Origin of the sequence: Caecibacter sp. AF58-12pH5A (assembly GCF_027681725.1) — a bacterium.
Lineage (GTDB): Bacteria > Bacillota > Negativicutes > Veillonellales > Megasphaeraceae > Megasphaera > Megasphaera hominis.
In genome coordinates, this window is sequence record NZ_JAQDBC010000005.1 from 1,694 (window position 1) to 117,036 (window position 115,343).

The 115,343-nt window shown below is 50.4% G+C and carries 106 protein-coding genes, 5 tRNA genes and 1 other RNA gene (1 of these 112 cut by a window edge); 108 read left to right on the forward strand and 4 right to left on the reverse strand.

All coding sequences use genetic code 11. The features are described 5' to 3' along the window. Positions 1-231: 231 nt before the first annotated feature. From PGX44_RS03735 to PGX44_RS03850, 24 genes are all read left to right on the forward strand, one after another. A complete protein-coding gene (locus PGX44_RS03735; protein ID WP_498854310.1) occupies positions 232-1,182 on the forward strand; it encodes an alpha/beta hydrolase in 951 nt (316 codons plus the stop codon). A 122-nt stretch (positions 1,183-1,304) separates the two neighbouring features. Further along, positions 1,305-3,584, forward strand: coding sequence for an adenosylcobalamin-dependent ribonucleoside-diphosphate reductase (locus PGX44_RS03740; protein ID WP_498854311.1), 2,280 nt, complete (start codon positions 1,305-1,307; stop codon positions 3,582-3,584). 385 nt (positions 3,585-3,969) lie between these two features. Next, positions 3,970-5,043, forward strand: a complete 1,074-nt coding sequence (serC, locus tag PGX44_RS03745) for a 3-phosphoserine/phosphohydroxythreonine transaminase (protein WP_498854312.1) — start codon at positions 3,970-3,972, stop codon at positions 5,041-5,043. A gap of 36 nt (positions 5,044-5,079) precedes the next feature. Next, complete coding sequence (gene serA, locus PGX44_RS03750) at positions 5,080-6,672, forward strand: phosphoglycerate dehydrogenase (protein ID WP_498854313.1); 1,593 nt, start codon at positions 5,080-5,082, stop codon at positions 6,670-6,672. A gap of 11 nt (positions 6,673-6,683) precedes the next feature. Beyond that, entirely contained in the window at positions 6,684-7,328 is a 645-nt protein-coding gene (locus PGX44_RS03755; RefSeq protein WP_498854314.1) for a histidine phosphatase family protein, read from the forward strand. Positions 7,329-7,373: 45 nt separating this feature from the next. Beyond that, entirely contained in the window at positions 7,374-8,657 is a 1,284-nt protein-coding gene (gene serS, locus PGX44_RS03760; protein WP_498854315.1) for a serine--tRNA ligase, read from the forward strand. Positions 8,658-8,912: 255 nt separating this feature from the next. Beyond that, entirely contained in the window at positions 8,913-10,175 is a 1,263-nt protein-coding gene (gene murA / locus PGX44_RS03765) for a UDP-N-acetylglucosamine 1-carboxyvinyltransferase (RefSeq protein WP_498854316.1), read from the forward strand. Next, positions 10,168-11,241 carry a rod shape-determining protein gene (locus tag PGX44_RS03770; RefSeq protein WP_498854317.1) on the forward strand — a complete coding sequence of 358 codons (1,074 nt, stop codon included), beginning with the start codon at positions 10,168-10,170 and terminating at the stop codon, positions 11,239-11,241. The genes murA and PGX44_RS03770 overlap by 8 nt, the downstream gene beginning before the upstream one ends. A gap of 30 nt (positions 11,242-11,271) precedes the next feature. Next, positions 11,272-11,559, forward strand: coding sequence for a biotin/lipoyl-containing protein (locus PGX44_RS03775; RefSeq protein WP_498854407.1), 288 nt, complete (start codon positions 11,272-11,274; stop codon positions 11,557-11,559). Between the two features lie 10 nt (positions 11,560-11,569). Then, a complete protein-coding gene (locus PGX44_RS03780; RefSeq protein WP_498854318.1) occupies positions 11,570-13,537 on the forward strand; it encodes a SpoIVB peptidase S55 domain-containing protein in 1,968 nt (655 codons plus the stop codon). 270 nt (positions 13,538-13,807) lie between these two features. Then, complete coding sequence (locus PGX44_RS03785) at positions 13,808-14,563, forward strand: MlaE family ABC transporter permease (RefSeq protein WP_498854408.1); 756 nt, start codon at positions 13,808-13,810, stop codon at positions 14,561-14,563. Positions 14,564-14,573: 10 nt separating this feature from the next. Continuing rightward, positions 14,574-15,326, forward strand: a complete 753-nt coding sequence (locus tag PGX44_RS03790) for an ABC transporter ATP-binding protein (protein WP_289001104.1) — start codon at positions 14,574-14,576, stop codon at positions 15,324-15,326. Continuing rightward, a complete protein-coding gene (locus tag PGX44_RS03795) occupies positions 15,323-16,567 on the forward strand; it encodes an MlaD family protein (RefSeq protein WP_498854319.1) in 1,245 nt (414 codons plus the stop codon). Before PGX44_RS03790 ends, PGX44_RS03795 begins: the two co-directional genes overlap by 4 nt. A 47-nt stretch (positions 16,568-16,614) precedes the next feature. After that, positions 16,615-18,240 (forward strand): TolC family protein, encoded by a 1,626-nt coding sequence (locus tag PGX44_RS03800; RefSeq protein WP_498854320.1) that lies wholly within the window; start codon positions 16,615-16,617, stop codon positions 18,238-18,240. Between the two features lie 146 nt (positions 18,241-18,386). Next, entirely contained in the window at positions 18,387-22,682 is a 4,296-nt protein-coding gene (locus PGX44_RS03805; RefSeq protein WP_498854321.1) for a translocation/assembly module TamB domain-containing protein, read from the forward strand. 12 nt (positions 22,683-22,694) lie between these two features. Then, positions 22,695-23,327, forward strand: coding sequence for a sigma-70 family RNA polymerase sigma factor (locus tag PGX44_RS03810; RefSeq protein ID WP_498854322.1), 633 nt, complete (start codon positions 22,695-22,697; stop codon positions 23,325-23,327). A 145-nt stretch (positions 23,328-23,472) separates the two neighbouring features. Further along, positions 23,473-24,060: a hypothetical protein gene (locus PGX44_RS03815; protein ID WP_498854323.1), complete on the forward strand. Its 588-nt coding sequence runs from the start codon at positions 23,473-23,475 to the stop codon at positions 24,058-24,060. Between the two features lie 14 nt (positions 24,061-24,074). Next, entirely contained in the window at positions 24,075-26,381 is a 2,307-nt protein-coding gene (locus PGX44_RS03820; protein WP_498854324.1) for a BamA/OMP85 family outer membrane protein, read from the forward strand. Positions 26,382-26,408: 27 nt separating this feature from the next. Then, positions 26,409-27,695 (forward strand): hypothetical protein, encoded by a 1,287-nt coding sequence (locus PGX44_RS03825; protein WP_498854325.1) that lies wholly within the window; start codon positions 26,409-26,411, stop codon positions 27,693-27,695. Between the two features lie 25 nt (positions 27,696-27,720). Next, entirely contained in the window at positions 27,721-28,260 is a 540-nt protein-coding gene (locus PGX44_RS03830) for an OmpH/Skp family outer membrane protein (protein WP_186501938.1), read from the forward strand. 12 nt (positions 28,261-28,272) lie between these two features. Next, positions 28,273-29,211, forward strand: coding sequence for an OmpH/Skp family outer membrane protein (locus PGX44_RS03835; protein WP_498854326.1), 939 nt, complete (start codon positions 28,273-28,275; stop codon positions 29,209-29,211). Between the two features lie 18 nt (positions 29,212-29,229). After that, positions 29,230-29,649: an OmpH/Skp family outer membrane protein gene (locus PGX44_RS03840; protein WP_186501936.1), complete on the forward strand. Its 420-nt coding sequence runs from the start codon at positions 29,230-29,232 to the stop codon at positions 29,647-29,649. A 14-nt stretch (positions 29,650-29,663) separates the two neighbouring features. After that, complete coding sequence (lpxD, locus tag PGX44_RS03845; RefSeq protein ID WP_498854327.1) at positions 29,664-30,692, forward strand: UDP-3-O-(3-hydroxymyristoyl)glucosamine N-acyltransferase; 1,029 nt, start codon at positions 29,664-29,666, stop codon at positions 30,690-30,692. Between the two features lie 14 nt (positions 30,693-30,706). Further along, positions 30,707-31,624, forward strand: coding sequence for a lysophospholipid acyltransferase family protein (locus PGX44_RS03850; RefSeq protein ID WP_289001110.1), 918 nt, complete (start codon positions 30,707-30,709; stop codon positions 31,622-31,624). A 91-nt stretch (positions 31,625-31,715) separates the two neighbouring features. Here PGX44_RS03850 and PGX44_RS03855 read toward each other — a convergent pair whose 3' ends face one another. Further along, the gene (locus tag PGX44_RS03855) at positions 31,716-32,480 is read right to left on the reverse strand and encodes an HAD hydrolase family protein (RefSeq protein WP_498854328.1); all 765 of its coding nucleotides are present in this window, start codon (positions 32,478-32,480) and stop codon (positions 31,716-31,718) included. 140 nt (positions 32,481-32,620) lie between these two features. On the opposite strand from PGX44_RS03855, the gene ssrS reads away from it, so the two are divergent. The 47 genes from ssrS (at position 32,621) to PGX44_RS04090 (ending at position 78,530) form a co-directional block, all read left to right on the forward strand. Continuing rightward, positions 32,621-32,798, forward strand: a non-coding RNA gene (gene ssrS / locus PGX44_RS03860) — 6S RNA. Positions 32,799-32,886: 88 nt separating this feature from the next. Then, positions 32,887-34,209, forward strand: coding sequence for a replication-associated recombination protein A (locus tag PGX44_RS03865; protein ID WP_498854329.1), 1,323 nt, complete (start codon positions 32,887-32,889; stop codon positions 34,207-34,209). 37 nt (positions 34,210-34,246) lie between these two features. Beyond that, complete coding sequence (locus PGX44_RS03870) at positions 34,247-36,796, forward strand: FtsK/SpoIIIE family DNA translocase (protein WP_498854330.1); 2,550 nt, start codon at positions 34,247-34,249, stop codon at positions 36,794-36,796. A gap of 66 nt (positions 36,797-36,862) precedes the next feature. Further along, entirely contained in the window at positions 36,863-37,249 is a 387-nt protein-coding gene (locus tag PGX44_RS03875; RefSeq protein WP_498854331.1) for a helix-turn-helix domain-containing protein, read from the forward strand. A 9-nt stretch (positions 37,250-37,258) separates the two neighbouring features. Continuing rightward, entirely contained in the window at positions 37,259-39,211 is a 1,953-nt protein-coding gene (locus PGX44_RS03880; protein ID WP_498854332.1) for a YgiQ family radical SAM protein, read from the forward strand. Between the two features lie 4 nt (positions 39,212-39,215). Further along, positions 39,216-40,262 carry an ABC transporter substrate-binding protein gene (locus tag PGX44_RS03885; protein ID WP_498854333.1) on the forward strand — a complete coding sequence of 349 codons (1,047 nt, stop codon included), beginning with the start codon at positions 39,216-39,218 and terminating at the stop codon, positions 40,260-40,262. Between the two features lie 5 nt (positions 40,263-40,267). After that, positions 40,268-41,602: a 30S ribosomal protein S12 methylthiotransferase RimO gene (gene rimO, locus PGX44_RS03890; protein ID WP_498854334.1), complete on the forward strand. Its 1,335-nt coding sequence runs from the start codon at positions 40,268-40,270 to the stop codon at positions 41,600-41,602. Between the two features lie 17 nt (positions 41,603-41,619). Beyond that, on the forward strand, positions 41,620-42,873 hold the full coding sequence (locus PGX44_RS03895) for a competence/damage-inducible protein A (RefSeq protein WP_498854335.1): 1,254 nt from the start codon (positions 41,620-41,622) through the stop codon (positions 42,871-42,873). A 9-nt stretch (positions 42,874-42,882) separates the two neighbouring features. Next, positions 42,883-43,953, forward strand: coding sequence for a recombinase RecA (recA, locus tag PGX44_RS03900; RefSeq protein ID WP_498854336.1), 1,071 nt, complete (start codon positions 42,883-42,885; stop codon positions 43,951-43,953). Position 43,954: 1 nt separating this feature from the next. Continuing rightward, positions 43,955-44,383 carry a regulatory protein RecX gene (locus PGX44_RS03905; protein ID WP_498854337.1) on the forward strand — a complete coding sequence of 143 codons (429 nt, stop codon included), beginning with the start codon at positions 43,955-43,957 and terminating at the stop codon, positions 44,381-44,383. A gap of 213 nt (positions 44,384-44,596) precedes the next feature. Beyond that, the gene (gene rny / locus PGX44_RS03910; RefSeq protein ID WP_186501924.1) at positions 44,597-46,135 is read left to right on the forward strand and encodes a ribonuclease Y; all 1,539 of its coding nucleotides are present in this window, start codon (positions 44,597-44,599) and stop codon (positions 46,133-46,135) included. 133 nt (positions 46,136-46,268) lie between these two features. Then, positions 46,269-47,282: an HlyD family secretion protein gene (locus PGX44_RS03915; protein WP_498854338.1), complete on the forward strand. Its 1,014-nt coding sequence runs from the start codon at positions 46,269-46,271 to the stop codon at positions 47,280-47,282. Beyond that, positions 47,279-49,030: an ATP-binding cassette domain-containing protein gene (locus PGX44_RS03920; protein ID WP_498854339.1), complete on the forward strand. Its 1,752-nt coding sequence runs from the start codon at positions 47,279-47,281 to the stop codon at positions 49,028-49,030. Before PGX44_RS03915 ends, PGX44_RS03920 begins: the two co-directional genes overlap by 4 nt. A 1-nt stretch (position 49,031) precedes the next feature. Next, the gene (locus PGX44_RS03925; RefSeq protein ID WP_498854340.1) at positions 49,032-50,153 is read left to right on the forward strand and encodes an ABC transporter permease; all 1,122 of its coding nucleotides are present in this window, start codon (positions 49,032-49,034) and stop codon (positions 50,151-50,153) included. Further along, positions 50,153-51,277: an ABC transporter permease gene (locus PGX44_RS03930; protein WP_498854341.1), complete on the forward strand. Its 1,125-nt coding sequence runs from the start codon at positions 50,153-50,155 to the stop codon at positions 51,275-51,277. Before PGX44_RS03925 ends, PGX44_RS03930 begins: the two co-directional genes overlap by 1 nt. A gap of 138 nt (positions 51,278-51,415) precedes the next feature. Further along, positions 51,416-51,492, forward strand: a tRNA-Asp gene (locus PGX44_RS03935). 7 nt (positions 51,493-51,499) lie between these two features. Continuing rightward, positions 51,500-51,575: transfer RNA gene (locus PGX44_RS03940), tRNA-Phe, on the forward strand. A 7-nt stretch (positions 51,576-51,582) separates the two neighbouring features. Further along, a tRNA-Gly gene (locus PGX44_RS03945) sits at positions 51,583-51,657 on the forward strand. A gap of 3 nt (positions 51,658-51,660) precedes the next feature. Continuing rightward, a tRNA-Cys gene (locus PGX44_RS03950) sits at positions 51,661-51,734 on the forward strand. A gap of 22 nt (positions 51,735-51,756) precedes the next feature. Further along, a tRNA-Leu gene (locus tag PGX44_RS03955) sits at positions 51,757-51,845 on the forward strand. A gap of 139 nt (positions 51,846-51,984) precedes the next feature. Beyond that, positions 51,985-52,710 (forward strand): segregation and condensation protein A, encoded by a 726-nt coding sequence (locus PGX44_RS03960; protein ID WP_498854342.1) that lies wholly within the window; start codon positions 51,985-51,987, stop codon positions 52,708-52,710. Next, positions 52,688-53,296 carry an SMC-Scp complex subunit ScpB gene (gene scpB / locus PGX44_RS03965; protein ID WP_186501918.1) on the forward strand — a complete coding sequence of 203 codons (609 nt, stop codon included), beginning with the start codon at positions 52,688-52,690 and terminating at the stop codon, positions 53,294-53,296. Before PGX44_RS03960 ends, scpB begins: the two co-directional genes overlap by 23 nt. Continuing rightward, complete coding sequence (locus tag PGX44_RS03970; RefSeq protein WP_498854343.1) at positions 53,265-53,984, forward strand: pseudouridine synthase; 720 nt, start codon at positions 53,265-53,267, stop codon at positions 53,982-53,984. The genes scpB and PGX44_RS03970 overlap by 32 nt, the downstream gene beginning before the upstream one ends. 14 nt (positions 53,985-53,998) lie before the next feature. Continuing rightward, entirely contained in the window at positions 53,999-55,243 is a 1,245-nt protein-coding gene (locus PGX44_RS03975) for a BaiN/RdsA family NAD(P)/FAD-dependent oxidoreductase (protein ID WP_498854344.1), read from the forward strand. Then, positions 55,240-55,908, forward strand: a complete 669-nt coding sequence (gene cmk, locus PGX44_RS03980; protein ID WP_498854345.1) for a (d)CMP kinase — start codon at positions 55,240-55,242, stop codon at positions 55,906-55,908. The genes PGX44_RS03975 and cmk overlap by 4 nt, the downstream gene beginning before the upstream one ends. A gap of 13 nt (positions 55,909-55,921) precedes the next feature. Beyond that, positions 55,922-56,551, forward strand: coding sequence for a lysophospholipid acyltransferase family protein (locus tag PGX44_RS03985; RefSeq protein ID WP_498854346.1), 630 nt, complete (start codon positions 55,922-55,924; stop codon positions 56,549-56,551). Further along, a complete protein-coding gene (locus tag PGX44_RS03990; RefSeq protein ID WP_498854347.1) occupies positions 56,548-58,533 on the forward strand; it encodes a bifunctional 4-hydroxy-3-methylbut-2-enyl diphosphate reductase/30S ribosomal protein S1 in 1,986 nt (661 codons plus the stop codon). The genes PGX44_RS03985 and PGX44_RS03990 overlap by 4 nt, the downstream gene beginning before the upstream one ends. A gap of 80 nt (positions 58,534-58,613) precedes the next feature. Further along, the gene (locus PGX44_RS03995; protein ID WP_498854348.1) at positions 58,614-59,930 is read left to right on the forward strand and encodes a DUF512 domain-containing protein; all 1,317 of its coding nucleotides are present in this window, start codon (positions 58,614-58,616) and stop codon (positions 59,928-59,930) included. An 11-nt stretch (positions 59,931-59,941) separates the two neighbouring features. Then, positions 59,942-61,273, forward strand: a complete 1,332-nt coding sequence (gene der, locus PGX44_RS04000) for a ribosome biogenesis GTPase Der (protein ID WP_498854349.1) — start codon at positions 59,942-59,944, stop codon at positions 61,271-61,273. Then, on the forward strand, positions 61,270-61,887 hold the full coding sequence (plsY, locus tag PGX44_RS04005; protein WP_498854350.1) for a glycerol-3-phosphate 1-O-acyltransferase PlsY: 618 nt from the start codon (positions 61,270-61,272) through the stop codon (positions 61,885-61,887). Before der ends, plsY begins: the two co-directional genes overlap by 4 nt. 76 nt (positions 61,888-61,963) lie before the next feature. Further along, on the forward strand, positions 61,964-62,521 hold the full coding sequence (gene rsmD, locus PGX44_RS04010) for a 16S rRNA (guanine(966)-N(2))-methyltransferase RsmD (protein ID WP_498854351.1): 558 nt from the start codon (positions 61,964-61,966) through the stop codon (positions 62,519-62,521). 2 nt (positions 62,522-62,523) lie between these two features. After that, entirely contained in the window at positions 62,524-63,015 is a 492-nt protein-coding gene (gene coaD / locus PGX44_RS04015) for a pantetheine-phosphate adenylyltransferase (RefSeq protein ID WP_186501908.1), read from the forward strand. Between the two features lie 11 nt (positions 63,016-63,026). Continuing rightward, on the forward strand, positions 63,027-63,491 hold the full coding sequence (locus PGX44_RS04020; protein WP_186501907.1) for an ATPase: 465 nt from the start codon (positions 63,027-63,029) through the stop codon (positions 63,489-63,491). A gap of 74 nt (positions 63,492-63,565) precedes the next feature. Next, positions 63,566-64,375: a TrmH family RNA methyltransferase gene (locus tag PGX44_RS04025; RefSeq protein WP_498854352.1), complete on the forward strand. Its 810-nt coding sequence runs from the start codon at positions 63,566-63,568 to the stop codon at positions 64,373-64,375. 4 nt (positions 64,376-64,379) lie between these two features. Beyond that, the gene (larB, locus tag PGX44_RS04030) at positions 64,380-65,147 is read left to right on the forward strand and encodes a nickel pincer cofactor biosynthesis protein LarB (protein WP_186501905.1); all 768 of its coding nucleotides are present in this window, start codon (positions 64,380-64,382) and stop codon (positions 65,145-65,147) included. A 4-nt stretch (positions 65,148-65,151) separates the two neighbouring features. Next, positions 65,152-65,604: a nickel pincer cofactor biosynthesis protein LarC2 gene (gene larC2, locus PGX44_RS04035; protein ID WP_186501904.1), complete on the forward strand. Its 453-nt coding sequence runs from the start codon at positions 65,152-65,154 to the stop codon at positions 65,602-65,604. Then, entirely contained in the window at positions 65,588-66,532 is a 945-nt protein-coding gene (locus tag PGX44_RS04040; RefSeq protein ID WP_498854353.1) for a ribonuclease HIII, read from the forward strand. The genes larC2 and PGX44_RS04040 overlap by 17 nt, the downstream gene beginning before the upstream one ends. 7 nt (positions 66,533-66,539) lie before the next feature. After that, on the forward strand, positions 66,540-67,388 hold the full coding sequence (locus PGX44_RS04045; RefSeq protein ID WP_186501902.1) for a ChbG/HpnK family deacetylase: 849 nt from the start codon (positions 66,540-66,542) through the stop codon (positions 67,386-67,388). A 27-nt stretch (positions 67,389-67,415) separates the two neighbouring features. After that, a complete protein-coding gene (locus PGX44_RS04050) occupies positions 67,416-68,345 on the forward strand; it encodes an NAD-dependent epimerase/dehydratase family protein (RefSeq protein WP_186501901.1) in 930 nt (309 codons plus the stop codon). Further along, positions 68,342-68,797 carry an ACT domain-containing protein gene (locus PGX44_RS04055; RefSeq protein WP_498854354.1) on the forward strand — a complete coding sequence of 152 codons (456 nt, stop codon included), beginning with the start codon at positions 68,342-68,344 and terminating at the stop codon, positions 68,795-68,797. Before PGX44_RS04050 ends, PGX44_RS04055 begins: the two co-directional genes overlap by 4 nt. A gap of 11 nt (positions 68,798-68,808) precedes the next feature. Next, entirely contained in the window at positions 68,809-70,095 is a 1,287-nt protein-coding gene (locus PGX44_RS04060) for a homoserine dehydrogenase (protein WP_186501899.1), read from the forward strand. Positions 70,096-70,106: 11 nt separating this feature from the next. Then, positions 70,107-71,021, forward strand: coding sequence for a homoserine kinase (thrB, locus tag PGX44_RS04065; protein WP_498854355.1), 915 nt, complete (start codon positions 70,107-70,109; stop codon positions 71,019-71,021). A gap of 77 nt (positions 71,022-71,098) precedes the next feature. Continuing rightward, positions 71,099-71,923: an NAD(+) diphosphatase gene (gene nudC / locus PGX44_RS04070; RefSeq protein WP_498854356.1), complete on the forward strand. Its 825-nt coding sequence runs from the start codon at positions 71,099-71,101 to the stop codon at positions 71,921-71,923. A gap of 367 nt (positions 71,924-72,290) precedes the next feature. Then, positions 72,291-74,954 (forward strand): valine--tRNA ligase, encoded by a 2,664-nt coding sequence (locus tag PGX44_RS04075; RefSeq protein ID WP_498854357.1) that lies wholly within the window; start codon positions 72,291-72,293, stop codon positions 74,952-74,954. A 9-nt stretch (positions 74,955-74,963) separates the two neighbouring features. Beyond that, complete coding sequence (locus tag PGX44_RS04080) at positions 74,964-76,271, forward strand: bifunctional folylpolyglutamate synthase/dihydrofolate synthase (RefSeq protein ID WP_498854358.1); 1,308 nt, start codon at positions 74,964-74,966, stop codon at positions 76,269-76,271. A gap of 342 nt (positions 76,272-76,613) precedes the next feature. After that, positions 76,614-77,804, forward strand: coding sequence for an O-antigen ligase family protein (locus tag PGX44_RS04085; RefSeq protein WP_498854359.1), 1,191 nt, complete (start codon positions 76,614-76,616; stop codon positions 77,802-77,804). Between the two features lie 87 nt (positions 77,805-77,891). Then, positions 77,892-78,530, forward strand: coding sequence for a redox-sensing transcriptional repressor Rex (locus PGX44_RS04090; protein ID WP_186501893.1), 639 nt, complete (start codon positions 77,892-77,894; stop codon positions 78,528-78,530). 71 nt (positions 78,531-78,601) lie between these two features. Here PGX44_RS04090 and PGX44_RS04095 read toward each other — a convergent pair whose 3' ends face one another. Next, positions 78,602-79,375, reverse strand: a complete 774-nt coding sequence (locus PGX44_RS04095; protein WP_498854360.1) for a transglycosylase domain-containing protein — start codon at positions 79,373-79,375, stop codon at positions 78,602-78,604. Positions 79,376-79,593: 218 nt separating this feature from the next. Between PGX44_RS04095 and PGX44_RS04100 the strand changes: the two genes are divergently transcribed. From PGX44_RS04100 to PGX44_RS04275, 36 genes are all read left to right on the forward strand, one after another. Then, on the forward strand, positions 79,594-80,826 hold the full coding sequence (locus PGX44_RS04100) for an argininosuccinate synthase (protein WP_186501891.1): 1,233 nt from the start codon (positions 79,594-79,596) through the stop codon (positions 80,824-80,826). Positions 80,827-80,839: 13 nt separating this feature from the next. After that, entirely contained in the window at positions 80,840-82,273 is a 1,434-nt protein-coding gene (gene argH / locus PGX44_RS04105) for an argininosuccinate lyase (RefSeq protein ID WP_498854361.1), read from the forward strand. Positions 82,274-82,439: 166 nt separating this feature from the next. Beyond that, positions 82,440-83,273: a UDP-3-O-acyl-N-acetylglucosamine deacetylase gene (gene lpxC, locus PGX44_RS04110; RefSeq protein ID WP_498854362.1), complete on the forward strand. Its 834-nt coding sequence runs from the start codon at positions 82,440-82,442 to the stop codon at positions 83,271-83,273. A 15-nt stretch (positions 83,274-83,288) separates the two neighbouring features. Then, entirely contained in the window at positions 83,289-83,747 is a 459-nt protein-coding gene (gene fabZ, locus PGX44_RS04115) for a 3-hydroxyacyl-ACP dehydratase FabZ (RefSeq protein ID WP_289001260.1), read from the forward strand. 173 nt (positions 83,748-83,920) lie between these two features. After that, a complete protein-coding gene (lpxA, locus tag PGX44_RS04120; RefSeq protein WP_186501887.1) occupies positions 83,921-84,733 on the forward strand; it encodes an acyl-ACP--UDP-N-acetylglucosamine O-acyltransferase in 813 nt (270 codons plus the stop codon). Positions 84,734-84,888: 155 nt separating this feature from the next. Further along, a complete protein-coding gene (locus PGX44_RS04125) occupies positions 84,889-85,704 on the forward strand; it encodes an LpxI family protein (protein WP_498854363.1) in 816 nt (271 codons plus the stop codon). 9 nt (positions 85,705-85,713) lie between these two features. Beyond that, a complete protein-coding gene (gene lpxB / locus PGX44_RS04130; RefSeq protein ID WP_498854364.1) occupies positions 85,714-86,856 on the forward strand; it encodes a lipid-A-disaccharide synthase in 1,143 nt (380 codons plus the stop codon). Beyond that, positions 86,853-88,604, forward strand: coding sequence for an ABC transporter ATP-binding protein (locus PGX44_RS04135; protein WP_498854365.1), 1,752 nt, complete (start codon positions 86,853-86,855; stop codon positions 88,602-88,604). The genes lpxB and PGX44_RS04135 overlap by 4 nt, the downstream gene beginning before the upstream one ends. A gap of 32 nt (positions 88,605-88,636) precedes the next feature. Then, positions 88,637-89,950, forward strand: coding sequence for a 3-deoxy-D-manno-octulosonic acid transferase (locus PGX44_RS04140; protein ID WP_186501964.1), 1,314 nt, complete (start codon positions 88,637-88,639; stop codon positions 89,948-89,950). Positions 89,951-89,954: 4 nt separating this feature from the next. Further along, entirely contained in the window at positions 89,955-91,091 is a 1,137-nt protein-coding gene (gene lpxK / locus PGX44_RS04145; protein ID WP_498854366.1) for a tetraacyldisaccharide 4'-kinase, read from the forward strand. Positions 91,092-91,097: 6 nt separating this feature from the next. Further along, positions 91,098-91,838: a 3-deoxy-manno-octulosonate cytidylyltransferase gene (kdsB, locus tag PGX44_RS04150; protein WP_498854367.1), complete on the forward strand. Its 741-nt coding sequence runs from the start codon at positions 91,098-91,100 to the stop codon at positions 91,836-91,838. Beyond that, entirely contained in the window at positions 91,835-92,674 is an 840-nt protein-coding gene (gene kdsA / locus PGX44_RS04155; RefSeq protein ID WP_498854368.1) for a 3-deoxy-8-phosphooctulonate synthase, read from the forward strand. The genes kdsB and kdsA overlap by 4 nt, the downstream gene beginning before the upstream one ends. Before the next feature lie 18 nt (positions 92,675-92,692). Further along, on the forward strand, positions 92,693-93,664 hold the full coding sequence (locus PGX44_RS04160) for a KpsF/GutQ family sugar-phosphate isomerase (protein WP_498854369.1): 972 nt from the start codon (positions 92,693-92,695) through the stop codon (positions 93,662-93,664). Then, the gene (locus PGX44_RS04165; protein WP_186501879.1) at positions 93,664-94,197 is read left to right on the forward strand and encodes a KdsC family phosphatase; all 534 of its coding nucleotides are present in this window, start codon (positions 93,664-93,666) and stop codon (positions 94,195-94,197) included. The genes PGX44_RS04160 and PGX44_RS04165 overlap by 1 nt, the downstream gene beginning before the upstream one ends. 20 nt (positions 94,198-94,217) lie before the next feature. Next, a complete protein-coding gene (locus tag PGX44_RS04170; protein ID WP_498854370.1) occupies positions 94,218-95,153 on the forward strand; it encodes a lysophospholipid acyltransferase family protein in 936 nt (311 codons plus the stop codon). Next, a complete protein-coding gene (gene lptC / locus PGX44_RS04175; RefSeq protein WP_498854371.1) occupies positions 95,146-95,688 on the forward strand; it encodes an LPS export ABC transporter periplasmic protein LptC in 543 nt (180 codons plus the stop codon). Before PGX44_RS04170 ends, lptC begins: the two co-directional genes overlap by 8 nt. Positions 95,689-95,691: 3 nt before the next feature. Continuing rightward, complete coding sequence (locus PGX44_RS04180) at positions 95,692-96,453, forward strand: LptA/OstA family protein (protein ID WP_498854372.1); 762 nt, start codon at positions 95,692-95,694, stop codon at positions 96,451-96,453. Then, a complete protein-coding gene (gene lptB / locus PGX44_RS04185) occupies positions 96,453-97,172 on the forward strand; it encodes an LPS export ABC transporter ATP-binding protein (RefSeq protein WP_498854373.1) in 720 nt (239 codons plus the stop codon). The genes PGX44_RS04180 and lptB overlap by 1 nt, the downstream gene beginning before the upstream one ends. 13 nt (positions 97,173-97,185) lie before the next feature. Continuing rightward, on the forward strand, positions 97,186-98,274 hold the full coding sequence (locus PGX44_RS04190) for an LptF/LptG family permease (RefSeq protein ID WP_186501874.1): 1,089 nt from the start codon (positions 97,186-97,188) through the stop codon (positions 98,272-98,274). Between the two features lie 141 nt (positions 98,275-98,415). Next, entirely contained in the window at positions 98,416-99,660 is a 1,245-nt protein-coding gene (locus tag PGX44_RS04195; RefSeq protein WP_498854374.1) for a DUF3084 family protein, read from the forward strand. A gap of 9 nt (positions 99,661-99,669) precedes the next feature. Next, complete coding sequence (locus PGX44_RS04200; protein ID WP_498854375.1) at positions 99,670-100,086, forward strand: RuvC family protein; 417 nt, start codon at positions 99,670-99,672, stop codon at positions 100,084-100,086. Continuing rightward, entirely contained in the window at positions 100,083-100,913 is an 831-nt protein-coding gene (locus tag PGX44_RS04205) for a YitT family protein (protein WP_186501871.1), read from the forward strand. The genes PGX44_RS04200 and PGX44_RS04205 overlap by 4 nt, the downstream gene beginning before the upstream one ends. A 147-nt stretch (positions 100,914-101,060) precedes the next feature. Further along, complete coding sequence (locus tag PGX44_RS04210; RefSeq protein WP_186501870.1) at positions 101,061-101,291, forward strand: YdbC family protein; 231 nt, start codon at positions 101,061-101,063, stop codon at positions 101,289-101,291. A gap of 148 nt (positions 101,292-101,439) precedes the next feature. Then, positions 101,440-101,985: a transcription factor FapR gene (gene fapR, locus PGX44_RS04215; RefSeq protein WP_186501869.1), complete on the forward strand. Its 546-nt coding sequence runs from the start codon at positions 101,440-101,442 to the stop codon at positions 101,983-101,985. 14 nt (positions 101,986-101,999) lie between these two features. Next, entirely contained in the window at positions 102,000-103,025 is a 1,026-nt protein-coding gene (gene plsX / locus PGX44_RS04220; protein ID WP_186501868.1) for a phosphate acyltransferase PlsX, read from the forward strand. Further along, positions 103,009-104,001, forward strand: coding sequence for a beta-ketoacyl-ACP synthase III (locus tag PGX44_RS04225; protein ID WP_498854376.1), 993 nt, complete (start codon positions 103,009-103,011; stop codon positions 103,999-104,001). Before plsX ends, PGX44_RS04225 begins: the two co-directional genes overlap by 17 nt. Positions 104,002-104,020: 19 nt before the next feature. Further along, entirely contained in the window at positions 104,021-104,962 is a 942-nt protein-coding gene (gene fabD / locus PGX44_RS04230; RefSeq protein ID WP_498854409.1) for an ACP S-malonyltransferase, read from the forward strand. Between the two features lies 1 nt (position 104,963). Beyond that, the gene (fabG, locus tag PGX44_RS04235; RefSeq protein WP_498854377.1) at positions 104,964-105,707 is read left to right on the forward strand and encodes a 3-oxoacyl-[acyl-carrier-protein] reductase; all 744 of its coding nucleotides are present in this window, start codon (positions 104,964-104,966) and stop codon (positions 105,705-105,707) included. Between the two features lie 39 nt (positions 105,708-105,746). Continuing rightward, a complete protein-coding gene (locus PGX44_RS04240; protein WP_186501865.1) occupies positions 105,747-105,992 on the forward strand; it encodes an acyl carrier protein in 246 nt (81 codons plus the stop codon). Between the two features lie 76 nt (positions 105,993-106,068). Next, positions 106,069-107,025 (forward strand): NAD(P)H-dependent flavin oxidoreductase, encoded by a 957-nt coding sequence (locus PGX44_RS04245; RefSeq protein ID WP_186501962.1) that lies wholly within the window; start codon positions 106,069-106,071, stop codon positions 107,023-107,025. Between the two features lie 32 nt (positions 107,026-107,057). Next, positions 107,058-108,311, forward strand: coding sequence for a beta-ketoacyl-ACP synthase II (gene fabF / locus PGX44_RS04250; protein ID WP_186501864.1), 1,254 nt, complete (start codon positions 107,058-107,060; stop codon positions 108,309-108,311). 13 nt (positions 108,312-108,324) lie between these two features. After that, positions 108,325-109,038 (forward strand): ribonuclease III, encoded by a 714-nt coding sequence (gene rnc / locus PGX44_RS04255; protein ID WP_498854378.1) that lies wholly within the window; start codon positions 108,325-108,327, stop codon positions 109,036-109,038. Between the two features lie 41 nt (positions 109,039-109,079). After that, complete coding sequence (locus PGX44_RS04260) at positions 109,080-110,144, forward strand: elongator complex protein 3 (protein ID WP_498854379.1); 1,065 nt, start codon at positions 109,080-109,082, stop codon at positions 110,142-110,144. A 284-nt stretch (positions 110,145-110,428) separates the two neighbouring features. Then, on the forward strand, positions 110,429-111,763 hold the full coding sequence (locus PGX44_RS04265; protein WP_498854380.1) for an MFS transporter: 1,335 nt from the start codon (positions 110,429-110,431) through the stop codon (positions 111,761-111,763). Positions 111,764-111,848: 85 nt separating this feature from the next. After that, positions 111,849-113,255, forward strand: a complete 1,407-nt coding sequence (locus PGX44_RS04270) for an FAD-binding oxidoreductase (RefSeq protein WP_498854381.1) — start codon at positions 111,849-111,851, stop codon at positions 113,253-113,255. A 126-nt stretch (positions 113,256-113,381) separates the two neighbouring features. Beyond that, positions 113,382-114,155, forward strand: a complete 774-nt coding sequence (locus PGX44_RS04275) for an IclR family transcriptional regulator (protein WP_498854382.1) — start codon at positions 113,382-113,384, stop codon at positions 114,153-114,155. 58 nt (positions 114,156-114,213) lie between these two features. Here the strand turns inward: PGX44_RS04275 and PGX44_RS04280 are convergent, their stop codons facing one another. Together PGX44_RS04280 and PGX44_RS04285 are read right to left on the reverse strand one after the other, a co-directional pair. After that, the gene (locus tag PGX44_RS04280) at positions 114,214-114,492 is read right to left on the reverse strand and encodes a hypothetical protein (RefSeq protein ID WP_498854383.1); all 279 of its coding nucleotides are present in this window, start codon (positions 114,490-114,492) and stop codon (positions 114,214-114,216) included. An 8-nt stretch (positions 114,493-114,500) separates the two neighbouring features. Further along, positions 114,501-114,791, reverse strand: coding sequence for a NifU family protein (locus PGX44_RS04285; RefSeq protein ID WP_186503084.1), 291 nt, complete (start codon positions 114,789-114,791; stop codon positions 114,501-114,503). Positions 114,792-115,011: 220 nt separating this feature from the next. Between PGX44_RS04285 and PGX44_RS04290 the strand changes: the two genes are divergently transcribed. Continuing rightward, a protein-coding gene (locus PGX44_RS04290; RefSeq protein WP_498854384.1) for a glycerol dehydrogenase crosses the window boundary here: on the forward strand, positions 115,012-115,343 show its 5' portion. Its footprint extends 766 nt past the window's final position; 332 of the gene's 1,098 nt are visible here — the first part of the coding sequence; its start codon is at positions 115,012-115,014; its stop codon lies beyond the right edge, outside the window.

Genomic DNA, 115,343 nt, shown 5'->3' on the forward strand with positions numbered 1-115,343 from the left:
AACTCTAGAAAAGCAGTTTTTATGGGGAAAGGGGTTTTATGCCTATTTTGCAGTAATTTCCTGCTTATTACCTCAAGATGCAAATAAAAAGAGGATGTGGACAAAATGATTTCTCATTTTGTCACATCCCCTTTCTTTTTTTTGACTTAGACTCGGCTCTAAGGTATATGATAAAGGTAATGCTCCCTCAAAAGAGGGCAGAACTATACAGGTGAGAAGGGGAAAGACCATATGCTGCATTATTTTTTTAAAGGACTCCTACGCGTCGTCGTGCTGCTCCTGCTGTTATGTACAGCCGTCGGCGCCTATATTGGTAACACGGCCTATCATGAGTTTCGTGAAGCGCCGTGGGATGAAATCTTAGGCATTAAAAATAATACGAAACAGCAGCTGACGTATATACGGACGCTGGAAAAGGAACGCGACTGGGAGCCGGTCCGTGTTAACGGACAAGACGGCACGATTTTGCGGGGCACGTACATTCCGAGTCCCAGTCATTCCCACAAGACGGTGATCTTGTTGCATGGCTTATATCAAAACCGCTCGATGTGCCTTCCGTACGTACCTATGTACAGGAATCTGGGCTATAACGTGCTTCTCGTCGATTTACGCGGCCACGGCGACAGTGAAGGCGCCCATACGGATTGGGGCCTTTCGGAAGTAACGGACCTGCAAAAATGGGTACAATGGCTGGAAAGGAAAGACGGCCAGTCGATTATTGGCCTGCATGGTGTCTCCTTGGGGGCTGCAATGGCCCTTTTGTATGCCGGTTCTGATAGGGACGGCCATCTTTCCTTCGTCGTTGCCGATAGCTCCTATGGCAATATCATTGCCTTGGGCCGGGAGAAACTATTGCATTGGACAGGAGATCAGCGCCTCGTTCTGGGGTATAATCTACTCGATCCGTTTTTTCAGGCCGCCATGTTCGTACATACGCACGAGCTGGTAGCAAATATAGAACCGGCTCAGGCCGTTCGCTTTATTCATGTGCCGGTACTCTTTTTGCATGGCAGTGAAGATCAGTTGGTGCCGGAAAAGACGGCCCACAGTTTATACGATAACTGTGGCAGCCAGAAAAAATACATCCACATTTTCCAGTCCTCGCCTCATGCAGCCGGCATTGAAACGGACCGTGCTGACTATGTCCGGACCGTATCTCATTTCCTTGAAGAGAACGTATGATGCTTGACGTACGGGGTCCTGGCTGGTATCATAGAATCTGCCAGTACTACTATATATAGTATGTGCACTCATAATAAATAACAATATATTTGAATTCATGGAATGCATACGAAGGAGGACCTATGGACGAAAAGGAATGGCTCGGCGAGGGCAACCAGCTGGGTATGGACATTTGGAAAAATAAATATCGCGATAACGAGGAAACCTTTGAAGACTGGATCGGCCGGGTCAGCGGCCATGACGAAGAAGTAGCTGACTTATTACGGCAGCAGAAGTTTTTGTTTGGCGGCCGCATTCTGGCCAACCGGGGTCTTGAATACGAAGGGAAAAAGATTACCCTGTCGAATTGCTATGTCATGACACCACCGGAAGACAATATCGAAAGTATCTTTGACCGGGCCGGTAAGCTAGCCCGTACTTATAGCTATGGTGGTGGCTGTGGCATCGATATTTCCCGCCTCAGTCCTAAAGGCGCGCGCATTAATAATGCAGCCAAGGAAACGAGTGGCTCCATTTCCTTTATGACACTCTATTCCCTAGTTACGGAATTGATCGGACAAAATGGCCGGCGCGGTGCCCTCATGATTTCTATTGACTGTAGTCATCCTGATGTATTGGATTTCATTAAGTTAAAAACGGACCTCAATAAGGTGACAAAGGCTAACATTTCCGTCCGCCTGAGCAATGAATTTATGCAGGCCGTCAAGGAGCATAAGGAATTTCGTCTTCATTATACGCGGCAGGAAACAGGCCAGACCATTGAAACGCTGGTCAAGGCTGCCGATGTGTTTCATCTGTTGGCAGAAACCAACTGGGATTATGCCGAACCGGGTGCCCTCTTTTGGGATCGCATCTGTTCGTGGAACCTCCTGGCTAATACGAAGGAATTTACCTTTGCCGGCGTGAACCCTTGTGCAGAAGAACCGTTGCCGGCCGGTGGTTCGTGCCTTTTAGGTAGTATGAACCTGACACAATTTGTCACGCACCCCTTTACGCCGGAAGCGGCCTTTGATTTTGATGAATTCAAGCGCTGCGTAACGATTGGTGTACGGGCCTTAAATGACGTCCTCGATGAAGGCCTGCCGCTTCATCCGCTGCAGGAACAACGGGACAGCGTTAAAAAATGGCGCCAGATCGGCTTGGGCATTATGGGCCTGGGCGATATGCTCCTCAAACTGGGACTGACCTATGGCAGTGAAGAAGCAATTGCCTTCTGTCATGAACTGGGCTTTACCATGGCCGATACAGCTATTGCAGCTTCGGCTATGCTGGCAAAGGAACGGGGCGCATACGAAATGTGCCATGTAGATGAAATCATGCAGACGCCGTATTTTGAAGCGAATACGACAGAAAAGACGGCAGAACTGGTCCGCCAGTATGGCCTGCGCAACTCCCAGCTTCTGACCATTGCACCGACAGGTACGCTTTCGACGATGCTCGGTATTTCCGGCGGTATCGAACCGATTTATGCCAACTTCTATGAACGCAAAACGGAATCACTCCACGCTGCCGATGTCTATTATAAAGTCTATACACCTATCGTAGCGGAATATATGAAGAAACATGAGCTGACTGATGACTCGCAGCTGCCGCCGTATTTCGTGACGGCCCTGACGTTGCCGTATCAGAAGCGCCTGGCCATGCAGGGCGCATGGCAGCAGCACATTGATGCGTCCATCAGTTCGACGGTCAATGTACCGAATAGTTTTACTGTAGAAGACACGGAAGCTCTCTATATGCTGGCCTATGAAAACGGCTGTAAAGGCGTTACGCTTTTCCGCGATGGCTGTAAGCGTGCAGGCATCCTTTCCACTCATACGCAGGAAGAAGCAGCCGTACCGATTGCCGGCGAAGGCCTGGCCCGCGGTGAAATCGTGGCTATCGATGACGACGTTATCGGGAAAAAGCGTAAGCTCGTAACAGGCTGTGGCAGCCTGCATTGCATGGCTTTCTTTGACACAGAAACAGGGGCTCTCCTGGAAACCTATCTGAGCAAAGGCTCGACCGGTGGCTGCAACAACTTCATGATCGGTCTGTCGCGCATGATTTCTATCAGTGCCCGCGCCGGTATCGACATTTATACGATTATCGACCAGCTGAATTCGACGGGGAATTGCCCGAGCTATTCTGTCCGCCGGGCTACGCGTGGCGATACGAGCCGTGGTTCCTGTTGTCCTATGGCAGTAGGCAACGTACTCCTCGATATGTACAATGAAGTACAAGAAGAACTGCACCATAAAACGAGTGGTACGAAGAAAGCTGTACGCGTGAAACCGGCGAAGCCCCGGGCAACGGATAAGGTGAAGGCAGAAAATATCTTTTGCCCCCAGTGCGGTGAACCGCTTGTCTTTGAAGGCGGCTGCAATACGTGCAAAAATTGTGGCTGGAGCAAATGCTATTGATGTAAAGAAACCGTTAAAGCCTCTTGACAAGGCCAGAGTGCATGCTATAATATACTCAATTTCATAGATGTGATGATGGAGAAGCAAGTTACAAGGCTTATCAGAGAGCTATCGGCTGGTGTGAGATAGTAAGCGTGTAAGGCGTTCCGCTCCGGAGCGGCAAATGATGAATTTGACGGGTCCCGCCCGATACAGCGGCAAGAGTTGGCTGTATGGCAAGTTGGGTGGCAACGCGGGAATATATACTCTCGTCCCTTTTTTGGGGGACGGGAGTATTTTTGTTTTCCGGCCGGGCAGCAAATTGGGTGGTACCGCGAGAAGGAGAAGCTCGTCCCAAGAGAGAAGCTTCTCCTTTTTTATATCTATCACTAATGGGGGGATTTTCATGGCAAGAGTATTCAATTTTAATGCCGGTCCGTCGGCTATGCCGCTGCCGGTATTGCAACAGGTACAGGCTGAGTTTTTGGATTTTGATCACACAGGTATGAGTATTGTGGAAATCAGTCACCGTAGTGCAGCCTATCAGAAGATGCAGGACGACACCGTAGCCGTATTACGCCGGCTCATGCAGATTCCCGATGACTATCACGTCATCTTTATGCAGGGCGGCGGCAGTATGCAGTTCCTCATGCATGGCGCCAATTTCCTCAAACACCGCGGTGGCTATCTGAATACGGGAATTTGGTCTGATAAGGCTATGAAGGCGGCTTCCTATTATGGAGAAGTGTACGAAGTGGCTTCGAGTAAAGCCGATCATTTTTCGTATATCCCCAAGGAAGATACATTTATGGTCAAGCCGGATACGGATTATATTTACATGACGAGCAATAATACGGTTCATGGGACGCAGTGGCAGACCTTTCCGCATGTAGATGTGCCTCTCTTTTGCGATATGTCCAGCGATTTCCTGTCCCGCCCGGTCGCTGTGGCGAACTTTGATTTCATCTATGCAGGCGTGCAGAAAAATGTGGGCCCGGCCGGTGTCGTCGTTGGCATCATTAAGGATTCTCTCTTAAAGCAGGTGCGGGAAGGACTGCCGGATATGCTATCGTATCGTACCTTTGCCGATCACGATTCGACCTATAATACACCGCCGGTCTTTTGCATTTATTTTGTCAATCGTGTAGCCCATTGGCTGGAAGAGCAAGGCGGTCTGACGGCAATAGAAGCACGCAATGCGAAAAAGGCCGCGCTTTTGTATGACTGCATTGACGGCAGTGACGGATTTTATCGTGGTCATGCAGCTAAGGATTCGCGCAGTGTCATGAATGTGACCTTCAACCTGCCGACGCCGGAGCTGGAAGCAAAATTCGTAGCCGAAGCGACGGCGCGCGATCTCATCGGTATTAAGGGCCATCGTTCTTTAGGCGGCTGCAGGGCCTCAATTTACAACGCCGTAACAGAAGAAGCCTGCCAGGCCCTGGCAGATTTTATGAATGAATTTAAGAAAAAACAATAAGCAATCAGGGGTATTTCCAAGAGGAGGACATGCAGCATGAAAATTTTAGTTAGCGATGATGTGTCGGAAAAAGGTGTAGAAGTACTGCGTGCGCAGGGGTACGACGTAGATGTAAAAATCAATCTCAATGAAGACGATTTGATTGCCTGCATCGGTGAATATGACGGCTTGGTAACGCGGTCCATGACGCATGTAACGGAAGCAGTTATCAATGCAGGAAAAAAATTAAAGGTAATCGGCCGTGCCGGTGTAGGTGTAGACAGCATTGATATTAAAACGGCTACAGCCAAGGGGATTATCGTCGTCAATGCGCCTACGGCAAATACGGTAGCAGCGACTGAACATACCTGTGCCATGATCATGGCCATTACGCGCCACATTCCGCAGGCCCATAATTCGCTTATGGCCGGAGAATGGGACCGCGAACGGTTTACAGGTATTCAGCTGCAGAATAAGACCATTGGCATTATCGGTGTCGGCCGTATCGGCTCACGCATTGCCAAACGCATGCAGGCTATGGAAATGCGCACCATCGGTTATGATCCGTATATTCCGGAAGAACGGGGCAAACAGCTGGGCGTAGAATTGGTTGATCTCGATACGTTGTTGCGGGAATCCGATTATATTACGATGCATACGCCACTGACCAAAGAAACACGCGGCATGATCGGCGCAGCCGAAATTGCCAAGATGAAAGACAGCGTACGGGTCATCAACGTGTCCCGCGGTGCGGTTCTTGATATCAACGCGTTAGCCGATGCATTAAAGAGCGGCCACGTAGCCGGTGCAGCTATTGACGTATTCCCGACGGAACCGCTGACCAAAGACATCAATCCCTTCCTCGATATGGACAATGTCGTCATTACACCGCACTTGGGTGCTTCCACGAAGGAAGCCCAGATTGGCGTATCTGTCGACGTTGCCGAAGGCGTCATTGCTGCCTTGAATGGAGAACCGGTGCCGACGGCTGTCAATATGGCACCGCTGCCGGCCAATGTCTACCGCACGATTCAGCCGTACTTCGATCTCATGGAACGCATGGGGATCATCGGCGTTTACCTCTCGGAAGGCCCTATGAAAGAAATTTGTGTAGAATATACAGGTGCCTTAGCACAGACAGAAACGGGCCTCTTGACGACGGCAGTTCTGAAAGGCGCGTTAAACCCTATCCTGCAGGAATCGGTTAACTTCGTCAATGCACCGGAAGTGGCCCGCTCCCGTCATATTTCTGTCAAAGAAGTACACAGCCAGGACCAGGGCTATTTGTCGGATGCCGTTACCGTGACGATCCGGACGAGTAAAGGGGAACACTCCCTCGTGGGCACTCTCTTCAACCGGACAGAAGCGAAGATCGTACAGATCGACGAATACCGCCTGGACTTTACGCCGGAAGGCTATTTGCTCCTGGCGCCGCATATCGATCAGCCTAACATGATCGGCCAGATTTCAACTATTCTGGGACAGGCCCATATTAATATTACAGGCATGCAGCTGGCGAAGATGACGCAGGCCGGTACGAATATTATGGCTATTGCCGTACAGGATGATATTCCGAACGACATCATGCTGAAACTGCGCGGCATTGAAGGCATTATTGACATGAAACTGATTCACTGCGAAACACATTGAGGAGGCAGGCTATGGTACGGATTATATTAGTGCGTCATGGTGAAACAGAATGGAATATTGAAGGACGCTATCAGGGGCAGGAAGATACGCATCTCAGTCCGCGCGGCCTCGAACAGGGACGGCTTCTGGCCCAGGGCCTGAAGGACATTCCCTTCGATGTCTGTGTATCGAGCCCGCTGGAACGGTCTTTTCAAACCTGCTCCTTCTGTGCCGGCCTGCACCATTTGCCTGTCGAAACGGATGACCGCCTGCTTGAAATCAATCACGGCGTCTGGGAAGGCTGCCTGGCAGATGAAATTCAGCAGCAGTATCCTGTCGAATTTGCTCTCTGGCATAGTGAGCCACAGCGGGTCACCATGCCCGGCGCGGGCGGGGAAAGTCTGGAAGATGTACGCCGCCGCGTGCGCGCTGCCTTTGATGATTACGCTGTCCGCTTTGCCGGCAAGACAGTCCTCGTAGCGGCTCATGATGCGGTTAACAAGGCGATTATCTGCGATCTTCTCGGTCTCGATATGAGCCACTTCTGGCAAATCAAACAGGACAATACGTGTATCAATGTGCTGGAAGAACAGGACGGCAAATGGCGTCTCGTATTACTGAACTCGACAAATCACATGGGTTATTTGTACAGCGGTATTGAACAAAAGGGTCTATAGTGTATATAATGTAACAGGTATTATGTACAGGAAGGATGAGAAAACATGTTAGATACAAAATTTATCCGCGAACATGCAGATGAAGTAAAAGAAAACATCAAGAACCGCCATGCAAAAGCAGACGTAGATCGGTTTATTGCTCTCGACGAAAAGCGCCGGGAATTGTTGCAGCGCGTAGAAGCGATGAAGAATGAACGCAACACGGTAACGAAGGAAATCAGCCGGTTAAAGAGAAATAAAGAAAATGCTGATGACAAGATTGCTGCCATGAAAAAGCTGGGCGATGACATCGACAGCCTGGACAAGGAAGTCAAAGAAATTGAAAAGGATATGCTCGCTATTCAGCTCATGATTCCAAACATGTGCCATCCGTCTGTTCCGCTGGGGGAAGATGACAGCCAGAATCCGGAAGTACGCAACTGGGGCGAACGCAAAAACTATGACTTCCAGCCGCTTAACCATTGGGAAATCGGTGAAAATCTTGGTATTCTCGATTCGGAACGGGCTGCCAAAGTTACGGGTGCACGCTTCTACTATTACATCGGTGCCGGTGCCAGATTGGAACGGGCCGTATATAATTTCATGCTCGACCGTCATACGGAACACGATGGCTATACAGAAGTCATTCCCCCGTATATCGTCAACCGTGATTCGATGACCGGTACGGGCCAGCTGCCGAAATTCTATGAAGATATGTATCGTCTTAACGTAGAAGGCGAAGAAATGTACATGATTCCGACGGCAGAAGTTCCGTTGACGAACTACTATCGCGGTGAAATCATCGATGGCAGCAAGCTGCCTGTATACTTTACGGCGCTGACGCCGTGTTTCCGTGCCGAAGCAGGTTCTGCCGGCCGTGATACGCGCGGCCTCATCCGCCAGCACCAGTTCCATAAAGTCGAAATGGTAAAATACACGACACCGGAAACGAGCTATGATGAACTGGAAAAACTGACCCATGATGCCGAAGGAATCTTACAGGAACTGGGCCTGCCTTATCACGTCGTCACGCTTTGCACCGGAGACATTGGTTTTTCGGCTGCCAAAACCTACGATATCGAAGTGTGGTTCCCGGCACAGGGGAAATACCGTGAAATCTCTTCGTGCTCTAATACGGAAGATTTCCAGGCACGTCGTGCTAATATCCGCTTCCGCCGTACGCCGAAGGAAAAACCGGAATACGTGCATACCCTGAATGGCTCCGGCCTTGCTGTAGGCCGTACCGTCGCTGCCATCCTGGAAAATTACCAGCAGGCTGACGGTTCTGTCCTCGTACCGGAAGCATTGCGTCCGTATATGCATTGCGACGTCATTACCAAACAAAAATAAGGCTAGTGTATGCTTGATTCGTCGCCCGGCAGCGAACGCGGAAGTTCCTGCCGGGCGAATTATGTCCAGGCGTGCCCGCTGCCGGTGCGAGGAAGGGCAGATTGTTACTTTTTTAAACAAAAAGGTGAGACTCTTTCAGATTTGCGCCTTTTATGGTACAATGACTTGATAGCAAAGATACAAAAGATTGATAAACTTGGCTTTGCTTTGTTTATCAGAACTATACATTCGCAATCTATTTAGGAGGCACCAGAATTGGAGAAGCTTGTTATTCGTGGTGGAAAGCCCTTGGAAGGTACTGTTCGTGTCAGCGGAGCAAAGAATGCTGTGCTGCCCATTATTGTAGCATCTATGCTGGGAACAACGGAAAGTGTCTTGACGGAAATTCCCAAGTTGGATGATGTTCATACTGTATGTGAGGTCATTTCGTCCTTAGGCGTACATATTTCCCAGCCTGAAGAAGGCACACTGGTTATTGATGCCAGCCAGTTAACATCGACAGCGGCACCGTATGACCTGGTTCGCCGCATGCGCGCATCCTTTTTGGTCATGGGGCCTCTTTTAGCCCGTAAAGGCAGAGCTAAGATTTCCCTGCCTGGTGGCTGCTCTATTGGCGCTCGGCCTATTGATTTACACCTCAAGGCGTTTGAAGCCATGGGGGCTGTCATTCATCTGGAAAATGGCGACATTGAAGCTTCCGTCGAAGGCGGTCTCAAGGGCGCACAGATTTATTTGGATTTTCCCAGCGTCGGCGCGACAGAAAACGTCCTCATGGCAGCTTCGCTGGCAGAAGGAAAAACCGTCCTGGAAAATGCCGCAGAAGAACCGGAAATCGTGGACCTGGCTACGTATTTAAATAGCATGGGTGCCAATATTCGTGGTGCCGGCACTAATGTTATCCGGATTGAAGGTGTAAAAGAACTGTATGGTGCAACCCATGCTGTTATTCCCGATCGTATCGAAGCCGGGACCTTTATGGTCGGTGCCGCTATGACCGGCGGTAACGTCTATGTAGAAAATGCCCTGTCGGAACACTTAAAACCGCTCGTCGCCAAGTTAAAGGAAGTAGGAGCTACCGTTGAAGAAGACATTGATGGTATCCGCGTCATTGGCCACAAGCCGCTGCGTCCGGCCGATATTAAGACCTTGCCCTATCCCGGTTTTCCAACGGATATGCAGGCGCAGTTCATGGCTTTGACGACAATCTGCGAAGGTACCAGCGTCATTACGGAAACGGTATTTGAAAACCGCTTCATGCACGTTGATGAATTCAAGCGGATGGGTGCCAAGATCCGCATTGAAGGACGCAGTGCTATCGTGGAAGGCGTGGCCAAGCTGAAAGGGGCAGACGTCAATGCTACGGATTTACGGGCTGGTGCCGCTCTGGTGCTGGCTGGCCTCGTAGCAGAGGGAAAGACAAAGGTTGGCTATCTATATCATATAGACCGTGGTTACGATAACCTGGTCCAAAAGCTACAAAGGTTAGGTGCAGACATTGTTCGGGTCAATATTGACTAAAAAAAAGAAAAATCAGAATGTGCCGCCGGCCCAGAATGCACATGGTTCATTTCTGCCCCATTGGTTTGGCAGTGATATTGCCATTGATCTGGGCACGACCAACATCATTGTATATGTAAAAAAACGTGGTATTGTGGTTAATGAACCGGCTGTTATCGCGTTAGATACGAACAGCCATCAGGTCATCGCCGTCGGCAGGGAAGCGCAGGCCATGCTGGGGCGGACGCCGCAGCATATCCACGCCTATCATCCCTTGAGCCGTGGTGTCATTGCTGATTATGATGCCACCGAGTATATGCTGCGCTATTTTATCCGCAAGGCTATTGGCAAAGCGCTGCTTTTTAAGCCGCGGGTTATTATTTGTGTACCCTCCGGGGCGACGAATGTAGAAAAGCGGGCTGTGATTGAAGCGGCGATGCAGGCCGGTGCCCGCAAAACCGTCGTCATGGAGGAACCGCTGGCAGCTGCTATTGGCGCCGGCCTGGATATTGCCAGCTCCAACGGGTCTATGGTCGTCGATATGGGCGGAGGAACGACAGATGTAGCCGTACTCAGCCTGAGTGGTATCGTCATCAGTGAGTCCCTGCGTATTGGCAGTAATACGTTCGACGAAGCGATTATCCGCTATCTGGAAAAGATAAAACACGTTACCATTGGCCAGCGGACGGCAGAAGAGCTGAAAATCCTCATCGGCACGGCGTTGCCCGATGGCCGCCAGCTGACGGCAGATGTACGGGGCCGCAGTACCGAAACGGGGTTGCCGGCTATGGTCGATATTGACTCACAGGAAATCCGCAGGGCCTTGTCGGAACCGATTGAAGCTATTTTGCGCACCATCCTTACGATTTTGGAAAAAACACCGCCTGAACTGGCTGCAGATATTGCCGATCACGGCATTATCCTGACCGGCGGCGGCCTCTTGCTCGACGGTATGGATCGTCTGATTTCCCAGACGACAGGCATGGCCGCGTATCTTTGCGATGATCCCTTGCTGTGCGTTGCCAATGGGGCCGGCAAGTCACTCAATGAAATCAGCCGGTTAAAAGATAGTTTTGATGATTTGTAATCTGTAAAGGAGTGATACATCATGATGTCCATGAAAAAGAAAGTCCTTACGCTGGCAGCGATGGTTGCTGCCCTGGCAGCTTCTTCGGTTATGGCCGCAGATGTGTCGTATACATCTGTCCTGAGCGGTAAGGTAGACAGTGTCGTTCCCGTAGGAACCGCCGTTGCCGAAGGCGACGTACTGCTTACCGTAGAATCCCTGGCCGGTCCTATGCCGGCAGCCCGGGCGAATAGCAGTGGTACTGTCAAATCAGTCACGATTCAGCCTGGGTCGGCAGTCACACAGGGCACTGTCGTAGTTGTTGTGGAAACGAAATAAGAAGGAGCTTATGAGACGATTACGTACGTGGCGGCACGCAGTAAAGGCTTTATGTGCAGCAGTCCTTTGCTGCGCCGTCTCTTTTACCGCATATGCGGAACAATTTATGTCAGTCCGCGATGTCCAGCCGGGTATGACGGGCTATGCTAAGACGGTAACCCAGGGAACGACGATGGAAACCTTTCCTGTAGAAATTCTGGGCGTCATGAAGAATAGCGGCCCTTCCGGTGATCTCGTTCTGGCCCGGTTCTCCGGACCTTTGATCGAACGCACAGGCGGGATTGCCCAGGGGATGAGCGGCAGCCCGGTCTACATAAATGGGAAACTCTTGGGCGCCGTAGCGTACGGCTGGTCTTTTACGAATTCTAAGGTAGGTATGATAACGCCTATTGAAGATATGGTCAAACTCTGGAATGTACCCGTAAAGGAAGAAATCCGGCCCTTTAATGCCCGTGAATCGTCACTTATTCCGGTTGATACACCGCTCATGGCCAGCGGCTTTGACACGCTTTCCATGAACTGGATGAAGGAAAAGCTGCCACAATATAAGTTTCTGCCTGTAGATACGGCGACGGCTGCCTCCGATAGTCAGGCTCAGCCGTTAGAAGCGGGCAGTTCCGTAGCTGCGGCCTTTGTCAATGGGGATTTGAAGCTGGGTGCTATTGGCACGGTTACCTATGTGGATCACGATCATATCGTAGCCTTTGGCCATCCCTTCCTCAAGAAGGGGAGTATTAATTACTTCATGCACAATGCGTATATCTTCACGATCGTCAATAATATGGAAAGCTCTTTCAAACTTGGCTCTATCGGGGCTGAAATTGGCCGTATCGATCAGGACCGGGGCGCTGGGATTGCCGGCAATTATTCCCTGGCACCGGGCATCCCTGTCGTCATGGATGTACGCGATCAGGATACGGGAGCCCATAATATTAAACGCGTTAAAATCATTGAAGATAACGAAATGACGCCAGTTCTGGCGGCAACGTCTGTCTATAATACAGTTAATAAGACGATTGACCGTTTAGGCGGCGGTACGGCGACAATCGAGTATACGATTCGTTCGGCCAACGGCCGCGATAAGGATATTACGCGGCATAACATGTATTATTCGGAAAATAATGTCAATGAAAAGAGCATCGATGAACTGTATAATGTGCTTGATATCCTGAAGCATAATGAATTCATTGATTACCCTGTTCTCGACATTACATCTACTACGTCTATTTCCCAGGCACAAAAAACGGCACGTATTACGGAGGCTATGGCAGCTCCGGTCGTAGCCAGCCCGGGCGATACGATTTATTTCAAAGTCACGCTTCATCCCTATCGTGGAGCCGATGAAGTAAAGGCGATGACCTTTACGGTTCCCAAAGACCAGCCTTTAGGCGACATGGTACTGGAAGTACGTGGTGGCGGAGTCATTCCCTTGCCGTATCTGATCGAACGGCAGCGCTACAACCTGACAGACGAAATCATTGAACGCCTGCGTCATTATAAAGATTTTGATGAGCTGAAGAAAGCGATCGAAAAAGAAGACGCCAACAACGACCTGGTCATTGAAGTCCTCGATCAGAACATCAGCATGATTGACGATGGGAAAACAAAGACGTCTAAGGTAAAACTCCAGGCTAAAGAAGCGCAGGAATCGCCGAAGGATGTACTGAAACCGAAAAAGAATGGTCTCCATGACGATACGGATAAGGACGATCAAAAATCATCCATTCCGACGCCGTACATCGTTAAGGGCGACGGCCAGCTGACTATCAAGATTGTCACACCGGAAAAGCGTGATCGTTTCCTGGCAGCACACCATACGCTGCAGTCGGCAAAAGCGGTTATCAGCGCCGAAGACGATGATACAGCAGATACGGCTGACCAGACAGACAAGAAGGATACGGACAACCAATCTGATGCCGGCAAGAATCAGAAAGAAAAGCCCTCGCAAGATAAAAAGAACATATTTGGCCTATACTAGGCTACCAGACAGCAGCTGTGTTATGTGACCATACGCAGCTGCTGTTTTACCGTACGCCGTGGTTCTGTGAGTCTGACCGGCTGCGTCAGGGGTTCAATCTTGATATTTAAGGGATAACATGGTATTATCTTATTTGTAGAAAACTGAAAAGGAGTTCTGAGCTTTCTTACAGTTTTATAACAATTTATTGCCAGTGTTTTGCATACCTGTTGTATTAATGGTATAGTAACAGTACATACGCAGGGAAAAGGGGGTGTGTCTGTGCTGGGAATGTTGGAACACGTAGGTGCGTTTACGTTACATATCTTCGAAAAGGTTGGCGTATTGGCCCTCCTGTTTCTACAGACGGTGCGCCAGTTGCCCAAAATTCAACGACGCCTGACCATTGCCCAGATGGCGCACCTTGGTGTTAATTCGCTGCCTATTGTCAGCCTCACCTTGCTTTTTGCCGGTATGGTTATGACCTTACAGATCGTCGATATTCTCCTGCGTTATGGGGCACAGTCGACCTTAGGCGGGATTATGTCCATCGCTATGGGGCGCGAACTGGGTCCTATTCTCACGGGTGTTGTCGTTGCCGGCCGTGTAGGCGCAGCCATGACAGCTGAAATCGGCACGATGAAGGTGACAGAGCAAATTGATGCCTTGCGCTGCATGGCCGTCAACCCCGTTGCCTATCTCGTCGTACCACGCTTCGTCGCCTGTGTCTGCATGGTGCCGCTTTTGGCTTTCTACGGCTATATTATCGGTACGGCCGGTGGCGATGCTGTGGCTACCTTGAGCGCGGGCCTGACTCATTTCACGTATATGAATTCCATTGAAATGTTTACGGACGTTTCAGATGTCGTATATGGCCTGATTAAAGCCATGTTCTTTGGCGGCATTATTGCCTTAGTCGCTTGTCACGAAGGCATGAATGCCAAGAGTGGTGCTGAAGGGGTTGGCCAGGCTACAACCCGTTCGGTTGTTACGTCTATTATTTTTATCTTTATCTGTAATTATCTCTTGTCCCTTATCTTATATTAGGAGTGCTGCTATGATTAGTCTGCAGGATATCACGGTAGCCTATGGATCGCGGGTTATCCTGAACCACATCAATCTCGATATTCATACAGGTGAAACCCTCGCTATTCTAGGTGCCAGCGGTTCTGGTAAAAGTACCATTTTACGGCTCATCATAGGCCTGCAAAAGCCGACGAGCGGCAAAATCTTTGTCGATGGCCAGGATATCCTTGCACTGGATGAGGACCAAATGGACCAGGTGCGGCTGCACATGGGGATGGTCTTCCAATATTCGGCCTTGTTTGATTCCATGAGCGTTGGCGAGAATGTGGCCTTTGGCCTGCGGCAGCACACAAAAAAGAGTGAAGCAGAAATACGCGAAATCGTACACAATAAGCTTCATCTCGTCGGTCTCGATAATGTGGAAGCCATGATGCCTAACAACCTGTCAGGCGGCATGAAAAAGAGAGTCAGCCTGGCCCGGGCCATTGCCCTGGAGCCACAAGTAATCCTGTATGACGAACCGACAGCCGGTCTGGATCCGTTGCGTAGCATGGATATAAACCATCTGATTGTTAATACACAGCGCCAGCTCCATACGACGTCTGTCGTCGTGACGCATGATATGGAGTCGGCTTTTTATGTAGCCGACAGGCTGGCGTATTTGGAAGAGGGTGAATTCCGGCTGATCGCCGATAAAGAAACGTTCCGTTCGACGACGGATGCACAGGTGCAGCGGTTTATTCATGGCAGTACAGACTGGCAGGAGGGAGGGAATACTACATGAAATGGAGTGCAGAAGCAAAAGTAGGGCTGGTAACGATTGTTGGCGTGCTGATTTTTACGTATGTAGTCATTACCCTGGCTCATGCAGAAATATTTGGTAAACCGGGCTATGAAATTCACGCTATGTTCCGCGATGCTAATGGCCTGCAAAAGGGCAATTCTGTCCGTTATGTAGGTGTACACGTAGGCAAGGTCGTCAGCGTCAGTCCCTCGAAGGATGGCGTGGACGTAGCCATGAAAATTGATAAGGGAACCGAAATTCCCAAGGGCTCCAAGCTGGCTATCACGACAGATGGCCTATTGGGCGAAAAAATTGTTTCTATTACGCCGGGCGCTGATTCTACGCAGGTAGTAGCTGCAGGTGAATATTTGAACGGCAGCGATGGCAAGACCATGGATGATATGATGGAAAGTACAGGGAAGCTCATTGCCAATGCTAACGACATGATCAATAATATCAATAATGTCATTGGGCACCCTGAAACGCAGCAGGCTATGCGCGGTACGATTCAGAACATCGAAGGTATGACCGGCCGGGTAAACGGTCTCATGGATGCCAATGCCGGCAATATTCAGTCCATGACTGCCCATATGGCGGCAGTTACGGCGTCTCTTGATGAAACGGCAGCCCAGTTAGCGGCCATGAACCGTGACGGCGCCATTTCTGATGACGTCCGGGCGACGGCAGAGAATATGAAGCAAATTACAGACAGCTTTGAAAAGACAGCTTTAGCAGTAGAAAAGATTACGACAGATGAACAGAGCCAGGCTGATCTGCAGCAGACGTTGCACAATACGGCTTCCATCTCCGGCCGCCTGAATAAAATTCTCGGTGGCGATACGGGTTTGAAGACCGAAGGAGATGCGGCTATTCTGCACAATGATACAAAAGGTGAAACAGGTGCCCAGGTAAATTTTAAGTTGTACCGGAACAATAGCTTCGCTCTGTTAGGAGCTGAAAATATTGGTAACGGTACGAAAATGAACCTGCAGTATGGCAAAAAAGGGACTTTCCTTTCCGCCCGGGCCGGCCTGATCCGCGGCGAACTCGGTATGGGCCTCGACTTTTTTGAAGATAAGCCGTTCCGCCTTTCCCTGGAAGGCTACGATCCGGACGACTGGCGTTACCGCGTAAAAGCCAAGTATCGTCTGACCGATAATCTTTTCCTCTTTGGCCAATTTACAAGGCCTATGAACCGCAGCGATGGCGGTAATTATTATGGCATTGACTATGTCTTTTAGCCAGGACATTCTACAATATAGCAATCAGATCAATGGGGGTACCCGCAATGAACAAGGACATGTATAAAAAACTTATTGCAGCAGTGATGATTACAACGTTGGGCACAATATCTGCCGTTGCGGCAGCTGCGCCGGCCAAGGCTACGGTTGTTCCCGTAGATTTAAGTGATACGTCACAGAAGAGTGCATCTGTAGAAAGTGAATTACAACAGCTTTCGACGGAAAAGGCGCAAAAGGAAGCGGCTCGCCCGGCACCGGCTGTGGCCCCGGCGGCTGCGACAACAGCAGCTACTGTGCCTGATGTGCCACCGGCTTTGCGCGAACAGCTGGCGCAGCAGATTGCCGAAGATATGCAAAAGAGCGCTCAGCGTGCAGCAGCCAGACATGAGGCCGATCCGGTCATCGTCGTCGGCCGTGTCGGTGCTGATGAAACGGTGGATTTGACCCTGCCGAAGACCATTCAAATGGCACTCGATTACAACCGTGACATCAAGATGGCCCGCTATGCCCTGCATAGCACGGATTTTGCTATTGATGAAGCCCGTGCCGGCAAGATGCCGACCATCGGCTATACGTGGAGCGGTTCCCGCACAGGCGGCAGTGTCAAAGATGTAGCCAACGCATTTGGCAACTCTTTCAGTGTTTCTATTCCCCTCTATACAGGCGGGCGCGTAGAAAATGAAATTGCCAATGCCAAGCTCGGCAAGGTCAATGCCCAGGAAGAAATGCTGCGTGTCGAACAGGCGACAAAGCTTTCGGCTGTAGAAGGGTACTTTGGCCTCTTAGCCTATGAAGAATTGCAGGATGTATACCACGAATCGGTAAGCAACCTGGAAGGGCACGTAAAGAACGTTACGGCCCAGTATAATGTAGGCACCGTTGCCAAGCTCGATGTCCTTACATCTGATGTTTCCCTGGCTAATGCAAAGACTACGGCTGTTACAGCAGATACGAACGTAGCCGTAGCGGAAGCAAATCTGAATAATATCCTCGGCCTGCCCTTACAGACCAAACTAGTCCTCTCTGATCATCGCCTGCCCTTTGACTCGTACGATATTTCCCTGCAGGAAGCTATGGACTATGCCATGAAGTATCGTCCGGAAGTCCTCCAGGCGGCGCTGGCTGTACAGGAAGCAGAACGCAATATTGAAATTGCTAAAGCCGGTAACCGGCCGACGGTTAGTGTTGGTGCAGGCCGCGGCTACAGCGATACGACCTTCCCCGGCTGGGATGAACACAACTGGAGCATTACCGGTGGTGTGTCGTGGAGCCTCTGGGATGGTGGCGCGACGAATGCCAAAATCAAAGAAGCCCAGCTGACTCTCTTATCCCAGCGCGAAGCAGAGCAGAAGCAACGCGAAGCCGTACAGCTTGAAGTCAAGCAGGCTTATTTGAACCTGCGCAGTGCTGCCCAGCGTGTACTGGCTACTCAGACCTCTATCAATCAGGCCGAAGAAAGCTTCAAGATTGCCCGCGTCCGCTACCAGGCCGGCGTTGGTATCAACTTGGATGTCCTCGATGCCCGGCTCGCGTTGAACGAAGCTCAGACCAATCATATCCAGGCCCTGTACGATTACAACGTAGGTATTGCTACGCTGGAACAGGCTATGGGTGTTGACGTCCGTTCTGGTGTAGTACATCCGTCCATGACGGCAACTTCATATAGAGGCTGATTGTTACAGTTTGATGTAAATTTATAAATTGAAACAGTTTATTCGCTCATACTTCTTGATTTTAAAGTATAGCCTAGGTACAATGAAGGGAGAATTGTAATATGACAATTCTCTCTTCTTTTTCTATACAGAAAGGAGGTCCGCCGGTGAAAAAGAAATGGATTGTCTTCGGAGCGATTGTAGTCTTTTTATTTGCCGCGGCTTTCTCTCTCTGGCTGGAAAAACCGGTGCTCATGCAAAAACTGTCGGAAACGGTGACGGTAACTGCCGATGAAAAGCTAAACGGTACACTGCGTTTTAGCAGTATGGATGTTTCTCTTTCCGGCCGCGTGACGATTGCTGACCCGGTAGTTCGTGATACAGAGGGGCGCACTGTCCTTTCTGGTAAAGATATTACTGTTTTTATTAATCCTTGGAAAGTCCTGTCATCCCTATCGGGAGGGGAAATGGCGGCAGCCGTTGAAACGGTTGATATTCAGGCGCCTGTCGTCCATATTTGGCAAAATCAGGCAGACCAGACGTGGAACGTAGCCAATCTTGTTAAGAATACGGGCGATACGACAGATGCCGGCTTTCGCGGACGCATCCTTTTTCATGACGGTACCGTACGGCTGCAGTTGCCGGATGGTCCTACCCTCGTAGGTGAACAAGGCGAAGGTACGCTGGATTTCAGCTCCTACCCACGCCTCTATGCGGATGCGGCCTTATATCTGGATGGCGAAAAGGTTACTGCGTCAGGGCACTTTACGTCAGCCCGTGATTTTGACGTTCTCGTCAAAGGTGACGCTGTTAAGGCAGCGTACCTTTCCCCCTTTATTCCAGCTGATACGGATGTGACGATTACAGACGGCACCATTCGCGATATACGGGCACACTATGCCCAGACGCACAACGGCCGGACCCTGAGTGGTTCCGCGTCCGTCGAAGGTGGTGCCGGTACAGCCTATGGTATTGCTTGCACCGACGTCAAGGGTGATGTGCGCCTCACAACGGATACGGTCTATTTGGAAAAAGCCAGTGGTACCTTAAACGGCCAGCAGGTAGAGGCCAGCGGCCTCATCCGTATTAATACGGATACGCCTGTCTTCCAGCTCGATGTCACTGTACCGGGAGCCGATTTGTCTGCTTTTACAGCCTATCTGCCAGAAGGCCTTACAGGCAGTGTGGCCTTCAAAGGACGCTTGTGGGGTACGACAGATCAGCTTAGTGCTGCCGGGACTGTTAAGATACCGCAACTGGACTATAATGGTCTTTCCATTAGCAACGGGCAGGCGGATATCAGCTGTGCCGGTTCGGATATTGCTGTTACCCATGTGACGGCTGCTATAGCCGGCGGCAGTCTGACCGGCAGCGGCACGTATAATCGGGAAAGCAGTGACTTTCATGCAGACCTTCAGGCGGAGGGAATTCAATTGGAAGCTATTCCCCAGTTGCCTGTTTCTATGTTGGGCACGGTTAGTGCCACTTTGCAGGCTGCCGGGAATGTACAAAGCGGCCAGGTCACGGCTAAGGGCCAGGCTTCGGCAACAGGCCTTTCCTATAACGGCCTTGAAGCCGATACGGCTACGACAGATTTTGCCTATGCAGATGGTGTCATTTCCTTGAGCCAGCTTACAGCATCAGCCCAGGGCGGCACGGTGACGGCCAATGGGACCTATGATACGAAAAATAAGGACCTCAATGGTGTCTTTACGGCAAAAGATATACCCCTCTCGATGTTTGCAGGCTATGCAGCCGTGCCAATGAGTGGTACTATTTCTGCAGCCGGTCAGGTTTTTGGTACAGGTCCGGCCTGGAATGTCATTTTCCACGCAGCCAATGGCAGCATAAAAGATATGCCCTTCGACAGTCTCGACGGCTCCTTGTCGGGCACTGGCAGTCAGATTCAAATTCCTTCTGTCGTTTGGCGGTACAAGGATGGTACCCACCAGGCCAGCGGCCAAGTGAATCTGGACAGCCGCTCTTTACAGCTGCAGGTAACAACGCAGCATATGCGTCTGGAACGGCTTTTGCCGGCTCTGGGTAAAGGGGAGCTGCCGCTTACGGGCTGGGCAGATAATACGGTCTACGTGAGCGGTACGCTCGACAACCTGGCTGCGCACGGTTCCTTCCGTTTGTCCAATGGTTCGGCTTATGGTTACCTTTATAAAAATGTCAGCGCTGATTATACGCTTGCCAACAATACGATTTATTTGCAGAACGGGGATATTTCTGCTTACGACGCATCTGTCAAAGTAAGCGGCTCTGTGGGTGATCGTCTCAACTTGGACTTTGATGCCAGCAACTTGGATATTGCCCGTCTGGTACCGCAAAAAGGCCCGCAGCGGGCCGGCCTGGTTCATTTGAAGGCACATGTAGGCGGTACGCTGGACAGCCCGACCCTGAACGGTACGCTTCAGTCAGATCAGCTTACCTTCAACCAAACACTGCTCCAGGATGTCAAAGGGGAGGTTACCTATTACGGCGGTATTTTCCATTTGAATAATTTCCACTTTATGCAGAACGGCGGTTCGTATGATGCCAACGGCGGCTATAATCCGGCGAACGGCTGGATCATGGCCAGGGCGTCTGTCGCCTCCGGTGACCTGGCCAGCCTTCTGAAGCTGGCTGGGTATAAGGGCAATGCCGTACAGGGCCGGCTCGACGGGAATCTGTCTGTCGATGGTACAGCAGAAAAACCACGGGCCCATCTGACGGGACAGCTTACGCAAGGCTTTATTGGCAAAGAACCTATAGAACCGACGGATATTGATGTACAGTACGAAAATGATACGGTAAAAATCAATAAGCTGGCCCTCCAGGTCAGTGGCGGTATTTTGGCGGCCCAAGGAACGTATGCCCTCCACGGTCCGGTCAATATTCAGGTAGCTGGCCGTGGCTTCCCAACGAAGCTTCTGACGGAAATTACAGGCCGTACGGACATAGACCTTGACAGCAATGTCGACTTTGCTGTCACCCTGAGCGGTACCGGTGATGATCCGAATGCCGATGTATCCATTCAGCTCAACGGCGGCACGATGAAGGGCTTCTCTTTTACCAATGCCTATGCTCTCCTTAATATCCGCAACGGTATTATCAAGCTTTCCCAGGCGTATATTGCGAAGGACCCCTATAAGGTCAGTGCCTATGGTACGATTCCTATGGCTGCTATCAGCGGTGCACGGACGGATGAATCCATGGATGTTACGCTTAAACTCGATCATGCCAGCCTGGATCTCCTGACCTTCGTATCACCGCTTATTAAAACGGCGACGGGCAACCTGGAAGGGTCTCTGCAGGTAAAAGGGACGGCAGCAGCACCAGAAGTATACGGTACGGTCGGTGTGAAGGACGGCTCCGTATCTATTGAAGCCATGCAGTATCCGCTGTCACAGATTCAGGGCCAGGTTCAGTTTACAGGGACACAGGCAGCCCTTACGGCAGCAGCCGTCATGGACAAGAAAAATGCCAAAAATCCGGGCAACGTTCAGATTCAGGGCAATGCAGCCTGGAATGGCTGGGAATTAACACAGTATAGCGGCACGCTGAACCTCAATCATTTGAACGTCCAGTGCCCATACTTCAAGGGACCTCTGAATGGAGAAATGAAGCTTAGCGACGAAGATGGCTATCCGCTCCTTTCCGGTAAGATTACGTTGTCCCATACGGACCTTGATGTGCCACTCAGCTTGAGTTCCTCTGATAGCAGTATGGACCTGGGCCTCGACCTGACCATCGAAATGGGTGACGAAGTGCGCTTGTACAATCCGGCCTTATATGATATGACACTGACCGGATCTGCTAACTTCAGTGGTTCACTCATGCACCCCTACGCTTCCGGTGGTTTTGAAGCCATGAATGGCACGTTCCATTATCTCGATACGAATTTCCATCTGTCCAAGGCGAAAGCAACCTTTAACCAGCCCGATACGTTCCTGCCTTATGTCGATGTTGAAGGGGAAACGCGGGTAGGCCAGTACAATGTCCTCTTAAACCTGCGTGGGCCTGTAGAAAAGATGGATCTCATGCTGCGTTCGAATCCGCCGCTTACGAAAAATCAGATTATTTCGCTGATTACCCTGCGCAACAGCGGTGACAAGCAGAGCAGCTCCCTTACGGGGGAAGACGTCAATACGCTCATCGGCAGCGGTATCCGCATGACCTTAAACAGCTTAGGCATTACACAGACGCTGGAAAAGGCACTGCACTTGGATATGCTGACGGTAACAACGGGTTCGCTTGACTACGATGCCAAAACGGCAGATATTAATGATAACTACTATAATATAGAAATGGGCAAATACCTGTTCAATGATTTCATGGTTACGGCAGCCTTTGGCCTGAATCATCAGGATAACCGCATTGGCATGCAGTATAATTTGGGCAGTAAGTTTGGCCTGGCCGCCTGGAAATCCAGTGAAGGTGCGTATGTAGGCGGCGTCTATAAATACAGCTTTTACTAGGGAGGGAGATATATGCTGGAAGCGTATTTAAAAGAATTGCAACAGATAAAGCTCCTCTCCCCGGAAGAAGAAAAGGCTCTTTGGCGGGCTTATAAAGAAGAGGACGATCAGGAGAGCCGGCGGCGCCTCATTGAGCAGTACCAGCCACTCGTCTTTCGCGAAGCTATGCGCTGGCATATTCGTGAGGAATACCTGCAGGATGCCCTGCAGGAGGGAACGCTGGGCCTGATCGAGGCTGTAGAGCGGTACGATCATCGCCGCAATGTCGCTTTTTCCGTCTATGCGGTCCATCGTATACGCGGAGAAATCCTTGATTTTCTCAAGGAAGAAAACAGCCGCCTGGCTTTGTCTATCGACGAGCCCGATGAAAATGGCATACCCTTACGGGAGCAATTGCCAGCGGCCAGTGAAGATTTGGCCGAGCGTACAGGCCGGCAGCTGCTGTTTGAGCATGTAGCCCAAACATTGCAGCGTTTACCGGAAAAAGAGCAATTTGTCATGGAAGGTGTATACTTAAAAGATCAGGAGCAAAAAAATATTGCCCGCGACCTTTCTGTCAGCGTTCCCTATGTATATCGCCTGCAAAAACGAGGTATACGCCGCATTCGTGGTATGCTGAGCCGCTTTATTCATGACAGCAAATAAAAGGAAATGGGGGATAAAAGAATAAAAACTAGCGCAAATATGATAATATATGAGATAATAGGTATATTCTTTGGAAATAACAAGGGATAAGGGCAGATCTGTTTTTCCGATTGTAGAAACATAGCGGGAAAGGAGTTTCTGCCGTATGAGAAAATCAGATGAAGAAAAGGTGAAACGGGTCCGTTCTGCCAAGGCCTGGCTGGAGAAGGCAGAGGAATCCTTTGGCAAACAGTCGGACGTGCGCGGTGAGCTGAATTTGATGCTGGCAGAAGCCGAAATGAAGCAGATGCGCAAAAAAGAAAGACATTCCCGGGTCATACGCAAAGTAGCTGCTGCCGGTACGGCAGCCGTTATCGCCCTTGCCTGTTGGCAGCTAACGGGCTGGGAAAAAACGACAACTGTCCGGCCCTTGCCGGCCCCGGCGCCGGCAGCCTTGCAGGAACAGAAGGCCAAACCACCAGAGCCTGCTTCTTCAACACCGGCCCGGGCAGCTCCGCCACCGGTACAAGCGCTGCCAGCAGATACCGGGCCGGGCAGTGTGCCGGACACAACATCTGCTGCGCCACAAGCGGCAGGACAACAGCCTGATACAGCAGACTCTGGAACAACAGCACCAGCGCCTGTTGTACAACATACACAGCCCGTACAGGAAAAGGTTTTGACCGACAGCCAGGTACAAGCTGCCGTACAAGATGCGCGTCATAGTCTGCGCGGTACGGAAATAAAAAAATGACAACGGAGGATTTTATGATTACACGAAATAAAAAGCTTCTTCTCATGATGATTACAAGTGCCATGATGACCTGCCCAGCCTGGGCTGCCGATACGGCACAGACAGCAACAGGCTATGATGCGGCACCGGCAACGGTGGAAAAGAAGGCTACGGCAGCTCCTTTATCTGCCCAGGATCAGGCCAAACCGATGGCTATCAATACGGTAGTAACCAGTGCGAATACACCTGAAACCGAAGCAGCCATGAAAAATGCGCAATCCGGTCTGACGGGATACGAAACGGACGAAGAACTGGCGGCCATTGCCAGCGGCAAAAAGCCGGAAGACGTCCGTAAGACAGCGGAACAGGAACAGACCGAAAAAATTCAGCAGGCTGAACAGGAACGGAAACAGCAAGTCGCCAAATCGGTCATTAGCGGCAATACAGGCTATGAACAAGGGACTGTCGGCACAGAAGAAAGTGCCAAAGCAGAAGGCCTGCCGGGCGAAGCAGTACCTTATGTATCCGGCTTAGGCGATGTCCAGATTGATACTTCCATTCCCAAGTATCCCATGGCAGTGGTTCCCACGGGTCAGGAAGGTACGATGCCATATGGTAATGCCGTTACAGAAGCTGATATTGCTCCCTATCTGAATAAGGTCACGACGTCTGTCTCCATCAGCCCTGTACCAGATCCGGCCATTGAACAGCATCTCTTACCGCAACTGGCTATGCGTGTCGGCGATGCGGTAAATCTCGATTATATCCGCCATGACGTCAATGTCATCGGTGCCAGCGGCCTCTTTTCGACAGTACGGCCAACGCTGAATAACGTACCGGAAGGGGTTACGCTTAATTACACCGTCCAAATGAACCCCATCATCAACAGCGTCGAAATTACGGGCAATACGGTGTATAAGACAGATGTCCTGGCTAAGATGATTGATTATGTCCCGGGTTCTCCCCTCAACAGTACGCTTATCAGCAAGGATGTAGCCAACATTAACAATCTCTATGCAAAAGACGGTTACATGTACAGCCACGTTTCGAATGCTACCCTCGATGATAAAGGCGTCCTGCACCTGGCCATTGCTGAATGTCACTTGGAAGCTATTACCGTGCGCGGTAATACAAAGACTAAAACCCATGTCGTAACGCGTGAAGTACGTATGAAGCCGGGCGACGTATTCAACCGGGCTGCTGCCAGCCGTAGTATTGAACGTATTTATAATACGGGCTATTTTGAAGATATTAACGTACGTATGCTGCCGGGCAAAAAGAATGCCAATGACGTCATCATGGAAATCGACGTCGTCGAGGCCAAGACCGGCCAGGTGACCATTGGCGGCGGCTATTCCCAGTCCAATGGCCTCGTAGGCCTCTTGGGCCTGACGGAAACGAACCTGCGTGGTACCGGCGATAAGGCCAGCATCAACTGGGAATTCGGCGGCAATACAGATTCCAATAAGAACTATACCTTCTCGTACACCCATCCGTGGCTCAATGATCATGGTGATTCCATTGGCTTTAGCATCTTTGACCGCGAATACGAATACGATGATTATAACGAAAACGGCGATTCTGTTGCTGAATATGACCGTGAAACACGGGGCATGAACGTAACCTATGGCCGTGTCCGCAGCGAATACGTCAGCGATTATGTTACCCTCGAATCGAAAAAGACAAAATATAATGATCACGACAGTGGCTTCGATTATCGTGAAGATGCCAGCTATCCAGGCAACGACGGCTATGACTTCAAGGGCATGCACTATATGGATTACAACTTTGGCCGTACGAACAGCATGACCTGGGCCCACGTCTTCGATAACCGCGATAACGTCTACGATCCGACGCGCGGCAAGCGTCTGTCCTTTACCGGATCGGTGGCAGGCCACGGCTTAGGCGGCGATTTCGACTACTACAAATTTACTGTAGAAAATCGTCTCTATTACAAGGTAGGTCATTCCCATGTTATTGCCGTACGTCTCATGGGTGGTATTGCTACAGGCGATATGCCATACTCCGATCTCTTTACCCTCGGCGGTGCTGATACACTGCGTGGTTATGAAGATGATGAATTCCGCGGCGATAAGATGTATGCCGGTACAGTCGAATACCGGTATCCCATTGCCAAAAAGGTACAGGGCGTCTTCTTCGTCGATGCCGGTTCGGCTTGGGGCGGTACAGAACACGTGCCCTGGTACCATGACAATGAAGACCTCCACGTTTCGACCGGTCTTGGTTTCCGTATTACGACGCCGATCGGGCCTATCCGTCTCGACTATGGTTTTGGTGATGACGGTGGCAAATTCCACTTTAGCTTTGGCGGTAAGTTCTAAGGCCGCCTGACGATAGGTGGGGAGTTCATGTTTCGTACTTGTATGTTGACGGGATTGTTTGTCTGTGCTAGTCTAAGTAGTGCCCTGGCAGCACCGGTCAGTCAGGTAACCGTGGAGCTTACGGCAACGGCAGGAACCATACCGCCGTTAGTAGAAAAACGGATTGCTGCCAGTATTCAAACCGTAGGCAATCACGTCTTTCTCCAGCAGGATGACGGTGATATCCTGCGCCGGCAAGCCGAGTACAACCGTCAGGTCTATGATATTATCGACCGCGTGCTCATCGGTTATACGGTTGAACATATCCAAATCGTGCCGGGACCGGAAACGGTCCTGCGCGTACAAATCCGTCCGTGGGGAGACACGATCCGCAGCGTGCACGTTGCCTTTGACTTTGGTTCATTGCCAGCTTTAGGCCAGCAGCTGGCAGGAAACGATCTCGCTCACGCCCAGGCCTTCATTGAAAACCTTTTGGTGGGACTGCCTGTCGATGCCCTGGATTGGGCCAATGGTACAGTACAGGCCGTCATGGAAGCAGAACTGGAAACAGAACTGCCAGAATTTTATCCGCATATCGTCATTACGCCAGGGCCGGAAGCACAAGTACAGGTCTTTTTCCTGCCGAAGCTGCCGGTCGTGCGTAATGTCAACGTCAATGTAGAAGCTGAAAATCTGCCGAAATTGATTTTTCTCAGCACACGCAAGCACATGGAAGACCGTTACGCCGGATTGGACGGTCTTCCTGTTGCATTTGTGCAGCGTCATGCTACGTCTATCCGGTCGGATCTGCAGCAAACACTGCAAGAGCAGTGGGTCATCAAGCATTATCAGCTGCGCGTGCAGCCAGAGCTGCAGGTAGGAGAAAATACGCGGATTAACTTGAAGTCAGAAACAGACTTTTATGATTTGCAGGCAGAAGTCTATATGGATATTAACCGTGACGAAAGAGGCGGTCACCGTAAGGATGATAATACGGTCCTGCGGGCCCGTGTAGGCCGTAAGCTGGGCAAGGCACATGAGCTGTACACCGATGTGGAGTTCATGCCGGGTTCACTGGAGTGGAATGTCATTCCCGGATATTTCTATCGTGCCGGCAAGAATACGCGCTTAGGGTATGATTTTGAAACGGAAGATGATAGTCATCATCTCTGGCTGCGCCAGCATTTGGGCGGACGCTGGGGCTTCCGTTACGATCGGGATTTGACACACCATGAAGATGAAGCAGGACTGACGTACCGCTTTCATGAATACGTCAGCCTGGAGTATCTCATTTCCGATCATGACACGTGGCTGCGTGTCATCGGTTACTTATAGGAACTTGTAAAGGAGTAATGTAGTTATGATGTCAGAAATGGGTAAGAAGAAAAACGTAAAGATTTTTTCCGCAGTCATTGCGGCAATCTTTGTACTGAGTGTTGCCGGTGTGGCCGTTATGCAGATGGGCAATCCTGTCAATGCCGCACCGTCCAGCAATATTGGCGTCGTCGATATGAGTAAGGTCATTCCGCCAGATAATCAGGCGATTACTGATGCCCAAAAAGAAATGCAGCAGGCTAGCCAGGATGCACAGAAGCAATTTGAAGAACAGTCGGCAAACATGACTGACGAACAGAAACAACAGCTCTTTAGTCAGATGCAGGATGAATTAGCGAAAAAACAGGAAACTATTTATAAGGGCGTAAAGGATAAAGTCGATGACGCCGTCGGCAGCGTTGCCAGTACGAAGGGCTTGAGCATTGTCATCGACAAACGGGCCGTACTCTATGGTGGCCAGGATATTACAGAACAGGTTTCTAAAAAATTAAGTGAATCCCAGCCGGCTGCATCGGGCAGTTCTTCCTCATCCAGCCAGTCCAGTGATTCTACCCAGTCCAAATAAGGATCTGATGCCATGAAGCGGAAATACGCGGCTATTGCCGGTGCCATACTGCTTGCGTTTTGCCTGGGCCTGGCCTTTTGGCTTATGCACAGCCGCACACCGGCAACGCCTGCCAAAGAAAAAGGGCCAGTCATCGCTTATGCCGATGTGGAACATATCATGATGAGCCACCCTGCGTATAGTCAATACCATCACCTGGAACTGGAATACAATGCCATGGTGGCACAATACCAGTTCGAGCAATGGAACTATTCGCATCAGGCGGCTCTCCAAGGAAAGGCGGAACGGGATTTCTCTGTGACCGACGCCTTGTCGACGGCTGCCCTGAATCAGGAACTGCAGGCCCGCGTGGCAATCAAGCAAAATGAGCTCAATGCCGGCCTGGAACAAAAGTATCAGGAACTGCTGCAGGCGAAGAAAAAAGATCAGCCTGAGCTTTCGGCAGCGGATAACCTGAAAATCGTCAATCTGCGGCTGAAGCTGGAAACGATGGCGCTGAGCAAGGAAGAACGGCAGACGACGCAGCAGGAGCTGCAAGCTCTGCTCCGCAAAGGCGGCAATAACCAGACTATCGACGAAGCAACCGTAGCCGAAGTAAAGGCCGCCATGGCGCCGGAAAAAGAAAAGGCCCAAAAAGAGCTGGAAGCGTATGCCCTTCAGGTAAAGAATGAATTGCAGGGACGCCAGCAAAAAAATCAGTCTTTGTTCCAGCAGCAGCTAGGCGAGCTGAACAAGCGTCCGGAACCGGCCGTGTGGAACAAGGAATGGAAAGATAAGCTGGAACAGAAAGAAAAGGAAATGAACGAACAGAAAGAGAAGATCTTGGCGGATATCAGAGAAAAAGCAGCCAGTGTCGCCCAGGAGCAGGGCATTGACCTGATTCTCTCCAATTATGAGGGCGTAGGGACGGCACGGGATGTGACCGACGATATTATTGTCAAGCTGGTATAAACAGGAGGCTTTTCGCGAATGAAACGATTAGGAAAACGGTTTGCTGCTGTAGTATGCATGATCCTGGCTATTGGCGCTTTGAGCGGCTGCGGCAGTGAAGATAAAGTCGGCTATGTCGATATGGCACGGGTGCAAAAAGAAGCACCTATGGTACAACAGTACCAGAAAAAGATGGAAGATAAGGATAAGGCCCTGAATGATGAACTGCAGAAAGACAAGCAATCCATGTCAGCAGAAGATTTTCAGAAAAAACAGCAGCAGGCTCAGCAGGAACGGCAGATTTATGCGGCCAGCATGCAGCAGCAGTTTCTTTCCGAAATTCAGACCAAGCTGGCTGATATAGCCAAAGATAAAAACGTAGGCATCGTCGTATATAAAGAGGTCGTACCTAGCGGTGGCATCGATGTAACAGACGATTTGATTGCAAAATTACAGTAAAGGGGCTGACCATATTGAAAAAGACCGTACAGGAGCTGGCCGTTATTTTAGGCGGAACCGTGATCGGTGATGGCACACGGGAAATCGAAGATATTAAGGGTTTGGCAGAAGCGGGCAAGACGGATATTACCTTTGCCGTCGATCCTTATACAGAGTATTTGCCACAAGTACATGCCGGCGCTGTCATCGTAGCGAACGAGGTCCCGGCTGGCGATAATACACTGGTGCTGGTAGAAAACCCGCGCCTGGCCTTTTCCCAGCTCTTAGTCCTCTTCCACCCGCGGCAGACTGTAGCCAAAGGCATTCATCCGACAGCAGTTGTCGATCCCAGTGCCAGCCTTGGCGAAGATGCCTCTGTGATGGCCTATGCAGTCATTGGCAAACATGTCAAAATAGGCAAGAATTGCACCATTTATCCCTATGTGTTCATTGGCGATAACGTGGTCATCGGCGATGATGCCGTCATTTATCCGGGCGCTGTCATTCACGAAAATTGTGAGCTTGGCAACCGCCTGGTCATTCGTGCCCATGCAGTCATTGGCGGCGAAGGCTTTGGCTTTGCTACCAATGAAGGCAAGCATACGCGTATCCCCCAGATTGGCAACGTCAAACTCGAGGATGATGTAGAAGTCGGTGCCTGCACGTGTATCGATAACGGGACCCTCGGCAGTACCCTCGTCCGCAGAGGTACGAAAATCGATAACCTCGTCCACTTGGGCCATAACGTCGAAATTGGTGAAGATTGCTTCCTCATTGCCCAGGTTGGCATTGCTGGCAGCACCAAGGCAGGAAATCACGTCGTCTTTGCCGGCCAGGTAGGCTGTACCGGTCATATTACGATCGGCGATAATGTCGTCTTTGCCGGTAAAACGGGGATTACAGGGAATGTCAAGGGCAATCAGACCTATGCCGGCTATCCGATTCAGCCGCATATGGAATGGAAACGTTCACAGATCTATTTGAAGCATTTGCCCCAAATGTCAAAACGGATTAAAGAACTGGAAAAGAAGCTTGCCGAATTAGAAGCTAAAACGGCGCAATAAGAAGAGGCTAGCCCATGTATACGTTCATGAAAGTATTGAGCTGGATTATCTGCCACGTACCGGAAGCAGTCCGGCGCGGCATGGGGACGTTTATTGGCTGGTTCTTTTGGACCTTTGTGCCGAAAAAACGAAAAAAGCTGGCCCAGCGCCAAATTATGGAATGCGGCATTACAGATGACCCTAAAAAAGCCATGGATATTGCCGAGGCCAGCAGCCGCCGTTTTGGACCTATGATCATTGAAGTCCTTTCGTACCCCTTATATACGAAAGAAAAGCTCGATGAAAAGATAACCTGGCAGGGAAAAGAATATTTGGATCAACTAAAGGAAAGTGGCGAAGGGGCCGTCTTTATGGCGTCCCACGCAGGCAACTGGGAACTTTTGGGTGCCGTTTTGGCCATGCATGGCTATCCCCTTATTTCGGTCGCCCAGGAACAAAACAGTCACAGTGCCGACGCCTTTATTAACGAGTACCGGGCCCTCATGAAGCAGCACGTTACCTATAAGACCGGTATCCGTGATATGGTCCGTTTTCTAAATGACGGCCATTATATTGGCCTGCTCATGGATCAGGATCCGGGCTATACAGGCATTATGGTACGCTGGTTTGGCCGCGACACCCTGACCGCTGATGGGCCGGCCAAAATGGCTGCGCTCAAAAACTATCCGATTATTTCCACGTTTATTCACGAAGACCGGCCGTATCATCATGTTATTGAGGTGCTGCCGCCCTTCCGCCCCTTTGCCGAAGGCGTACGGCCTACACGGGAAGAAAAGAAACAAAACGTCTATGACGTTACGCAGGCGCTGAATGACCGTTTGGAAGAGCATATACGTAAATACCCGGAGGACTGGTTCTGGTTGCATAACCGCTGGAAATGGACCAACCGGTATTTTGAAAAAGTGGCCAATCACGAAATGATTGAACGCTAAAATATACTACACTACTCAAAAAAGAACCCTGTGCCCCAAGCGTATACAGCGCTTGTTGGTACAGGGTTTTTGACAGCTGTGGCAGCGTAGGTTAAAGCCAGCCGAATTTACGGCACGCGTATAGAATACCACCCTTGTCGTTATCCTTCGTAACGAAGTCGGCCCGTTCTTTAAGCTCCGGCCGGGCATTGCCTACGGCAATGCGGAAAAAAGGCGGCACAAACATGGCCAGGTCATTCAAGCCGTCACCAAAGACGACGGCATCTTCCGGGCGGGCCTTGATGTGCGTCAGGAGACGGCGGATACCGGCGCCTTTATCTGTCGGCTCTACGAGGTACGTATTGGTAATGTAAGGCAGACGCGATAAGCCATACGTAGAAAGGGGCGGATCGCCAGGGGCAGGACGCACGTGGACCAGTTTGTAAATCCGCTGCACCCGGTCGATGTCGATGGGCTGTACGACTGTCGTAAAGAGATTGGCCTGGCCCAGGTGGCGGAATTCTTCGTAGGGCGTGTACCGGAGGAGTGTGTTGTCCGGGAAGATGGCCCAAGGCAGGTGGCGCCGTTCCAGCTCGTGCAGGAGGGCCCGGCAGTTTTCCATTGGCAGGCCTTCCATTTCGATTACCTTGCCGTCCAGGGTCAGGCTGTTGCCGCCATCACTGACCATGGAGGGGATGCCGTAGCGATGGGCTGTACGCCAGCCATCACATTGCAGACGCCCTGTGGCAATGGCAATGAAATGCCCCTCTTGCTGCAGCCGCCGCAGGCAGTATACCGTATCGGCCGGAATGACCTGGGAAATATCGAGACCCAGCGTCCGGTCTATATCAAAGAAGAAATATTTTTTATCCATCATGGTGTGTCCTTTCTTTGTGTATCTGCCCAAAATTATATACGAATTAGGCCTTAGATTCAACCGCCACAGGTATAAGGCTTTGTAATTACTTTGTCAAGACTTGATTTTTTTCTAGTATTTTATTATACTAAGTGCAAGAGAAAACCCTACTGTGTGCGTAAAATGATCTAGTGTTTTGGACCAACATCTTATACATTGGGAGTCCGGACTCTGTGTTGTTAGGCAATGCCTTCACTGGACTGTCGATCTTCATAGGAGGACACCCACCTGCTCAGGCAGGCTCAAAACTTGGTTTATAAACGGCATGGTGGGGCTTCTTTTTTCTTGTTTTTTTGATTATGAATGGAACGATTTTATTGCCGCTAAGTTATCTTGGCGGCTTTCTATTTACAATAGGAGCAAACAAATGGACGGAGATGATCTTTTCTCTCTGGCTGCCGAAGAAACGCAGCGTACTTTTGCGCCTCTTGCCGTACGTATGCGGCCGGAAACGCTGGATGAGATATATGGCCAGGAAAAGCTGATTGGGCCGGGCAGCTTTTTGCGGGCTATGATTGAACACGATACCTTACCGAGCCTGCTCTTTTATGGGCCCTCCGGTGTCGGTAAGACGACACTGGCTCACGTCATCGCCCAAGTTACGCACAGCCGCTTTGTCAAAGTGAATGCTGTAACGGCAGGCACGGCGGAACTACGCGGACTCATACAGGAAGCGCGGGAAACGCTGCAGGTATACCAAAAACGGACCATTTTATTTGTCGATGAAATTCATCGCTTTAATAAAAATCAGCAGGATGTGCTTCTGCCATATGTAGAAGACGGTACAGTGACACTCATTGGGGCGACGACGGAAAATCCTTATTTTGAAGTCAACCGCCCTTTGTTGTCACGTCTGCGCGTCATGACCTTTGAACCCTTACGGGAAGAAGCCATTATTGCCGTCTTGCGGCGGGCCCTCGGTGATAGCCGGAAGGGACTGGGCCGGCTGTCCATAGCGGCCAAGGATGAGGTATTAGGAACCATTGCCCGCGTGGCTGACTGTGATGCCCGGGCCGGACTCAATCTCTTAGAACAAATCTGCCTCATGCTGCCGCCGGGAAGTACGATGACCGCAGCAGATGTAGAAAAAGTAACCGGCCGGCGTCTCTATACGTATGATAAAAAAGGCGATGCCCACTATGATACGATTTCAGCGTTTATTAAAAGCATGCGCGGCTCTGATCCCGATGCGGCTCTTCATTATCTGGCCCTCATGATAGAGGCGGGTGAACAGCCTTCTTTTATTGCCCGGCGTCTGGTTATCTGTGCTGCAGAAGACGTAGGTCTGGCCGATCCGCAGGCCCTCGTAGTAGCCAATGCCGCTGCACAGGCCGTGCAGCTTGTCGGCTGGCCGGAAGGGAAAATTATCCTTTCTGAAGCTGTCATCTATGTAGCCTGTGCACCGAAGAGCAACAGTGCCTGTCTGGCTGTAAATGCGGCAACTGCCGATGTACGCAGGTACGGCAGTGGCAGCGGTGTGCCGGCGTGGCTGCGCGACGCACACTACCAGGGCGCAGCAGCCCTGGGCCATGGCAAGGGGTACAAGTATCCCCACGACTATCCGCACCACTGGGTAGAACAGCAGTATTTACCTGACTCCCTTAAAGAGCATCGCTATTATGAAGCAACTGATAGTGGTGCTGAGGCAGCCATGGCTGAACGCTGGAAGAAACGGTGTGGCAAAGAATAAATGACACAGAAGGTGTCGTAACAGAAGGTGAATGAGTTTGGCACAAGCGAAAGGCAAGCAAACGCAGCATACGAAATCGCGCCGTACGGCAAGTAAGCGCAAGGGCCGTACGCAGAAACAAAAGAATACAGAAACATCCCTCTTACGGTACGAAATACTGGGCATCATCCTGATTTGCAGCGGTATCTTTATGAGCGTAAGTATCGTTGGCGTAGATACGGGTAGTGCCGGCCATAGTCTGGACAATATCCTGTCGTATATTTTCGGCAGTGGCCGGATCCTCTTTACACTGGCACTGATCGGCTTAGGCCTGAAATATATTATGGTGCGCAAGGCCTGCCCGCTGACCCGTAACTGGCTGGCCAGCGCTATTCTTTATCTTTTATTCTTAGGCATGATCCATCTCGTGTTCGTGCCGGAGGGAACAGAATTTATGCCGCCTATGTTGCGTGTTGGCGGCGGGCTTATTGGCGGCTTTGTCGCTTCGGCCCTGCGTTCGTTTCTCGGTCAGTTTGGCGCTGTTTTAAGCGTGTTGGCCATGGCCGGAGTCACGTTGCTGATATGGAAAAAATGGTCTATTTCCCGGCCCGTTACGCTCGTTTCAGACAAGGCTTCGGCAGAGGTCGCTAAGGTGTCTGATAAGGCCGTAGAGGGCCTGCAGGAAGCATCACGCAAATGGCATGAACACCATCATATTTTTGACATTGAAAAAGAAGAAGAAGAAAACAGCCGGGAAGAAGAGCGCAGCGAAGCCGCAGACGCTGCAGGCGAAGCGGCAGTGCCGCCCGCACTGCCGTCAGAGCCGGAAACACCGACTCATAGCGAATATGTACCGGCGGCGCCAGGTGGTTTCCTTTCTGTAGAAGAGTACGGTCCTGACCACGAACTACTGGAACCGGAGGCTCCAGCAGAACCCCGTATGAACGATGCCGAGCCGGCCTTGCCCTGCACGCGCCCTGTTCTTTCTGCTGTGTCTGCCAAGACGGTTACGCCGCCGGCAACCGGTGAGGACCTGGCAGAAAGCCCGGCACCTGAGGCTGCCCGGGATATCCTGAAAGAAGAACTGGCCGATCTCAAGCCCGTTGAAATCGACGCCACGGCTACGGCCGTCGATGTGGCACCACAAGGCAGTCCGGCTGTAGCCGTAGCGAAAAGCGAAAACACATATCGTCTGCCTTCCCTGAGCATCTTAAAGCCGGGCAAGCCGCTGGCTGAAGGGCTGAGCGAAGAAGCCCGGGAAAATGCCGTGATTTTGCAGGAAACGTTAAAGAACTTCGGCATTGAAGCAAAAGTAACCAATGCCAGCCAGGGACCGTCAGTAACGCGCTATGAGCTGGAACCGGCAGCCGGTGTCCGCGTCAGCCGCATTGTCGGTCTGGCCGATGATATTGCCCTCAATTTGGCGGCAACGCAGGTGTTTATTGAAGCACCTATTCCGGGCAAAGCGGCAGTAGGCATTGAAGTACCCAATAAGAGCCGCACCGGCGTTAACTTACGGGACGTGCTTGAAAGCGACGCGTTCCAGCACGCTGCCAGCGGTGTACCCGTCAGCCTGGGCAAGGATATTGCCGGCAATCCGGTCATTGCCGACCTTACTAAAATGCCACACTTGCTCGTCGCCGGTACGACCGGTTCCGGGAAGAGCGTGTGTATCAACACGTTTATTGCCAGCATTCTCTTTAAACAACGGCCGGAAGATGTCAAATTGGTACTCATCGATCCGAAAGTCGTAGAACTTTCTGTTTATAATGGAATTCCCCATTTGATGACGCCTGTCGTAACGGACCCGAAAAAGGCAGCCAATGCCTTGCGCTGGGCCGTACGGGAAATGGATGACCGGTATAAACGGTTTTCCCAGGGCTTTGCCCGGGATATTAAGAGCTTTAATGAGAAATATCCTGAAGAAGCGATGCCCTATGTGGTCATCATAATCGATGAAATGGCGGACCTCATGATGGCTGCCTCAAACGATGTCGAAGATTCTATTTGCCGCCTGGCCCAAAAGGCCCGGGCCTGTGGCATGCACCTGGTCCTGGCTACGCAGCGTCCGTCTGTAGACGTCATTACAGGCCTTATCAAGGCCAATATTCCCAGCCGCATTGCCTTTCGCGTATCGAGCCAGACCGACTCCCGTACGATCCTTGATATGGGCGGTGCTGAAAAGCTCATTGGTAACGGCGACATGTTCTACTTCCCGACTGGGGCACCTAAGCCTATTCGTGTCCAGGGGGCCTTCATTTCTGATCCGGAAATCGAACGCCTGGTTACGTTTATTAAGAATCAGAATGTCAGTGAACCCCAGTACGACGAATCCATCCAGCAGACGCAGGAAAGCAGTGGCGATACGGGCGAATTTTTTGAGGATGATCTCATGCCCCAGGCCATCGATATGGTCTTAGAAACAGGCCAGGCCTCGTCGTCTATGCTGCAACGCCGTTTTCGCGTCGGCTTTACACGGGCTGCCCGCATGATCGATACGATGGAAGCCATGGGTATTGTCGGCCCTAATGAAGGCAATAAAAAGCCGCGCGAAATTATTATGTCGCCGGCAGAAGTACAGGAAAAGTTTTTCAGCAGTCAGTCGTGATACCATTTTCTACAATAATAGTATATAATAAAAACGATAGCCTGTACTTTTGAAAGGAGCGATTTTTTGTCTTCTATAGGAACCCGACTACGACAAGAAAGGGAACGGCAGGGCCGTACACTGAAAGAAGTGGCCGACGCCACCAATATTAAAGAAGCATATTTGGCAGCTGTAGAAACAGAAAAGTTTGATACGATTCCCGGCGTTGTCTTCGTCAAAGGGTTTATTCGTACGTACGCAAACTATCTTGGACTGAATGGAGAAGCGCTGGTAGAAGAATATAAAGAATCTTTTGTTTCCCGGACGCCACAGCCTGAAGTCCGTCCAGTCACGGGGAATCCCGTCCGCAAGGAACGGGGAAAAGAGCGGCGCCGCCAGGGAAAGTGGCAGGAAATAACCCTCGTAGCAGGAATTATTCTCTTTTTGCTGCTTATTATCTGGTTACTTTTATAGAGGTACATTATGAGAGAAAAATTTTTGGTTACCAGCCGTCGTGATATGGAAGAACGCGGCTGGGACCAGTTGGATTTTGTATATATTAACGGCGATGCTTACGTCGATCATCCAGGCTTTGCCGCAGCCGTAATCGGCCGTGTGCTCGAAGCCAGGGGGTATCGCGTGGGCATCATTTCCCAGCCGGACTGGCACAGTGCCGAACCGTTTAAGGCCTTGGGACGGCCTCGTTTGGCTGCCCTGATTACAGCCGGTAATTTGGATTCCATGCTGAGCGAAAAGACCGCTGCCAAGAAAATCCGCAATACGGACAGCTATTCACCAGGCGGCATAGCCGGTAAACGGCCGGAGCGGGCTACTATCGTTTATGCCAACCGCATGCGGGAAGCCTACAAGGATGTTCCTATTATTATCGGCGGTATTGAAGCCAGCCTGCGCCGCTTTGCCCATTACGATTATTGGTCAGATAAAGTGCGTCATTCTATTCTCCTAGACAGCAAGGCAGACCTGCTCAGCTATGGCATGGGGGAACACTCAGTAGTCGAAATTGCCGATGCCCTCGCCGAAGGGAAGAGCGTGGCTGAAATGTACAATATCCGTGGCATCTGCTACGTAACGAGTCACCCTCCTGTGACGGATAAGACCGTCGTCTGTCCGTCTTATGAAGAAGTAAAGGCAGATAAACTGGTCTTTGCCCAGGCGTTTAAACAACAGTATGAAGAACAGGATCCCTTTTACGGAAAAACCTTAATCCAGCAGTCGGAAAACCGCTATGTCGTACAGACGCCGCCGGCACTGCCCTTGACCACAGAAGAAATGGATGCCATTTATGAACTGCCTTTTCAGCGTCGCTGGCATCCTGATTACGATGCTGCCGGCGGTGTACCGGCCTTGCATGAAGTACAGTTCAGCCTGACCAGCCACCGGGGCTGCTTTGGTCATTGTCACTTCTGCGCCATTACCAGCCATCAGGGGCCTATTGTGCAAAACCGTAGCCACGAATCCCTTATCCGCGAAGCGCAGCGCATGATTCGCCTGCCGGACTTTAAAGGCTATATTCACGATGTAGGCGGACCGACGGCTAATTTCCGTCATCCATCGTGCCAAAAACAGCTTACAGCCGGCGTCTGCCGGAACCGCCACTGTGTGGGCAGCGAAATGTGCCCTAATCTGGATACGTCTCACGCTGACTATTTGGACCTGCTGCGGGAAATACGCAAGCTCCCAGGCGTCAAGAAAGTGTTCGTCCGCTCGGGCTTGCGCTATGACTATGTCCTGGCAGACCACAATCATAAATTCGTAGAAGAACTGTGCCGGTATCATGTAAGCGGCCAGTTAAAGGTAGCTCCGGAGCATGTCGTCAAACACGTAACGGATCTCATGGGGAAAGCCGACGTTCAGGCCTTTTTGACGTTTAAAAAATGGTTTGACGAAGCCAATGAGAAAATTGGGAAAAAACAGTATCTCGTTCCCTATTTCATGTCCAGTCATCCGGGCTGTACCCTGAAGGATGCCGTAGCATTGGCTGAATTTTTGCGGGATATGCATATGCAGCCCGAACAGGTACAGGATTTTATTCCTACGCCGGGCAGTCTCTCTACGGCTATGTATTACACGGGCATTAATCCCTTGACGGGAGAAAAGGTTTACGTTGCCCGCCGGCCCGAAGATAAGCAAATGCAGCGGGCCCTCATGCAATATAAGAACCCGGCTAATTACGATATTGTTCACAAGGCGTTGTGCCTGTGCGGTCGCCGTGATCTGATTGGCTACGGCCCGAAGTGCCTCATTCCGCCGCGCCGTCCCGGTAAACGGTCAGAACAGGGGAGCCGGGGCAGGCAGCCTGCCGCAGCTACGGCTAAAACCCGCCCGGGCCGCCGCGCTGCAGGTGTGACGGGGAATCATGATATACGGCGTGGACAAGGCAAGAAAGCCCGGACGAACCATTCTGCATTCAGGTGATGTTATGAAAAAAAATATACCATTACTGGCAGTCATTTGTTTCGTCTTGGCTGTCTTGTGGTTTAGTAATGTCCTGTTAGAACAGCAACAGGAACAAAAAGCAGAAGAAGCATACCGCTCGGAGCAGCATCTCGTCGTCTATTCGGACATGCCTGCTGATGTAAATAATGCCTTAGCACGGGCTTTTTATGGCGATACGGGCATGCGCGTACAGATTGAAACCCGGACGGATGAACAGTTGCAGACACTTGTGGCCGACGCAGCTTCGGTACACGGACCGGATTTGATCATTGCGTCGGAACCGATTTTAAAGAATCTGCAGCAGGCGGCCTTACTGCAACCGTATACATCTGTTACGACGGGGACTGTACCGGCTTCGTTTAAAGACGCCAACGGTTATTGGACGGGTCTTTGGTACAACCCCATGGTCTTCGTCGTCAGCCGTGACTATTACCAGCGCCGCGGCGACCAATTGGAAACGTGGGATGATCTCCTGACAGATCCTAACCTGGTTCTGGCTTTTCCCGATTTGGCTGCAACGGATTTAGCCGGTGTTTTTCTCTGTTCCTACGTAGAAATGTCCGGGACAGAGGCGTCGAGCCGGTACTTTAAAGCACTGCAGACCCATGTTGCTTCTTACGCTAAGTCCATGACGCCCATTGTTCGCCGTGTAGCTGCAGGAGAAGCCGATGTAGGTGTTGCTGATGCAGCGACAGCACGGCAGTATCTGAACGATAAAGCACCGATTATCGTGCTCTATCCGGAAAATGGCACGTCGTATTGGCTCTATGGCAGCGGTATTACCAAATGGTGCAGCGACAAAAACCTGTCCTATCTCTTTACGGACTGGCTCTTGTCGCGCAGTGTCTTAGGTGTATTACATGAACAACATCTCTTCCTGACTTCCGCCAGCGATGTGCTGCCGAAGGAATTGGATGGACGCAATATGTATCCGGTCCTCTTCCCGGTACGCAAGCTGTATACCGATCAAGGGCGCAGGAACATTCAGGATTGGTGGATTAAAACTATTCGCTTTGGAAAGGAACCATAATCTGCATGGAAAAAATTGGTTTTATCAGCTTAGGCTGTTCTAAAAATCTGATTGATACGGAAGTAATGCTGGGGATTCTCAAGGATCACCATATGGAAATTACGGAAGACCTGGATGAATCGGATATTATCATCGTCAACACGTGTACGTTCATCGAACAGGCTAAGCAGGAATCGATTGATACGATTTTACAGGCTGCCCGCTATAAGACGGAAGGCCGCTGCAAGATCCTCATCGTTACGGGTTGTCTGAGCCAGCAGTATAAGGAAGACCTGCTCAAGGAAATGCCGGAAATCGATGCCCTTCTTGGCACGGGCTCATGGGACCGGATTCTCGAAGCAATCGACTCGGTCAAAAAAGGCAAGCGGGCCTGCTTCATGGACAACGTAAGCCATTTGTATGATGCCCATACGAGCCGTCAGCGCACGACGCCGGGGTATACAGCGTATGTAAAAATTGCCGAAGGCTGTAACAATGGCTGTACCTTCTGCATTATTCCCCACGTACGGGGCAAGCTGTACAGCCGTCCCGTAGATTCTGTCGTCGAAGAAGTAAAGCAATTGGCCGCTGATGGCGTTAAGGAAATTAACCTTATCGCCCAGGACACGACGAGCTATGGCGTTGACCTGGCCGGCCACTCCCTGCTGCCGGAATTGTTGCGCCAGCTGGTCAAAATTGAAGGCATCCGCTGGATTCGTCTTTTCTATTTGTATCCGCATTATTTCACAGATGAACTGTTGGACCTCATCGTTTCAGAAGACAAAATCTGTCCCTACGTCGATCTGCCACTGCAGCACATTTCCCAGACCGTGCTGGAACGCATGAACCGCCGTGACTCGAAAGAAGATGTCCTGCGCCTGGTAGATAAGCTCTGTGCCCATGGCCGCAAGCTGACACTGCGTTCGACCTTTATTGTCGGTTTCCCCGGTGAAACGGAAAAAGAATTCCAGGAACTCTGCGACTTCGTAGAAAAGACGGAATTTGATGACGTCGGCGTCTTTACGTACAGCCAGGAAGACGGAACGCCGGCAGCACGCATGGCGGATCAGATTCCACAAGAAGTTAAAGAAGAACGCTATCACCAGCTCATGGCCATCCAGGCCAAGGTATCGGAACACCGCAATCAGGAACTGGAAGGTTCCCTGCATACGCTGCTGGTGGAACGGATCGAAGAAGAAAATGGCCAGCGCCAGGCCGTAGGCCGCATCGAAATTCAGGCGCCGGAAGTAGATGGCCTGACCTATCTGGAAGATGCGGCAGACGTACAGCCCGGCGATATGGTTACCGTCCGCATTGCCCAGGGCTTTGCCTACGATCTGGTGGCTGAACTGGCCGAGTAATAATTGGGGGGACGTGTATGTTAGTAGAACTGGTAACGACTGGTTCCGAGCTTCTTCTGGGAGAAATCGTCAATGTGAACTCCCAGTATCTTTCACAGGAATTAAACCGTTTAGGCTATTCCGTCGTCTATCATACGACCGTCGGCGATAATCCGCAGCGGATGGAACAGGTTCTGCGTACGGCTCTCAGCCGTGCCGATATCGTAATTACGACAGGGGGACTCGGACCGACGCAAGGCGATATGACGAAGATCATCGGGGCCAAAATTATGGACGCCCCCTTGGAATATCATGCAGAAATAGAAGCGGCTATTAAAGATTGGGTAGAAGGTCATCACAGCAACCGCCGGATGACGGATAACCAGAAACGCCAGGCTATGATTCCCGCCGGTGCTGCCATTTTTACAAACGGTGCCGGTACGGCACCGGGCGTAGCTATCCATAAGGAGGACAAACTCCTCGTCCACCTGCCAGGACCACCGGCCGAAATGCGCTGGATGTATGAAAACCGCTTGAAACCATACCTGCTTCAGACCTTTGGTTCCCAGGGCTATATTAAATCGCGCTATATCAAGATTTGTGATTTGGGTGAAGCCTTTATTGAAGAAACCCTCATGGATCTTATCAAGGGCCAGTCCAATCCGACGATTGCCATGTATGCCCGGCCCGGATTCGTAGAAGTACGCCTCACGGCAAAAGCCGCAAACGAAGCAGAAGCGACGGCCTTGCTGGAACCGCTGACAGAAGAACTGCAACGGCGCCTGCAGCGCGCCGCCGTGACGATCGACCAGGAACCGCTGGCCGCTGCCTTAGGCCGGATTTTGAAAGCCCATAAGCTGACGCTGAGTGCGGCTGAATCTTGTACAGGTGGTCTCGTCGGTTCCCTGATTACGGATATAGCCGGCAGTTCTGCGTATTTTCTCGGTTCTGCCGGAACGTATTGCAATGAAATGAAAGAGAAAATCCTTGGCGTTTCTGCGAAAACCCTGGCAGCTTACACGGAAGTAAGCCCTCAGACGGCCGGGGAAATGGCTGAGGGGAGCTGCCGCCTCTATGGTGCCGATATTGCGATCAGCACGACCGGTATAGCTGGTCCGTCCGGCGGTACAGCCGATAAGCCTGTAGGTCTCGTCTATACAGGGATTGCCGGCCCGTGGGGAACCGTAACGCACCGCGATGTCTATCCCGGAGACCGCAGTGAAGTGAAAGAACGCGCAGCTACGCGTGCTATATATTATGCCGTTCAATATCTTTTAGAATATATAAAATAGGAGTGAAATATGGAAGCTAAACAAACTGCACTAGAAAATGCAATGCGCAAGATTGAAAAGGATTTTGGCAAAGGCGCCATCATGCGTTTAGGCGACGTAGCCGACAAGATGAACATTGAAGTCATTTCTTCTGGCTCCCTCGCTGTCGACCTTGCTGTTGGTGTAGGCGGCTATCCCCGCGGCCGGGTTATCGAAATCTATGGTCCTGAATCTTCCGGTAAGACGACACTGGCCCTGCACGCCATTGCGTCGGCCCAGAAGAGCGGCGGTATTGCAGCCTTCATCGATGCCGAACATGCCCTCGATCCGGTTTACGCCCGCCATTTGGGCGTCGATACGGCGAACCTTCTCGTATCTCAGCCGGATAATGGCGAACAGGCCCTGGAAATTACAGAAGAACTCGTCCGTAGTGGCGCTGTCGATATTATCGTCGTCGACTCTGTAGCTGCACTGGTGCCGAAAGCGGAAATCGAAGGCGAAATGGGCGATTCTCACGTAGGCCTGCAGGCACGCCTTATGAGCCAGGCTCTGCGTAAGCTCACAGGCATTATTTCCAAATCGAAAGCGATCGTCATTTTTATCAACCAGCTGCGTGAAAAGGTCGGCGTCATGTTTGGCAACCCCGAAACGACAACCGGTGGCCGGGCTCTTAAATTCTATGCGTCTATCCGTATAGAAATCCGCAAGGGCGAAGCCATTAAGCAGGGCGGCGACGTCATTGGCAACCGGGCCCGCGTCAAGGTGGTCAAGAATAAGGTAGCACCGCCGTTCCGCAATTGCGAATTCGATATCATGTATGGCACAGGCATTTCCCGTGAAGGTACGATCCTCGATCTGGGGTCGTCTATGGATATTATCGAAAAGAGCGGTACGTGGTATTCCTATAAGGGCGAACGTCTCGGTCAGGGCAAGGAAAACGTAAAACTCTTCCTGAAAGAACGGCCGGAAATTGCCGACGAAATTGAGAAAATCATTCGCGACACACTGGCTGCCGAACCGGAAAAGTTTGAAGAAGTATCGGAAGAAGTGCAGATGCATGACGTGGAAGATGATACAGACCTGACAGGAGAAGAAGAGTAAGATGGAGTATCAGGAAGCGTATGCAAAAGCCTTGCGATTGCTGAATACACGCTTTCTTAGCGCTGGCGAGCTGACCCGGAAATTACGGCAGCGCGGGGCTGATGATACTGTCATTGAAGCCGTGTTGGAGACGCTGCGGCAAGAACGTTTTATTGACGACGAACGTCTGGCCGTAGCCGTGTATGAATATTACGCCAGAAAACGGCAATATGGTCACCGCTATATTGTGACGCGCCTGCAGCGTCGTCACCTGCCTGTGCCGGAACGGGAAGAAGTAGAGCCTTTTGACGAAGAAACAGTAGCCGCGGAGCTGGTAGAACGCCGCTTTGATACGGCGGCGGATCCGCGTAAGGTGGCCCGCTTTTTACAAAACCGCGGCTTCTCTCCCTTCGTTATCAGCAGCATCCTTTCGGAACGCCGTTGGGACTGATCCTTTAAGATTATACGCACCTTGACAGGCAGGCGTGTATATCTTGACATGAGAAGTAAAAAAATTTACAATTATAAGAGCCGGTTTAGATACTGGTTACCTATTTTGCGTAATTGCAGGTTTTTTGAAAATGATGTAAATGAAATAATTACACATATAAAAAGCCGGACGCGTGTTCGGCTTTTTATTGTGAAGAGGAGGTGAGAGAAGGTTATGTTATTAGCTACTATTGCAGCAGCAGTTGCTTGTGGCATTATCGGCGTAGGAACGGGCTACTTCTATCGGATGAAAATTGCTGAAGGAAAGATTGGCAAGGCAGAAGTAGAAGCGGAACGGATCATTACGACGGCGCGGCAAAATGCAGAATCGCGCAAGAAAGAACTCGTTCTGGAAGGCAAGGAAGAAATTCATAAAATGCGGGCTGACGCAGAACGGGATCACAAAGAACGGAGAAATGAACTCCAGCGGATGGAACGCCGTCTCTTGCAAAAGGAAGAGCACTTGGACAAGAAATCCGATTCTATGGAAAAACGCGATGAAGCGTTGCAGCACAAAGAAGAGGAAATTGCTAAAACGCAAGAGAAAATTGATTCGTTGTACAGCCGTCAGATGGAAGAATTGGAACGTATTTCCGGTCTTACCTATGATGATGCGAAAGAACTGCTCCTGAACAACGTCAAGACAGAAGTCAAGCATGAAACGGCGATGCTCATTAAAAATCTGGAAGAGGAAGCCAAGGAAGAAGCAGAAGGAAAAGCACGGGAAATCATTTCTACGGCAATTCAGCGTTGTGCTGCCGACCATGTGGCGGAAACGACCGTTTCTGTCGTATCCCTGCCGAACGACGAAATGAAAGGCCGTATCATCGGGCGTGAAGGCCGCAATATACGGGCGATTGAAACGCTGACGGGCGTCGATCTGATTATCGACGACACACCGGAAGCTGTTATTTTGTCCTGTTTTGATCCTATCCGTCGTGAAATTGCCCGTATTGCTTTGGAAAAACTGATTGCCGATGGCCGTATTCATCCGGCACGGATTGAAGAAATGGTCGAAAAGGCCCGGAAAGAGGTCAATCAGAAAATCCGTGAAGCCGGGGAACAGGCAACGTATGAAGCCGGTGTTCATGGTCTCCATCCGGAACTGATCAAAATCCTGGGCCGCCTGCGGTACCGCACCAGCTATGGCCAGAACGTACTGCGCCATTCTGTAGAAGTATCCCAGCTGGCAGGAATCATGGCTGCCGAATTAGGTGTCGATGATAATCTGGCCAAGCGTGCCGGCCTGATCCACGATATCGGCAAGGCCTTGGATCACGAAATGGAAGGTACCCATGTTTCTATTGGTGTAGAAGTAGCCAAGAAGTATGGCGAATCGAAACCGATCATCAACTGTATTGCATCTCATCATGGTGATGAAGAACCAAAGAGTGTAGAAGCTGTTCTCGTAGCAGCGGCAGATGCTGTTTCGGCAGCACGGCCAGGTGCAAGACGGGAAACGCTGGAAAACTATTTGAAGCGTCTGACAAAACTCGAAGAAATCGCAAAATCGTTCGACGGTGTCGAAGATTGCTTTGCTATACAGGCGGGCCGTGAAATTCGTGTCATGGTTAAACCTGAAAAACTGGATGAATCTGACTGCGTCCTGCTGGTTCACGACATTGTAAAACGCATTGAAGCTGAACTGGAATATCCCGGTCAGATCAAGGTCGTTGTCATTCGTGAAACGCGGATGATTGATTATGCAAAATAAGATGAAATACAACCCCTGTCGTTGCGGCAGGGGTTTTTTAGCAACTGTTCGCATACCTTTTCTTTATAAGTCATTTCACATTGTGGTATGATATAGGTAAGAAGTACGTGTGGAATAACAGGAGGGATAGCCTATGAAACGGAATAAAAAAGGAATGGCAATCCTGCTGGTGCTGCTTTTGGCCTGTGCCGCGTATTTTGCCTATACGCAATACGAAGCAGCGGCAGCCAGACGGGCAGCGACCCAGCTTACTTTATCAGGCAATGTGGATGTGCGTGAAGTATCCCTGGCCTTCAGGGAAAGCGATCGTATTGACAGTGTTCTCGTCGACGAAGGCGACACGGTGAAGGCCGGACAGGTCGTGGCAACCTTAGACAGTAAGGAGTTGCAGCTGGGAATTCAGAAATTGAAGTCCCAGATCGCTGCCCAGCAGAGCGCTGTAGATAAGCTGCTCAATGGCAACCGGCCTGAAGATATCCGTCAGGCCCAGGCCAACTATGATGCGGCAGTGTCGGCTGCTAAAAATGCAGCCGGCATCTATAACCGGACCAAACAAATTTATGAAGATATTCAAGGTGTGAGCCGCCAGGAGCTGGATACGGCACAACACGATGCGGCTGCCAAAGCAGCGACGGCAGAAGCGGCTAAACAAGCGTGGGAACTGGCTCAAAACGGTGCGCGCCATGAAGATATTGCGGCCGCTCAGGCTAATTTAAAGGCCCTCCAAGACGAACTGGCCCAGGAAGAGTATGTCCTCAGCCAATACGTACTCACTGCACCGGCAGACGGCGTCATCCGCAGCCGCCTCCTGGAGCCGGGGGATATGGCCTCGCCATCGGCTCCGGTCTTTAAACTATCAATTCTAAATAAGAAATGGGTCCGTGTATATGTAAAAGAAACGGATCTGGGCAAGATTCACGAAGGACAGGCAGCCCGGGTCTATATCGACAGCCAGCCCGATACGCCTATTGCCGGTCAGATCGGTTATATTGCGGACACAGCAGAATTTACGCCGAAAACCGTACAAACAGATGAACTGCGCACGGCACTGGTCTATGAAGTGCGGGTCTATGTAGACGATCCGCAAAACGTCCTGCGCCTGGGTATGCCGGCAACGGTTACGATTGATCTGGAGGGAGCAAAATGAGTACAGCCGTTATTGAAGCGGCAGGCATAAGCAAAATCTTTTACCCGAAAAAGCTGCCTCCCGTAGCGGCCCTGCAGGACGTGAACCTGACCGCCCGGACAGGCCAGCTGACGGCACTTATCGGCCCTGATGGGGCCGGCAAAACGACCTTTATGCGCCTCTTGTGCGGCCTCATGAAGGCCGATGCAGGGACCCTTCACGTCGTCGGCCTGGACGTGGCCGAAAGGCCTCAGGCTGTACAGGATGAACTCAGCTATATGCCGCAAAAATTTGGCCTTTACGAAGACCTTACGGTACAGGAAAATCTGGATCTCTATGCCGATCTCCACGGCATTACGGCAGCACAGCGGCAGGAGCGGTTTGCCCGGCTCCTGGAAATGACCGGATTGACTCCCTTTACAGGCCGTCTGGCAGGTAAGCTTTCCGGCGGGATGAAACAAAAATTGGGACTCGCCTGTACTCTCGTCCGTTCGCCCAAGCTGCTTTTGCTCGACGAACCGACGGCCGGTGTTGATCCCCTGTCGCGGCGGGAGCTGTGGGAAATTTTGCAGCGTCTGGTGCAGGAAGAACACCTGTCTGTGCTCGTCAGTACGGCCTATATGGAAGAAGCCAGCCTGTGCCAGGACGTATATGTCTTGAACCGCGGGCGCATTTTGGCAGCTGGCACGCCGGAGCACCTCTGTCGTCTTGCAGCGGGGCGCTGCTTTAGCGTTCTTTCACCGGCGAGCTTTTCCTTGCGCATTTTGCAAAGTGAACTGTTGCGCGATCCCTGCGTGACCGATGCCGTACCAGTAGGCGGGCGCGTGCGGGTTATTACGACGACGCCGGCAGCCGTACCGGACATACTGAAAGAGCATGGCTGGAAAAAAGAACCTGTAGCGCCGCGCCTGGAAGATGCGTTTATGATTCTCTTACATCAGGACGCAGCACAGGAACGGCAGGCTGTGCCAGAGCTTGCCCGGACGGATGGCCTCATTGTCGATCCGTTGACCCAGCCGGTCGATATAGAAGCCCGCGATCTCGTCCGCACCTTTGGCGATTTTGTCGCCGTCCGCCATACGTCCTTCCAGGTCCATCGCGGTGAAGTGTTCGGCCTTTTGGGACCTAATGGCGCCGGTAAGACGACGACCTTCCGCATGCTCTGCGGACTCTTGCCGGCTACCTCGGGCTATCTCAGCGTAGCCGGAGTGAACCTGCGCAAGGCCCGTACGCAGGCGCGGGCAAATATCGGCTATGTGGCACAAAAATTTTCACTTTACGGCAGCCTGACCGTCTATGAGAACCTGCGTTTTTTTGGCGGTATTTATGGCCTTACACGGCGGCAACTGGAGCGGCGCATCACAGCCGTCATGGAAGAGTTTCAGCTGACCGAGAAGGCCGATTACGTAGCCGAACGACTGCCTGGCGGATATAAACAGCGCCTTTCCATGGCAGCGGCCTTGCTGCATGAACCGAAAATCCTTTTCCTTGATGAACCGACGAGCGGCATCGACCCGCTGGCCCGGCGTCAGTTCTGGCAGCAGATTACACGATTGTCTGCCCAGGGAACGACGATTATCATTACGACGCATTTTATGGATGAAGCAGAATACTGCGACCGCATTATGATTCAGGATAAGGGGGCCCTTCTGGTTTTGGGCAGACCTGATGAAATCAGGGAAAAGCTGCGCCTGCCCGGCGCCGATATGAATGCCGTCTTTATTGCAATTGTGGAACAGGCCCGGCAGAAAGAAAACGAGGGGATGTAAAATGAAACTAAATCGCCATAGCCTTCGCCGTATGGGCGCTCTGACGCGCAAGGAATTTTTTCAGCTCATGCGCGACCAGAGCAGCCTGCTTATGGGGATTGTGCTGCCTCTCATCCTGATCCTGATCATGGGGTACGGCATGTCCCTGGACGTCAAGAACGTACCGACGGCCATCGTCTTGGAGGATCCCTCGCCAACGGCCCGTCAGATGGTGAACTTTACGGAAGGATCGGCGTATTTTTCGCCGGTTTACGTGCGCTCTATGCAGACGGCAGAAACCCTCTTGGCGCAGCACGACGTGGATGCGATCATCCGGGTACCTCAAAATTTTGCTGCCGATGTGAATCAGGGGACAGCCAAGGTGCAGGTAATTCTCAATGGTACCGAAGCGACAACGGCTATGTCGGCCCAACGCTATATCGAAGCGGCTGTGCTGACGTGGGAAACCGGTTTGTCCGTACGGAGCGCCAGTGCCGGCCAGGCGACGACAGTAAGCCGCATCTGGTTTAATGATGCCAATACGAGCGCCTGGTTTTTCGTGCCGGGTATCCTCATGCTGGTCTTGACGACGAGCGGCGTCTTTCTGACATCTGTCGTCATGGCCCGGGAATGGGAACGGGGGACCTTTGAGTCGCTGTTTGTCACACCTATTAAAATTGGTGAGCTCATCCTGGCCAAGGTTCTGCCTTATTTTGCCGTTGCCGTCTTTGGTATGATCCTGTGCCTCATTGCCGGGAACGTGCTGTACGACCTGCCTATGCGTGGTTCACTCATCCTGCTCATCGGTGTCTCCATGCTCTATTTGATCATTTCCCTGGGCATTGGCCTGGTCATTTCGGCCCTCACGAAGAACCAGTTTTTAGCCTGTCAGGTGTCGCTCATGATCAGCTTCCTGCCATCGGTCATGCTCTCGGGGTTTCTTTTTGACCTCCATTCCCAGCCATTGGCCATTCAAATAATCAGCCAGTTTTTGCCGACGACGTACTATCTGCAACTCATGAAGACACTCTTCCTGGCCGGCAACTATTGGCCCCTTATTATCCGCAACGGTTTGATTCTCCTGGGCTTCGCTATTTTGTTTATCGGCCTGGCCTTCCGCATGACACGTAAGGAGATGGAATAATGACATTCTTCGAGACGCTGGTACTTTTTGGACAGCATTTGCGCTACTTGTGCCAAAAGGAATTAATTACGATCTTCAAGGACCCGCGCATGCAGTTTATGCTGGTCATGCCGGTTATTATACAGGGCTTTATTTTTGGCTACGCTGCCAACTATAACCTTGATCGCGTGCCCTATGCCGTCGTTGACGAATCGCATAGCAGCAGTTCCCGCGACTATCTGGCCCGCTTTTCGGGAACTACGTCCTTTGAATTGAAGGCCGTTCTGGGCAATACCAGCGAATTAGGCGATCTCATTACATCCGGTGATGTTATTATTGCCATCGTCATTCCTCAGGACTTTGAAGATATTTTAAGCCGTGGCGGTACAGCGCCGGTGCAGGTTATCGCTGATGGACGTAATAGTTCTATCGCCGGCATTGCAACCGGGTACGTGAGTCAGATTACGGCTGCCTGGAATGAATCGCGCCGCGGTTCAGCAGGCCCCATTACTATTGAAAGCCGCACGTGGTACAATCCCAATCAGATTACGCGCTGGAATTTCCTGCCTGGCCTGATTGCCATGATTTCCTTTGTGCAGGTCATCTTTTTGGCGGGTCTTTCCATTGCCCGTGAACGGGAGCAGGGTACCTTTGAGCAGCTTCTCGTAACGCCCTTGTCACCGCTGGAAATCCTCATTGGCAAAGCTATGCCGCCTATGCTCATTGGCTTTGCGCAAAGCGCCATGCTCTACCTTATTGCCCGCTATTGGTTTGCCGTGCCCTTTGCCGGTTCTCTGGGGACCCTGACGGTCATTATTTTGGTATTTATGCTCAGTTCGACGGGCATTGGTCTTTCCATTTCTGCCGTTTCCCGCAATATGCAGCAGGTCCTGGTCTATGTACTGGTTCTCATGATTCCCATGGTACTTCTGTCCGGTATTGCTACGCCTGTACGTAACATGCCGGAATTTCTCCAAATCATTACCTATGCCGATCCCATGCGCTTTGCCGTAGATGCCGTAAAACGTGTTTACCTTGAAGGCGCCGGCCTGGCTGCCATCTGGTGGGATTTGGTGCCCATGTTCCTGATTGCGGCGGTCACCATGCCTGTTGCGGCCTGGCTGTTCCGGCACCGGACAGTTTAGAAATGCCTGGCTATGCGCCTTGGCAGAGCCAAGAAAAATATTAGCAAAAAAAATGAAAAAAAGACTTGCCAAAAGGCATGGTACATGATACAATACTTTTTGTTCGAGGCACTAAGGCCCCGGACGGAAAGTGGAAACGGCCCCGTGGTGTAGCGGTTTAACATGTCGCCCTGTCACGGCGAAGATCGTCAGTTCAAATCTGATCGGGGTCGCCATTTTTTTGCTCAGGTAGCTCAGTCGGTAGAGCAGGGGACTGAAAATCCCCGTGTCGGCGGTTCAATTCCGTCCCTGAGCACCATCTATATGCGGAAGTAGCTCAGTGGTAGAGCACCACCTTGCCAAGGTGGGGGTCGCGAGTTCGAGCCTCGTTTTCCGCTCCATATGGCGGCATAGCCAAGCGGTAAGGCAGAGGTCTGCAAAACCTTCATCCCCAGTTCGATTCTGGGTGCCGCCTCCATATTTTCAAAAAATCACGTCATGCCGAGGTGGCGGAACTGGCAGACGCAACGGACTTAAAATCCGTCGGATAGAAATATCCGTACCGGTTCGATTCCGGTCCCCGGCACCATTTAACAACACATTGCGACGAGCATGGTAACGGTTAAGATTTATGTGCTCTGGCAACTGATTTGAAGGTTTGGATGTAGATCCAAACCTTTTTTGTAATATGCATGGTGTATGTGACTGTGCAGGGGGTTAGGATGCCCATGGAAGCGTATCAATACAAAGTATCGGATTTTGAAGGCCCGCTCGACTTATTATTGTATCTGATTGAAAAAAACAAGGTTGATATTTATAATATACCTATTGTGGAAATTACTGATCAGTTCAATGCCTATGTGCGGGAGTTCGAGACCTTTGACGTCAATTACGCTAGTAAATTCTTTGTCATGGCAGCCACACTCCTGCAAATCAAGTCGCGTCTGCTGTTGCCGCGGCCCCCTCAGCTGGAAGAGGAGGGAGAAGACCCGCAGGAGGTACTGATCCGCCAGCTGGTAGAGTACAGGCAGATGAAACAGTTTTCTACTGCTATGGCGGCACTCTGGGAACGGCGCTGCCAGATGCCGGGCCGGGAACGGACTCCCATGCCTTTTACGAAACAGTTTTCCGGTAAGATTGAAAAAAGCGCCTTATATCAGGCTTTTCGGCTGGTATACCAAACGCTGCCGGAGACGCCTGTGACGGAGATCCACTTGCAGAAAGAAATTTACAGCGTAGCCGAATCGATGCGCCGCGTAGAAATGATTTTGCAACAGACGTCACGGCCGGTACCGGTGTGGCATATCTTTCGCATTTGCCGCACGCGGACCGAGCTGGTTGTCGTTTTTTTGTCTGTCCTGGAACTGCTGAAGCTGGGCAGATGCCGTACCTTATCTGACGGAGAGGAAGGAAATGCCGTTGCCTTACGCTATGTCCCCGGCGGGAACGCCTGAACCGACGGCCGTACTGGAAGCGTTGCTGTTTCTCAGCGGCCAGCCGTTAAGTGTTGCCGAACTGACGGCCCACACAGGCTGGGATGAAGAGAAAATCGAACAGACAGCCCAGACACTGGCCGGTGTCCTGCGTGAGGAGAAGCGGGGCCTGTGCCTGCTGCGCGTAGCCGGCGGCTATCAGCTCGTCGTGCGGCCTGAACTGTATGAAACCGTGCAATGGGTACATACGCGAACGACAGAGCTTTCTACGACGGCGTTGGAAGTGCTGGCCATCATCGCGTTTAAACAGCCTGTTACACGGGCAGAAATAGAAAAAATACGGGGTGTATCTTCAGAGCGGCTCATTGCGTCTCTCTTACAACAGGGACTGATCCAGGACCTGGGCAGGAAAGATTCACCGGGCCGGCCCATTTTATATGGAACGAGCGCGTATTTCTTAGAATGTATGGGTGTCGACTCCTTGTCCGAGCTGGCAGAGAAGATGCCCCAGGAATTGCAGCCACAAGCAGGGACGGAAACGCAGACTGCCACGACGCTGACAACGGAGGAACAAGATGAAAGAACGATTGCAAAAAGTAATGAGTAACTGTGGCGTCGCTTCACGACGGGCATCGGAACAGCTGATTCTCGCTGGCAAAGTACGCGTTAATGGCGTTGTCGTCCGCGAATTAGGGACGAAAGTAGATTTAGATAAGGATATCATCCTCGTCGACGGTAAGCGGCTGGAAGCTGAAAAGAAACGGTATTTCCTTTTTAATAAACCTAAGGGTGTCATTACGACGGCCAGTGACGACCAGGGCCGGGAAACGGTCATGGACTATTTTAAAAAAGTACCGGAACGTATTTATCCTGTTGGCCGGCTGGATCAAAATACAGAAGGCCTTCTGCTCATGACTAACGATGGAGAATTGGCCAATATTCTCATGCATCCGAGCAAACTCGTCGATAAGACCTACGAGGTAAAAATCAAAAGCCGCATTACCGACGCGGTATTGCAGCAGCTGGCTGACGGCGTAGAATTGGAAGATGGCATGACAGCACCGGCCATTGTTTGCTATAATGGATATGATGTCCATACAGGGATTACCAATGTGGAAATCACGATCCATGAAGGACGGAACCGCCAGGTCCGCCGCATGTTTGAACATTTTGGCCTGCAGGTATATAACCTGCGCCGTGTCCAGTATGCCTTCCTGACGCTGAGCGGTGTCAAACGCGGGGCGTATCGCCGCCTGACACCGGAAGAAATTGCTGAATTATACAAATACAAATAAGGGTGTACATAACATTGAAACGAGTGATTGTCATTGGCGCCGGAGCGGCTGGTATTTTTGCGGCTCTGGCAGCAGCCGGGCAAGGCGCAGACGTCTTGCTTTTTGAAAAAAACGATATTGTAGGGAAGAAGATGGGCATTACTGGCAAGGGCCGGTGTAATCTGACCAACACGTGCCCGATGGCCGACTTTATTGCCCGTACGCCAGGACATGGTAAATTCCTCTTCAGCGCCTATCAGGCCTATACCAATGAGGATCTGCTGAACCAGGTGCACGCTTGGGGACTGGCCACGAAGGAAGAGCGGGGCGGCCGCGTATTTCCCCAGTCCGATAGTGCCATTGAAGTACGCAAGCTCCTGTACCATCGCCTGCAGGCGGCGAAGGTAGACCTGCATCTGCAGGAACCGGTCCGGGCCGTGCACCACGATGCAAGCGGTTTTACTGTACAGACCGGCCGTGGTACATACACCGGGGAGGCTTGTATTATTACGACCGGTGGTGTGTCCTATCCGGTTACAGGCTCGAGCGGCGACGGCTATGGCTTTGCCAAGGCCCTGGGACATACGGTCACTGAGCTGAAGCCTTCCTTGATTCCTTTTACGACGTCTGATACGTGGGTAGCCGGCTTGGCCGGTTTATCCTTGCGCAACGTAGACGCATCGCTTTGGCGGCAAGGCAAAAAACTGGCTTCGCAGTTTGGTGAAATGCTCTTCACCCATACAGGCGTTTCGGGCCCGATTATTTTCATGCTGAGCAGTGCCGTAGCCCATAAGCCGAAATGGGAATTTCCCTTGCAGCTGCGCATTAATCTGAAACCGGCTCTTACGGCAGACGCTCTGGATGCACGGGTACAACGGGATTTTCAGAAATACCTGCGCAAACAGGTGGATAATGCCTTGAAAGAATTATTGCCCCAGCACCTGATCCCCGTCGTGCTAGATCAGGCAGGCATTGCGAGAGAAACGCCGGTCAATCAGATTACGCGTATACAGCGCCAGGATCTGGTGACGGTACTCCAGGCCTTGTCCCTGACCCTTACGGGAACGCGGCCTATTGCAGAGGCCATCGTTACGGCCGGTGGTGTTTCTGTCCGGGAAATCAACCCGAAAACGATGGAATCGAAATGTGTTGAGGGACTCTATTTCGCCGGCGAAGTTATGGACATTGATGCCTTTACCGGTGGCTATAATCTACAGGCAGCCTTTTCTACAGGTGTTGTAGCCGGACGTGCTGCCGCAGCGGAGGCGAAGGAAGAATGAAAAGACTGACTGTTGCTATTGATGGACCGGCCGGAGCCGGAAAAAGCAGTGTGGCTAAGATGGTAGCCAACCGGCTTCATTACTTGTACATTGATACAGGTGCCATGTACCGGGCGTTTACCTGGGCCATGTTAAAAAATCATATCGATCTGGCTGATACTGAAGCGGTACAAAGCCTGACCGATACGATACAAATCCGTCTGGAACCGGCTGCTGATTATTGCCACGTGTATGTAGGCGATACGGAAGTCACCGAGGATATTCGTACAGCTGACGTGTCTTCTCACGTTTCTCCTGTCGCAGCACTTGCAGTAGTGCGTACTAAACTGGTAAAATTACAGAGGGATATGGCCGCCTCTGGCGGCGTTATTCTTGATGGCCGGGATATCGGTACGGTTGTCCTGCCAGACGCGGATCTGAAGATTTTTCTTACCGCTTCTGTCGAAGCCAGGGCCCGCCGCCGTTATCTGGAGCTGCAAGCTAAGGGCAGTACAGAAACACTGGCTGCTATTGCTGCCAGCATAGCTGCCCGCGATGATATGGACTCCCATCGGGCTGTTTCACCGTTGAAACAGGCAGAGGACGCTATACTCGTCGATAACAGCCATCTCGATTTGCAGGAAACGGCAGACTTGATCTGCAAGCTCATCGAAGAAAAACAATAAGGATGCGGGAAAAATGAGAAACTTTTGTTATGCCGTGATTCGCTTCCTCTTTAACGTGGCCACCTATTTATGGCTGGGCATGAAGGTATTTGGGGCAGAACACGTGCCAAGAAAAGGGGCCTTTATCATGGCCTCGAACCATGCCAGCTATTTCGATCCGCCGTTAGTAGGAACGGCGATGCGGCACAGGCTGATTCATTTTATGGCAAAAGAAGAACTCTTCCGCAATCCCTTTATGGGCTGGTTCCTGCGTTATGTCCGGACCTTTCCTGTCCATCGCGGCCGCGTCAACCGCAAAGCGCTGCTGGAAGCGTTGCGCGTGTTAAAAAGCGGCGAAGTCCTGGGGATTTTTCCCGAAGGAACCAGCAAGGACCAAGGTATCCTGGGACCTTTTCATGAAGGCGTCGCCATGATCGCCATTCATGCACAGGCACCTGTGCTGCCGACGGCCGTTATCAATTCGCGGCAGCTGCCTAAAAAGACAGGCCCTGTGCGTGTCGTATTTGGGGAGCTCATACAGCCGCCACTGCCTTGTCAGGGAGACCGGGAGGCACAACGCGAACAGGTCCAGGCCTTTTTGGAAGAAATAAGAAACGGAGTACTGGCCTTGATTCACCAGTACGGAGAGGATGAAGTGCATTGAACGTATTCATTGCCGATGCCTGCGGCTTTTGCTACGGCGTACGCCGGGCAATAGAACTGGCATCCCATGCGGCCAGTGGTACGCATACGTTGGGGCCTATCATACATAATCCCCAAGTCGTAGCCCGTCTGGCTGAGCGTGGCGTATCGCCTGTAGCTTCCCTAGACGAAGTTAGCACAGGAGAACCGCTTTTGATCCGTTCCCACGGTGTTGGACCGGAGGTTTATGAAAAAGCAGCAGAAAAACACTTACAAGTAGTGGACGCCACATGCCCACATGTAAAAAAAGCACAGCAAGATGCGAAAAAAATCATCGAAAAGAACAAAAATCTTATAATTATTGGCGAAAAAGCTCATCCAGAGGTAATTAGTATTTCACAATGGGGGGCAAATCGTGCTATTATATTAGATAGGGAAGAAGAAGCCCGGGCCCTGCCTCATATGAAAGAGGCCGGCGTCGTCGTGCAGACTACCTTTTCCCAGGAGCAGTTCAAACGCATCAAAGCGATACTCGAATCCAAAGTCGATGACTTGGAGATAGATATGACCATTTGCACAGCTACACAGCAACGGCAGCAGGCTGCCATTGAGCTGGCTGGCAGGATGGATGCCATGATCGTTATTGGCGGCAAGAACAGTGCCAATACCGGCCGGCTAGCACAAGTGTGCAAAGAACAGGGTTGCCCGACATATCACGTTGAAACAGCAGCTGAATTAGATACGGCCTGGTTCCGTGGTATGAAGAATATAGGCATTACAGCCGGCGCTTCCACGCCGGATTGGATAATACAGGAGGTTGTTAAGATTATGGAAAATTTGCAAGCAGATGCCACAGAAGTAATGAGTGAAGAATTGTTGGACCAGTATGATTATGAAGAAAATCCAAAGAAAGGCGACGTAGTAGAAGGCACGGTTATTTCTGTGAACGATGATGCTGCCTATGTTTCCATCGGCACGAAAGCAGAAGCAATCCTGCCGAAAAAGGAAATGGCTGTACCCGAACCTGAAAAGGCTAGCGATTTTGTTAAAGTTGGCGATAAACTGACTGTTGAAATTGCTAACAATATTAAGGATGAAGGCTCGATTGTCGTTTCCCTGGTAAAAATGAAGAAAGTCGAAGACTGGAAAGAAGTCCGCGATGCATTTGAAAACGATCAGCTCGTTGAATGTACCGGTAAAGAAATCAACAAAGCCGGCCTGGTCGTTTCCATTAAATCCCTGCGTGGTTTTATTCCCCTTTCCCAGGGCGATATCCGTTTTGTAAAATCCTTGGATTACCTCGTAGGCCAGACCTTCCAGGTTAAAGTCATCGACATTGATGAACATAAAAACCGCCTCGTTCTTTCCCGTAAAGCTGTTCTCGAAAAAGAACGTGAAGCAAAACGGGAAGAAGCCATGGAAAAAATTGAAGAAGGTGCAGTACTCGAAGGCACAGTCGTTAAGATCATGCCTTATGGCGCATTCATCGACCTCGGCGGCGTAGAAGGCTTGCTCCATATTTCTGACATTTCCTGGAAACGTATCAGCTCCGTTGACGCAGTTCTCAAGCAGGGCGACAAGCTGCAGGTACTCGTACAGAAATTCGATAAAGAACGCAATCGTATTTCGCTTTCCTTGAAAGCACTGCAGAAGAATCCTTGGATCGCTGCTATTGAAAAGATCGAAGTTGGCGACGTAGTCAAAGGCGAAGTTAAAAAACTGCTGCCCTTCGGCGCTATCTTGGCTATCGATCCGGAATTACAGGGTCTCCTGCACATTTCCGAACTGACGGAAAAACGCGGTGCTAACGTAAAAGATCTCGTGAATATCGGCGATATCATGAACGTCAAGATTATCGGCATTGATGCAGATAAGAAGAAGATTTCCCTGAGTGTATTGGCATTGCAGAAGGATGAAGAAGAACAGGAAGTTCACGACTATCTGGAACATGCAAAACAGCAGGAAGAATCGGCTACAATTGGCGACGCTGTAGAAGATAAATAAGTTTTCGTGGGAAAAGGGATAGCCGGCGTAAACCGGTTATCCTTTTTTTTAAAACTCCCTATTTTAGAAAGGATAAAAATATGTCTGACACGTTAAAAGCTGTCATTGCCAGTGTACAGGACGGCAGCCGGGCACAGCGGGAAGGCTTGCAGCCAGGCGATACGATTGTTTCCGTCAATGGACAGGCCGTTGAAGACCTGATTGATCTCAATTTTGCCTTAGCCGACGAAAACGTGCATCTCGTTGTGAAAAATGGCGATAGTCTGCGGGATTGCTATTTTCAGAAGCGCTTTGGCGAAGACCTGGGACTGACCATGGAAAATGCCGTCTTCGATCATATCCGCCAGTGTTGGAACAACTGTGTGTTTTGTTTCATTGCCCAGATGCCGGAAGGTATGCGTCCTTCCCTGTATGTAAAAGATGACGATTACCGTATGTCGTTTCTGACCGGCAGCTTTATTACGTTGTCCAACCTTTCGAAAGACGATCTGAAACGGATTCATCAGTTCCATCTGTCCCCGCTTCATATTTCTGTCCATACGACAAACGGTGAATTACGGCGTCTTATGATGCGGCAGGAACGCACGGAGAAGATCATGGAACAGCTGCAGCAGCTCGTCCATGCGGATATCGACATCTATTGCCAGATCGTTCTCGTACCAGGATATAATGATGGGGAAGAATATACGCGTACCCTGAAGGATTTAAAGGGCCTCGGCCCTAACGTCCTGGGCATTGCTGTCGTACCCTTGGGCATGACCAAGTTCCGCGACAGCTGTGAAAAGCTGGAACCGGTCACGGCAGAAGAAGCCCGTGACATCATTCACCGCTCCCAGCCCTTTATCGATCAAAGCCGTGCAGCCGGTACGGGCAGCTTTGTCTATCTGGCTGACGAATTTTATCTCAAGGCTGGTATTCCCTTGCCGGATGCGGCCTATTATGATAACTACGAGCAAATCGAAGACGGCATTGGTATGATGCGCCTCTTTGAACAGCAGTGGCATAGCTGGGACGGAACAGTTCGTACGGCCTATGACAAGCCGCTGCGCCTGGCCCTCTTTACAGGAACCTTGGCAGCGCCTTCCATTAAGGAGCTGGTCGATGAAGTGCACGTAGACAACCTGGAGGCCACAGTTATTCCCGTAACCAACTATTACTTTGGTACGCAAATCAACGTAGCCGGTCTGCTCACGGCAGAAGACATGCTGAATGCCTGGCAGGACCTGCGTGGTCACTGGGACGGTATCATTATTCCCGGTACGGCCCTGCGTAAAGGCGAAAATATTTTTCTGGATGACCTGACACTGGAAGAATTTGAAAAGAGAGCCGGTGTCCCCGTAGGTGTGAGCGAATTTGCCCCACAATTAAAAGATCTCTTATATCATTGGCAGGAATAAGGAGCAAGAATATGTATAAACCGTTAGTAGCCGTTGTTGGGCGGCCGAATGTAGGAAAATCGACACTCTTCAACGCTGTTGTCAAAAAACGCATCTCTATTGTTGAAGATATTCCCGGCGTTACGCGCGACCGTATTTATTTTGATGGCGAATGGCTGGGCCATGAATTTACGATGATCGATACAGGCGGTATCGAATTTGATGATGTAGACAACAACTTCTTTACCAGCATGCGGTATCAGGCAGAGCTTGCTATCCGCGAAGCCGATGTCATTATTTATGTCGTCGATGGCAAAACCGGTATCCAGCCGCAGGACCAGGAAATAGCTAATATTCTCCGCTCGTCAGGAAAACCGGTCATTCTGGCTGTCAACAAAATCGACAGTGTGGAACAGGAAATTAACATTTATGAGTTCTATAGCCTTGGCTTGGGGGATCCCATCGGTATTTCGGCAGTCAATCTCATGAATCTTGGTGATCTGCTCGATGAAGTATTGAAGTATATCAAAGAAATACCGGTAGACGAAGAGGATGAAGATGCCATTCATATTGCCCTCGTCGGCCGCCCGAACGTAGGCAAGTCATCTCTTACGAATGCACTCCTGGGACAGGAACGGGTTATTGTCAGCAATATTCCCGGTACGACACGTGACTCCATCGATACGCATTGGACTCATGACGATACGAAATTCGTGCTCATCGATACGGCCGGTATGCGCCGTAAGGCCAAAATCGACTTACCCGTCGAACGCTATAGCGTCGTCCGTGCCTTGCGTGCTGTAGACCGCTCCGATATTGCCGTTTTAGTCCTCGATGGCGTAGACGGCGTGACGGAACAGGACAAAAAGATTGCCGGATACGTTCATGAAGCCGGTAAGGGCTGTATCATTGTCGTCAATAAATGGGATCTCATCGATAAAGACAGCAAGACCAGCCTTAAATATACCGATGATATTCGGCGGGAACTGGCCTTTATGCAGTATGCACCGATCCTCTATGCATCGGCTCTGACGAAACAGCGCATTAACCGTTTGGCCGATCTCGTTAAATACGTATCGGAACAGCAGCATATGCGTATTTCTACGAGTGTTCTGAACGAATTGGTCGAAGATGCCCAGCTGACCAATCCGGCACCCGCTAAAAACGGACGTCCGCTGAAAATTTATTATATGACGCAGGCTTCCGTCGCACCGCCGACGTTTGTCCTCTTCGTCAATGACCCGCAGCTCGTTCATTTTTCCTACACCCGCTTCCTGGAAAACAAGCTGCGTGAAACCTTCGGCTTTGAAGGGACGCCGATCCGCCTTATTTTGCGCGGAAAAAAGGGAGATGAAGAAAGTTGACAGCAGGTCTCTTTTGGTTGGCCCTGGCTTATGTGGCCGGCTCTTTCCCGAGCGGGCTGGTCATCGGCAAAACCCTCTATCATAAGGATATCCGCCAATACGGCAGCCATAATACGGGCGCGACGAATGCATATCGTGTCCTTGGCAAGACTGGCGGCCTGTGCGTCCTCGTTCTCGACGCTTGCAAAGGTGCATTGGGCGTCTACCTGGGTGAATTGGCAGGCCTGTCGTGGCTGCCGCAGCAGCTGGAGTTCTGCATGATTGCCGGAGGACTCTTAGCTATATTAGGCCATTCGTGCTCGGTATTTATGAAATTTAAGGGTGGCAAAGGCGTAGCTACCGGGTTAGGTGTACTGCTGTACCTGGCACCACGGGAAACGCTCATCGTCTTTGTCGTCTGGTGTATTGTCGTTGGCCTGACGCGGTACGTGTCCTTGGGTTCTATTATTGCCGCGGCGCTCGTGCCCTTTGTTATGTATGCCTTTCATGAACCGTTTGAAATCGTTGCCTTTGGCGCATTGGCAGCTCTTTTTGTCATTGTCCGTCACAGGACGAATATCATACGGCTCCTGCACGGTAACGAACTAAAGGTAGAACGGATCAAGAAAAAATAGGACTGTCCGTTTTAGGTTTGGTATTTGATATGTATAGAAAAACGTGTATAATTAACATGTACGAGCAGGTGATGAAGTGAGAATCATAAGCGGCAGTGCCCGGGGCAGACAGTTAAAGTCGCCCAAAGGGATGTTAACACGTCCGACACTGGACAGCACACGGGAAAGTATTTTCAATATTCTGGCTAATAATTACGGCCTTGCCGGCAGCCGGGTTTTGGATATCTTTGCCGGGACAGGTGCACTAGGGCTGGAAGCACTCAGCCGCGGTGCCTCATACTGTGCCTTTATCGATCATTACACGCGGGATCTGATTCGGGAAAATGCCGCTATGTGTGGCTTTCAAGGACACTATGATGTATATCGTATGGAAGTCGGCCGGGCTTTGGCAGCTTTAAAAGGCCAGACGTTTCATTATATTTTTGCTGATCCGCCGTATAACAAAGATCTGGTATGCCATACGCTTTCCTGTATTTTCGGATATGGTTTGCTGGATTCCGATGGCCTGATTATTATGGAACATTGCCGGCAGGAACCGATTGCTGACAATCCGGCGTATGAGGTCATCAGAGAAAAAACCTATGGAAAAGAAACGCGCGTCAGTTTTATCTGCCGTCGCCAGGAAGGGGAATAATTGTGCGAATCGGAATCTGTCCGGGAAGTTTTGATCCTGTTACGAACGGACATATTGATATATTTGAACGGGGCAGCAAGCTTGTAGACAAGCTGATTATCGCTGTATTCAGCAATCCGACAAAAAAACCTGTATTTACAATGGCAGAGCGGGAAGAAATGCTGCGTAAAACGACCAGTCACCTTCCCAATGTAGAGGTGGCCAGTGCTGAGGGCCTGCTCAACGAATATGCCATAGCACATGACGCTACATTGATTATTCGCGGTCTCCGTGCGCTCAGCGATTTCGAATATGAATTTCAGCGCGCTTTGCTCATGAAACAAATTGAACCGAGTATTGAAACCGTATTCATTATGGCGAATACCAAGTATTCCTACGTCAGTTCAACGGGTATCCGGGAGTTAGCCTGTTTTGGTGGCAAATTAGATGGAATGGTACCTGAATACGTAAAGCAGCAGCTGCAAATAAAATTTAAAGATAAATATAAGGCATAGGGGTGGAGAACATGAATTCTGATAAATTATTAGAAGATTTGGAAAGTTTAGTACTGAATGCGTCGAAGATGCCCTTTACGAACAAAAAGATGATTGAAGAAGAAGAATTACTGCAGATCATTGATGACTTAAAGGCTTCCATGCCAGCCGAATTGGAAGAATCCAAAAAGGTTTTGTCTGAAAAGGATAAGATCATTGCCGATGCCCAGCGTCATGCTGACAGCATGGTAGCCCAGGCAAAGGATTATATTGCTAAACTGACAGAAGAAAGTGAACTCGTGCGGCAGGCACAGGAGCATGCCAATCAGATCGTTATGAGCGCAACAAAGTCGTCTGATGAGTTGAAAAGCAGCTCTATTACATACGCCGGCGATGTACTGAAATATGTAGAAGGAACGTTAGAAAAGACACTGACGAGTATCCGTCAAAACAGGGACAGCCTGCTTCAATCGAACCGTCAGGATACGACCAAATAAATACGTTGCAGGTAGTGCCATAAGTGCAATATCCCTGAAGGATATTGCACTTTTTAGTACACGGAGGACAGCACATGAAGGATATTACATCGCGAGACAATCAATGGATTAAGGCAGCGTGCGCGCTGAAGCAGAAAAAGGGCCGCTGGGAAGCGCACCGCTTTTTTGCCGAAGGCTTCCGTATTATCTCTGACGCGATTCACGTCGGCGTCACAGATGGCGTCTGCTTTGTTTCGCCTAAAGGACAGTCTCATCCTGGTTTTTCCCAATTAGAAGCAGCCGGGGAAAAGCTGGGCTGGGAATTTTTTGCCGTTACAGAGGCCGTATACGATAAGCTGAAGGATACAAAAAATCCGCAGGGCCTGGCAGCGATGCTGCCTTTCTTGCCGCACAGCCTGGCATCGCTGCAGGGGCTCGATCCCAAGCGGCCGGTTCTTTACCTGGAAGCGATTCAGGACCCGGGGAATCTCGGGACCATCCTGCGTACAGCAGCTGCAGCCAATGCGGCGGCCGTATTGTTAAGTGAAGACAGTGTAGATGTGTATAATGATAAGACAATCCGCAGCGCTATGGGGGCTATTTTTAAGATTCCCGTCGTGCAGCAGGTCACGCAGGAGGAACTGCTTACCTTTCGCCGGCAGTCGGGACGGCAGCTGTTAGGGACGACTCCTGACGGCACGATATCGTACGCTGCCGTCGCCTATGATAACCCGCTCATCTTGGCCTTTGGCAATGAAGGTAACGGTCTTACGGCGGCGTGTCTTCAGGCGTGCGATCACTTGGTTTCTATTCCCATGAGAAAGGATACGGAATCACTGAATCTCTCCCTTTCTGTGGGCCTTGTCCTTTATAAAGCATGGGAAATGAATGGATTTAAGGAGTAGAGCTATGGCAGATATTACGACTATTTTACAACAATATAAAGACGGCAGCCTGACCCTGGATGCGGCGCAGCAGCAATTGCAGACGGCTGTTTCCTTGGCTGACGCTGCGTCAGTAGAAGATATGGGATTTGCCAATATTGATCTGCAGCGAAAAGAACGCTGTGGTTTTCCGGAAGTTGTCTACTGTGCCGGCAAGACGATTGACCAGTCTGTGCAAATATTGACACTGCTCATGCAGCAATATGACAACGTCATCGGCACGCGGGCCGATAAAGCTGTGTATGACCGACTGGTGCCTCAGTTCCCGGACGTACAATACCACGAACTGGCCCGTATGGTGTATCAGCGTAAGGACACCCATAATGATAATGGCGACAGGACCATCGCCGTCGTGACAGCAGGAACCAGCGATATTCCCGTAGCGGAAGAAGCGGCTCTTACGGCTGAAATTATGGGCAATGTAGTCGAACGCATTTATGATGTGGGCGTAGCCGGCATTCACCGCCTCCTGCGCCGGGCCGACGATATCCGCAAGGCCAATGTCGTCGTCGTCGTTGCCGGTATGGAAGGGGCCTTGGCCAGCGTCGTCGGCGGCCTGGTCAATAAGCCGGTGATTGCCGTGCCTACCAGTATTGGCTATGGCGCTAATTTCCATGGCTTATCGGCCCTTTTGGCTATGCTCAACAGCTGCGCCGCCGGCGTATCTGTCGTCAACATTGATAATGGCTTTGGTGCCGGCCGTTTGGCCGATATGATCAATCGCATGAGGTGAGCAGATGGAAACACTTTGGCAAATGGAAGCTAACATCGATGATATGAATCCGCAAAATATGGAGTACGTCTTCCGCTGCCTCCTCGATGCCGGCGTCAACGACGTCTGGGGCGTGCCCATCGTCATGAAAAAAGGACGTATGGCCACCATGCTTTGCGTTCTCTGCCGGGAAGAGCTGATTGAAAAAGCAGCCCAAATTATTTTTAAAGAAACGACCAGCGTCGGCGTACGCTATTTTCCCTTGAGCCGCATCGCCTGTGAGCGGGCTATTAAAACGGTAACTATCGACGGGGAAGTCTTGCATTGCAAGCTTTGCTGGCACGCAGGTGTACTGACCAATATTTCAGCGGAATACGATGACTGCCGTGCTGCTGCCGTAAAAACAGGGGTTCCCTTGAAGGAATGGCAGCGCCGCGTCCGGGAAGAGGCGTATAAACAATATGGACAAGATTCTTGACGAAAAGGTGCGGGCCTATAAGGCACAGCTTTCGGCAGCCGGTATCGAGTGTGTACGGGAAAAGCCTATCAATTACGGCTGGAACCTCGTATGCCGCCTGGGCAGTGAAGAAGGCCGCGTCAATATATACCACGGCAAAAAAGGAATTTCCGTCGTTCTTCAGGCTAAAGAAGGCGCCTTGAAGCAGGCTCTGGCCGGACTGGATCAGGCCCGGCCGGCAGGCCTTTCGGCAGCCAGATTTTTTGGCTCTCAAGGGGCAGCACCGGCTATCCGCCCGGCTGCTGCCGATACCTGGATGGGGTGTGACGAATCGGGCAAAGGAGACGTTTTTGGTCCTTTAGTCGTAGCAGCCTGCCAAATTACGAAAGAAGAGGAAGTCCTCTTTCAAAAAGCCGGGGTCTGCGACAGCAAGGCCCTGACCGACGCGAAAATTGCCACGCTGGCCGAATATATCCGCCAAACCCTGGCAGATCGCTGTGTGGTGACAGTTCTTATGCCGGAAGAGTATAATAAACAATATGAACTATTGAAAAAAAATAAGAAAAACTTGAACCATCTTTTGGGGAGTCTACATGGACAAAACATTTTATGTCTATTGCGTAAGCACAAATGTCCATGTATAATAGTGGATAAGTTCGGTAAGGATGAATATGTCCTGAATGAACTGCAGACGGTAGCGAAAACTCACCGTATTATCCAGATTCCCAAAGGAGAAAGAGATACGGCCGTAGCGGCGGCGTCCATTTTGGCACGGGATGCCTTTGTCCGCGCTATGAATACGCTTTCAAAGCGGTACGGTATGACTTTTCCTAAAGGAGCCTATGCGGGCATTGCGGCAGCCATAGCACAGTTCCGCCATCAATATGGTGATGCAGAACTGGCCTTTGTAGGAAAATTGAATTTTAAGACCTTTGATTTTTTACGGTGAGCAGCATATGAACAGATTGATTATTAACGCCGATGATTTTGGTATTCATCATGAAGTAAACCTGGCCGTCGCCAAGGCCTTTGACCAAGGTGTATTGACCAGCACGTCCTTACTCGCTTCGGGACCGGCTTTTAACGAGGCCGTAGCCTTGGCTGCAGCCCGGCCCGGTCTGGGTATAGGTGCACATTTATGCCTCGTAGGCAGCTTGTCGCCTGTCTTAGCGCCCAAAGAAGTACCGTCCCTCGTCGACGGGCGGGGCCTTTTTCCGGAAAGCTATGGCGAATTCATGAAACGCGTGTACAGCGGGCGGATTAATTATGAAGAACTGTACCGGGAACTGGATGCGCAATTAGAAAAAATCATGCAGCAGCCTTTGCAGATTACACATGTAGACAGCCATCAGCATTTACATGTATTGCCCCAGGTGTGGACCATCGTCCAGGCGTTAATGAAAAAGTATAAGCTGCACCGTCTGCGTATACCTGCCGAGTCGTATCGTTTCAAGGTATGGACGGCAAAGCCTGTGCGCGTTATGGGGCGAAACGGCCTGACCTTTTTGGCCAAACGGGCAGAAAAAGATGCCAGACGGCTGGGTTTTACAACAACTGATCATTTTTGGGGTATGGTAGATGGCGGCAATATGAATGAAGCAAATTTGTCTTATATCATCAAGCAGTTACCTTTTGGCGTGCATGAAATCATGATGCATCCGGGACTGCATACGAATGTGCTGGCCCAGACGTTTACGTGGGGCTACCATTGGCAGGATGAACTGGCGGCACTTCTGTCACCAGCTATACGGAATTTGCTGCAACAGCGTGAAATCAAATGTATTCATTACGGGGATCTGCCTTGATACCCAATCAGCTGGGAGTGACACATTTTGGAAATATTAGTGACAGGCGGAGCCGGTTTTATTGGCTCGCATTTAGTAAATGCACTGGCCGACGCAGGCCATCGGGTAACGGTAATTGATAATTTCAGCACAGGCTGCAGGGAGAATATGGATGACCGGGCCGAGTATTACGAAATGGATATCCGTGACCGGGAACAAGTAGCCTCTGTCTTTGCTTCCCACGCCTTTGAGATCGTCTTTCATGAGGCTGCACAAACATTGGTACCCTACTCCATGGAACACCCTGCAGAAGATGCCGAACTAAATATCATGGGTCTGCTCAATATTTTGGAAAACTGCCGGCAGTATCAGGTCAGACGGGTTATTTTTTCTTCTTCTGCGGCTGTGTACGGCAATAATGAAACCGTTCCTATCCGTGAAGAAGCCCCGGTTCAGCCGACCTCCTTTTATGGGTTGACCAAGGTGACGGCTGAAGTATATTTGCGCTTATATTATGAAGCCTATGGCCTTTCCTATGTCGTCCTGCGCTATGCCAATGTGTACGGCGAACGGCAGGGAACGCACGGAGAAGGTGGTGTGGTCTGCCTCTTTGCCAAGGCCCTGGCAGCTGGAAAAAAACTGATCATTTATGGAGACGGCGACCAATCCCGTGATTTTGTCTATGTCAAGGATGTGGCAGCTGCCAATATAGCCGCTATGGCAGAAAGCGTGGCGCCAGGTGTATACAATATCAGTACAAAAATTGAAACGACGATTAATGCACTAAAAGAAATCCTTATTTATTTCTCACATATGAGTCCTGATGTAGTCTATAAAGAGGCCCGTTCCGGCGACATATACCGCTCGGCACTAGACAATACGAAAGCCATAGAAGCCTTAAATTGGCGGCCTAAGACGAAGTTACTTCCGGGACTAATGGCTACATATTCATATTTTTTAGGGAGGTCCGACATATGAAAGTAAAGAACGACTCTGTATATGAATACTACCTCGTGCGAGAGGATATTCTGCCTGAGGCGATAAAAAAGACCATCAGGGTAAAAGAAATATTGAGACGCCATCAGACACGGACGATTAATGAAGCAGTACAGCTCATGGATTTAAGCCGCAGTGCCTTTTACAAGTATAAAGATTACGTCTATCCGTTTCATGATTTGTCCCAAGGGCGCATCATTACCTTTTCTATTATGATCAACGACCGTCCGGGCGAACTTTCACAGGTCCTCAACATCGTAGCCGGGAATAATGCCAGTATCCTGACGATTAATCAGGGCATTCCCCTGCAGGGCTTGGCGAACGTTACCATGTCTATTGAAACGAAGAATATGAAAGTAACAGTAGAAGAGCTTATGAAGATGCTCATGAAACAACCGGGGATTAATACAGTCAAACTGATTGGGCAAACGTAAGGAGGGGTAGTATGAAACACGTTGCGATAGCGCTGCTGGGGTGCGGTACCGTAGGCAAGGGAATCGTGGATTTATTGGAAAAGAACGCCGATCTCATTGAAGAACAGCTGGATACAAAAATTACGATCAAACGGATATTGATCCGTAACCTGGCCAAATATGAACGCATGGATTTGCCGAAGTCCATTGCCTTGACGACAGAATTTTCGGATATCATCAATGACGATGACATTGAAATTGTCGTAGAAGTCATGGGCAGTGCCGATTTTGCTAAAGAATGCATTGAAGCATGCTTTAAAAAGGGGAAAAGCGTGGTCAGTGCTAATAAAGACGTCATTGCTGATTATGGGATTCCCTTGCTCAAGATGAGCCAGGAACACAATGTAGATTTTCAATTCGAAGCCAGCGTTGCCGGCGGTATTCCTATTATCCGGCCCATGTACTCGTCATTAAACAGCAACCGCATCGACCGCATTATTGGCATCCTCAATGGAACGACCAATTATATTTTGAGCAATATGACCGAACGGGGCCTTTCCTATGAAGACGTGTTACAGGAAGCACAGGATAAAGGCTATGCCGAAGCGGATCCGACAAATGATGTAAGCGGTTATGACGCAGCCCGCAAGATAGCTATCTTGGCTACGCTGGGCTTCCATTCGGCTGTAACCTTCCGTGATGTAGCTGTAGAAGGGATTGAAAGAATCACGCAGGAAGATATTAGCCATGCTGAAGAGATGGGCTATGCAGTCAAACTGCTGGCTATTGCCACCCAGTCAGACGATGGCATTTCTCTTTCCGTGCACCCGGCTTTCATTCCTAAGCAGCATCCGCTGGCAAACGTCAGTGGTGCTTATAATGCTATTTATGTGCGCGGCAACGGTGTAGGCGATGTCATGTTCTACGGCCAGGGAGCCGGAGCGTTCCCGACGGCCAGCGCTGTACTTAGCGATGTCATGAATGTAATCCTCCATACGAATCTGACCATCACGGGCAAACGGGGCTACGTCTGGCACCAGGTACCGCTAGTGGACCCGAGCCATATTGAAGCTCCCTATTATTTGCGTATCATCGTAGACAATGCACCTGGTGTGCTCTCGAGTATTGCCGGCATTTTTGCAGAAAATGGTATCAGTATCCGGTCGCTGATCCAAAAGGATGAAACCAAAGAGGTTGCAGAAATCGTACTTCTTATCGATTCCTCAGCAGATGGGCTGGTGCGTGACGCCTTGCAGAGAATGACAGGGCTGTCCTGCGTCCGCCGTATTGCCAATGCAATACGAGTTATTGAAATATAAAGGGGAATGTCATGATACAGAAGGTACACGTAAAGGTTCCGGCTACTTCCGCTAATATGGGGTCCGGATTTGATGCTGTCGGCATTGCGCTGACATTATACAATGAAATTATTTTTGAAGAAACACCGGCAGGTACAGGCCTGACTATTGAAATCAAAGGCTTGGGCCAGGATACCATACCGCTGGATCCTAAAAAGAATATGGTAACAGAAGCCATGGAAATGGTAGCCAAGCGGAATGGCCAGGCTTTGCCGCCGGGCCACGTGACACTGATCAACCGGATTCCACCGGCCCGCGGAATGGGCAGCAGTTCTGCTGCGCTCGTAGGCGGTATCATGGTTGGTGATGCCCTGACGGGACGGAAACTGAAGCAGGAAGATGTACTGGTTATTGCCAGCCAGCTGGAAGGCCATCCCGATAATGTGGCACCAGCTACGTATGGCGGCCTTACCTCGTCTATTGTGCTCACCGATACGGCGTTGACTAATTCCATTCCTGTAGGGAACGAACTGTCTTTTATTACGGTCAGTCCGGAAATCGAAGTCTCTACAGAAGATGCGCGCCAGGCGTTGCCAGGCAACATTGATTATCGTAGTGCCGTGTTTAACGTGAGCCGTGTGAGCTTCCTCTTATCGTCCTTCTTTACGAAACGGTATGACAGGCTCCAATACAGCTTGCAGGATAAGCTTCACGTACCTTACAGGATCAAGCTTATTCCGGCTGGTCAGGAAGTACTCGACGCTGCCGTGGCAGCTGGCGCCCTGGGTTCGACAATCAGCGGCTCCGGTTCTACACTCATTGCCTTTGCAACGGAACGGGAACGGGAAATCGAAGAAGCCATGATCGAAACCTTTGCCGCCCACGGTATTTCTTCCTTTGGACATATCTTAAAAGCGGATAATACGGGTGCTGTGTATATCGATTAAACGATGTGCGGCCTTGCTGTGCCGGTTAGGCAGTAGCGGGCCGCTTTCTGTCTTTTTGCGAGGAGAAAACGATTGCTATGATTCAGGATATATATCCCCACGTCTATCATAATGAATTTACGCCTGTTCCCTATGGACCGGGCAGTGTAGTCTTAGCCTATGAAGAGCGCGGCGTATTGGCTCGCTTTCAAGACGGGACACTGATCCTGCCCAAGGCGGAAGAGCTCCCTTTCTTAGGCGAAGAAGATGTCATCTGGCTGTTCCGCCTCGATGAGCAAAACTTCTTTTTGTCCCGCCAGTCTGTGCCCGAAGGGGATGGGTTCACGTACGTCTCGATCCGGCACATGCGCATGGCCCGGCCCCGCTCTCTGGCGTTTGCCGCAGTTACAGGCCTTTCCCTGTGCGGCTGGTACCATAAACACCGCTTGTGTGGTTCCTGTGGCCGGCCGCTGGTTGCCAGTACGAAGGAGCGTATGCTCTATTGCCCGGAGTGCCAGATTATGAACTATCCGAGGATTAATCCGGCTGTTATCGTTGGCGTACGCCATGATGACGCCTTGCTTGTATCTGTATATGCCGGACGGGAATATAAAAATACGGCTCTCTTGGCAGGTTTTGCCGAAATAGGGGAGACCATTGAAGAAACGGTACACCGCGAAGTTATGGAAGAGGTCGGCATTCATGTAAAGAACCTGACCTTTTATAAGAGCCAGCCCTGGTGTTTTACGGATACGCTTCTCTTTGGCTTTTTCTGCGATCTCGATGGCAAGGCCGACCTGCACGTCGACCACAGTGAATTGGCGACGGCCCAGTGGCTGCAGCGGCAAGACCTGCCGGATGACCGGGAACACACGAGCCTGACCATGGAAATGATAACCCTCTTTAAGCAGGGCAAGGCTTGAGACATAGGAAGATAAGCCTTTTCAAGGTATTTGACACGCTTTGAAACGAGTCCGCATACATTGACAAGGCCTTTTAAAGTTGCTAAAATGAAGAACATAGTAAAAATAGCGATGAGCGGAAGAAGTATTGTCTGCGTGTGGCAGAGAGATGCCGGTTAGCTGAAAAGGCATTCGCAGGCGGCAATACGGGTCACCCGGGAGCTGGCAGGAAGAAGAACTTGCCCGTCTGACAGGCGTTAACTGTAGAATGAAGAGGCCCGGCCTACGGCCGTGGCAATTTAGGTGGTACCGCGGAAGAGCAGCGTTCTTTCGTCCTAACAAGGATGAAAGAACGCTTTTTATTTTTACTTTTTAGGAGGTCCTGCACATGGAGTGGAACAAAGAAAGTCTGGGTACGTATGCACCAAATGATATAGAAATGAATTGGTATTCCTTTTGGGAAAAAAACGGGTATTTTCATCAGGATCCTGATCCGTCACGTAAGCCCTTTAGCATTGTCATGCCGCCACCGAACGTAACGGGGCAGCTGCACATGGGCCATGCCCTCGATAACACGCTGCAGGATATCCTCGTCCGTTTCAAACGAATGGAGGGCTATAATGTTGCCTGGATTCCCGGGTCAGACCATGCAGGCATTGCGACGCAGGTAAAAGTAGAACAGCAGCTGGCCAAAGAAGAAGGAAAAACCCGTTACGACATTGGCCGTGAAGAATTTTTGAAACGTGTCTGGGCCTGGAAGGAACAGTATGGCAACCGCATTGAAACGCAGGTACGTCGCTTAGGCTCTTCCTGTGATTGGACGCGTAACCGCTTTACTATGGATGATACGTGTGCCCGGGCCGTACGTGAAGTGTTCGTTTCTCTCTATGAAAAAGGCCTCATCTATCAGGGACAGCGCATTACTAACTGGTGCCCCCACTGCAATACAGCCCTTTCGGATATCGAAGTAGATCATTCCGATGTAGCCGGCCACCTCTGGTATGTCAAATACCCCATCGTCGGTGAAGACGACTACATCATGATTGCCACAACCCGCCCGGAAACGATCATGGGTGATACGGCTGTTGCCGTGAATCCGCAAGATACGCGCCTGGCTAAATATATTGGTAAAAAAGTTATTGTGCCGCTCGTAGACCGGGAGGTAGAAATCATTGGTGATGATTACGTCGACCTCGAATTCGGCACGGGCGCCGTTAAGATTACGCCGGCCCACGACCCGAATGACTTTGAAATGGGCGAACGCCATCACCTGGAAGCAATCATGATCATGAATCTTGACGGTACCATGAATGCCAAGGCTGGTGCCAAATACGAAGGCATGACGCGTGAAGATTGCCGCAAAGCCGTCGTGGCAGACCTGCAGGATTTAGGCCTCCTCGATCATATTGAAGAATTAACCCATGCTGTAGGCCATTGTTCGCGCTGCAAAACGATTATCGAACCGTTTTCGACCAAGCAGTGGTTCGTCAAGATGGGTCCCCTCACGAAGGCTGCTATCGATGCCGTACAGGATGGCAAGACGAAATTCGTGCCCGACCGCTTTAGCAAGACTTACAATCACTGGATGGAAAATGTCCATGACTGGTGCATTAGCCGCCAGCTCTGGTGGGGCCATCAGATTCCGGCCTGGTACTGCGATGACTGCGGCCAGACGTCGGTCAGCCGGGAAGATATTACGGAATGCCAGCATTGCCACAGCACACACATCCACCGCGATCCGGACGTCCTCGATACGTGGTTCAGCTCAGCCCTCTGGCCTTTTTCGACTATGGGGTGGCCAGAAAAAACTGCCGATATCCAGCAGTTCTTCCCGACGAGCGTCCTCGTTACAGGCTATGATATAATCTTCTTCTGGGTTGCCCGCATGATGTTCATGACCTGTGAATTCATGAAGGATATTCCCTTTGAACACGTCTTTATTCATGGCCTCGTCCGTGACAGCCAGGGCCGCAAGATGAGTAAATCCCTGGGCAACGGTATTGATCCCCTCGGCGTGTGCGAAGAATACGGTGCTGATGCCCTGCGCTTTACGCTGGTAACGGGCAATACACCGGGCAACGATATGCGTTTTTACATGGAACGGGTTGAAGCAAACCGTAACTTTGCCAATAAGATTTGGAACGCATCGAAGTTCGTCATCATGAACCTCACCGATTATGATCCGGACTTCGTACCGACGGCCGACGATCTCACGCTGGCTGACCGCTGGATCCTCACAGCCTTTAATCAGACCGTTCGTCAGGTGACGGAAAACCTCGATAAATTTGAATTAGGCGATGCTGCCGACGAAGTATACGAATTCATTTGGAATCTCTACTGCGACTGGTATATCGAGCTGGCAAAACAGCGCCTCTATAAATCAGATGATCAGAAAAGCCGTCAGACTGTCCAGTACGTTCTCGTCTACGTTCTCACCCATACGCTGGAAATGCTCCATCCCTTTATGCCCTTCGTGACAGAACATCTCTGGCAGCATCTGCCGCACGAAGGGAAGAGCATCATCGTCGCTCCCTGGCCTAAGGAACAGGAAAACCAGGAATTCCCGGCTGATGCGGCCGTCATGAACGTTCTCATGGACGCTATTAAAGGCATCCGTAACATGCGTGCCGAATCGAACGTACCCATGGGCAAGAAGGCCCCGGTCATCATGGTACCGGCCGATGAAAAAATGGCAGCTAACCTGCGGCAGTACGAAAGCTATTTCCACACGCTGGCCTTTGCCGACCAGGTTATTCTCCTCGATCCGTCGGCACCGAAGCCGGAAAATGCCGTCGTAACGGTAGTACCGGGCATCGAAGTCTACCTGCAGCTGAAAGATCTCATCGACGTAGAAAAAGAAACGGCCCGCATTGAAAAAGAACAGGCTAAGCTTCAGAAGGAAATCGACCGCCTGTCAAAGAAACTGGGCAACGAAGGCTTCCTGGCCAAAGCACCGGCGCAGGTCGTTGAAAAAGAACGGGCTAAACTGGCAGATTATACGGATAAAATGGCAGCCCTTACCAAACGGATGGCTGACCTGAAGAATTTATAAGGTGATACTATGACGTACGAAGAAGCGGTGTATTATTTGGAACATGCCAGTGCCTTTGGCATCCAGCTGGGATTGGGCCGTATGGAACGGCTTCTGGCGCGGCTCCATAATCCTCAGGACCGGTACAAGACGATCCACGTGACCGGTACCAATGGCAAGGGCTCTGTGACGGCGATGATTGCCAGTGCCCTCCATCAGGCCGGCTTTCGTACAGGCCGCTATACGTCGCCCCACCTGGAAGAATACACGGAACGGATCTGCGTAGACGAAGGAGCAATTTCCCGGACTGACTTTGCAGAAGCCGTAGCCGTCGTATCTCACGAGGTAGAAGCTATTGTTGCCGCTGGCGGCGAACGGCCGACGGAATTTGAAATGCTTACAGCAGCGGCCTTTTGGTATTTTGCCAAGGCCCGTGTAGACTATGCCGTTATCGAAGTCGGCTTAGGCGGTCTTCTGGACTCGACGAACGTCATTACGCCTGTCGTCTCGGTCATTACCAACGTGGCCATGGATCACATGAAGTACTGCGGTAATACGCTTGAAGAAATTGCTGCCCAGAAGGCGGGCATCATCAAAGCCGGCGTTCCTGTAGTAACGACGGCCGAAAAGCCGGGCCTTTCCGTCATCGCGGCGACAGCCTATGAAAAGCATAGCCGTCTTTATGCCCTGGGGCACAGCTTCACGATTAAGGCAGCCGCGCCGCCTGATGTTCAAGGCCAGGTGTTGACTTTGCAGGAGCATACGGGCCGGGGCCGGGCGCTGACGGTGGATCTGCCGCTTTTGGGCGAACACCAGCAGAAAAATTGCGCCGCTGCTCTCATGGCACTGCTCCTCGTAGCGCGGCAGGAAAAACGCCTGACGAAGACAGCCATTGCAGCCGGCATTCACCAAGTGCGCTGGCCCGGCCGTTTTCAGGTCCTCAAGGCAGGGGAGCAGGATATCGTCATCGATGGTGCCCATAACCCGGCCGGTATCGATACCTTTTGCCGGACCTATGAGCAGGTTTTTGGTACGCGTGAGCGCCTATTTCTCTTTTCCGTATTGGCCGACAAGGATTATACGCAGATGGTACACACCTTGTTCCGTCCTGACGATTATGTCATTTGCGCGCCGGCACCGACGCCACGCAGTGCCGATCCCCGGGAGATTGCCCGCATCCTGCCCTGCCGGGCAGACTGGGCCTCCAGCTTGGAGTCGGCCTTGGACCAGGCCCTGCAGGCTGTGCAGCCTGCTCAGGTCTTATGTATCGTCGGCTCCTTGTACATCCAGGGAGAGGTGCGCCGCCATTTACGGGATTCCTGGCACGTCACACTGTAATCTGTTCCTTTATACAACAACGATTTCCATGTGTTTGGGGAATCGTTGTTGTATTTTTTATCTGTGAAATTTCGGTTGCAAAACGGAGATGCTTATTGTAAGATTAATAAGATAGCATAGGTTGTGCAAAACAGAACAAACTTTACCAGTTACGGCCCCGGAGGGAACAGGATGATCCTGCACAGTACTGGGGGACCGGACGGATAAAAGACGCATTCGAACACGTACATTCGGAGGAACGAACTTGTGATACATTTTACGGCTCTCTTACCAACAGCTCGTAGTTCTCAGGAAAAAGCACGCATACACGTCGTGTATGCGCTTTTGGGGACGGTATTTTTTATGCCGTTGCAGTTGTTTGTCATGGAAGCCTTCTTTTTGGCGGCCTTATTGCTGGCGGCCCGCTATGTTTGGCGCTATGATCTGCCGGACCGTACGCGGCCTATCTTTTTTGTGCCGGCCGCTGCCTTTGCTGTCGTTTCCCTGCTTTCCTTGGCAGGGTCGCCACGGCTCATCTTGGGCCTGGCCTTTTATGCGTTTACAGTACTGCAATATTTCCTGCTTTTCTGTCTGCTGCAGCAGTTTGTCCGCGGCGAGACCGAACGGAAGCTGCTCGTCTATGGGCTGCTCCTCAGTACGGCCTTAGTTGCCCTCTATGGCTTTTATCAGTACGCTCATATGCTGACCCTGCGGGAAGAAGAGTGGGTTGATAATTCGGCCTTTCCGCTGTTGCGCCGCCGCATGTATTCTACGTTATATAATCCGAATTTGCTTTCGGCCTATTTGCTCATGGTTATGAGTGTTGCCGGGGCTCTGGTCATCCGTTGGTGGGGCCGGTGGAAACAGGCGGCACCTTTCGTCCTGTTGTTGGCAGCGCTTACGTTGTGTTTGGTCCTTACGTATTCTCGGGGTGCCTGGATCAGTGCCTGTGCGCTCATCTTTTTCTTTGGCCTCGTGTGGGACAAGCGGCTTTGGCTGTCTTTTTTGGTCATTCCGTTAGTGCTGGCTTTCCATCATGGCGGTGTTACGCGGCGTCTGCTTTCTATTTTTACCCAAAGCGCAGCTGACACCTCTGTATCTATGCGCATGGATATGTGGCTGGCTGCCTTGCAGATGACAGCTGATCACCCGCTCCTGGGTATTGGCTGGGGCGCCTTTAAATACGTCTATCCTGTATACAATGAACTGATTCAGGAAGCCGGTATTACTATCTTCCACGCCCATAATATGTATTTGAATATCATGGCAGAAACGGGGATACTCGGATTTACTGCGTATTTTTGGCTTTATTTTGGTATCGTATGGTATGCTATTCGCTTTTTGCATAGGTACGCAGGAACCCCCTTTGACCGGGCTCTGGTTATGGCCGTAGCAGGCGCTATGCTGGCTGTAGCGGTGAGCGGCTTTAGCGACTATGACCTCTTTAGTACTCAAATATCACTTACTTTATGGCTTTTTGCGGGATTATTGACAAATACGTATGAAGAATATCGAAAGAATCAGAAAAAAAGTTTGCGAAATAATTCACAATAAGTTATAATAAGTCTTGAAATATTCACTGCTTAGTTTCACAACGTTACGTTGTTGCAAATAGTTTTATATAGTTGGGAGGCTCCACCCATGAGACAGAAAAAGGCAATATCCGATGCGGTCATTGAACGGCTGCCGTTGTATTATAGAGATTTACTGCTTCTGCAAGATGCAGGAATCGATATTATTTCTTCCGAAAAGCTGGGCGAACGCCTGGGCATTACACCGGAACAGATCCGTAAAGATCTGACTTGTTTTGGTGCCTTTGGCAAAAAAGGCGTTGGTTACTACGTGAGCGAGCTCTGTCAGCAGATTGTAGAAATCATTGGCTTGCAGCAGCACTGGAAAATCGGTATTGCCGGTATTGGCCATTTGGGCTGGGCCCTGGCTAACTATAAAACCTTTGGCCGTCTGGGGTTCCGCACGATGGGCCTCTTCGATGTAGATCATCGGATTATCGGCCAAAATGTCGGCGGTGTCGTCGTTACGCCTATTTCGGAAATGGGCGATGTCGTACGCCGGGAAAATATCCAGATCGGTATTATTACGACGCCGGCTTCTGTCGCGCAGCAGGTAGCCGACCAGATGGTGGACGCCGGGATCAAAGGGATTCTTTCTTTTGCCCCGTTACGTCTCAATGTGCCGGACCGGATTTTTGTATTCCGGGAAGACCTGTCGATTGGCCTGAGCCGTATTTCCTATTATTTGACCAACAAGCCAAAAGAATAAGAACAAAAAGTAAGCCCGAACGCAGCAGGTATACGTTGCTGTTTTCGGGCTTTTTGTCGTTTATGAAAGGGTCAGCGGCGCAGATGCAGGCTTTCTTTAAAGGCCGCTTCAGCCTGGTTTCGCGTAATGTACTCTTGTTCTGCCATGAGGGAAAGAACCGTCTTTTGCCGTTCCCGGGCAGCCTCGTAATTTTCCAGGGGATTATAATAACTAGGTGCTTGCAGCAGGCCTGCGAGCAAGGACGATTGGGCCAGGCTCAGGGCCCGTGGCTGAGCGCCGAAGTAGATATGGCTTGCTTCATAAATGCCGGTGGCGCTGGCACCAAAATACGCTGTGTTCAAGTAAATTTCCAGAATTTCGTCTTTGCTGTAATTGTGCTCGAGCAAAAAGGCCAGAATGAGTTCCTGGGCCTTGCGGGTCAGCGTCCGTTCCGGTGTAAGAAAGGTATTCTTAATGACCTGCTGGCTAATGGAGCTGCCGCCTTCTACGGTTTCACCGGACGTAAAGTTGACCAGAACGGCCCGGCCGATACCAATGGGGTCGACGGCACCGTGTTCATAAAAGCGCCGGTCTTCTGTCGCGATGACAGCTTCCTGCAATGTTTTAGGGATGTTTTGAATCGATACATACGTGGCTACTTCCCGGCGTCGTGCTTCCATAGCAGCGCGGAAGTGTAAATAAGGATAGAGTTCTTCCTTAAATGCATCCAGGGAAGAAGACGGCGCTGTTTGTTCAATTTTGCTGGCAGGCGTCTGTGGCCTTGTCTTAGGCGTGTCGGAAATGATATTCCAGGCGCTGAAGGCAGCAAAGACGACGACGAATATGAAAAGGTATTTTTTTTTCATAGTTCCTCCTGATATGGGTATATTGTATCATATGAGCAGGTGAAAAGACTAGATTTAGGCCCCGTTTCCCCTGCTGAATGGTAGAATATTTGAAAATTTTCAATTTTTTCAAACTTTTTATTCAAATTACTTGCATATTTTTGCGAGTAGTTGTATACTAACTGACGTAGACAGTTGGTCATCATATTGTTGCTTATGAAATAGAGGAGGAAACAAAAATGAGTGATATTAAAAAAATCGTATTAGCCTATTCCGGTGGTTTGGATACATCCTGCATTATTCCCTGGCTGAAGGAAAACTATCCCGGTGCAGAAGTTATTGCAGCCTGCGCTGACGTAGGACAGCCTGATGATTTTGAAGCCATTGAAAAGAAGGCTATCAAATCCGGTGCTTCCAAAGCATACATTATGGATATTAAAAAAGAATTTATGGAAGACTATGTATGGCCCTGCGTGAAAGCGGACGCTGTATATGAAGGCAAATATCTCTTGGGCACATCCTTTGCCCGGCCTTTGATTTCCAAAAAACTCGTAGAAATTGCCAAAAAAGAAGGCGCTGACGCTATTGCCCACGGCGCTACAGGCAAAGGCAACGACCAGGTACGGTTCGAACTGACGGTTAAAGCGTTGGCTCCGGAAATCAAACTGATTGCACCGTGGAGAATGTGGGATCTTAAATCCCGTGAAGATGAAATCAAATATGCGGAAGCACATAATGTGCCGGTTGATTACAAATCGGAAGAAAATCCGTATCCCTACAGCATGGACTGGAACATCTGGCATTTGAGCCACGAAGGTGATGATCTGGAAGATCCGGCAAATGCTCCGAAAGATATGGTATACATGGTTTCTACGCAGCCGGAAAAAGCACCGGATACACCGGAATATGTAGAACTGCAGTTTGAAAAAGGGATTCCTGTTGCTGTTAACGGCAAAAAGATGGATGCCCTCGAATTGATTACGGAACTGAATGCTATTGGTGCCAGAAACGGTATCGGCATTGTCGATCTCGTAGAAAACCGTCTCGTCGGTCTCAAGAGCCGTGGCATTTACGAAAATCCCGGTGGTGCTATCATCATGTATGCCCACAGAGAATTGGAATATCTGACACTCGACAGAGCTACGAACCACTTCAAAGAACATGTGGCCAACAAATATGCAGAACTCGTATATGACGGCATGTGGTTCTCGCCGCTCCGTGAAGCTCTGGCTGCGTTTGTTGACGAAACACAGAAGACCTGCACGGGTACAGTTAAATTGAAATTGTACAAAGGCAACATCATCAGCGCCGGTTCGACTTCCCCGTACTCCTTGTACAGCGAAGAATATGTCACCTTCGGCGAAGACGATGTATATGATCAGAAAGATGCCGGCGGTTTCATCAACCTCTTTGGCCTGCCGCTCACGATGCGGGCACTGATGTTGCAGAACGTCGAAAAAAAGAACAAATAAGGAGCGAATCCGAATGAAATTATGGGGCGGCCGGTTTACGAAGGCTACAGATAAAAACGTAGAAGCATTTAACGCATCGATTCAGTTCGATTGCCGTATGTATGCAGAGGATATCTGCGGCAGCATTGCCCATGCGACGATGCTGGCCCGGCAGGGCATTATTTCCGAAGCAGATAAGGATGCTATCGTTCAGGGGCTGAAGGATATTTTCGGACAGATCGAACGGGATGAATTCGACTTTTCTGTAGAGCTGGAAGACATTCATATGAATATCGAAAAGCGCCTCACCGATGCGATCGGTGAAGCTGGCAAGCGGCTTCATACGGGTCGCAGCCGTAACGATCAGGTTGCCTTAGATACGCACCTGTACGTACGGCGGGAAATTGCGGCAGTCGCCAAGCTGCTCGTACAGCTTCAGGAAAGTATCGTCAAGGCTGCAGAAAAATATAACGATGTCATCATGCCAGGCTATACGCACTTGCAGCGGGCCCAGCCGGTCCTCTTCAGTCACCACCTGATGGCCTACTTTTCCATGCTGTCCCGTGATTTCAAGCACCTGGGCTTTGCCTGGGAGCTGGCAGATATGATGCCTCTCGGTGCCGGCGCCCTGGCCGGTACGACCTATCCGCTGGATCAGCTGTACGTCGGTAAGACACTGCACTTTGGCAAGCTCTATGACAATAGTATGGACGCTGTCAGCGACCGGGATTATATTATTGCTTTCCTGGAATTTGCCGCCGTCTTGATGATGCATCTGAGCCGCTTGTCCGAGGAATTTATTCTCTGGTCGAGTTCGGAATTCAAATTTATCGAGCTCGATGATGCACATTGCACGGGTTCATCCATTATGCCACAGAAGAAGAATCCGGACATTTGCGAACTCGTACGGGGCAAGACGGGCCGCTTCTATGGCCATCTCATGGCCGTGCTAACCATGATGAAAGGCATTCCCCTGGCCTATGATAAGGACATGCAGGAAGACAAAGAAGGCGTCTTTGATGCCATTGATAACCTGAAATTTGCCCTTACCATTTATGCCGCCATGATCGATAAGATGACAGTCAATAAAGAACACATGCGCAGCGTTCTGGAAAGCGATTTCTCGAATGCTACGGATATGGCCGATTACCTGGCTAAAAAAGGGCTGCCCTTCCGGGAAGCGCATGCCGTTGTCGGCAAAGCTGTACATTATTGTATCGAACAGGGCAAAGTACTGCAGCAGCTTAGCTTAGAAGAATTGCAGCACATGAGCCCCCTCTTTGAGGCCGATATCCATCATTATCTGGATATTGAAACCTGCGTGGCCCAGCGTCAGACCTATAATGGCACGGCGCCCAGCTCCGTTGCGCGTCAGTGCACTGACGGCAAGCAGGTACTAGCTACAGAAACGGTACAAACGCAGCAATGGGATAAGGTGGTTTCCTCTGTCTATGAGTTAATCAAATAAGCAACAGGAAGAGGCCGTGCCGGAAGGTACGGCTTTTTTCTTTGCCTATACAGGCTAAAATACGTATTTACAAAATTTCTTACTAGTCACTCTAAGGGAAATAATGTATAATAAATTAGTATGATTAAAATTGAGCATTTAATGCCAGGAAAGGAGGGGCGTATCAATGACTAATGTGGTACAGACGACACTGGCAAAATCCGTGTCGTACAGCGGTATCGGTTTACATGCAGCCAATGAAGTGCATATGGTAATGCGCCCGGCCCCGGCTGATACGGGAATCGTCTTCGTCCGGACGGATTTGCCCGGCAACCCGGCTGTGCCGGCACAATTTGCCAATGTGACCAACACCATGCGGGCAACGACATTGGAGCAGGGCGATGCGAAAGTCTTTACGGTCGAACATCTGCTTTCTGCATTGAACGGCATGGCTGTAGATAACTGCATTATAGAAATGGATTCCGTAGAACCCCCTGTTGCAGACGGCAGTGGTCTTACCTTTGTGGAGCTGATCCAAAAGGCAGGGATTCAGGAATTATCTGCGCCGCGCCGTGTACTGGCCGTGCAGCACCAACACCTCGTACAGGAAGACGATAAGTTTATTGCCATTCTTCCGTATGACGGTTTCCGTATTACCTTTACATCCATCAATCCGCATCCGCTTTTGGGCGTACAGTTCCTGGATGTCGAGCTGGACAGGGAAACGTATATCCGTGAGATTGCATTTGCCCGGACGATTGCGTTTACAAAAGAACTGGCCATGCTGAAAAAACTGGGCCTGGGTAAGGGCGGTACGCTGGAAAATACGATCGTCTATGATGACACGACATGCCTTTCGAAGCTGCGTGCGGAAGATGAACTGGTGCGGCATAAAGTGCTGGATGTCATCGGCGATTTAGCTTTGCTGGGACGGCCGCTGCAGGGACACATCGTGGCTGTAAAGTCAAGCCATAAGCTAAATAACCTGCTGGCACGCAAAATCAGCGAAGAAATAAAATAAAGGGAGGAAATTGCAATGGCAATAGACAAGACATTAGAAGTAACGGATATCATGGAAATATTACCTCACCGGTATCCCATGCTGCTCGTAGACCGGATTATTGAATTGGAACCGATGAAATATGCCATCGGTATTAAAAACGCAACGTTTGACGAACTTTTCTTTCAGGGACATTTTCCCGGAAAACCGGTAATGCCCGGCGTGCTCCTGGCCGAAGCTATGGCACAGGTAGGCGGCGTCGCACTGCTCTATCCGGAAGAAAACCGGGGTCTTATTCCTTTCTTTACGGGCATTGATAAACTGCGTTTCCGTCATCCCGTCCGTCCGGGTGACCAGATCATCATGCGCGCCGATATCGTGAAGATTAAAGGCCGTATGGGCAAGGTAAAGGCCCAGTCTCATGTAGGGGATACGCTTTGCGCAGAAGGGGAATATCTCTTTGCCCTCATGCCGGGACAGGAACCAAAAAAATAAAAATAAGCCCAATTTATGAGAAAATAAGAGGTTTTAGGCGTAATTAACAGATAATAGGGCAAATATGCCTGATTTTTAAGGGTATATTCTTTTCGAGAGAGAGGGAATGTACTCATATACATTATTTATGAGCACCTGCCCGGATAGGGGCGGGCTAGCAAGGAGTGACTCTAATGACCGAGGAAAAAGAAAACATGCCGCAAAGCATGATCCATCCAACGGCTGTTATAGATCCGCAGGCAGAAATCGGTCCTGGTGTAAAAATCGGGCCTTATGCAGTGATTGGGCCGCATGTTAAAATCGGCGCAGGCACAGAAGTTATGGCACATGTAACCATTGACGGCTGGACGACAATCGGTGAAAATTGCCGGTTTTTCCCTAGCTGTTCGATCGGTTCAGAACCGCAGGACTTAAAATATCACGGAGAAAAAAGTTACCTTATCATCGGTGACCGGTCTGTATTCCGTGAATTTGTAACGGTCAGCGTAGCTACCGGTGAAGGGGAAGAAACGCGGATTGGCAATGATTGCCTGTTCCAGGCCTGCACGCACGTAGCGCACAACTGTGTCGTAGGTAATCACGTAATCATGAGTAACTGTGCCGGCCTGGCCGGTCACGTAACCGTAGAAGACCGCGTGGTTATCGGTGGTATTGCCGGCGTACACCAGTTTGTCAAAGTGGGTCGAAACAGCATGATTGGCGGCCTGGCCAAGGTAGTGCAGGATATTCCGCCGTATGTCATTGCTGATGGGCAGCCAGCCCGTGTCATTGGTCTGAACAGTGTGGGACTTTCCCGTGCCGGTATGTCCGATGAAGTTCGTCGTGAATTAAAAAAGGCATTTCGCATTTTGTACCGTTCCGGTCTCAATCTGGGACAGGCTATTTCGGAAATGGAACAAGAGCTGGACAGCTATGAAGAAGTCGAACATCTTCTGCGCTTCCTGCGCAATGCTGAACGTGGCATTATGAGAGGCACGAAGGATTGATGTGCGTATGAAGGGGAGGTGAGGCTCGGCCTTGCCGCCCTTTTTTTATGTGAATCGTTCTTATATTAATGACATGATCGGCTGTTTTTTGGTATAATAAAGTGATTGTTTGTAAATTCAAGGTAAGCATACCTGTGTAATAAAGGTGATCGTACATGGAAAAAGTTGGCTTATTGGCCGGTATTGGCAATCTGCCTGTAGAATTCATGCGGGCAGCTAAACAAAGCGGCCATGAAGTGGTGGTCATTGCCGTCGTTGAGGATGTAGCGCCGGAATTAGCGGCGGAAGCAGATGTATACTATGAAATCAATGTGGCCAAGCTGAATAAGATCATTAAGACCTTGCTGAAACACGATATATCCAAGGTGACCATGATCGGCAAGGTAACCAAAGAAATTCTCTTTAAAGGATTGAAGATGCCTGATTTGCGGGCCCTGAAGCTGCTCAACCGGCTACGTAACCGCAAAGATGACACGATCATGCTGGCCATTGTGGATGAATTGGCAAAGGATGGCATTGAAGTCGTCGATCAGACCTTGTATTTGAAACCCCTCATGCCGGCACCGGGCGTACTGACCAAACGGCAGCCTACAGAAGCCGAGGCTGATGATATCCGCTTTGGCTTTGCTACGGCAAAAGCCATTGGCGGTATGGACATCGGACAGACCGTCGTCGTCCGCCATAAGGCCGTCATGGCTGTAGAGGCTATTGAAGGTACCGATGCCTGTATCCGCCGCGGCGGTGCCTTAGGCCGGAAGGAATCGGTTGTCGTCAAGGTGGCCAAACCCAATCAGGACCTGCGCTTTGACGTGCCGGCAGTCGGCATGACAACGCTAGAAAGCATGATTGAAAGTAATTGCAATGTCCTGGCTGTAGAAGCCGGGCGCACGCTGTTCGTTGAACAGGCACAAGTATTGGCAGCGGCAGATGCACATCATATCTGCATTTGTGCTGTCGATCAGACGTTTTAAGGAGTATTCATGAAAATTATGTTTTCAGCCGGCGAAGCCTCTGGCGATATGCACGGAGCAAATCTGGCCAGGGCCTTAAAAGCGCTGGATCCGGAAATTGAACTGCTCGGCATGGGTGGCAGCCAGATGGCACAAGCAGGCGTGCGAATCGTATATGACATCAATAATCTGGGATTTATCGGCGTTGGCGAAATCTTGCGTAAGATCCCTTTCTTTTTTCGCCTGCGCACACAGCTGCTGCAGGTGATGCAAGAGGAGAAACCGGATGTATTGGTCTGTATTGATTATCCCGGCTTTAATATGAGGCTCATCGAAAAGGCCCGGGCGGCAGGTATCCGTGTCGTTTACTATATTTTGCCGACAATCTGGGCCTGGCATAAGAGCCGTGGCAAGGTGATTGCCGAGCATACGGACCTGGCCATTTCTCTTTTTCCCTTTGAGGCCAAGCTGTATGAAGAACTGGGCGCCCGGGTTGCGTATGCCGGCCACCCGCTTCTCGATGTAGTACACCCGGAAATGACCAAAGACGAGGCACTGCAGGCCTTTGGCCTCGATGCGGCGAAGCAGACGATTCTCTTGATGCCGGGCAGCCGCCTGCAGGAAGTACGCGGCTTGCTGCCGGTCATGCTGGCGGCAGTCAAAGAAATTACGGCGCAAAGGGATGGAGTCCAGTTTCTCATTCCCCGGGCCTCGACTATCGAGGAGTCCGTGTTGCAGGAGCTGATTCCGGCGGAGCTGGAAAACGTTCATGTTGCATCAGGCCATGTATATGATATGATGAACATCAGTACCGCTGCCGTCGCTGCATCAGGAACGGCAACCCTGGAAACGGCACTCATGGGCTTGCCGACCCTGCTTATTTACCGCGTTAGCTCCCTTACGTACTGGCTGTCCAAAATCCTGGTACACATTCAAAGTATTGGCCTGCCTAATATCATCATGGGGCACCGCATTATGCCGGAGCTCTGGCAGGATGAAGTCACACCGGAAGCCATTGCTGCCGATATGGTGACCCTCCTGACGGATAAACAGGCTTGGCAGGAGCGCCACGAGGCTATGCTTTCCGTGCGCAAGGAAATGGGAGAACCCGGGGCTGTCCGGCGTACAGCAGAGATCATTTTACAATTTGCTAAGGAGAACCATTCTGCATGAAGCGATATAACAGCTGGCAAGGCTACAAAAGATTACTGCGTTTCATTTTGCCATATAAGAAACGCTTAGTCGTTGCCGTCATATGCATGGCCTTTTCGGGCGCGAGCAACGTCGTCGTCCCGTGGCTGATCAAGGACGTCATCGACAAGGTCTTGGCTAACAAAGATATTTACACACTGAACCTGATTGTCATTGGCATTCTGGCACTCTTTTTTGCCAGGGGCTTCTTCTACTTTGGCGAACGCTATTTGATGAGCTATGTCGGCCAGAAAATAGTTAACGATATCCGCGAAGCCCTGTACCGGCATTTACAAAAATTATCCCTGTCATACTTTGATAAGCGTAAGACTGGGAATATCATGAGTAACTTGACCAATGACGTCACGGCCTTACAGACGGCCATTGCCGGGAATCTCATTTCCTTTGTTCAGGAAGCAGTTATCCTTATCGGTTCCTTAGGGTCTATGCTGCTCTTGTACTGGAAACTGACTCTTTTGACACTGGTCATCGTGCCGCTCGTGGTCTTTACCATCCGTTTCTTCGGTAGCCGCCTGCGCGGTGCCGGTCATCGCGTACAAGGGAAAATGGCCGATATTACAGCCCTCCTAGAGGAATCTGTTTCAGGTATCCGCATCATTCGTTCCTTCAACCGTGAAGAGTTTGAAATCGAACGCTTCATGGAACAGAATGACAGCAACTTCTGGGCCCTCATGTCGACTGTGCGCCTGACAGCACTCCTGACGCCGTTTATCCAGTTCTTTGCAGCCATTGCTGTGACTGCCATCATCTGGTATGGCGGCATGAGTGTTATTGATGGCGAAATGACAGCAGGCTCCCTTATTGCCTTCCTGATTTATGCTATCAACCTGGCAAACCCGGTTCGCCGGATTAGCGAAATTTACGGCGATATCCAGAAATCTCTGGCTGCTGCAGACCGCGTATTTGAAACACTTGATACGGAACCGGACGTTAAGGAAAAACCGGACGCGATTGAACTGCCAAAAGTGCAGGGGGAAATTTGCTTTAATCACGTCGATTTTTCTTACGATGAGGATCACCCGGCCCTGATCGACTTCAACCTGGACGTCAAGCCCGGCGAAGTCGTTGCCCTCGTGGGTCCGAGCGGTGCCGGCAAATCGACGGTTACAAACCTGTTGCCGCGTTTTTATGACGTCACCGACGGTAGTATTACTATTGATGGCACAGATATTCGCGACGTTACCTTCTCGTCCCTGCGCCAGCAGATTGGCCTGGTACCGCAGGAAACGATGCTCTTTAATGCCAGCATCCGGGAAAATATCCTGTATGGACGCCTGGACGCGACGGATGAGGAAATCGAACTGGCTGCTAAGGCTGCCAACGCAGAAGAATTTATTCTGCAGCTGCCCCAAGGCTACGATACCCTCGTAGGCGACCGGGGCAACTCCCTGTCCGGCGGTCAGCGCCAGCGTATTGCTATTGCCCGGGCCATTTTAAAAGATCCGCGCATTTTGATTCTCGACGAAGCCACGTCGGCTCTCGATACGGAATCGGAAAAAATCGTTCAGGTGGCACTGGAACGGCTTATGGAAGGCCGTACATCTATCGCCATTGCCCACCGCCTGAGCACGATTCGCGATGCAGACAAGATCGTCGTTATCGATCATGGCCGTATCGTTGAAGAAGGTACGCATACAGAACTGCTGAATAAAGGCGGCCTGTATGCCCATTTACATGCTGTACAGTTTAATGAAAAAGCGGAAGGTTAAATTCTATGTTAAATCGCTTGCGTGTCAAATCGATGTACTGGCTCTATAATTTTTTGCTTCTCATGTATTGGGCCTCTCTCATCCCTGTGCTGATTTACAGGCTCATACATGAAGAAGGATTTTATCAGCGCATCAAGCAGAGTATCGGTTTTTTACCGGATGAACTGAAGAAAAAAATATCAGACCGCCAGGCTATTTGGGTGCACGCGGCGTCTGTAGGGGAAATTGTCGCAGCCAGTCCTATCGTGCGGGAAATGCGGCGGGAACACCCGCAGGAAGTGATTATCGTTTCTGTCGTTACGGCAACAGGCTTTCGCATGGCCCACAAGATTATTGACGGTGCTGATGGGATCCTGTATTTTCCCTTGGATTTACCGTATCTGACAGGACGCATCTTGAATATTATCAAACCGAAAATCATCGTCCTCGTAGAAACGGAGATCTGGCCTAACTTCCTGCGCATTGCCGATAAGAAAAAAATCCCCATCATGATGATGAACGGCCGCATTAGCCAGCGCAGTGTTTCCCGCTACCGGCTGATAACCTTCTTTACCCGCCATGTCCTCTCGTCGATCCGGATTTTTTGTATGCAGAGCCGGATTGATGCGCAGTATATTATCGATATTGGTGCCGATCCCAATAAAGTCATCGTAACGGGGAATACCAAGTACGACCAGACCTATGGCATCGTCACGCCGGAAGAAAAGAAACGCTTTTTGTCAGAGCTCGGTTTTGCAGAAGAGGATTACCCCATTATGATTGCCGGGAGTACGCATAAAGGTGAAAATGGTTCGGTTTATAAGGCCTTCTTTGAAATACGGAAAAAGCACCCCCGGGCCCGTCTGATTATTGCGCCCCGGTATATTTACCAGTCTGACCCCATTCGCGATGAAGGCCGTAAGTTTGGTTTTACCATGGTCAAACGGAGTGAAATGCAGGCTGGTAAAGTAAAGGAAGAACACTATGACGGTGTGATTCTCGATACTATCGGCGAACTGGGCCGCGTGTACAGCTTAGGAGACCTGGTCTTTGTCGGCGGCAGTCTGGCCCACGTCGGCGGTCACAATATTTTGGAGCCGGCGGCTCATGCCAAACCGATTGTCGTAGGCCCGAATATGTTCAATTTTGTAGAAATCTACGACCTGCTCAGCAGTCGCGGTGCCTGCGTTATGGTTAAGAATGAAGACGAATTCATTCAAACCTGTGTCAATATCGTAGATGACCGCCAGCTGGCCGAAAGCATGCGCCGCCACTGCATTGAAATCGTGCAGGAAAACCAAGGGGCTACGCGCCGTAATCTGGCAGAATTACAAAAAATACTGGATGAACTCCACCTTTGGAGATGAACACATGTCTTTTTATACTAAGCTTGCCACGTATATAACGTATCTCATGGAAGACCGTTCCCATAGCCTGGCAGACCAGCCCGTACTAGCCCTGCTCAAAGGCTTGTCGGCTGTTTATCGCTACGGTGTCGTACGGCGCTTTACAGCGTACGCACGTCATCCGGAACGGCAGGCCCATTTGGCGGCGAAAGTCATCAGCCTGGGCAATATTACGGCCGGTGGTACGGGAAAGACCCCGACGGCTTGTATGCTGGCCCGGTGGCTTCAAAGTCAAGGCTATCGTGTGGCCCTTCTCAACCGGGGCTACCGCTCGGCAGCCGAGCATGGCGCAGCCATCATGTCTGATGGAAAAGACGTACTCCTTAGTGCCCAAGAAGGCGGCGATGAAGCGTTGCTCCTGGCCCGCAGCCTGCCGGGAATACCGGTTCTCGTCGGCCGGGAACGGGCACAGACGGGACAACTGGCTATCGACAGATTTCACAGCCAGGTCCTGCTTCTCGATGATGCCTTTCAGCATTGGCAACTGGCCCGCGATTTAGATATTGTCCTTATTGATGCTACCAATCCGTTTGGCAATGGGCAGCTCCTGCCACGGGGCATCTTGCGGGAACCCTTATCTCATCTTGCCCGGGCTGGTTTTTTTATCATCACGAAGGCAGATCAGCGGACGGAAGCAGACAAACAGGCTATTTATGCTGCCCTGACGCGCTATAACAGCACCGCGCCTATAGCAGAAGCGGTGCACCGGCCTGCGTGGTGCGTATCGTTTGCCGCATGGTACGAAGCGCAGACGGACCGCCAGATGTGTGAGCAGCTGCCGCATCAGGCAGTCATCGCTGTGTCGGCTTTGGGGAATCCGGCTTCCTTTGAAGCGACGGTAACCGCCTGCGGCTATACACTGGCAGGAAATTTACGGTATGACGATCATCATCAATATACGAATGACGATCTTTCTGTTATGATACAGATGGCGGCAGAAAAAAAAGCCGTTCTGGTTACGACGGAAAAGGATGCTGTCAAATTGCCGGCATCGTTCATTTTACAGCACGACGTGCCTCTTTGGGTACTGGGCATAGAAATAGTGATTGAAAAAGGTAAAGAGGAACTGCAGAACGTGATTCTGCAGCATATAGGAGGATAAGAACTTATGAATTTCGTATGTATTATCCCGGCACGATATGCCTCCACGCGGCTGCCGGGCAAACCGCTGGCTGATATTGCCGGCAAGCCACTGATCCAGCGTGTATATGAACAAGCCGCCAAGGCGGATAAATTGTCATCTGTCGTCGTAGCTGTCGATAATCCTAAAGTATATGATGTCGTCGTCTCCTTTGGCGGCCATGCAGTCATGACGCGGGAAGACCATGCGAATGGCACGGATCGGTTGGCTGAAGCCGTAGGCCATTATCCCGAAGCCGACGTCATTGTCAATGTGCAGGGCGATGAACCACTCATTACACCGGAAGTCATCAATGCACTCTGCCAGGTCTTTGAAGAGGATCCGCAGCTGACCATGGCTACAGTGGCTACGCCCCTGCAGGAAGAAGAATATGACGATGCCAGTGCCGTCAAGGTAGTCATGAATAAGAGACAGGAAGCCATGTATTTCTCCCGTTCCCTCATTCCGTACCCGCGGCATCCCTTCCACGATCAAATCCGGCCATACAAGCATATCGGCATTTATGCGTATCGCCGCGATTTCCTGCTCCAATATGCCAATATGGCACAAACACCGGCAGAAGAAGTGGAATCGCTGGAACAGTTGCGCGTTTTGGAAAATGGCTATAAGATTAAAGTTATTACGACAGAGCAACAATTTATCGGCATTGATACGCCGGAAGATCTGGAACATATACGATCGTATTTTGCAAAGGAGCAGCAGGCATGAAACAAGTACAAGCAGGCAGTTTGCACGTAGGCGGCGATGGCAAGTTGTTCGTCATGGCAGGCCCGTGCGTTATTGAAGATCCGGACCGTATTTTAAAAATCGGCCAGGAAATGAAAGCTATTTGTGGCCGGTTGGGCCTTCCCTATATTTTTAAGGCGTCCTTTGATAAGGCGAACCGGTCCAGCTGGAAATCTTTCCGTGGCCCGGGACTCAAGCGGGGGCTGGAAATTCTTCGCGATGTGAAAAAAGAATTGCAGGTTCCTGTTGTCAGTGATATCCATGATGTATCCCAGGTAGCCCCGGCAGCAGAAGTACTGGATGTCCTGCAGATACCGGCTTTTTTGTGCCGTCAGACAGACCTGCTGCAGGAAGCTGCTAAAACGGGAAAATGCATTAATGTAAAAAAAGGGCAATTCATGGCGCCGGAAGATATGAAAAATGTAGCAGAAAAAATCTCCCACGAAGGGAATGAAAATATCATTCTGACAGAACGGGGCGTTTCCCTGGGCTACCATAATCTGGTTGTTGATATGCGGGCATTTCCCATTATGCGCAGCTTTGGCTACCCCGTCGTCTTTGATGCGACCCACAGCGTACAGCTGCCCAGCGGTGCCGGTACGAGTTCCTCCGGCCAGCGTCAATTTATTGGCAACCTGGCCAGAGCCGCAGCCGGTTCCGGTATTGATGGCGTATTCATGGAAGTACATGACAACCCGGAAGAAGCCTTGTGTGATGGTCCCAACATGCTCTACCTTTCCCAGGTAGAAGCGGTGTTGCGGGATATGGCAGCTATTAAGGCGATTACCGATCAAAGTGTTTCAACGGCAACGAAATAATTGCAGAGGTGAATGGAAATGGATATTTTAGCAGAAGCAAGAGACGTATTGTTACAGGAAGCAAAAGGCATTGAAAATCTGATTCCCAGCTTAGACCAGAGTTTTGTCAATGCAGTCAATATGATTTTGGACTCTAAGGGACGTGTCATCGTTACGGGCATGGGCAAATCGGGGCACATTGCCCGGAAGGTTTCGGCAACCTTGTCGAGTACAGGGACACCGTCTATTTTTCTCCACCCGGCTGAAGCCATTCACGGCGATCTCGGCATGGTAACGGGCGATGATGTTGTCCTGGCCTTTTCTAAGAGCGGTGAAACGACAGAAGTATTGAATATTCTGCCCAGTTTGAAACGTATTGGTGCTAAGGTTATCGCCATCGTCGGTGAACATAATTCGACACTGGCGAAAAACTCGGATGTCGTTCTCGACGTGTTAGTAGAAAAAGAAGCCTGCCCGCTGGGCCTGGCCCCGACGACGAGCACGACCGTTTCCCTGGCCTTAGGCGATGCCTTGGCCGTTGTCTTGCTTTCGTGCCACCATTTCACAAAAGACCAGTTTGCCATTTTCCATCCCGGTGGCGCTTTGGGCCGCAAATTGCTCCTCACGGTTGCTGATGTCATGCATAAGGGCAATGATAATCCGGTTATCAGCGCTGACAGTACGGTACAGGATGCCCTCTTCATGATGACTGAAAAAGGATTGGGCGCTGTTTCCGTCGTCGATAGTGAAGGTGTATTAGTCGGACTCGTGACCGATGGCGATGTACGCCGTGGTCTTGAAACCGGCTCTAACTTCCTGCAGTGGCCTGTTGATGCTATGATGACCAAGAGCCCGCGTCTCATTACGAGCGATAAGCTGGCTGCAGAAGCTATGCACATTATGGAAAAGAATCAGCCCCGCCCGATTACGGTACTGCCCGTTATCGATCAGGATAATAAGGCTGTCGGCATGATTCATTTGACTGATTTGCTGCGTCAGGGAGTGGTCTGATGAGACATGTAAAAACGATCAAATTGCTGGCTCTCGATGTCGACGGCGTTTTGACCGATGGTGTTATTTATTATGGCCCTTCCGGCGATGCATTAAAGGGCTTTTCTGCCCGCGATGGCATGGGGATTACCCTGGCCCGTATGGCTGGTCTCAAAACGGCTGTTATTACAGGCCGCCGTTCTCCTATGGTAGAACAGCGGGCTAAGGATTTACACATAGATTATGTCGTCCAGGAGGTACAAAATAAGCTTACAGCATTACAGCAGATTTGTGCGGACCTGGGGATTTCCTTGTCAGACGTTTGTTATATGGGGGATGATTTGAATGATTTGCCCCTCATTCAGTCTGTCGGATTTAGTGCAGCACCACTCGATGCCTGTGAAGAGGTACGGCAGGAAGCTGCTTTTGTATCGGCGTTTAGAGGCGGTCATGGTGCACTGCGTGAACTGGTTGAATATATTTTAAAAAATCAAAACGTTTGGGAGACCATCTTACAGCACTTTCAGTCTGGCCAGGCTGAATATAAACAGTAAGAGAAAGGGGCGTCTGCATAGTGTTTACGGAATGGCAGTACTATACCATCCGGGCAATAGGCAAGCTGGTTCAGAAACTTTCGTACCCGACGGTAGTCCGTTGGGGGCGGAAACTGGGACCCTTAGTTAGCCGGATTATGAAAAAACAGTATAACCGCGCTGTCTTTCAGGCTGTACGCGGTCTGGAATGCAGTGAAACAGAAGCACGCCAAATTGTAGATGAACTGTTTCGCAATCTGGGCCAGTCGGCGCTGGAAATTTTGTATACGCCAAATCTGAACGCCGGAAATATTGCTGAGTATGTGACCTTGGATCATCCGGAACGGCTGGATGAGGCGCTGAAAGAAGATAAAGGCGTCATCATCCTGACCGGACACATTGGTAACTGGGAATGGCTGGGCGCACTGGCACTGTATGGCTATCCCGCCTCGACGATCGTAAAAAATCAGGCCAATAGTTCCGTAACCCGCCTGTTAAACGAAAACCGCGAAGGCATGGGACTCGAAGTCTTTGCCCGGGGCGGAAATGAAATGATTATTGCAGCCCGGGCGCTGCGCCGGAAAAAGCTGCTCGGTTTCCTGGCTGATCAGGATGGCGGTTTTCACGGTGTACCCCAGCCGTTTTTGGGAAAAATGAGTTCTACGCCTAAGGGGCCGGCTATGTTTGCCCAGAAGTTTCATTCGCCGATTGTACCGGTCTTTACTATTCACGATGACCAGCATCGTACCCATTTGGCAATTGGTGAGATCATGCATTTTGAAGATACAGGCAACAAAGATGAAGACATTACCCGCATGACCCGGAAGATGGCAGTCATTACGGAAAACTTCATTAAAGAGCATCCTACCGAATGGCTTTGGTTCCAACACCGTTGGAGCACAGAGCCGGAAGAAATTATAGCACTGCAAAAAGAGGGGGCGGCAACAGATTGTGAATCTAAAACAAACGTTGAGTAAGCATAAAATCACGATTCTCGTCGTCGTTTTCCTGGCCCTTTTTGCGTTTCTCCTCTATTGGTTTATGCATACGGCCGGCGGTCCTGTAAAGGACATGCCGCCCAGCAGTGACCTCGTAGAGTTCCATGGCTCGGAAATTGAAGAAAAAGATGGCGACCGCCTGTCGTGGCGGTTGACGGCCGACAAGATTCTCGTCGACCCGAAAACAGAAATCATGTATTTCATCAAACCGAAAGCAGAAATCTGGGAAAAAGATGGCACCTTACTGACCATCACGTCCGATAAGGGTGTCGTAGACCGTAAGAAGAAGATCATTGAACTCAAACAGCCGCTGCAGGCAGAAACCGACAAGGGCGATACATTGCAGACAGAGGGTAGTGTGTATTATAATATGGATACACGGCTTATTAATGGCGGCAAGGTATTGCTGAACCGGCATGATCAGACGACATTGAGCGGTGATTCTTTCGTAACTGATGCGGCGCTCGAACATGTAACCGTACAAGGCCACGCTAAGGTAACCAAAGGAGAGTAGAGCATGAAACAGAATTTACGCACGAAATTAGTAGCAGCTGCACTGGCCGGCGCCCTGATTCTGCCTGCTGCCGCTTCCTTAGCAGCAGATAACAACGCCAACAATAGCAATCCTTCCGTTTCCGTGACGGCTGATAAATTGGAATACAATGGCAAGACACAGGTGGCAAAGGCGACGGGCAATGTCGTCATTGTCCGTGATCAGGCAACGCTTACCGGCGATGTAGCCACGTATAACCTGAAGACGGCTGAAGCAGATATGCAGGGAAATGTAACTGCCCAGCAGCCGGATATGCATATGACATCTGAAACCCTGCATTCGACAAACCAGAATTATCTCGTCGCTACAGGCAATGTCAAAGGCGTATATGGCGACAAAAAGGTCAATGGTGATAAAGTAGAATACTACCTCGATAAGGATCATGGCATCGTAACGGGCCACGGCTACCTCGAGGCTCAAGGATCCCAGATGTGGGCAGATCATATTGATGGCTGGTTCAAAGAAATCCGGGCTGTCGGTACGGGGAATGTGCACATTGAATCGCCGGCAGACGGCTTAACGGCTTACGGTAACAAAGCCGTGTATACGCAGACGCCGGGCCAGCAAAATGGCATAATTCACATGACCGGGAACGTCTATGCCACGCAAAATGGCAATCAGCTTTCAGGTAACGATGTAGAAGTCCACCTGGCTGACAATTCCGTCCAGTCCAATGGCCGGTCGACTGTCGTATTTATACCAGGTAGCGAAGAACAGGGGAAATAATGTATATCCAGACGAACGATCTCATCAAAACGTATAAAGACCGCAACGTGGTAAATAAGGTAAGTATCCACGTTGACCAAGGGAGTATTGTCGGTCTGCTCGGGCCCAATGGCGCCGGTAAAACGACGACCTTCTATATGATTGTGGGTATCGAACATCCGACGGAAGGCACTATCTACATTGATGATCACGACATTACGAATCTGCCAATCCATAAGCGGGCTGCTTATGGCCTGGGCTATTTGCCACAGGAAGCGTCTATTTTCCGTAAGATGACGGTAGAAGATAATCTGCTGGCCATGCTGGAAACGACGAAGCTTTCCAAAAAAGAACAGCATGAAAAGGCAGAATCGCTGATGGAGGAATTTACCATTACCAAACTGCGCGACCGGTTGGGCATACAGTTGTCCGGTGGTGAACGGCGGCGAGTGGAAATTGCCCGCTGCCTCGTCATGGATCCGGCCTTCATCCTGCTGGATGAACCCTTCGCCGGCATTGATCCGCTGGCCGTCAATGATATTCAGGAAATCATCAGCCATTTGAAAGACCGGGGGATTGGCGTACTCATTACGGACCACAATGTCCGGGAAACATTGAGCATTGTCGATAAAGCATATATTTTGAATGAGGGGCAGATTCTTCTCGAAGGCTCTCCGGAATTCATTGCCAACAACCCAGTGGCGAAGAAATTCTATTTAGGTGAAGAGTTTACCATGTAACAAGGGGAATTGAATGAGAATACTAGATAAATATGTACTAAAAGAATTTATTGGTCCGTTTCTGTTTGGCGTCTGTGCTTTTACGGCAGTCTTCATCGGTACGGGCACGCTGTACCGGATAGCTAACCTGATCAATCAGTATGGCGCATCTATGTGGGATGCTTTCCGTGTCCTTGTTCTGGCGTTGCCGTCCATCATTGTCGTAACCTTCCCCATGTCGGTACTGCTCGGTTCTCTCATGGCCTTTGGCAAGCTTTCCGGTAACAGTGAAATGATTGTCATGCGTACGGGCGGCCAGAATTTCATCCGCCTGGCCATGCCTATTTTCGTGGCGGCACTCCTTATTTCCCTGGGCACGACGGCTTTTAATGAATACGTCGTACCACGGGCCAATAATGCGTATAACACGATTATCGATCAGGAAATTAAGCATAAGGTAGCACCGACGACGCAGGACCACATCATCCTCAAGGATGTCAAGGGACACGATATCAACAGCCTCATGTATGCCCGTCAGTATGATTCGAATGTGAAACAACTGCGGGATATTACGGTACAGGAGTTTGAAAACGATAAGCTCATGCGCGTGGAAAAAGCCGATTATGCCGATTGGAATGGCACCAAATGGGTAATGCACCAGGGCATCATTTACGACGTGTCTGTCGGGGACCAGGTGACGCGGCAAATGACCTTCCAAAACCAGGAATTACCGATTTCCCAGCGGCCGAACCGCATTAGTGAATCGCAGAAGAAACCGGATGAAATGACGATCCGTGAGCTGCGCGACCAAATTAAGCTGCTCGATGAAAATGCTGTCGATACGAATAAGATGAAAGTAGAAATGTATAACCGCTTCGCCATGCCGATGGCCAGCCTGGTTTGTGCCATTGTCGGTGCTCCCTTGGGGATGCAAAAGCAGCGGGGCAGTTCATCTATTGGTTTCGGCATCAGTGTCGTCGTTATCTTCATTTACTACACGATCATGACACTTGGGAATGCCTTGGGCAATGGCGGTAAAATTCCAGCCTATTTGGCGGCATTCCTGCCGGATATTGTGTGTGGCATTGCCGGGATTGTACTGGTATATCGCAAATCAAAGTGATATTCAGAGTGATTAGTACTGGACTCAAGGGCCGCCGTACTGGTCACTCTCCTTTTTTATTTATTTTTCAATTTGCTTTATTTTCTACACCTGTTATATAGTATCCTATGATATAATGATAAAAAGAATGGAGGTGCGACTATGGAATTCGGCTGGGTCATGTTATTGGTTCTCGCCGTTATGGGCGGAATCATTGCCTACCTTGGCGATAAGATAGGCTCCCGTGTAGGGAAAAGAAAAATAAAATTGTTTGGCCTGCGGCCGAAATATTCATCCATCCTGATTACCCTTATCACTGGAGTCAGCATTTCTGCCGTTACCTTAGGCGTTATGTCCGTTCTTTCACAAAATGTCCGCATCGCCTTGTTTGGTATGCACCAGCTGCAGCTGCAAAAGGCTGAATTGGAACAGCAGAAGGATAAACTTTTACAACAGGCTAAGGAATTAGGCCTGGAGATGGAAGAAAAAAATGCCCTCTTGGCAAAAAATGAAGAGTTGCTGCAAAAGCAGGAACAACAGCTTACCGATGCCAACGAGCGGATCCGTATGACCCAGCTGGACCTGCAGCAAACCCAGGCGGCCCGCGATGATATGAGCCGCCAGCTGACCATTGTCCAGGTAGCCCGTGACGAGATGATGGCCCGTAATGATCAGCTCAATTCAGAAAATAAGGAGCTGGAACAAACACAGGCCCGCATGACGGAAACGATTGGCAAACTGGATGAACGGATCAAGCTGTTGAACCAGAAAATGACCGATATCCGTGAAGGACAGGTCTTATTCCGCGTCGGGGAGGTCCTTTCCAGCGTAGTGATTCAAAATGGGCAGGACGAAGATGTCTTGCGCACCGAGTTGGGCAAACTCCTTTCTCAGACGAATGCACGTATCCGTGATCAGCTGGGCATTCAAAACCAAAACGCTGTGGTTCTCTATATCTCCCAGGACGAGATAGACCAGACCATTACAGCGCTGCACGATGCACCGCAGGGCAGCAAGCTCGTCCGTATCGTGGCAGCCGGTAATATCATTTTGGGCGAACCGGCCATGGTTCACTTCGAATTGTTTGACAACAAGCTCGTGTATCATCGGGAAGAACTGGTATATGAAGAGCATTTGCAGGCTCAGGATGTAAGCGGCAGCGCGGAATATCAGGTATTCCGTTTCCTCCACGAAGTCAACCAGCAGGCTGTCAAGCGCGGCGTTCTGCCAGATCCGCTGACAGGGAATATCGGCTCCCTTACGGCAGCTGAAATGTTTGACACGATCCAGCGGATCAAAGCCAGCGGCAACGGTGATATAATTTTGCGGGCCGTGGCTTCGACAGATATTTATACAGCCGGACCGCTTAATATTGACATCATTGTCCGCTCCTATGCGGGACAATAGGAGGTACCCATGTTATTTGCTATCGATCCGGGGTCGGAAAAGACCGGTACAGCTATCCTAAGGGAAGATGGCAGCCTCGTGAGTCGTCATATTGTGCCTACAGGCACGTTGGCAGATCATTTGACGAGGCAATACGCACACGATCCTTTTTCCCATATCGTTATGGGTGACGGGACCAATCACCGTCATCTGCAGCCTGTGGTAGAAGCCTGGATACGTACGCATCATCCGGAGATTACCTTTTCACTTATTGACGAAAAATTTACCACCGTAGAAGGACGTAAACTGTATTGGAAGTATACGCCACGTCACGGCTGGCGTCGTCTGGTTCCACTTTCACTGCAGTATCCTCCTGAACCGGTGGATGATTTCGTGGCCTGGATTATTGGGCTGCGGTATTTACATTCACAAGGAGGGGTTACATGATTTCACACCTATTACATGCCTTAGGCCTGGCCGTAGGGGCTTTTATTTATAACTTTGGCCTCAATGTATTTCTCGTACCAAACCATGTCATCGATGGCGGCGTTGTCGGTATTGCGCTGATGGCAGCCCACCTTACGGGCATTTCTTTCAGTGTCTTCATCGTCGCTTTAAATATACCTTTTTTTATTTTCGGCTATCACAAGATAGGCCTGCACTTTACAATTTCTTCGCTGTTTTCCGTCTTCTGCCTGTCTGTATGGAGTAGTATGGTCCATTGGGAACCCATGACGGCAGATCCCTTTTTATCGACCATTTTCGGTGGTATGATCATGGGCATCGGCGTCGGCCTCATCATCCGCTGGGGCGGTTCTCTTGATGGGACAGAAATCTTGGCTATTATCGCCGAAAAGGTATCGCCTTTTTCGGTCGGTGAAATCGTCATGTTTTTCAACCTTTTCATTCTCGGCTCGGCAGGTTTTGTCTTTGGCGTCGACAGCGCCATGTACTCTCTTGTCGCGTATTTTATTGCGTATAAGATGATTGATATCGTCGTCAATGGCCTCGATGAAATGAAGGGCCTGTTCATCGTTACGGCAAAGCATGACGAAGTCGCCCGTACGATTACGCAGGATTTAGGCCGTGCCGTTACCTTATTGCACGGGGAAGGCGCCTATTCCCGGCATAAAACGCTGATTTTATACTGTGTCGTCTCACGCTTGGAAATTACGAAAGTCCAGGATACAGTAAAGCACATTGACCCCCAGGCATTCATTACGACCTTTGATATCCGGGAAACCCAGGGCGGCTTGTTTAAGCGGAAAAAGTAAAGCCCGTAAACGGAAGGGGCACTTCCGGTAGTTGACAGGGAAGTCCTATATGCCTTATCATATTAAATAATTGCATATAAAAGTTATATAAAATATATATAAGCAATGTGGAGAATGTCTCATTTTCCAAGAACAGGAGGAATCAGAGTGGCACAATTAAATTTCAACATTGAAGATATTTGCGGTACACTGTCCGAAAATAAGGATGGCTGGCATAAACAATTGACCTATATCAGCTGGAACAACCGGCCGGCAAAGTTTGACCTGCGGTCTTGGGACCCTGATTATCAGGCCATGACGAAGGGCATCACCTTGACGAAGGATGAACTGATTGAATTGAAAAACATCTTGGATAACATGGATTTTGATAAGTACTAAAGGAGTGTGAAGTATGCTTTCTCAGGTTCACCAGAGGAACAGGATGGAAGCATACTTTTTATTTTTCCTTGCAAAACCAGCAGAAACATTATATAATCTCTGTTGTATGTACTATTAATACTTGGTCATAATTTTTTAAGGTGATGGAATGGTTCGTATAGCCAGAGAGAAAAGACATGCACTACTAGCTCGCCGGATTGAAGAAAATCCATTCATTAACGATGAAGAACTGGCCGAGGAATTCTCCGTCAGCATAGCGACGATCCGACTGGATCGCATGGCCTTGGGTATTCCGGAACTGCGTATACGGATTAAACAACGTGCTGAAGCAGCACAACAGGCGCAGGCACGCCGGACAGAGGTCATGGGCGACCTGATTGAATGTAATCCCGGCAAGGATGCGATTTCCATCATGACGGCCACAGAGGATATGCTGGATGCAGCACACATTGTGCAGTCCCGTTACCTCTACGCACAGGCTGATTCACTGACCAAAGCGGTCTTGAATTTGCCTGTATGTATCATTGCAGTAGCGAATCTTAAATATAAACAGCCCGTAACCGGCGGAGACAGGCTCGTAGCACGGGCAGAAGTCATCCGGCAGCGTGATCAGAAATATTACGTGTGGGTAAAGATACGCAAAAACGCGAAAGAAGTGTTTCGCGCGAAGTTTATCGTGGAATCTTTAGAATAACGGAGCGATAGTAAATGAAAATAGCTGTAGACGCTATGGGCGGCGATTATGCGCCAGAAGAGGTTGTCATCGGCGCTATCAATGCCGTAAAAGAATATAAGCTTGACGTCGTCCTCGTGGGCGATGAAACAAAAATACGCAAGGTGCTGCAAGACCAGCACGTAAAAGAAAGTGAGCGCCTTTCTATTGCACACGCCAGTGAAGTAATAGAAATGGGTGAACATCCGGCACAGGCCATCCGCAAGAAAAAGGATGCGTCCATTGTCGTAGCCACCCGTCTTGCGCGGGATGGCAAATGCGATGCCGTCGTGGCGCCAGGCAGTACTGGTGCCGCCGTAGCCGCGGCGCTCTTGGGCCTGGGACGGATCAAGGGCATCGAACGGCCCTGCATCGCGACTCCGATTCCGTCTAAACGGGGGATAACGGTTCTCCTCGACTCGGGGGCCAACTCTAATAGCAAGCCTAAGCATATGGTCGAAGCAGCCATTATGGGCTCGCATTATGCTAAATACATCCTCGGTATAGAGAAGCCGCAAATTGGCCTGCTCAATATCGGTGAAGAAGCAACTAAGGGCAATGAGCTCTGCCAGCAGACCTACCCCTTGTTGGAAAAACTGAAAACCATATCTTTTTATGGCAATGTCGAAGGCCGTGATATACCGAATGGTACGGTCGATGTCGTCGTCTGCGATGGCTTTGTCGGCAATGTCATCTTGAAATTTGGTGAAGGACTGGGCATGTTCATTTATCAGCTCGTCCGCGATGCCATAAAACGAAGCGGCTTTATAGCAAAGTTAGGCGCCATGGCTATTTACCCGGCCTTGAAATCCTTGAAGAAACAGCTTGATTTCACCGAATACGGTGGTGCGCCGCTCTTAGGGGTAAATGGCAGTTTCATTATCTGCCACGGAAGTTCCAAAGCAAAAGCCATTAAGAATGCTATACGCGTGGCAGGTGAACTGGTCGAACAAGACGTAACCGGACACATCCGCACCAGTATAGAGGAAGAAGAGGTAGAACAGTATGATAGTGAAAGCTAATCCGGCAGGTATTCTCGGGACAGGTCATAGCGTTCCCGATCAGGTTTGGACCAATGAGTATTTGGAAACCTTCCTTGATACGTCTGATGAATGGATTCGTACGCGTACCGGTATCGGTGCCCGTCATGTAGCACCTGAAGGTGTCAATACGTCCGATCTCTCTATTGAAGCAGCACAGCAGGCACTGGCAGCTGCCAATGTCAAGGCGGAAGATTTGGACCTGATCATCGTTTGCACGCTGACACCGGATCTCACCCTGCCTAGTACGGCTTGTATGGTACAGGCTAAATTAGGTGCCGTCCATGCCGCAGCTTTTGATTTGGAAGCGGCCTGCTCCGGTTTCGCCTATGGCTCTATTATCGCTTCCCAAATGATTGAAAATGGCATGTATAATCATGTCCTGGTCATTGGTGCAGAAGTATTGAGCCGTGTCATCAACTGGAAGGACCGCGCTACGTGCGTCCTCTTTGGTGATGGTGCCGGTGCTGCTGTTATCGGCCGCGTACCTTCGGGCTATGGTATCCTCGGTGGTGCTATGGGCGCAGACGGTACGGGTGGCGATTTTCTGACCATTCGCAGCGGTATTGCCCAGCCCATGACCGATGCCCGTCGTGAAGACGGTTCCGCCCTGGCCATTATGGACGGGAAAGAAGTCTATAAGTTTGCTGTGAAGGCTATGCCCCATGCAGCCGAACTGGCTCTTGAACGGGCTGAGCTGACGAAAGAAGATATTGATGTCCTTGTACCGCACCAGGCCAATATCCGCATTATCGAATCGGCAGCCCGCCGCTTGCAGGTGCCGATGGAAAAAGTATATGTGAATATAGAAAAGTATGCCAATACATCAGGTGCTTCTATCCCTATCGCGTTGGATGAAGCCGTTCGTACAGGCATGATCAAACGTGGTGATATTGTCTGCCTGGCTGGCTTTGGTGCCGGCCTTACGTGGGGCAGCGTCGTAATGAAGTGGTATTGATTGGAGTGAGGTGACCATGATGAAAACAGCATTTGTATTTCCCGGTCAGGGTGCACAAAAGGTAGGCATGGTAAAGGATTTGTATGAAAACTATGCCGTCGTTAAGGAGCTTTTTGAAGAAGCAGACGATGCCTTAGGCTTTTCCCTGACGAAGCTGATTTTTGAAGGACCAGACGAAGATCTTATGCAGACCAGCAATACACAGCCGGCTATCCTGACGGCCAGCACAGCTTGCTGCCGCGTTCTGGCACAGGAAGGCGTAACACCGGATATCGTTGCCGGTCACAGCTTGGGTGAATACTCTGCTCTCGTGGCAGCAGGCTCCCTGAGCTTTGCCGATGCCGTCCGGACAGTACGGCTGCGTGGCCAGTTTATGCAGGAAGCAGTACCCCTTGGTGAAGGTGGTATGGCTGCTATTCTCGGTCTCGATGATGAAAAAATCAAGGCCATTTGTGCCGACATCTCTGCGCAAGGCGGTGTCGTTCAGGCAGTAAACTTCAACTGCCCGGGCCAGACCGTTATTGCCGGCGCGGCTAAAGCTGTAGAAGCAGCTGTAGAAGCTCTGAAAGCAGCTGGTGCCAAACGGGCCGTCCTGCTCCATGTGAGCGCACCTTTCCACAGCTCCCTTATGGAACCGGCAGCAAAACGCCTGGCAGAAGTACTCGATTCGATTACGATTCACGATGCTGCCATTCCGGTTGTTGCCAATGTCAATGCGAAAATGGAAACGGCGGCTGCTGAAATTAAGGAAGCCCTTATCAAACAGGCAGCCAGTCCGGTACTCTGGATTGATTGCACGCATACGATGCAGGCCTTTGGCGCTGAAACGTTTGTCGAAGTGGGGCCGGGCAAAACGATTTGTGGCTTTAACCGCAAGATTGACCGTAAAATCCATAGTGAAAACGTAGAAGATATACCATCCTTACAGAAAACACTTGAATTTTTCCAGGGGGTTAGATAAAATGCTCTTAACGGGTAAAACAGCGATTGTCACAGGCGGTTCGCGTGGCATTGGCAGAGCCGTTGCACTGGCTCTGGCAAAAGCCGGTGCCAACGTTGCCATTATTTATGCCGGCAATACGGCAGCAGCAGAAGAAACGAAACAACTTGTCCAGGAACAGGGGGGCCAGGTACTGGCCCTGCAGTGTGACGTAGCCGATGAAGCTGCTGTTACCGATATGGTAAAGACTGTCAAAGACCAGTTTGGTTCTGTCGATATCCTCGTAAATAACGCCGGTATCACCCGCGATGGCCTGCTCATGCGTATGAAAGCCGCAGACTGGCAGGATGTTCTCGATACCAACCTGACAGGCGTATATCACTGTACGAAGGCTGTATCGAAGCTGATGATGAAACAGCGTCATGGCGCTATTGTCAATCTTTCCTCTGTCGTTGGCGAAACAGGTAATGCCGGCCAGGCAAACTACGCCGCTGCCAAAGCAGGGATTCTGGGCTTTACTAAAGCCGTTGCCAAAGAATTGGCGTCACGGAATATCCGTGTAAACGCTGTTGCTCCGGGGTACGTCGAAACAGATATGACCGCCGTACTGACGGAAGCAGCACGCGAAGAAATGCTACGTTCCATTCCCTTGGGCCGCGCAGCAACTGCTGAAGACGTGGCACAAGCCGTACTCTTCCTCGTATCGGATGCGTCGTCGTATATTACGGGACAAGTCCTCAACGTGGACGGCGGCATGGTAATGTAATATAATAAAAATAGGATATTGAAAGGGGGTGAATTGGAAATGAGCGAAGAAGCAACTTTTGAAAAAGTAAAAAGTATCGTTGTAGAACAGCTGGGTGTTGACGAAAAAGAAGTCAAGATGGACGCTGCTTATATTGACGATTTAGGCGCTGATTCCTTGGACATCGTAGAACTGATTATGGCTTTCGAAGAAGAATTCAATATCGAAATCCCTGACGATGTTGCAGAAAAAATCAAAACTGTTAAAGATACAGTGGAGTACATCGAAAAGGAAAAGAAAGCGTAAGTATGCAAAAAAGATCCGGATGGGGGAAGGACGCCTGTCCTTTTCCCAAACGGTATCTTGAATGGAGGAAACCATAGTGAAGCTGCCAGAATTACGTATAGGTAAGCTTGTAGCCAAAGTGCCAATCATTCAGGGAGGCATGGCAATACGTTTGTCCACTGCCCGCTTAGCAGCTGCTGTAGCAAATGAAGGCGGTATAGGCCTGATTGCCATTTCCGGCATGCCATACGATGAAATCAGATATGAAATCCGTTTGGCCAGAAAACTGGCACCGAACGGAATTATTGGTATAAATGCCATGGTTGCAGCCCAGGATTTTAAAGGGATTGTAATGACGGCAATTGAAGAAGGAATCGACTTAGTTGTAGCGGGAGCAGGTTTTTCACGGGACATGTTTGCCTGGGGAAAAGCCTCGGGCACAGCCATTGTACCGATTGTCTCCTCTGCCAAACTAGCTAAAATATCCCAGAACCTCGGCGCTGCTGCCGTCGTCGTTGAAGGCGCGGAAGCAGGCGGGCATCTGGGCACAAATCGTTCGAGCCGGCTCATTGTGCCGGAAGTACGGGCTGCCGTTGATATTCCGGTTATTGGTGCCGGTGGTATTTTACACGGCGAAGACATTGCAGAAATGCTCCGCCTCGGTGCCAACGGGGTACAGATGGGCAGCCGTTTTGCTGCCAGTGTCGAATCAAATGGTTCTGAAGAATTAAAGAAAGTGTACCTTCGCGCTAATAAGCCCGAAGATTATATACTCGTACATAGTCCGGTCGGACTGCCGGGCCAGGCAATCCGTACGCCCTTTTCGGAACGCGTATTGCTGGGAACGGCGCCGAAACCTATCATGTGTGACCACTGCCTGCGCAAATGCAGTCATAAATATTGTATTATCAGGGCCCTCACACGGGCACAGCAAGGCGATGTAGAGACAGGTCTGGTCTTTTCCGGCCGGCGAATGCAGGAAATTCATGAAATCCTGACAGTTAAGGAAATCTTTGCATATTTGAAACGGGAAACCGATGCGATTCCCGACTAAAGATGACATTTTTTTTGGATGAGGTGAATATTTTGGAAAAACGCGTAGTAATTACCGGGTTAGGAGTTGTTTCTCCTGTAGGAATAGGTAAAGATTCCTTTTGGGATGCCCTCCTGGCCGGCAAGAACGGGATAGGTCCGATTACTCATTTTGACGCATCGGAATATGCAGCACGCATTGCCGGGGAAGTAAAGGATTTCGATATTTCCAGCTTTGGCATTGATCGTAAAGAAGCACGCCACATGGATGTTTCTACACAGTATGCCGTAGCCGCTGCCAAGCTGGCATTGGATGATTCGAAAATTAATCTGGATGAAGAAGATCGCGATCGTATCGGTACGGTCGTTGGTACAGGGATTGGTGGTATGGAAACACTGCACAATCTCTATAAAGGCCTCTTCGAAAAGGGCCCGTCCAGGGTCAACCCCTTTGTTGTGCCCAAGATGATCGGCAACATGGCTTCCGGCCAGGTATCCATTGTCTTTGGCTTGAAAGGTCATTGTGCCAGCGTCGTAACCGCTTGTGCAACCGGTACGAACTCTATCGGTGATGCTTGCCGCATGATTCAGCGCGGTGAATTGGATGCAGCAGTAGCCGGTGGTACAGAAGCCGCTGTTTCTCCCGGTGCCGTTGCCGGATTTGCTGCTATGAAAGCTTTGAGCACGCGTAATGATGATCCTGCCCATGCGTCCCGTCCCTTCGACAAAGACCGCGATGGTTTTGTCATGGGTGAAGGTGCCGGTATTGTCGTTCTGGAAGAACTGGAACACGCGAAAAAACGCGGTGCCCACATTTATTGTGAAGTAGCCGGCTATGGCAGTAATGCCGATGCCTATCATATTACGGCACCTGCTCCGGAAGGCATCCAGCAGGCTAAATGCATGAAGCTCGCCATTGATGATGCAGGACTCAAACCGGAAGATGTCGATTATGTCAATGCTCATGGTACCTCGACACACCTTAACGACTTAAATGAATCCAAAGCCGTTGCCCGCGTCTTTGGTGACCATGCCAAAGAACTGCTCGTCAGCTCGACGAAATCCATGACCGGTCACCTGCTTGGTGCTGCCGGCGCTGTCGAAGCCATTGCTTGTGCCATGACGATTGAAACAGGCAAGGTACATCCGACAATTAACCTGGAAGAACCGGAAGATGAATTGAAAGAAATCGGTTTGAACTACGTACCCGGTCAGGCAGTAGCTGCTGACGTAAAAGTAGCCATTTCTAATTCCTTCGGTTTTGGCGGGCATAATGCAACCCTCCTGTTCAAGAAGTACGAAGCCTAGAAGAAGTGTATTGATGAAACCAGAACGAAAACAACAGCTTGAAGAATGCATTGCCTTATTGGGATTGCCGGAGTTCCGTGATCTCCGCCTTCTCGATGCGGCACTGACACATTCCTCGTATGTGAACGAAAATAGAAAGGCTCACGCCCATCATAATGAACGGCTGGAATTCCTGGGTGATGCCATTCTCGATCTGGTTATAGGGGAATACTTGTTCCTCCATTATCCGGAAATGCCCGAAGGCGAGCTTTCTAAAGCCCGGGCCAGTGTCGTCAGTGAAACACCGCTGGCTGCCGTATTTGGTGGCTATCATATAGGTGACTATATGCTCATGGGCCGGGGCGAACAGCGCTCTGGCGGGCGTACGCGGGTCAGTATCCTGGCTGACGTTTTTGAAGCCGTCGTAGGCGCTTTGTACATCGATCACTCGTACGAAGCGGCGCGTGAATTTATCCTGCGTCAGCTGAAGGGATATTTGGATCTTGTCGCCAGTGGGCAGTATGGCAAGGATTACAAAACCCTTTTTCAGGAATATGTCCAGCAAGATGGCGAACAGGATATTACGTATGAACTTTGCCGGGAAGAAGGGCCGGATCATGATAAGACCTTTTATATGCAGGTCGTTGTGAATGGCAAGGCTTTAGGCGAAGGTAAAGGAAAAACGAAAAAAGACGCAGAACAGCATGCAGCGCAGGAAGCGCTGAAGCGGCTTCACGTCATACAGTAAAAGATGCGGCCGGGGCCGCATCTTTTTTTTGGAGGAATATTATGAAAACTTCCATTATTCCCGTTTTTATTCCCCATATTGGTTGTCCGTACCGCTGTGTTTTCTGTAATCAATGGCGGATTACGGGCCACCAGGGTGTGCCCCGGGCAGTAAATGTGGCTGCCCAGATTGCACACTATACAGAGGGCGTACAGGAGCGGCGCCATTGGGAAGTCGCTTTTTATGGCGGCAGCTTTACAGCCATACCGGCAGCCCTGCAAGAAGAACTTTTGGCCCCTGCCAAGGAAGCTCTCGAGCAAGGGCGAATTGCTGCTATCCGTTGCTCCACCCGTCCTGACTGCATTACGCCTGAAGTGCTGCGGAGGCTTGCGCAGTACGGTTTGACCATTGTCGAACTGGGCGTACAATCTATGGATGAAGGCGTGTTAAAAAAGGCGAAACGGGGCCATACGGCAGACGATGTCGTCCGGGCAACGTGTCTCTTGCGATCTGCCGGCTTTACTGTAGGCCATCAGCTCATGCCCGGCCTGCCAGGTGAAGACCGGGCCAGTCTCGTACGGACGACGGCAGCTATTTGCCGCCTTAAGCCGGATCTGGCCCGCATTTACCCTGTAGCCGTCATTGATGGTACAGAACTGGCCGAGTCCTATAAGCAAGGGGAATACAGGCCTCTTTCTATCCATGAAGGTGTGCAGCGTGCTGCCTATATGAAGCAGCGTCTCCTGGAAACGGGGATTCCGGTTATCCGTACGGGCCTGCAGGCGACACGCGATTTAGACGATCCGTCCCAGGTACTGGCCGGTGCTTACACGCCGGCCATGGGGGAACTCGTCGATACTAAACGCTATCAAAAGCAGCTTTTTTCCGTTCTCGATACGGTGGCAGTACAGGTTACGGCTATTGCCTGTAACCGCCACGACATAAGCCGCACGCGGGGCTATCATAAGGTAACGGTAAAACGCGCGGCACTGCGATATAAACGAAGCTTTACCTGGCAGGAGGATAATGGCCTGCCTGAAGGAACCATAGCGGTCAGAACGGCAAATAGGGAATATCGTATCAAAACGTCTGCCGGGACCGTACAATGTAAAGATACAGAAGCATAACGTGAAAGCAAAGGATAATTTTTCTCCATGACAAAATAGAAAGATAATATGCATTGACGTAATGCTTGGGGAGTGCTAGAATACAAGCATAAAGAACGATATGGTATATAAGGAGTTCGCAGAGACGGACTCCTTATAAAAAATTCATAATAGAGAATTAAGTTCAATATATAGAACAAATGACTAGGACAACAGTTCTTAGAATCCGGATATAAGACTGTTGACTATATATGACAGCAACGATGGATGCTGCCGATATTTTTTTCGGTAGAGGAGGTTTTCGTATGGCATCTATTGATCCCAAAACGAATACGTTAGTCGAAAAGCCCACCAATGTGCGGTGGCAAGTGTTTATTGCAATCTTTATTCTCTGTTCCATTAACTATGTAGACCGGGCGGTCATTTCCGTCCTCATGCCGTCTATTCAGTCCGATTTGGGCTTTTCTCCGGAAATGGTCGGCGTCATTTTTAGTGCGTTCTTCTGGGGCTATGTATTGATGCAGATTCCTTGTGGCTGGCTTTGCGATAAAGTGCAGCCTGGGAAGGTAATCGTTGGTACAGGTGTCCTTTGGGGCGTGTTCCAAATTATTACCGGGTTTATTACAAGCAGTACACTCTTTATTGTCGTCCGTGCTCTCCTCGGTGTGTCGGAAGCACCGATTTATCCTGCCGGTGGTAAACTGCAGTCTGTATGGCTGACCAAAAATGAACGTGGCAAAGGTTCGGCTCTGCTCGATTCCGGTTCTGCCGTAGGCAATGCCATTGGCGCTCCGCTCTGTGCGTTATTCGTGGCCTTTCTCGATGGCTGGCGCGGTGCCCTCATGGCAGCCGGCGTTTTGACGATCCTCGTCGTTATTGCCTGCAAGCCGCTCATGGCTCATACGCCGGAAAACAGCCCGCGCTGTAACGAAGCAGAACGGGAATATTTACGGAAAGCCTTTGAAGAAGAAGATGCCGAATCCATGACAGCTGTACAGGCTGAAGATGGAACGGCTTCTTCCGGTACGACGCTTGGCAAATACCTGACGTCGCGTAGCTTCTGGAGCCTGTGCCTCGGCTTTGGTGCCTATGACTCGTTCTGGTATGGCCTTATGACCTGGGGTGCTTTATACCTCCATGCAACACATGGTCTGGATATTAAAGGCTTAGGCGGTGCCATCTTCGTCATTTACATGATCGGCGTATTAGGTGAAATCGTCGGCGGTACCTTAACCGATAAATGGCGTCAAAACGCGGCCGACAGCAATAAGATTATGCGTCGTCTGTTCCCGATTCTGGGCATCTGCATTGCCATTCCTATGTATCTCCTTTCGGCAGCTACGAATGTGTATATTGCCGTAGCGTTCTTATCCATCGCCATGTTCTTCGAAAAATGGTGCGGCTGCCTCTACTGGTCTCTGCCGGCATTGTGCTCTGACCGTAAGCACAGTGGTGCCGTTGGCGGTGCTATGAATATGTTTGGTAACCTGGGCGGGGCTATTGTGCCGATCGTCGTTGGTTTGATTGTAGGTGCAACGGGCAGCTACTACTGGGCTCTGATGCTCTTCGTAGGCCTGGCTGTCGCTCTGGGTGTATTACCGGCCTTGATCAACTATAATAAAAAGATTGGTATGGAATAAAATATTGCATAGTAGTATAGCAATAATACGAAAAGACATGTATACTATAAGAGTAAAACATACTTAATCGTAGGAGGCAGTATTTATGAGTCGTTATAACAAAGTTTCACAAGAATTATTGGATGAATTGCTGGCACTTTTGGGCAAGCACAACATGACAGTGGATCCGGAAAAACTGGATACCTTCAAGACAGATGAAGAAACGAACCCGATTTATTTCCATACACCGGAAGTAGTAGTTTTCCCGGAATCGACGGAACAAGTAGCAGGTGTCATGAAGCTGGCTAACAAATACAAGGTTCCTGTAACGCCTCGTGGCGGCGGCAGCAGCCTGGCCTGCGGTGCTATCCCTGTTTACAACGGTATCGTATTGTGCCTGGAAAAGATGAACAAAGTATTGGAAGTCAATGCAGATGCCCTGTATATGATTGCTGAAGCCGGTACAATTACGACAGAAGTACAGGCCGCTGCCAAAGCTGCCGGTTTATACTATGCCGGTGACCCGAGCTCCAAAGCATCCAGCGAAATCGGCGGCAACATTTCTACGAACGCCGGCGGCAGCCGTGTTGTTAAATACGGTACGACGCGCGATCAGGTGTATTGGCTGGAAATCGTTACCCCGACCGGTGAAATTACCCGCGTTGGCAAACGGTTACAGAAAAATACGACCGGCTATGCGCTGGAAAAACTGATCTGCGGCTGTGAAGGTACGCTGGGCATCGTCACCAAAGTCTGCCTGAAATTGCGCCCCATTGCTCCGTTCCACTTCGATTTGGTCGGTATTTTCAAAAATGTCAACGATGCATTGGCTGTACCGAACCAGCTGCAAAAAGCGGGTGTACAGCCGACGGCTATTGAATTCCTCAACACGGAAGCTATCCAGAGTGCCGAACGTTTCCTCGGTCTTGAACTGCCGTATTCGAAGGAAGATGGCAACTACATCATCGTAACAGTTGATTCCTATGATCAGGATGACCTGGACAACCGCGTAGCTACGGCTGACGAAATTTGCCAGAATAATCATGCTGCAGAAACGCTCGTAGCTGACGAACGTATTTGGAATGCCCGCTATTGCAATGGCGAAGCTGCCCGTAACGACAGCCGCGTATTCCTGGCTGAAGATATCGTAGTTCCTATCGATAAGATTCCCGATCTCGTAGCTAAATTGCCGGAAATCAAGGAAAAATATGGCATTACGACGAACGTTGTTGCCCATATCGGTGATGGCAATATTCACGTTAACGCCATGAAGATGGATATGCCTCTGGAAAAATGGAATGAAATTATTCCTCAGTACCATGATACGCTGTACACCTTCGTATACAGCTTAGGCGGCTGCCTTTCCGGTGAACACGGCATTGGCCTGCGTAAGATTGCAGAAATGAAGAAATTTACAGACCCTGTTGAATTAGGCATGATGGAAGCAATCAAGAAGGCCTTGGACCCGAACCTGATTCTCAACCCGTCCAAGATCTTTGATTTTGGTAACTAATTCAGTCTTTTCGTCTGTTACAAGACTCCGCCCGTATGGCGCCTCTCTGGTGGGGCTGCCCTACGGGCGGTTCCATATACGAAACGTGTACAATAGGTAGTCGTACTTCAGGAAAGAAGGATATCTATGGTAAAATCAGGCAACAGTCCTATTGTCCGCTCTGCTGCCCGGGCGTTGGACGTATTGGAAATCGTTGTACAGGCAGAAAAAGCGCCTACGTTTACGATGATTCAAAAGGAGTCGGGGATTCCTAAAAGCTCCTTATCGTACTTGCTGCAGGAACTCGTCCAAAAACGCTATCTGCAGTTTGACAGGGAGCGGAAGGTCTATTATCCCGCCGTCGCATTGCTCTCACTGGCAGCGCAATGTATCAGTACAACCAGTTTTTCCGTCGAATTGACGCGGGGCATACAGGACCTGCAGAAGGAGACAGGGGAAACAACGCACGCAGTCATCCGCGATGGGCGCTTTGCCGTTTTTATTGGCAAACAGGCACCGGCAAAAGCCGTCAGTTCAGTCCTCAATTTAGGCTTTAAACTGGGTGCCCACGCAACAGGCTGTGGCCTGGTCATGCTGGCTAGTGTGCCTGATGAAACACTGCATGCACTTCTTGATGATGTAGACCTGGAGCAGTATACACCGTACACGCTTACGGATAAAACACGCCTTTACCGTGAGCTGCGTCATGTACGCCGCTATGGCTATGCATTTGATAACCAGGGCAACATTCTCGGCGGCTGCTGTTTAGCGGCACCTGTATATAACAGGGAAAAAGAAGTGGTAGCAGCGATTAGCGTCAGTTTTTTGGCAAGCAAGGCGACGATTTCCTATATTCGTTTTCTTAAGCGTAAAGTACAGGCTAAGGCAAAAGAAATCAGTATGCACCTTGGCTATTTATAGAATTGAAAAAGGCCGGCTCCCGGCGGTATGTACTACCGTTGGGAGCCGGCCTTTTATACTACATAGAGTCTGCTTTGGCAGCAGCAAGTGTCGTTCGAAGTGCTTTAAAATCGTCAGCCTCCTGCAGTACGATCATGTCTTTTCGGGCTACGAGGCCATCTGTATTGGCACAGACGACAGGACAGCCGCAGACGACGAGCCAGTAATCGGCTGTTGTCGTACCCTGTTGGGCGTAGATATAGGTGTGCTCTGGAAAGTCTGCCATCAGGCGCTGTACTTCAGCCGCACGGTCGTACGTGCTGTTACAGCCGCCACAGTATTTGATTCCAATAACCATAGTACCTCCTAGTGGTGCCGCTGGCTAAGGATTGCCTTGGCTTGGGCAATAAGGTCATCGCTCACACTGGTGTCTAGGATGACGTCTTCAATTTCCGGGAAGGCAGCCTTTAATCGTTCGGCAACGATTTCTTCTGTCGTAATCGTCGCCGAAGGACAGCCGCTGCACATACCGGTCAGGCGGATATATACGTTTCCCTCTTCTAAGCGCTGCAAAACGACGTTGCCGTTATGGGCAGCCAGAATAGGACGGATTTCTCGATCAAGAACATCTTCTATTGCTTGGGTTGTTAATGCCATATTACAATCCCCCTTTCTTTTTTTGATACTCTCATTGTAATATAGATGACAAACACTGTCAAAAGATAGTGGAAAAAATGATACGAATATACAAATTAATGCGTAAAGCCGTATAAAATTCTTTCTTTTCCGGCGGGGATGTGGTAAAATCAGGTCATACGTGTGTTAATATTTTACAAAGAAACTTATATGTTGTGCAGAACTCAAGGAGGATTTGGAAATGGCAGTAGTACTCAGAGATGTGGGTCAGTATATTCAAGGTGCAGGAGAATTAGATAATTTAGGTAAATTTGTCAAGAAATTAGGCAATAAATTCCTGCTCATTTGCTCTGAACATAATAAGAGCCGCATTGGAGACCGTGTAGAAGCTGCATTGGCAAGCGTAGAAAAAGAAGTGGTATATTCCGAATTCTACAATCAGTGCACGATGGAAGCCATTGATACGGCTGTAGCACGTGGTACAGAAGCAGGTTGTGACGTCATTATTGGCGCTGGCGGTGGTACTGCCATTGATACGGCAAAAGCAGTAGCTACTCTCATGGGTGGTATTCC

What these genes read in the sequence shown, in the direction of transcription:
- PGX44_RS03795 (WP_498854319.1), top strand. Translation starts at nt 15,323, where the DNA reads ATGAAATGGAGTGCAGAAGCAAAAGTAGGGCTGGTAACGATTGTTGGC.
- PGX44_RS04085 (WP_498854359.1), top strand. Translation starts at nt 76,614, where the DNA reads ATGCCGTTGCAGTTGTTTGTCATGGAAGCCTTCTTTTTGGCGGCCTTA.
- PGX44_RS03830 (WP_186501938.1), top strand. Translation starts at nt 27,721, where the DNA reads ATGATGTCAGAAATGGGTAAGAAGAAAAACGTAAAGATTTTTTCCGCA.
- der (WP_498854349.1), top strand. Translation starts at nt 59,942, where the DNA reads ATGTATAAACCGTTAGTAGCCGTTGTTGGGCGGCCGAATGTAGGAAAA.
- larB (WP_186501905.1), top strand. Translation starts at nt 64,380, where the DNA reads ATGGCAGATATTACGACTATTTTACAACAATATAAAGACGGCAGCCTG.
- PGX44_RS03820 (WP_498854324.1), top strand. Translation starts at nt 24,075, where the DNA reads ATGATTACACGAAATAAAAAGCTTCTTCTCATGATGATTACAAGTGCC.
- PGX44_RS03915 (WP_498854338.1), top strand. Translation starts at nt 46,269, where the DNA reads ATGAAACGGAATAAAAAAGGAATGGCAATCCTGCTGGTGCTGCTTTTG.
- PGX44_RS04025 (WP_498854352.1), top strand. Translation starts at nt 63,566, where the DNA reads ATGAAGGATATTACATCGCGAGACAATCAATGGATTAAGGCAGCGTGC.
- PGX44_RS03840 (WP_186501936.1), top strand. Translation starts at nt 29,230, where the DNA reads ATGAAACGATTAGGAAAACGGTTTGCTGCTGTAGTATGCATGATCCTG.
- fabZ (WP_289001260.1), top strand. Translation starts at nt 83,289, where the DNA reads ATGGCAATAGACAAGACATTAGAAGTAACGGATATCATGGAAATATTA.
- fabG (WP_498854377.1), top strand. Translation starts at nt 104,964, where the DNA reads ATGCTCTTAACGGGTAAAACAGCGATTGTCACAGGCGGTTCGCGTGGC.
- PGX44_RS04165 (WP_186501879.1), top strand. Translation starts at nt 93,664, where the DNA reads ATGAGACATGTAAAAACGATCAAATTGCTGGCTCTCGATGTCGACGGC.
- thrB (WP_498854355.1), top strand. Translation starts at nt 70,107, where the DNA reads ATGATACAGAAGGTACACGTAAAGGTTCCGGCTACTTCCGCTAATATG.
- PGX44_RS04045 (WP_186501902.1), top strand. Translation starts at nt 66,540, where the DNA reads ATGAACAGATTGATTATTAACGCCGATGATTTTGGTATTCATCATGAA.
- PGX44_RS03825 (WP_498854325.1), top strand. Translation starts at nt 26,409, where the DNA reads ATGTTTCGTACTTGTATGTTGACGGGATTGTTTGTCTGTGCTAGTCTA.
- PGX44_RS04090 (WP_186501893.1), top strand. Translation starts at nt 77,892, where the DNA reads ATGAGACAGAAAAAGGCAATATCCGATGCGGTCATTGAACGGCTGCCG.
- PGX44_RS04260 (WP_498854379.1), top strand. Translation starts at nt 109,080, where the DNA reads ATGAAAACTTCCATTATTCCCGTTTTTATTCCCCATATTGGTTGTCCG.
- fabD (WP_498854409.1), top strand. Translation starts at nt 104,021, where the DNA reads ATGAAAACAGCATTTGTATTTCCCGGTCAGGGTGCACAAAAGGTAGGC.
- plsX (WP_186501868.1), top strand. Translation starts at nt 102,000, where the DNA reads ATGAAAATAGCTGTAGACGCTATGGGCGGCGATTATGCGCCAGAAGAG.
- larC2 (WP_186501904.1), top strand. Translation starts at nt 65,152, where the DNA reads ATGGAAACACTTTGGCAAATGGAAGCTAACATCGATGATATGAATCCG.
- PGX44_RS04285 (WP_186503084.1), bottom strand. Translation starts at nt 114,791, where the DNA reads ATGGCATTAACAACCCAAGCAATAGAAGATGTTCTTGATCGAGAAATC.
- PGX44_RS03740 (WP_498854311.1), top strand. Translation starts at nt 1,305, where the DNA reads ATGGACGAAAAGGAATGGCTCGGCGAGGGCAACCAGCTGGGTATGGAC.
- serS (WP_498854315.1), top strand. Translation starts at nt 7,374, where the DNA reads ATGTTAGATACAAAATTTATCCGCGAACATGCAGATGAAGTAAAAGAA.
- PGX44_RS04225 (WP_498854376.1), top strand. Translation starts at nt 103,009, where the DNA reads ATGATAGTGAAAGCTAATCCGGCAGGTATTCTCGGGACAGGTCATAGC.
- cmk (WP_498854345.1), top strand. Translation starts at nt 55,240, where the DNA reads ATGAAAAGACTGACTGTTGCTATTGATGGACCGGCCGGAGCCGGAAAA.
- PGX44_RS03790 (WP_289001104.1), top strand. Translation starts at nt 14,574, where the DNA reads ATGATTAGTCTGCAGGATATCACGGTAGCCTATGGATCGCGGGTTATC.
- rimO (WP_498854334.1), top strand. Translation starts at nt 40,268, where the DNA reads ATGGAAAAAATTGGTTTTATCAGCTTAGGCTGTTCTAAAAATCTGATT.
- PGX44_RS04240 (WP_186501865.1), top strand. Translation starts at nt 105,747, where the DNA reads ATGAGCGAAGAAGCAACTTTTGAAAAAGTAAAAAGTATCGTTGTAGAA.
- PGX44_RS04100 (WP_186501891.1), top strand. Translation starts at nt 79,594, where the DNA reads ATGAGTGATATTAAAAAAATCGTATTAGCCTATTCCGGTGGTTTGGAT.
- PGX44_RS04265 (WP_498854380.1), top strand. Translation starts at nt 110,429, where the DNA reads ATGGCATCTATTGATCCCAAAACGAATACGTTAGTCGAAAAGCCCACC.
- PGX44_RS04160 (WP_498854369.1), top strand. Translation starts at nt 92,693, where the DNA reads ATGGATATTTTAGCAGAAGCAAGAGACGTATTGTTACAGGAAGCAAAA.
- PGX44_RS03780 (WP_498854318.1), top strand. Translation starts at nt 11,570, where the DNA reads ATGAGACGATTACGTACGTGGCGGCACGCAGTAAAGGCTTTATGTGCA.
- PGX44_RS04200 (WP_498854375.1), top strand. Translation starts at nt 99,670, where the DNA reads ATGTTATTTGCTATCGATCCGGGGTCGGAAAAGACCGGTACAGCTATC.
- PGX44_RS04075 (WP_498854357.1), top strand. Translation starts at nt 72,291, where the DNA reads ATGGAGTGGAACAAAGAAAGTCTGGGTACGTATGCACCAAATGATATA.
- lpxA (WP_186501887.1), top strand. Translation starts at nt 83,921, where the DNA reads ATGACCGAGGAAAAAGAAAACATGCCGCAAAGCATGATCCATCCAACG.
- serC (WP_498854312.1), top strand. Translation starts at nt 3,970, where the DNA reads ATGGCAAGAGTATTCAATTTTAATGCCGGTCCGTCGGCTATGCCGCTG.
- PGX44_RS03785 (WP_498854408.1), top strand. Translation starts at nt 13,808, where the DNA reads ATGTTGGAACACGTAGGTGCGTTTACGTTACATATCTTCGAAAAGGTT.
- PGX44_RS04180 (WP_498854372.1), top strand. Translation starts at nt 95,692, where the DNA reads ATGAAACAGAATTTACGCACGAAATTAGTAGCAGCTGCACTGGCCGGC.
- PGX44_RS03815 (WP_498854323.1), top strand. Translation starts at nt 23,473, where the DNA reads ATGAGAAAATCAGATGAAGAAAAGGTGAAACGGGTCCGTTCTGCCAAG.
- PGX44_RS03775 (WP_498854407.1), top strand. Translation starts at nt 11,272, where the DNA reads ATGAAAAAGAAAGTCCTTACGCTGGCAGCGATGGTTGCTGCCCTGGCA.
- PGX44_RS03810 (WP_498854322.1), top strand. Translation starts at nt 22,695, where the DNA reads ATGCTGGAAGCGTATTTAAAAGAATTGCAACAGATAAAGCTCCTCTCC.
- PGX44_RS04125 (WP_498854363.1), top strand. Translation starts at nt 84,889, where the DNA reads ATGGAAAAAGTTGGCTTATTGGCCGGTATTGGCAATCTGCCTGTAGAA.
- serA (WP_498854313.1), top strand. Translation starts at nt 5,080, where the DNA reads ATGAAAATTTTAGTTAGCGATGATGTGTCGGAAAAAGGTGTAGAAGTA.
- PGX44_RS03925 (WP_498854340.1), top strand. Translation starts at nt 49,032, where the DNA reads ATGAAACTAAATCGCCATAGCCTTCGCCGTATGGGCGCTCTGACGCGC.
- PGX44_RS04275 (WP_498854382.1), top strand. Translation starts at nt 113,382, where the DNA reads ATGGTAAAATCAGGCAACAGTCCTATTGTCCGCTCTGCTGCCCGGGCG.
- rny (WP_186501924.1), top strand. Translation starts at nt 44,597, where the DNA reads ATGTTATTAGCTACTATTGCAGCAGCAGTTGCTTGTGGCATTATCGGC.
- recA (WP_498854336.1), top strand. Translation starts at nt 42,883, where the DNA reads ATGGAAGCTAAACAAACTGCACTAGAAAATGCAATGCGCAAGATTGAA.
- lpxB (WP_498854364.1), top strand. Translation starts at nt 85,714, where the DNA reads ATGAAAATTATGTTTTCAGCCGGCGAAGCCTCTGGCGATATGCACGGA.
- PGX44_RS04205 (WP_186501871.1), top strand. Translation starts at nt 100,083, where the DNA reads ATGATTTCACACCTATTACATGCCTTAGGCCTGGCCGTAGGGGCTTTT.
- PGX44_RS03735 (WP_498854310.1), top strand. Translation starts at nt 232, where the DNA reads ATGCTGCATTATTTTTTTAAAGGACTCCTACGCGTCGTCGTGCTGCTC.
- lptB (WP_498854373.1), top strand. Translation starts at nt 96,453, where the DNA reads ATGTATATCCAGACGAACGATCTCATCAAAACGTATAAAGACCGCAAC.
- rnc (WP_498854378.1), top strand. Translation starts at nt 108,325, where the DNA reads ATGAAACCAGAACGAAAACAACAGCTTGAAGAATGCATTGCCTTATTG.
- PGX44_RS04020 (WP_186501907.1), top strand. Translation starts at nt 63,027, where the DNA reads ATGAATTCTGATAAATTATTAGAAGATTTGGAAAGTTTAGTACTGAAT.
- PGX44_RS04135 (WP_498854365.1), top strand. Translation starts at nt 86,853, where the DNA reads ATGAAGCGATATAACAGCTGGCAAGGCTACAAAAGATTACTGCGTTTC.
- kdsB (WP_498854367.1), top strand. Translation starts at nt 91,098, where the DNA reads ATGAATTTCGTATGTATTATCCCGGCACGATATGCCTCCACGCGGCTG.
- PGX44_RS03755 (WP_498854314.1), top strand. Translation starts at nt 6,684, where the DNA reads ATGGTACGGATTATATTAGTGCGTCATGGTGAAACAGAATGGAATATT.
- PGX44_RS03850 (WP_289001110.1), top strand. Translation starts at nt 30,707, where the DNA reads ATGTATACGTTCATGAAAGTATTGAGCTGGATTATCTGCCACGTACCG.
- kdsA (WP_498854368.1), top strand. Translation starts at nt 91,835, where the DNA reads ATGAAACAAGTACAAGCAGGCAGTTTGCACGTAGGCGGCGATGGCAAG.
- PGX44_RS04270 (WP_498854381.1), top strand. Translation starts at nt 111,849, where the DNA reads ATGAGTCGTTATAACAAAGTTTCACAAGAATTATTGGATGAATTGCTG.
- PGX44_RS04280 (WP_498854383.1), bottom strand. Translation starts at nt 114,492, where the DNA reads ATGGTTATTGGAATCAAATACTGTGGCGGCTGTAACAGCACGTACGAC.
- argH (WP_498854361.1), top strand. Translation starts at nt 80,840, where the DNA reads ATGAAATTATGGGGCGGCCGGTTTACGAAGGCTACAGATAAAAACGTA.
- PGX44_RS04040 (WP_498854353.1), top strand. Translation starts at nt 65,588, where the DNA reads ATGGACAAGATTCTTGACGAAAAGGTGCGGGCCTATAAGGCACAGCTT.
- PGX44_RS03885 (WP_498854333.1), top strand. Translation starts at nt 39,216, where the DNA reads ATGAAAAAAAATATACCATTACTGGCAGTCATTTGTTTCGTCTTGGCT.
- nudC (WP_498854356.1), top strand. Translation starts at nt 71,099, where the DNA reads ATGATTCAGGATATATATCCCCACGTCTATCATAATGAATTTACGCCT.
- PGX44_RS04140 (WP_186501964.1), top strand. Translation starts at nt 88,637, where the DNA reads ATGTACTGGCTCTATAATTTTTTGCTTCTCATGTATTGGGCCTCTCTC.
- PGX44_RS04190 (WP_186501874.1), top strand. Translation starts at nt 97,186, where the DNA reads ATGAGAATACTAGATAAATATGTACTAAAAGAATTTATTGGTCCGTTT.
- PGX44_RS03855 (WP_498854328.1), bottom strand. Translation starts at nt 32,480, where the DNA reads ATGATGGATAAAAAATATTTCTTCTTTGATATAGACCGGACGCTGGGT.
- PGX44_RS03865 (WP_498854329.1), top strand. Translation starts at nt 32,887, where the DNA reads ATGGACGGAGATGATCTTTTCTCTCTGGCTGCCGAAGAAACGCAGCGT.
- fapR (WP_186501869.1), top strand. Translation starts at nt 101,440, where the DNA reads ATGGTTCGTATAGCCAGAGAGAAAAGACATGCACTACTAGCTCGCCGG.
- PGX44_RS03920 (WP_498854339.1), top strand. Translation starts at nt 47,279, where the DNA reads ATGAGTACAGCCGTTATTGAAGCGGCAGGCATAAGCAAAATCTTTTAC.
- PGX44_RS03880 (WP_498854332.1), top strand. Translation starts at nt 37,259, where the DNA reads ATGAGAGAAAAATTTTTGGTTACCAGCCGTCGTGATATGGAAGAACGC.
- PGX44_RS03930 (WP_498854341.1), top strand. Translation starts at nt 50,153, where the DNA reads ATGACATTCTTCGAGACGCTGGTACTTTTTGGACAGCATTTGCGCTAC.
- PGX44_RS04095 (WP_498854360.1), bottom strand. Translation starts at nt 79,375, where the DNA reads ATGAAAAAAAAATACCTTTTCATATTCGTCGTCGTCTTTGCTGCCTTC.
- PGX44_RS04060 (WP_186501899.1), top strand. Translation starts at nt 68,809, where the DNA reads ATGAAACACGTTGCGATAGCGCTGCTGGGGTGCGGTACCGTAGGCAAG.
- PGX44_RS03905 (WP_498854337.1), top strand. Translation starts at nt 43,955, where the DNA reads ATGGAGTATCAGGAAGCGTATGCAAAAGCCTTGCGATTGCTGAATACA.
- scpB (WP_186501918.1), top strand. Translation starts at nt 52,688, where the DNA reads ATGTCCCCGGCGGGAACGCCTGAACCGACGGCCGTACTGGAAGCGTTG.
- PGX44_RS03895 (WP_498854335.1), top strand. Translation starts at nt 41,620, where the DNA reads ATGTTAGTAGAACTGGTAACGACTGGTTCCGAGCTTCTTCTGGGAGAA.
- PGX44_RS04080 (WP_498854358.1), top strand. Translation starts at nt 74,964, where the DNA reads ATGACGTACGAAGAAGCGGTGTATTATTTGGAACATGCCAGTGCCTTT.
- PGX44_RS04055 (WP_498854354.1), top strand. Translation starts at nt 68,342, where the DNA reads ATGAAAGTAAAGAACGACTCTGTATATGAATACTACCTCGTGCGAGAG.
- PGX44_RS03800 (WP_498854320.1), top strand. Translation starts at nt 16,615, where the DNA reads ATGAACAAGGACATGTATAAAAAACTTATTGCAGCAGTGATGATTACA.
- PGX44_RS03970 (WP_498854343.1), top strand. Translation starts at nt 53,265, where the DNA reads ATGAAAGAACGATTGCAAAAAGTAATGAGTAACTGTGGCGTCGCTTCA.
- PGX44_RS03960 (WP_498854342.1), top strand. Translation starts at nt 51,985, where the DNA reads ATGGAAGCGTATCAATACAAAGTATCGGATTTTGAAGGCCCGCTCGAC.
- lpxC (WP_498854362.1), top strand. Translation starts at nt 82,440, where the DNA reads ATGACTAATGTGGTACAGACGACACTGGCAAAATCCGTGTCGTACAGC.
- lpxK (WP_498854366.1), top strand. Translation starts at nt 89,955, where the DNA reads ATGTCTTTTTATACTAAGCTTGCCACGTATATAACGTATCTCATGGAA.
- PGX44_RS04195 (WP_498854374.1), top strand. Translation starts at nt 98,416, where the DNA reads ATGGAATTCGGCTGGGTCATGTTATTGGTTCTCGCCGTTATGGGCGGA.
- PGX44_RS03985 (WP_498854346.1), top strand. Translation starts at nt 55,922, where the DNA reads ATGAGAAACTTTTGTTATGCCGTGATTCGCTTCCTCTTTAACGTGGCC.
- PGX44_RS03995 (WP_498854348.1), top strand. Translation starts at nt 58,614, where the DNA reads ATGTCTGACACGTTAAAAGCTGTCATTGCCAGTGTACAGGACGGCAGC.
- PGX44_RS03835 (WP_498854326.1), top strand. Translation starts at nt 28,273, where the DNA reads ATGAAGCGGAAATACGCGGCTATTGCCGGTGCCATACTGCTTGCGTTT.